70 protein-coding genes and 1 pseudogene are annotated in these 80,744 nt (G+C 60.6%); 34 read left to right on the top strand and 37 right to left on the bottom strand.

Going from position 1 to position 80,744, the window contains the following annotated elements; all coding sequences use genetic code 11:
• Positions 1-435, top strand: a pseudogene (locus J5N58_RS23675) (hypothetical protein); the annotation flags it as partial.
• Positions 436-687: 252 nt separating this feature from the next.
• On the opposite strand, the gene acs reads toward J5N58_RS23675, so the two are convergent.
• Positions 688-2,637 carry an acetate--CoA ligase gene (gene acs / locus J5N58_RS23680; protein ID WP_244713475.1) on the bottom strand — a complete coding sequence of 650 codons (1,950 nt, stop codon included), beginning with the start codon at positions 2,635-2,637 and terminating at the stop codon, positions 688-690.
• Positions 2,638-2,874: 237 nt separating this feature from the next.
• Between acs and J5N58_RS23685 the strand changes: the two genes are divergently transcribed.
• Positions 2,875-3,576 (top strand): DUF1013 domain-containing protein, encoded by a 702-nt coding sequence (locus J5N58_RS23685; protein WP_112830637.1) that lies wholly within the window; start codon positions 2,875-2,877, stop codon positions 3,574-3,576.
• A gap of 118 nt (positions 3,577-3,694) precedes the next feature.
• Here the strand turns inward: J5N58_RS23685 and J5N58_RS23690 are convergent, their stop codons facing one another.
• A complete protein-coding gene (locus tag J5N58_RS23690; protein ID WP_244713480.1) occupies positions 3,695-5,602 on the bottom strand; it encodes a propionyl-CoA synthetase in 1,908 nt (635 codons plus the stop codon).
• Positions 5,603-5,715: 113 nt separating this feature from the next.
• Positions 5,716-6,375 (bottom strand): YggS family pyridoxal phosphate-dependent enzyme, encoded by a 660-nt coding sequence (locus J5N58_RS23695; protein ID WP_112830733.1) that lies wholly within the window; start codon positions 6,373-6,375, stop codon positions 5,716-5,718.
• Between the two features lie 202 nt (positions 6,376-6,577).
• On the opposite strand from J5N58_RS23695, the gene leuS reads away from it, so the two are divergent.
• From leuS to holA, 3 genes are read left to right on the top strand one after another with little or no spacing between them, the layout of a single operon-like run.
• The gene (leuS, locus tag J5N58_RS23700) at positions 6,578-9,205 is read left to right on the top strand and encodes a leucine--tRNA ligase (RefSeq protein WP_244713485.1); all 2,628 of its coding nucleotides are present in this window, start codon (positions 6,578-6,580) and stop codon (positions 9,203-9,205) included.
• Positions 9,195-9,716, top strand: a complete 522-nt coding sequence (locus tag J5N58_RS23705; protein WP_244713489.1) for a hypothetical protein — start codon at positions 9,195-9,197, stop codon at positions 9,714-9,716. Before leuS ends, J5N58_RS23705 begins: the two co-directional genes overlap by 11 nt.
• Before the next feature lie 11 nt (positions 9,717-9,727).
• Positions 9,728-10,774 carry a DNA polymerase III subunit delta gene (gene holA, locus J5N58_RS23710; protein WP_113443179.1) on the top strand — a complete coding sequence of 349 codons (1,047 nt, stop codon included), beginning with the start codon at positions 9,728-9,730 and terminating at the stop codon, positions 10,772-10,774.
• 52 nt (positions 10,775-10,826) lie between these two features.
• Here the strand turns inward: holA and J5N58_RS23715 are convergent, their stop codons facing one another.
• From J5N58_RS23715 to hemE, 8 genes are all read right to left on the bottom strand, one after another.
• The gene (locus tag J5N58_RS23715) at positions 10,827-11,708 is read right to left on the bottom strand and encodes a ParB/RepB/Spo0J family partition protein (protein ID WP_112830641.1); all 882 of its coding nucleotides are present in this window, start codon (positions 11,706-11,708) and stop codon (positions 10,827-10,829) included.
• Between the two features lie 28 nt (positions 11,709-11,736).
• Positions 11,737-12,531 carry a ParA family protein gene (locus J5N58_RS23720; RefSeq protein ID WP_112830642.1) on the bottom strand — a complete coding sequence of 265 codons (795 nt, stop codon included), beginning with the start codon at positions 12,529-12,531 and terminating at the stop codon, positions 11,737-11,739.
• 16 nt (positions 12,532-12,547) lie between these two features.
• On the bottom strand, positions 12,548-13,186 hold the full coding sequence (gene rsmG / locus J5N58_RS23725; RefSeq protein ID WP_113437753.1) for a 16S rRNA (guanine(527)-N(7))-methyltransferase RsmG: 639 nt from the start codon (positions 13,184-13,186) through the stop codon (positions 12,548-12,550).
• Between the two features lie 2 nt (positions 13,187-13,188).
• Positions 13,189-15,060, bottom strand: a complete 1,872-nt coding sequence (gene mnmG, locus J5N58_RS23730; protein ID WP_244713508.1) for a tRNA uridine-5-carboxymethylaminomethyl(34) synthesis enzyme MnmG — start codon at positions 15,058-15,060, stop codon at positions 13,189-13,191.
• Positions 15,061-15,123: 63 nt separating this feature from the next.
• On the bottom strand, positions 15,124-16,530 hold the full coding sequence (gene mnmE / locus J5N58_RS23735; RefSeq protein WP_342346014.1) for a tRNA uridine-5-carboxymethylaminomethyl(34) synthesis GTPase MnmE: 1,407 nt from the start codon (positions 16,528-16,530) through the stop codon (positions 15,124-15,126).
• 32 nt (positions 16,531-16,562) lie between these two features.
• The gene (rho, locus tag J5N58_RS23740) at positions 16,563-17,828 is read right to left on the bottom strand and encodes a transcription termination factor Rho (protein WP_112830735.1); all 1,266 of its coding nucleotides are present in this window, start codon (positions 17,826-17,828) and stop codon (positions 16,563-16,565) included.
• Positions 17,829-18,025: 197 nt separating this feature from the next.
• Positions 18,026-18,571 carry a protoporphyrinogen oxidase HemJ gene (hemJ, locus tag J5N58_RS23745; protein ID WP_244713512.1) on the bottom strand — a complete coding sequence of 182 codons (546 nt, stop codon included), beginning with the start codon at positions 18,569-18,571 and terminating at the stop codon, positions 18,026-18,028.
• The gene (gene hemE, locus J5N58_RS23750; protein ID WP_113443182.1) at positions 18,568-19,599 is read right to left on the bottom strand and encodes a uroporphyrinogen decarboxylase; all 1,032 of its coding nucleotides are present in this window, start codon (positions 19,597-19,599) and stop codon (positions 18,568-18,570) included. The genes hemJ and hemE overlap by 4 nt, the downstream gene beginning before the upstream one ends.
• Positions 19,600-19,999: 400 nt before the next feature.
• On the opposite strand from hemE, the gene J5N58_RS23755 reads away from it, so the two are divergent.
• From J5N58_RS23755 to dnaQ, 5 genes are read left to right on the top strand one after another with little or no spacing between them, the layout of a single operon-like run.
• On the top strand, positions 20,000-20,821 hold the full coding sequence (locus J5N58_RS23755) for a pyruvate, water dikinase regulatory protein (protein WP_112830648.1): 822 nt from the start codon (positions 20,000-20,002) through the stop codon (positions 20,819-20,821).
• Between the two features lie 36 nt (positions 20,822-20,857).
• Positions 20,858-21,457: a Maf-like protein gene (locus J5N58_RS23760; protein WP_113425419.1), complete on the top strand. Its 600-nt coding sequence runs from the start codon at positions 20,858-20,860 to the stop codon at positions 21,455-21,457.
• A complete protein-coding gene (locus J5N58_RS23765) occupies positions 21,450-22,310 on the top strand; it encodes a shikimate dehydrogenase (RefSeq protein WP_244713515.1) in 861 nt (286 codons plus the stop codon). Before J5N58_RS23760 ends, J5N58_RS23765 begins: the two co-directional genes overlap by 8 nt.
• Positions 22,307-22,906 (top strand): dephospho-CoA kinase, encoded by a 600-nt coding sequence (coaE, locus tag J5N58_RS23770; protein WP_244713518.1) that lies wholly within the window; start codon positions 22,307-22,309, stop codon positions 22,904-22,906. Before J5N58_RS23765 ends, coaE begins: the two co-directional genes overlap by 4 nt.
• Complete coding sequence (gene dnaQ / locus J5N58_RS23775) at positions 22,907-23,608, top strand: DNA polymerase III subunit epsilon (RefSeq protein WP_113466040.1); 702 nt, start codon at positions 22,907-22,909, stop codon at positions 23,606-23,608.
• A gap of 57 nt (positions 23,609-23,665) precedes the next feature.
• On the opposite strand, the gene secB is transcribed toward dnaQ, so the two are convergent.
• Both secB and J5N58_RS23785 read right to left on the bottom strand, forming a co-directional pair.
• Positions 23,666-24,142, bottom strand: a complete 477-nt coding sequence (gene secB / locus J5N58_RS23780) for a protein-export chaperone SecB (RefSeq protein WP_244713521.1) — start codon at positions 24,140-24,142, stop codon at positions 23,666-23,668.
• Between the two features lie 96 nt (positions 24,143-24,238).
• Entirely contained in the window at positions 24,239-24,736 is a 498-nt protein-coding gene (locus J5N58_RS23785) for an FxsA family protein (protein ID WP_113338041.1), read from the bottom strand.
• Positions 24,737-24,888: 152 nt separating this feature from the next.
• Between J5N58_RS23785 and J5N58_RS23790 the strand changes: the two genes are divergently transcribed.
• The 5 genes from J5N58_RS23790 to gyrB all read left to right on the top strand — a co-directional run bounded on the left by J5N58_RS23790 (position 24,889) and on the right by gyrB (position 30,201).
• Positions 24,889-25,587 (top strand): Tim44/TimA family putative adaptor protein, encoded by a 699-nt coding sequence (locus J5N58_RS23790; RefSeq protein WP_113338040.1) that lies wholly within the window; start codon positions 24,889-24,891, stop codon positions 25,585-25,587.
• A complete protein-coding gene (mltA, locus tag J5N58_RS23795; RefSeq protein ID WP_113338039.1) occupies positions 25,584-26,705 on the top strand; it encodes a murein transglycosylase A in 1,122 nt (373 codons plus the stop codon). The genes J5N58_RS23790 and mltA overlap by 4 nt, the downstream gene beginning before the upstream one ends.
• Positions 26,702-27,265, top strand: a complete 564-nt coding sequence (locus J5N58_RS23800; protein WP_425314490.1) for a Smr/MutS family protein — start codon at positions 26,702-26,704, stop codon at positions 27,263-27,265. Before mltA ends, J5N58_RS23800 begins: the two co-directional genes overlap by 4 nt.
• Complete coding sequence (locus J5N58_RS23805; protein WP_112830657.1) at positions 27,262-27,627, top strand: helix-turn-helix domain-containing protein; 366 nt, start codon at positions 27,262-27,264, stop codon at positions 27,625-27,627. The genes J5N58_RS23800 and J5N58_RS23805 overlap by 4 nt, the downstream gene beginning before the upstream one ends.
• Positions 27,628-27,765: 138 nt before the next feature.
• Positions 27,766-30,201, top strand: coding sequence for a DNA topoisomerase (ATP-hydrolyzing) subunit B (gyrB, locus tag J5N58_RS23810; protein WP_113425415.1), 2,436 nt, complete (start codon positions 27,766-27,768; stop codon positions 30,199-30,201).
• 72 nt (positions 30,202-30,273) lie between these two features.
• Here gyrB and J5N58_RS23815 read toward each other — a convergent pair whose 3' ends face one another.
• Positions 30,274-30,870 carry a nitroreductase family protein gene (locus J5N58_RS23815; protein WP_113425414.1) on the bottom strand — a complete coding sequence of 199 codons (597 nt, stop codon included), beginning with the start codon at positions 30,868-30,870 and terminating at the stop codon, positions 30,274-30,276.
• Between the two features lie 316 nt (positions 30,871-31,186).
• Between J5N58_RS23815 and J5N58_RS23820 the strand changes: the two genes are divergently transcribed.
• The 8 genes from J5N58_RS23820 (at position 31,187) to J5N58_RS23855 (ending at position 39,032) form a co-directional block, all read left to right on the top strand.
• Positions 31,187-32,467, top strand: coding sequence for a polyhydroxyalkanoate depolymerase (locus J5N58_RS23820; RefSeq protein ID WP_244713525.1), 1,281 nt, complete (start codon positions 31,187-31,189; stop codon positions 32,465-32,467).
• A gap of 141 nt (positions 32,468-32,608) precedes the next feature.
• Positions 32,609-33,037 carry a DUF2852 domain-containing protein gene (locus tag J5N58_RS23825; protein WP_112830737.1) on the top strand — a complete coding sequence of 143 codons (429 nt, stop codon included), beginning with the start codon at positions 32,609-32,611 and terminating at the stop codon, positions 33,035-33,037.
• Between the two features lie 95 nt (positions 33,038-33,132).
• Entirely contained in the window at positions 33,133-33,891 is a 759-nt protein-coding gene (locus tag J5N58_RS23830; protein WP_244713528.1) for a M48 family metallopeptidase, read from the top strand.
• Between the two features lie 74 nt (positions 33,892-33,965).
• Positions 33,966-34,640, top strand: coding sequence for a phosphoribosylanthranilate isomerase (locus J5N58_RS23835; protein WP_244713531.1), 675 nt, complete (start codon positions 33,966-33,968; stop codon positions 34,638-34,640).
• Positions 34,637-35,857 carry a tryptophan synthase subunit beta gene (gene trpB, locus J5N58_RS23840; protein WP_112830662.1) on the top strand — a complete coding sequence of 407 codons (1,221 nt, stop codon included), beginning with the start codon at positions 34,637-34,639 and terminating at the stop codon, positions 35,855-35,857. The genes J5N58_RS23835 and trpB overlap by 4 nt, the downstream gene beginning before the upstream one ends.
• Before the next feature lies 1 nt (position 35,858).
• Complete coding sequence (trpA, locus tag J5N58_RS23845; protein WP_112830663.1) at positions 35,859-36,698, top strand: tryptophan synthase subunit alpha; 840 nt, start codon at positions 35,859-35,861, stop codon at positions 36,696-36,698.
• Positions 36,699-36,736: 38 nt separating this feature from the next.
• On the top strand, positions 36,737-37,645 hold the full coding sequence (gene accD, locus J5N58_RS23850; protein ID WP_244713565.1) for an acetyl-CoA carboxylase, carboxyltransferase subunit beta: 909 nt from the start codon (positions 36,737-36,739) through the stop codon (positions 37,643-37,645).
• A 43-nt stretch (positions 37,646-37,688) separates the two neighbouring features.
• Complete coding sequence (locus tag J5N58_RS23855) at positions 37,689-39,032, top strand: bifunctional folylpolyglutamate synthase/dihydrofolate synthase (protein ID WP_244713569.1); 1,344 nt, start codon at positions 37,689-37,691, stop codon at positions 39,030-39,032.
• A gap of 63 nt (positions 39,033-39,095) precedes the next feature.
• Here the strand turns inward: J5N58_RS23855 and trxA are convergent, their stop codons facing one another.
• The 12 genes from trxA to J5N58_RS23915 form a co-directional block, all read right to left on the bottom strand.
• Entirely contained in the window at positions 39,096-39,416 is a 321-nt protein-coding gene (trxA, locus tag J5N58_RS23860; protein WP_112830666.1) for a thioredoxin, read from the bottom strand.
• Positions 39,417-39,491: 75 nt separating this feature from the next.
• Positions 39,492-43,046, bottom strand: coding sequence for a double-strand break repair helicase AddA (gene addA / locus J5N58_RS23865; RefSeq protein ID WP_244713572.1), 3,555 nt, complete (start codon positions 43,044-43,046; stop codon positions 39,492-39,494).
• The gene (gene addB, locus J5N58_RS23870; RefSeq protein WP_244713593.1) at positions 43,036-46,218 is read right to left on the bottom strand and encodes a double-strand break repair protein AddB; all 3,183 of its coding nucleotides are present in this window, start codon (positions 46,216-46,218) and stop codon (positions 43,036-43,038) included. Before addB ends, addA begins: the two co-directional genes overlap by 11 nt.
• A 3-nt stretch (positions 46,219-46,221) precedes the next feature.
• Positions 46,222-46,953: a nucleotidyltransferase family protein gene (locus J5N58_RS23875; RefSeq protein WP_113338029.1), complete on the bottom strand. Its 732-nt coding sequence runs from the start codon at positions 46,951-46,953 to the stop codon at positions 46,222-46,224.
• A gap of 9 nt (positions 46,954-46,962) precedes the next feature.
• Positions 46,963-48,486, bottom strand: a complete 1,524-nt coding sequence (gene tsaE, locus J5N58_RS23880) for a tRNA (adenosine(37)-N6)-threonylcarbamoyltransferase complex ATPase subunit type 1 TsaE (RefSeq protein ID WP_244713612.1) — start codon at positions 48,484-48,486, stop codon at positions 46,963-46,965.
• Positions 48,483-51,038 (bottom strand): sensor histidine kinase, encoded by a 2,556-nt coding sequence (locus tag J5N58_RS23885; protein WP_112830671.1) that lies wholly within the window; start codon positions 51,036-51,038, stop codon positions 48,483-48,485. Before J5N58_RS23885 ends, tsaE begins: the two co-directional genes overlap by 4 nt.
• 238 nt (positions 51,039-51,276) lie before the next feature.
• Positions 51,277-52,677 (bottom strand): adenosylhomocysteinase, encoded by a 1,401-nt coding sequence (gene ahcY, locus J5N58_RS23890; RefSeq protein WP_113466047.1) that lies wholly within the window; start codon positions 52,675-52,677, stop codon positions 51,277-51,279.
• 167 nt (positions 52,678-52,844) lie between these two features.
• Positions 52,845-53,117, bottom strand: coding sequence for an HPr family phosphocarrier protein (locus tag J5N58_RS23895; protein WP_112830673.1), 273 nt, complete (start codon positions 53,115-53,117; stop codon positions 52,845-52,847).
• Positions 53,118-53,138: 21 nt separating this feature from the next.
• On the bottom strand, positions 53,139-53,540 hold the full coding sequence (locus J5N58_RS23900) for a PTS sugar transporter subunit IIA (protein WP_099055923.1): 402 nt from the start codon (positions 53,538-53,540) through the stop codon (positions 53,139-53,141).
• A 123-nt stretch (positions 53,541-53,663) separates the two neighbouring features.
• Positions 53,664-54,131, bottom strand: a complete 468-nt coding sequence (locus tag J5N58_RS23905; protein WP_113443199.1) for an HPr kinase/phosphorylase — start codon at positions 54,129-54,131, stop codon at positions 53,664-53,666.
• Positions 54,128-55,909, bottom strand: a complete 1,782-nt coding sequence (locus tag J5N58_RS23910) for a stimulus-sensing domain-containing protein (protein WP_113443200.1) — start codon at positions 55,907-55,909, stop codon at positions 54,128-54,130. Before J5N58_RS23910 ends, J5N58_RS23905 begins: the two co-directional genes overlap by 4 nt.
• Before the next feature lie 72 nt (positions 55,910-55,981).
• Entirely contained in the window at positions 55,982-56,704 is a 723-nt protein-coding gene (locus tag J5N58_RS23915) for a response regulator transcription factor (RefSeq protein WP_244713632.1), read from the bottom strand.
• A 342-nt stretch (positions 56,705-57,046) separates the two neighbouring features.
• On the opposite strand from J5N58_RS23915, the gene J5N58_RS23920 reads away from it, so the two are divergent.
• The 4 genes from J5N58_RS23920 (at position 57,047) to J5N58_RS23935 (ending at position 60,415) form a co-directional block, all read left to right on the top strand.
• A complete protein-coding gene (locus J5N58_RS23920; RefSeq protein WP_113338025.1) occupies positions 57,047-58,657 on the top strand; it encodes a phosphoenolpyruvate carboxykinase in 1,611 nt (536 codons plus the stop codon).
• Positions 58,658-58,752: 95 nt separating this feature from the next.
• Positions 58,753-59,187: an alternative ribosome rescue aminoacyl-tRNA hydrolase ArfB gene (gene arfB, locus J5N58_RS23925; protein ID WP_112830677.1), complete on the top strand. Its 435-nt coding sequence runs from the start codon at positions 58,753-58,755 to the stop codon at positions 59,185-59,187.
• 90 nt (positions 59,188-59,277) lie between these two features.
• Positions 59,278-59,751, top strand: coding sequence for a peptidoglycan-binding protein LysM (lysM, locus tag J5N58_RS23930; RefSeq protein ID WP_112830678.1), 474 nt, complete (start codon positions 59,278-59,280; stop codon positions 59,749-59,751).
• Between the two features lie 37 nt (positions 59,752-59,788).
• Positions 59,789-60,415 carry an alpha-ketoglutarate-dependent dioxygenase AlkB family protein gene (locus J5N58_RS23935; protein ID WP_425314491.1) on the top strand — a complete coding sequence of 209 codons (627 nt, stop codon included), beginning with the start codon at positions 59,789-59,791 and terminating at the stop codon, positions 60,413-60,415.
• 35 nt (positions 60,416-60,450) lie between these two features.
• Here the strand turns inward: J5N58_RS23935 and coaA are convergent, their stop codons facing one another.
• The 6 genes from coaA to hisB form a co-directional block, all read right to left on the bottom strand.
• Positions 60,451-61,446, bottom strand: a complete 996-nt coding sequence (gene coaA / locus J5N58_RS23940; protein WP_112830679.1) for a type I pantothenate kinase — start codon at positions 61,444-61,446, stop codon at positions 60,451-60,453.
• The gene (locus tag J5N58_RS23945; RefSeq protein WP_112830741.1) at positions 61,443-61,766 is read right to left on the bottom strand and encodes a phosphoribosyl-ATP diphosphatase; all 324 of its coding nucleotides are present in this window, start codon (positions 61,764-61,766) and stop codon (positions 61,443-61,445) included. The genes coaA and J5N58_RS23945 overlap by 4 nt, the downstream gene beginning before the upstream one ends.
• Positions 61,767-61,782: 16 nt before the next feature.
• A complete protein-coding gene (gene hisF / locus J5N58_RS23950; RefSeq protein ID WP_112830680.1) occupies positions 61,783-62,571 on the bottom strand; it encodes an imidazole glycerol phosphate synthase subunit HisF in 789 nt (262 codons plus the stop codon).
• Between the two features lie 14 nt (positions 62,572-62,585).
• Positions 62,586-63,320 (bottom strand): 1-(5-phosphoribosyl)-5-[(5-phosphoribosylamino)methylideneamino]imidazole-4-carboxamide isomerase, encoded by a 735-nt coding sequence (gene hisA / locus J5N58_RS23955; RefSeq protein WP_113437769.1) that lies wholly within the window; start codon positions 63,318-63,320, stop codon positions 62,586-62,588.
• A gap of 31 nt (positions 63,321-63,351) precedes the next feature.
• Positions 63,352-64,002 (bottom strand): imidazole glycerol phosphate synthase subunit HisH, encoded by a 651-nt coding sequence (gene hisH, locus J5N58_RS23960; RefSeq protein WP_113437770.1) that lies wholly within the window; start codon positions 64,000-64,002, stop codon positions 63,352-63,354.
• A gap of 100 nt (positions 64,003-64,102) precedes the next feature.
• Positions 64,103-64,711, bottom strand: coding sequence for an imidazoleglycerol-phosphate dehydratase HisB (hisB, locus tag J5N58_RS23965; protein WP_113338022.1), 609 nt, complete (start codon positions 64,709-64,711; stop codon positions 64,103-64,105).
• 208 nt (positions 64,712-64,919) lie between these two features.
• Here hisB and hslV point away from each other — a divergent pair, with 208 nt between their 5' ends.
• The 6 genes from hslV to J5N58_RS23995 all read left to right on the top strand — a co-directional run bounded on the left by hslV (position 64,920) and on the right by J5N58_RS23995 (position 73,739).
• Positions 64,920-65,447 carry an ATP-dependent protease subunit HslV gene (hslV, locus tag J5N58_RS23970; protein ID WP_113437772.1) on the top strand — a complete coding sequence of 176 codons (528 nt, stop codon included), beginning with the start codon at positions 64,920-64,922 and terminating at the stop codon, positions 65,445-65,447.
• Between the two features lie 38 nt (positions 65,448-65,485).
• A complete protein-coding gene (hslU, locus tag J5N58_RS23975; RefSeq protein WP_112830742.1) occupies positions 65,486-66,793 on the top strand; it encodes an ATP-dependent protease ATPase subunit HslU in 1,308 nt (435 codons plus the stop codon).
• Between the two features lie 159 nt (positions 66,794-66,952).
• The gene (locus J5N58_RS23980; RefSeq protein ID WP_244713616.1) at positions 66,953-67,903 is read left to right on the top strand and encodes a DUF1402 family protein; all 951 of its coding nucleotides are present in this window, start codon (positions 66,953-66,955) and stop codon (positions 67,901-67,903) included.
• Between the two features lie 34 nt (positions 67,904-67,937).
• Positions 67,938-69,356, top strand: a complete 1,419-nt coding sequence (locus tag J5N58_RS23985) for a cytochrome P450 (protein ID WP_244713619.1) — start codon at positions 67,938-67,940, stop codon at positions 69,354-69,356.
• Between the two features lie 91 nt (positions 69,357-69,447).
• A complete protein-coding gene (locus tag J5N58_RS23990; RefSeq protein ID WP_112830686.1) occupies positions 69,448-71,448 on the top strand; it encodes a hydantoinase/oxoprolinase N-terminal domain-containing protein in 2,001 nt (666 codons plus the stop codon).
• 116 nt (positions 71,449-71,564) lie between these two features.
• On the top strand, positions 71,565-73,739 hold the full coding sequence (locus tag J5N58_RS23995) for a malate synthase G (RefSeq protein WP_112830687.1): 2,175 nt from the start codon (positions 71,565-71,567) through the stop codon (positions 73,737-73,739).
• A 75-nt stretch (positions 73,740-73,814) separates the two neighbouring features.
• Here J5N58_RS23995 and J5N58_RS24000 read toward each other — a convergent pair whose 3' ends face one another.
• Complete coding sequence (locus tag J5N58_RS24000) at positions 73,815-74,486, bottom strand: L,D-transpeptidase (protein ID WP_112830688.1); 672 nt, start codon at positions 74,484-74,486, stop codon at positions 73,815-73,817.
• Between the two features lie 180 nt (positions 74,487-74,666).
• Here J5N58_RS24000 and J5N58_RS24005 point away from each other — a divergent pair, with 180 nt between their 5' ends.
• Positions 74,667-75,152, top strand: coding sequence for an MmcB family DNA repair protein (locus J5N58_RS24005; protein WP_112830689.1), 486 nt, complete (start codon positions 74,667-74,669; stop codon positions 75,150-75,152).
• Between the two features lie 2 nt (positions 75,153-75,154).
• Here J5N58_RS24005 and J5N58_RS24010 read toward each other — a convergent pair whose 3' ends face one another.
• The 4 genes from J5N58_RS24010 to lhpI all read right to left on the bottom strand — a co-directional run bounded on the left by J5N58_RS24010 (position 75,155) and on the right by lhpI (position 80,577).
• Complete coding sequence (locus J5N58_RS24010) at positions 75,155-75,745, bottom strand: ActR/PrrA/RegA family redox response regulator transcription factor (protein ID WP_112830744.1); 591 nt, start codon at positions 75,743-75,745, stop codon at positions 75,155-75,157.
• 78 nt (positions 75,746-75,823) lie between these two features.
• Positions 75,824-77,128: an ActS/PrrB/RegB family redox-sensitive histidine kinase gene (locus J5N58_RS24015; RefSeq protein ID WP_112830690.1), complete on the bottom strand. Its 1,305-nt coding sequence runs from the start codon at positions 77,126-77,128 to the stop codon at positions 75,824-75,826.
• Between the two features lie 27 nt (positions 77,129-77,155).
• On the bottom strand, positions 77,156-79,618 hold the full coding sequence (hrpB, locus tag J5N58_RS24020; protein ID WP_113443206.1) for an ATP-dependent helicase HrpB: 2,463 nt from the start codon (positions 79,616-79,618) through the stop codon (positions 77,156-77,158).
• Positions 79,618-80,577 (bottom strand): bifunctional Delta(1)-pyrroline-2-carboxylate/Delta(1)-piperideine-2-carboxylate reductase, encoded by a 960-nt coding sequence (gene lhpI / locus J5N58_RS24025; protein WP_113443207.1) that lies wholly within the window; start codon positions 80,575-80,577, stop codon positions 79,618-79,620. The genes hrpB and lhpI overlap by 1 nt, the downstream gene beginning before the upstream one ends.
• Positions 80,578-80,744: the final 167 nt, after the last annotated feature.

An 80,744-nucleotide genomic window follows, 5' to 3' on the forward strand; every position in this document is an offset into this window, starting at 1 on the left:
CTTCTGCTGATTTGGGAATCCACTTTGTCAACAGGTCCTAGAGCTCCTGAGGGAGATGGTCGAGTAAAAATAGTTTTTTCTAGGCGAGGTGGAATGTCCTATGACGATTTTCGTGGATATATGGAGCGCTTGCGATTAAACAGCCACGAAGATATTAGAATTCATTGGCCGGTTGTCGATATCGAGGGTATTGATGCCCAAGATCACAAGAAACGAGCGGGTCTTCAACTGGCGGATATTGTCGCCTCTTCAATCGCCAATGGCGTTGAGCATGATCGATACGGCAATTGTGAATTTAGATACGCAGAGATTTTACGGCCGATAATTTACAATCGAAATCACAACTTCTTTAGTTATGGATTAAAATTTTTCCCGCCGCATCACGAACTAGCCCTCACCCAAGAGCAACAACGTACGATTGATCTTTTCAAATAAAGACAGGCAGCCCCCCGGCCCATAATTGCGATTGCTCGCCTGCAGACTTGCGAATGCTCTGGGTTTATCCGGCGCTTGGCTGCCCAAAAATTATATACACCTGAAGACTTCGGTCTGCAATAGGCGCACAAAAAAATCACAATTGATTCAATCGGTTACATAAATATTCTAAATTATTGATTTGATTCCCTAATTTGACGCCTATTGCAAGAGTCCGTATACTGCGGACCCTTGCAATAGCAAAAACCATGTCTAGTGTCGGTTCTGGCGGTTGGCGATCAGATCATCGACGACGGTGGGATCGGCAAGGGTCGAGGTATCGCCGAGCGCGCCGAAATCGTCTTCCGCGATCTTGCGCAGGATGCGGCGCATGATCTTGCCGGAACGGGTCTTCGGCAGGCCGGGTGCGAACTGGATCTTGTCCGGCGTCGCGATCGGTCCGATCTCGGAACGGACATGCTTGATAAGCGCCTGACGCAGCGCCTCGTCGCCATCGTGATCCGCCATCAACGTGACATAGCAATAGATGCCTTGTCCCTTGATCGGATGCGGATAGCCGACGACGGCAGCCTCCGACACCAGATGGTGCGAAACGAGTGCCGATTCGACTTCCGCCGTGCCGAGACGGTGGCCGGACACGTTCAGCACGTCATCGACGCGACCGGTGATCCAGTAATAGCCGTCCTCGTCGCGCCGGCAGCCATCCCCGGTGAAATACTTGCCCTTGTAGGTGGAGAAATAGGTCTGGACGAAACGGTTGTGATCCCCGTAGACGCTGCGCGCCTGGCCGGGCCAGCTGTCGGTGATGCAGAGGTTGCCGTCCGTTGCACCTTCGATAACGTTGCCTTCATTGTCGACCAATTGTGGTTTGATGCCGAAGAAGGGCAGGGTGGCCGAGCCGGGTTTGAGATCGGTGGCGCCGGGCAGCGGCGAAATGAGGATGCCACCGGTTTCCGTCTGCCACCAGGTATCGACGATGGGAGACTTCTGCTCGCCGACAACGTTGTAATACCATTCCCATGCTTCTGGGTTGATGGGCTCGCCCACCGACCCGAGAAGGCGGAGCGAAGACCGGGACGAGCGCTTCACGAACTCGTCGCCAGCGCCCATCAGCGAACGGATCGCGGTCGGTGCTGTATAGAAGACATTGACCTTGTGCTTGTCGATCACCTCCCAGAAACGTCCCTGATCGGGGAAGTTCGGGACGCCCTCGAACATAACGGTCGTGGCGCAGTTCGCCAGCGGCCCGTAGACGATATAGGAATGACCCGTCACCCAGCCGACATCGGCCGTGCACCAGTAGATCTCGCCATCCTTGTAGTCGAACACATATTCGTGCGTCATCGATGCGTATACGAGATAACCGCCCGTCGTGTGCAGCACGCCCTTCGGCTTGCCGGTCGACCCGGAGGTGTAGAGGATGAAGAGCGGATCTTCCGCCTTCATCTTGACCGGCGGGCAGTCCGGCTTGGCCTTGGCGACTTCCTGATGATACCAGATGTCACGGCCCGGAGCCCATTCGATCTTGCCGCCGGTGCGGCGCACGACCAGAACCTTGTTGACGATGACATACTGCTTTGCGGCGATGTCGATGGCGATGTCGGTGTTTTCCTTGAGCGGCACCGGCTTGCCGCCGCGCACGCCTTCATCGCAGGTGATGACGAAGGTGGATTCGCAGTCGACGATGCGGCCGGCCAGCGCTTCGGGGCTGAAGCCGCCGAAGACGACGGAATGGATCGCGCCGATACGCGCGCAGGCGAGCATGGCATAGGCCGCCTCGGGGATCATCGGCATATAGATGGTGACACGGTCGCCCTTCTTGACGCCCTGCGCCTTCAGAACATTGGCAAGGCGGCAGACCGCATCATAGAGTTGATTGTAGGTGATCTTCTTGTCGATATAAGGGTTGTCGCCTTCCCAGATGATCGCCGTGCGTTCGCCATGGGTCTTCAGGTGACGGTCGATGCAGTTGTAGGAGACGTTAGTCAGTCCGTCCTCAAACCACTTGATGGAAACCTTGCCCTTGAAGCTGGTGTTCTTGACCTTGGTATAGGGCTTGAACCAGTCGATGCGCTTGCCGTGCTTGTCCCAGAACTTCTCGGGATCCTCGATGCTTTCCTCGTACCATTTCAGGTACTTGTCCTTATCGATCAACGCACGGGTCTTCGCCGATTTGAGCACCGGGTAAATCTTGGCTGACATGAACTCCTCCTCATGTTGACGCGCCAATGTCCTGACGGCCGCGGACCACTCCTCCCCGGCCTATGTGATTCATTCATAGCAGTTCACAAGCGGCCAGCAATTAGACAAAGGTCATTCGGACCTTCAAGAATTGCAATTCCGATACATTCCGGGTATAAGGCCGATGATTTCCCGGAAATTGTGGTTAAGACCCACGGCCCGCGACACCCGGCGCGGACGCGAAGAAGGATTATCTCCATGGCTCAGACCTTGCTCATGCCAAAGGCCACTGCCGTATGGCTGGTCGACAATACCGCGCTGTCATTCGACCAGATCGCGCAGTTCTGCAAGCTTCATCCGCTCGAGGTCAAGGCCATTGCCGACGGTGAAGCGGCGCAGGGCATCAAGGGCCTGGACCCGATCGCCACCGGCCAGCTTTCCCGCGACGAAATCGCCCGCGCGGAAGCGGATGTGAACTACAAGCTGAAGCTCTCGGAACCGAAGGTGCGTGTTCCCGACTCCAAGCGACGCGGTCCCCGCTACACCCCGGTTTCCAAGCGCCAGGATCGCCCGAATGCCATTCTCTGGCTGGTGCGCAACCATCCGGAACTGAAGGACGCGCAGATCTCGCGCCTCGTCGGCACCACGAAGAGCACGATCGAGCAGATCCGCGACCGCACCCACTGGAACTCTGCCAACCTGACGCCGATGGACCCGGTGACGCTTGGCCTCTGCAGCCAGATCGATCTCGATCTCGAAGTGGAGAAGGCGTCGAAGGGCCGTCCGCTGCCGACCGCCGCCGAGCTCGGTGCAACCTTGCAGGCCGCCAATGAGACGGAAAACCTCGGCTTTAGCTACGAGCGCGAGGAAGAAAAGGAAATCGACGCCAACGCCGTCTTCGCCAAGCTGAAGTCGCTGAAGTCCGATCACAACGATGACGAGGAAGACGACCGCTTCTGAGGCGGCCGGAATCCGGCTAAAGGAAGAGCCCCGGCGTCACGCGCCGGGGCTTTTTCGTAGCCGCTCTTCATGGTGTCCCCGGACCTGGGGGTCTCGGTGTCACCGGACGCACATGGCTTCAGCCATGGCCATGCGACTTCAGGACAGTCGCGATTTCGTCGAGGATCGCGGGGTCGTCTATAGTCGCCGGCATCTTCCATGGCAGGCCGTCGGCAATCTTCTGCATGGTTCCGCGCAGGATCTTGCCGGACCGGGTTTTGGGCAGGCGCTCGACCTTCATCACCGTCTTGAACGCAGCAACAGGTCCGATTTCGTCACGCACGAGCTGCACGATCTCGCGCTGGATCACCGAAAAATCGCGGTTCACATTATGCTTCAGCACAAGGAAGCCGCAGGGAATCTGCCCTTTCAGTTCGTCTGCAATGCCGATAACGGCGCATTCGGCCACATCGGGATGCATGGCGCAGACCTCTTCCATAGCCCCCGTGGAAAGGCGGTGCCCGGCGCAATTGATGATATCGTCCGTGCGGGCCATGACGAAGACATAGCCGTCATCATCGAGGATGCCGGCATCGGCCGTCTTGTAATATCCCGGGAATTCCTCGAGGCAGGATGAGCGGAACCGCTCGTCGGCATTCCAGAAGGTCACCAGGCAGCCGGGGGGCAGCGGCAGCTTCACCACGATGTTGCCAAGCGTGCCGCGCGACACCGGATGACCGGCATCATCGAGCACCTCGATCCCGTAACCGGGCATCGGCACGGCAGGAGAACCGTACTTGACCGGCAACAGGCCGAGGCCGGCGGGGTTCGCTGCGATCGCCCAGCCGGTTTCCGTCTGCCACCAGTGGTCGATCACCGGCACCTTGAGCATCTTCTCTGCCCATTTGATGGTTTCCGGATCGGCCCGCTCGCCGGCGAGGAACAGCGCCCGCAGCCCGGACGTGTCGTATTTGCGGATGAATTCGCCATCGGGATCGTCGCGCCGTATGGCGCGGAAGGCTGTCGGGGCGGTGAAAAGCGCCTTGACGTCATGCTCGGCCACCACCCGCCAGAAGGTTCCGGCATCTGGCGTGCCGACCGGCTTTCCCTCGAAGATCACGGTGGCATTGCCTGCCAGCAGCGGCCCGTAGACGATGTAGGAATGACCGACGACCCAGCCGATGTCCGAAGCAGCCCAGAAGACTTCGCCGGGCTTGACGCCGTAGATGTTCTCCATCGTCCAGGAAAGCGCCACCATGTGGCCGCCATTGTCCCGCACGACCCCCTTCGGCTGGCCGGTGGTGCCGGAAGTGTAGAGGATATAGAGCGGATCGGTGGCGGCGACAGGCTCGCAGGCGACAGGCGTACCATTGATACGCTCGACCTCGACCGCCTTCGCGAAATCGACATCGCCATGTTCATAGCGCAGCGGCGCATGCAGTTCGTCCCGCTGCAGCACGAAACAGTATTCGGGCTTCACCTTGGCCATGTCGAGCGCATGATCGAGCAGCGGCTTATAGGCGACGACGCGGCCCGGTTCGATGCCGCAGCTTGCGCTGATGACGACTTTGGCGCCGCAATCGTCGATACGGGTGGCAAGTTCGCTCGCGGCAAAACCGCCGAAGACAACGGAATGGATAGCGCCGATACGGGCGCAGGCCAGCATCGAGAAAACGGCCTCCGGGATCATCGGCATATAGATGATGACGCGATCGCCTTTTACGACGCCGTGGTTCTTGAGCACGGCGGCAATCGCCGTTACTTCGGCCAGCACGTCGTCGAAGCTGTAGCGCTTCTTCGCACCGGTCACCGGACTGTCATAGATGACCGCGATATCTTCCCCCCGGCCTGCAGCGACATGGCGGTCGAGACAATTGTGGCAGGTATTGGTTTCTGCGCCCGCAAACCAGCGGCCATAAAGCCCGGCCTCGGCGTCGAACACCTTGTCCGCCGGCTTGAACCAGTCGAGCCTGGCTGCCTGGGCTTTCCAGAATGCCTCCGGTTCACCCATCCACGACTGATAGGTCTCCAGATAATTGCTCTGCATGAATTCCTCCCAATGCAACGCCCGTCACGATTAGCGCGCGATACTAGGCAGCGGCCTGGAGGGAGGAAAGTCAGACGAAAGCCCTAGGTCATAAGGCGAAGGCTGCCTGACGGTCAGCGCGATCCGAAAATGGCCGACCCGACGCGCACGCTGGTCGCACCGAAAGCGACCGCGGTTTCGAAATCGCCGGACATACCCATGGAAAGTTTCGTAAGACCGTTTTCCGCCGCAAGCCTTGCCAGCAGCGCGAAATGCGGCCCGGGATTTTCATCGACCGGCGGAATGCACATCAGGCCCTCAACCGACAACTGAAGCCCGGACCGGCAGAGATCCACGAACGCAGCGACATCATCCGGCGCAATGCCCGCCTTTTGCGGTTCAAGCCCGGTATTGACCTGGATATAGACCGGCAGTTGCCGGCCCTGGCGCTTCATTTCCTCGGCAAGCGCACGGGCGATCTTTTCCCGGTCGACGGTTTCGATGACGTCGAAAAGCGCAACGGCGTCGGCCGCCTTGTTCGACTGCAAAGGACCGATCAAATGCAGTTCGATGCCATCGGTCTCGGCCTTGAGTTGCGGCCATTTGCCCTGCGCTTCCTGCACCCGGTTCTCCCCGAAGACCCGCTGCCCCGCAGCGATCACAGGGCGGATCGCATCGGCATCGAAAGTCTTCGATACGGCCACCAATACCGCAGAATCCGGCTCACGATCAGCCTGCTTCGTTGCCTTCGCAAGCCGTGTCCTGACCTCGTTCAAACCCTCGACTGCCGTCATGTTCCTGTCCGTTCGATTCATATGTTTCGTCCGCCATATTCGCCCGCCGCCATGGCAGGATGCAAGCCTCCCCCATTCACCAGCCACAGCCGTCTGCGTGGGCGTCTCCAAAGCCGCTTTGGGGCGCTCAAAAACTTGACGCTTGGCCGGTTTCGTGGTGAAGGTCACGCCTTCCTTTCTTGCTACTCCGGAAATGCGATAAATGGCCACCGAACGTTACAATCCGCGCGACGCCGAGCCTCGCTGGCAGGCGAAATGGTCCGAAGCGGGCGTCTTCGTCACCGATAACAACGACAAGCGCGAAAAGTACTACGTGCTCGAGATGTTCCCCTATCCCTCGGGGCGCATCCATATGGGCCATGTCCGCAACTATGCGATGGGCGACGTCGTTGCCCGCTACAAGCGCGCCCGGGGCTACAGCGTGCTGCATCCCATGGGCTGGGACGCTTTCGGCATGCCCGCTGAAAACGCCGCCATGCAGAACAAGGTTCATCCGAAGGAATGGACCTACCAGAACATCGCCACCATGCGCGGCCAGCTGAAGTCGATGGGCCTGTCGCTGGACTGGTCCCGCGAATTCGCCACCTGCGACGTCGAATATTACCACCGCCAGCAATACCTCTTCCTCGACATGATGGAAAAGGGCCTCGTCTACCGCAAGCAGTCCAAGGTGAACTGGGACCCGGTCGACCAGACCGTGCTTGCCAATGAACAGGTGATCGACGGTCGCGGCTGGCGTTCCGGCGCACTGGTCGAACAGCGCGACCTGGTGCAGTGGTTCTTCAAGATCACCGATTTCAGCCAGGATCTCCTGGACGCACTCGATACGCTCGACCAGTGGCCGGAAAAGGTCCGGCTGATGCAGAAGAACTGGATTGGCCGTTCTGAAGGCCTGTCGCTGCGTTGGGAGATTGCCTCCGGCGCACCGGCCGGTCATTCGGAGGTGACCGTTTACACGACCCGTCCCGACACGCTGTTCGGTGCCTCCTTCCTGGCAATCGCCGCGGACCATCCGCTGGCGAAGGCAATCTCGGAAAACAACGCCGACGTCGCGGCCTTCTGTGAGGAATGCCGCCGCGCCGGCACGTCGCTGGCAGCGCTGGAAACGGCGGAGAAGAAGGGCATGGACACGGGCGTCAGGGTCCGTCACCCCTTTGATGCCTCCTGGGAACTCCCTGTCTATATCGCGAACTTCGTTCTGATGGATTACGGCACGGGCGCGATCTTCGGTTGCCCCTCCGGCGACCAGCGCGACCTCGATTTCGCCCGCAAATACGATCTTCCGGTCGTTCCGGTGGTCATGCCCGCCGATGGCGATCCGGCGACTTTCACCGTTGGCGACACCGCCTATGACGGCGATGGCGTGATGATTAACTCGCGTTTCCTCGACGGCATGTCGACCGCGGAAGCCTTCGAAACGGTGGCAAGCCGCCTTTCGGCAACCTTGCTCGGCAATGCCCCGCAGGGAGAGCGGAAGGTCAATTTCCGCCTGCGCGACTGGGGCATTTCCCGCCAGCGTTATTGGGGCTGCCCGATCCCAGTCATCCACTGCGAAGCCTGCGGCGTGGTTCCCGTTCCGAAGAAGGACCTGCCGGTCAAGCTGCCCGACGACGTGACCTTCGACGTTCCCGGCAATCCGTTGGATCGTCATGCCACCTGGCGTCATGTCGCCTGCCCCGAATGCGGCAGGGATGCCCGGCGTGAAACCGATACGATGGACACCTTTGTCGACTCGAGCTGGTATTTCGCCCGCTTCACCGCACCGCGCGAAGACCTGCCGACATTGCCCGCCATTGCCGACCATTGGCTGCCGGTCGATCAGTATATCGGCGGTATCGAGCACGCGATCCTGCATCTGCTCTATTCCCGCTTCTTCACCCGCGCCATGCGCGAAACCGGTCATGTCAGCATCAAGGAGCCTTTCAAGGGCCTCTTCACCCAGGGCATGGTGGTGCATGAAACCTATCGCCTGGGAACCAGCGCGAACGGCCAATGGGTAGCGCCGGCCGATATCGCCATCGAGGAAATCGGCGGCAATCGCCGGGCGACGCTGATTACGACAGGCGAGGAAGTCACGATCGGTTCGATCGAAAAGATGTCCAAGTCGAAGAAGAATGTCGTCGACCCCGATGACATCATCGCTTCCTATGGCGCAGACACCGCCCGCTTCTTCGTTCTCTCCGACTCTCCGCCGGATCGCGACGTCATCTGGTCGGAGGCCGGGGTCGAAGGCGCCCATCGCTTCGTCCAGAGAGTTTGGCGACTGATTTCCGAGGCCGCCGACATACTTTCGGCAGCCCAGCCGACGCCGGCCAAGGAAGGCGAGGCTCTCCCGGTTTCGCAGATCACCCACAGGACGCTGCAGGCCGTTCAGGCCGATCTCGACAAGCTGTCGTTCAATAAGGCGATCGCTCGCATCTATGAACTCGTGAACGCGCTGGCAGGACCTTTGACGACGGTTGCCTCGGGCAAGGCGGATGCCGCCTATGTCGCGGCGGTCCGTGACGCGGCCGGCATTCTCATTCAGCTGATCGCCCCGATGACGCCGCATCTCGCCGAGGAGTGCTGGCAGGCGATTGGAGGCAAGGGGCTCGTCGCCAATGCGGCCTGGCCGACCTTCGATCCGGAACTCGTTGTAGAGAACGAGGTCGTATTGCCCGTCCAGATCAACGGCAAGAAGCGCGCTGAATTGACAATTGCCCGCGACGCGGATCAGAATGCCGTGCAAGCTGCGGTTCTCGCGCTGGATGTCGTCAAGGCAGCCCTCAATGGACAGCCGCCGAAGAAGGTCATTGTCGTCCCGTTAAGGATTGTGAACATTGTCGTTTGATTCCGTACGCCTGCCGAGACGCCGGGCGGGTATCCTGCTCGGCCTCGGTCTCGCCACCCTTCTCGCCGGTTGCCAGGTTCGCCCTCTTTATGACGAAACCTCGGGCACAAGCGAAAACCTCGCTGCGATCGCCTATTCCGACGCCACATCGCGGGTCGGCCAGGAGGTTCGCAACCGCTTGATATTCCTCACCGGCGGCGGTGCGGGCGAAGCCAAGACACCACAATATCGGGTGCAACTGAACATTACCTCCTCGGTGGTGGGCGTTCTCTTGCAGGAAAGCGCCGACAATCCGAATGTCGGCCGTGTCATCGTGACCGGCTCCTACACCCTGCAGCGGATTTCCGATGGCGCGACGCTGCGCGCCGCGCGCCGCCAGTCGGTTGCGCTTGTCGATTTTCCCGAGCAGGAATTTGCCAAGCTTCGTGCCATCCGCGACGGAGAGGATCGCGCCGCTCACCAGCTTGCCGAGCTGATAAAGGCCGATCTGGCAGCAGCGCTCGGACGCTGAGTCCAAAAGGGATGGCAGAGGTCAAATCCCACGAGTTCGACGGCTTCCTGCAGAAGTCGGCGCGACACTACCGTCTCTTTCTCGTCTATGGACCGGATCGCGGTCTCGTTGCGGAGCGCGCAACGCAACTCGCCGCAACGACTGGCGTCGATTTGTCCGACAGTTTCGCGCTGATCCGTCTCGACGTCTCGGATTTGCAGGCCGATCCCGGCCGCCTCATGGACGAGGTCAACGCTTTCGGCCTCTTCGGGGGCCAGAAACTGATATGGATTCGCGGAGCGCAGAACGAAAAGGCGCTCGTGGACGGGCTTCAGATCCTGTCCGAGGCCCCTCCGGAAACCAGTTATGTCATTATCGAGGGCGGCGATCTCAAGAAGGGGTCCGCCTTGCGTAAGGTGGCGGAGGGATCACGCGCCATCGCAACCATCCCCTGCTATCAGGACGATGCCCGGGCGCTCAACGCCCTTATCGACGCGGAACTTTCCGCGGCGGGGTTGCGCATCACGCCCGCTGCACGCGAACTCCTAGTGGAATCGTTGGGCGGCGATCGCATCGCATCCAGAAACGAAATCCGTAAGCTTCTGCTTTATTGCCTCCACGACAACGTCATAGACGAACAGCAGGTGACCGAGATCATCGGCGATGCAAGCGCAATTTCAACCGATGAGGTGGTCGATGCCGTGCTGAACGGCGACGCGGACGGCTTCCTGCATGCGATACAGAAGGTCGTAACCTCGAAGACGCCCGTCTTTCTGGTCCTGCAATCCTGTCTGAAACAATTCCAGCAACTTGAGCTGATGCGTTGCGAGGTGGAAGAGAAGCGCCAGCAGCCGGCTCAGGTGATGCAGACGCTTGGCAGAGGCATTCACTTCAAGCGCAAGCCTGTGGTCGAAAAGGCACTGCGGAACTGGACATCCGCGGATCTCGCGCGCGAGGCCGCACGCATCCAGTCTACCATACTACAGAGCCGTCAGAAGCCTCTCTTGGAGGACAACCTGGCCCTGCAAACACTTCTGTCGACGACCCTTCAGTCGGCCCGGCGCAACCGCCGCGCCTGACGGACACGCTTACGTTCCTTAAAGAGCCGAAAGGGATATAGGATGGGTGCTATCAGCGCCCCTCGAGCAGTCGGCAGATTTCCTCAAGCTGATCGAGGCTCTTGTAGCTGATACGAATCTGCCCGCCGCTTCCCTTGTGGCTGATGGCGACCGAAAGCCCAAGCCGATCGGAAAGACTGCGCTCCAGAGCCACCGTATCGGAATCCTTCTCAGGCCGCAGATCGGCCTGCGGCGGAGCATTCTGCGCCTTGATATGCGTCTGAGCCAACTTTTCCGCATCACGCACCGACATGCCCTTGGCGGTAATGGTGCGGGCAAGCGCGACGGGGTCTGGCGTGGAAACGAGAGCACGGGCGTGACCGGCCGAGAGACTGCCATCGGCAAGCATGTCGCGAACGGGTTCCGGCAGCTTCAACAGGCGGAGACTATTGGCGACATGGCTGCGGCTCTTGCCGATGATCTCGCCAAGATCGTTCTGCGTATAGCCATGTTCGGCGATGAGTTGCTCGTAACCAAGCGCTTCTTCAAGCGGATTGAGATCGGCGCGCTGGACGTTTTCCACGATGGCCAGTTCCAGAGCGGTACGATCGTCCACGTCACGCACAATCACCGGGATCTCGACGAGACCGGCCAGTTGCGCTGCTCGCCAGCGTCTTTCGCCGGCTATGATTTCATAGCGGTCCGTTCCACGCGTTCGAACGACGACCGGTTGAACAATACCATGCTGTCGTATCGAACCTGCGAGGTCCTGGAGCTCGGCTTCATCGAAGTAGCGACGCGGATTCTTCGGATTGCGCGTGACGAATTCAATCGGGACCGTTCGATCCGGATTGACGCTTGTCCGCGGCTCGCCGACCGGAATGGGCTGATCCATCTCGCCGATCAGCGCAGCCAGACCCCGGCCGAGACGCCGCTTCGATACATCGTCACTCATATTTTATACCTCATAACAAATGCGCCGATTATGCTGCCTTACGCTGCCGCTCCCGCTGGATCACCTCCGATGCGAGTTGCAGATAAGCCTGACTTCCGGCGCATTTGAGATCATAAAGGATCGCAGGCTTCCCATAGGAGGGAGCCTCGGACACGCGTACATTGCGCGGGATCAGCGTTGCATAGACTTTCTCGCCCAAATGCTCCCGTACGTCACTGACCACCTGCTGCGCCAGATTGTTGCGCGCATCGAACATAGTAAGCACGATTCCCTGGATATCCAGGGTTGGATTCACACTATGCCGGACCTGATTGATCGTTTCCAGCAACTGGCTGAGGCCTTCCAGTGCGAAGAACTCACACTGCAGCGGCACCAGCACCGAATGCGCGGCCGCCATGGCATTCATCGTCAGCAGATTGAAAGAAGGGGGGCAATCCAGCAGGATGTAGCTGTATTGCCGCGCTGAATCGCTCATCAGTGCCTTCTTGAGGCGGAAGACGCGGTCGGCCTGCTGGGAAATCTCCATTTCGAAACCGAGGAGATCCATCGTCGACGGCACGATAGCGAGATTGGGAACCGCCGTATCCACGGCAGCCTCTCCGACGGAGTGGGTCCCGATCAGAACATCATAGGAGGAAAGCTTGCGGTCGCGCCGATCGATGCCAAGACCCGTGCTGGCATTCCCTTGAGGATCCAGGTCAACGATGAGGACACGCTCACCGATGGCGGCCAATGCGGTCGCGAGATTGATGGCAGTGGTCGTCTTGCCCACGCCACCCTTCTGATTTGCGATCGTAATGATACGGTTGATTTCGACAGTCATGCCGCACCCGAGACTATTATTGAGCTGCGCGCCTCAATCGAGCGATCTCCAGAACGACGGAGTCCGTTTCCACGGCGCTCTGATGTATTACCAGATCAAAAGCCCAGCGACCACGCGCTTTCTCGATTTCGGACTGATAATCCCGCCCTTTATGCAGCGCGCAAAGAAGTTCGGGATTGCGCGTGGCCCACGGCTCTGCATAGGCTAAGAGACGGTCGAGCTCCGCAAGCGCCCTTGCCGATATGGCGTCCGGTAAAGCAATTTTGTTGGGCGCGTCCTCGATGCGGATCGGATGAACCGTACCGCGCGCACCCGTCTCGGATAGGGCCAGACGAAGAAAACTCGCCTTTTTGTGATTGCTTTCAACCAGATCGACCCATCCTTCGCCGAGCTCAGAGAGCAGGATGGCGGTGACGACACCCGGAAAGCCGCCACCGCTTCCGAGATCGACCCAATGTTTCGGACCCGGAGCAATCTTAAAGATCTGCGCACTGTCCACGACATGCCGCCGCCAGAGATCATCCCGCGTTGAGGAGGCAACGAGATTAATGGAGGCGGACCACTTTTTGAAAAGTGACGCAAAGTGCTCCAGTTTGTCGAAGGTTTCACGTGAAACGTCGAGATTCAGTACTTCTTTCAGGATATCTTTCGTCATGGTTATCCGGTTTTTTGCAACCGCTCATTTCTCTTGATGCAGCCCACCAGAAGAGCGATTGCAGCAGGCGTCATGCCGTCCACGCGCGCGGCCTGAGCTATACTCCAAGGCCGCGCAGTCGAAAGCTTCTGCTTCAATTCGTTCGACAGGCCCGAAAGAGCGTGGAAGTCGAAATCCCGGGGAATAACGCGTTCCTCCTCATTCCGCAGCCCGGCAATATCCTGAGCCTGGCGATCGATATAAACCGAATAAAGCGCATCGATCGAAACGGCTTCCGCCATTTTCGCGGAAACGGGGCTAAGCTCCGGCCAGATGCGGCATACATCGTCCCAATTGATATCGGGATAAGACAAAAGCTCACGTGCGGAGCGGCGTCTCCCATCCTGATTGACCGTCACACCCTGCTGCTGGGCTTCCTTTGGTGTGGCGAAGAGATCCTCCAGTCGCGCCAGCAGGCCTTCGCGTTCGCTTCGGTAGGCAACGAAGCGCTCGCGGCGCTCCCTGGAAACACAGCCCAGATCGATGCCTCGCTGGGTCAAGCGCATATCCGCATTATCGGCGCGTAGTGTGAGCCGATATTCTGCTCGGGATGTGAACATGCGGTAGGGTTCTTGAATGCCACGCGACGTCAAGTCATCAATCATCACGCCGATATAGGATTCCGTGCGGCTGAAGACCACGCCTTCTCCGCCACCCGCAAAAAGCGCGGCATTCAATCCCGCAACGCAACCCTGCGCCGCAGCCTCCTCATATCCCGTCGTTCCGTTTATCTGCCCCGCCAGGAAAAGACCGGGCACCTTGCGAACCTGCAGCGTCGGTTCCAGTTCTCGCGGATCGACGTGATCGTATTCGATCGCATATCCACATTGCAGGATACGAACATATTCAAGTCCCGGAATGGAACGGATGAAGGCGTCCTGTACGTCTTCCGGTAAGGAAGTCGAAATCCCATTCGGATAGACGGTGTCATCATCCAGTCCCTCCGGCTCCAGGAAGATCTGATGCCCGTCGCGATCACCGAAACGCATGATCTTGTCCTCAATCGAGGGACAATATCGCGGGCCTACACCTTCGATCTGCCCGGAATACATGGCGGAGCGGTGGATATTCTCCCGGATCAGCCTGTGCGTAGCATCCGTCGTCCGGGTAATGCCACAGGCGATCTGCGGATTCGCAATGCGGTCCGTCATAAACGAAAATGGGATCGGGTCCGAATCGGCTTCCTGCCGTTCCAGAGATGCCCAATCGATCGTCTTGCCATCCAGACGCGCCGGCGTCCCCGTTTTCAGACGGCCGAGCTTAAGGCCAAATGACGAAAGGTCTTCGCTCAGGCCTGTCGAGGGTGGCTCTCCGATTCGCCCGGCCGGTATCTTGCGATCCCCGATATGAATAAGTCCACGTAAGAAAGTGCCCGACGTCAGAACGACGGCGTTCGCTCGCAGTTCTTTGCCGTCAGAGAGAAGAACGCCATTTATTACGGTATCGTTCCGAATGAGGGATACAACATTGCCTTCGACCAGATCGAGATGGTCGATCTCTTCCAACGCAGCCTGAACGGCCTGACGGTAGAGCTTGCGATCAGCCTGGGTCCGAGGTCCCCATACCGCAGGACCCTTCTTGCGATTCAGCATTCGAAACTGAATGCCAGCCTTATCGGCGCAGCGACCCATAAGACCGTCGAGAGCATCAATCTCCCGAACCAAATGACCCTTTCCGAGCCCGCCGATCGCCGGATTGCACGACATAGCTCCGATGGTCTCGCGTTTCTGCGTGACAAGGGCGGTACGCGCGCCCATTCGTGCAGCGGCCGACGCGGCCTCCGCTCCAGCGTGGCCACCACCAATGACGATTACATCATAGCTCGAATTGCCCATAGCATTGTTCCATGCCCGCTCAAAGCAGGGGGAGGGTAGATAAACATCCGTGTTTCACGTGAATCACTTGCCGACGCAGAATTCCGAGAAGATCTTCCCCAAAAGCATCTCGACATCCACCTTGCCGGTGATACGCCCGAGAACATCGGCGGCTCGGCGAAGAAACTCCGCCCGGATTTCCAATCCGTCATTTTCAGCATTGATCGCCCGGCGAATGTAATCCGCAGCGTCACGCAGGTGTTGTGCATGCCTCAAACGGCTTGGAATGGCAAGAGAAACCGTGCTGGTCCTTTCTTTCAAGTGATCGAGGATAGCCAACCGCAGCCGATCCAGACCAAAACCGCTCATTGACGATATGCCGATCGCACCGGGACGGTGCGGTTCCGATTCGGTTGCGACGTCCAGCTTCGTCACGACCTCAATTACGGGAACACCCTGCGGAAGCGCTATCTCGTAAACGCTGGAGCTCGATGTCTCGCGAAGCAGAAGAACAAGATCAGCTTCCTCCATCTTGCGGTAAGCTCGTCGGATACCTTCTCTCTCCACCGGTTCGACGGTTTCGCGAACACCGGCTGTATCATAGAGATGAACGGCATAACCCCCGAGATCCAGTTCGCAGTGCAGAATGTCCCGCGTCGTGCCGGCATATTCCGTGACAATCGCAATCTCGCGATTGGCTAAAGCATTAAGCAGGCTCGATTTACCCGCGTTCGGCGCTCCCGCGATAACCACGCTGAAGCCATCCCGAATAATCTCGCCGGCCTTCAGATCGGCAAGCGCACGCTCGATGTCCGTCGCCAGGATCGACATATCTTTCCATATGCGGTCCGAAACGCTGCCCGGAATATCCCCCTCATCGGAGAAATCGAGCTCCGCCTCAATCAATGCACGCGCCGTCAACAGCTGCTCGCGCCAGTGCTGATAGATCGCCGAGAGATGCCCGCCGCTCTGTTCCAGCGCCAGCCGCCGCTGCATCTCGGTCTCGGCTGCCAACAGATCGGCAAGCCCCTCCGCCTCGACGAGATCGAGCTTGCCGTTTTCAAACGCCCGGCGCGAAAATTCACCGGCCTCGGCAAGACGGCAGTCCTCGAATGCGACAACGGCGTTCAGAACACCCTCGACGACGGCCTTGCCGCCATGAAGGTGAAACTCAACGCAATCTTCACCCGTGAAGGAATGAGGTCCCGGAAAAAAGAGAACCAGGGCCTGATCGAGTAAGGAACCGTTTCGATCTCGAATCGGTCGCAGCGCGGCCTGGCGAGGCCTCGGCAACAGTCCGGCAAGAGCCTCGCATATGATCGCCGCCTTCGGACCGCTGAGACGGACGATTGCCACACCTGAAGGCAATGCACCGGACGAAAGAGCAGCGATAGTCTCGCGCATCGAAGACACCATCACTCGCGATCTCCGTTCCCGAAAGACGACACGGAACGGAACCGAATCGTTTTCAGACGATGAATAGACCATCATTCCAGGTGCCTTACGCGCCTGGAATCACCCTGTCAGGTGTTCATCGATTCAAAGAAGTCGCTATTGTTCTTCGTCTGCTTCAGTTTATCGATCAGGAACTCGATGGCATCGGTCGTACCCATCGGAGCCAAAATACGGCGAAGAACAAAGATCTTCTGCAGATCCTGACGCGGAACCAGAAGGTCTTCCTTGCGCGTGCCCGACTTCAGAATGTCCATAGCCGGGAAGATACGCTTGTCTGCGACCTTGCGGTCAAGAACGATTTCGGAGTTGCCGGTACCCTTGAACTCTTCGAAGATCACTTCGTCCATGCGGCTGCCGGTATCGATCAGCGCCGTTGCGATGATCGTTAGCGAACCCCCTTCCTCGATGTTACGAGCTGCACCGAAGAAGCGCTTCGGACGCTGCAGCGCATTGGCATCCACGCCACCGGTAAGAACCTTGCCCGAAGACGGAACGACCGTGTTGTAGGCGCGGCCGAGGCGTGTGATCGAGTCGAGAAGAATGACGACATCGCGGCCGTGTTCCACGAGACGCTTCGCCTTTTCGATGACCATTTCGGCAACCTGGACGTGGCGAACCGCCGGCTCGTCGAAGGTCGAGGAAACGACTTCGCCGCGAACGGACCGCTGCATGTCCGTGACTTCTTCCGGACGCTCGTCGATCAGAAGGACGATCAGATAACATTCCGGATGGTTCGCGGTGATCGAATGCGCGATGTTTTGCAGAAGAACAGTCTTACCGGTACGCGGCGGTGCGACGATCAGACCGCGCTGGCCCTTGCCGAGAGGCGCCACCAGATCAATCACCCGAGCTGAAAGGTCCTTGGACGTCGGAACATCCAGCTCCATCTTGAAGCGCTCGTTCGGATAGAGCGGCGTCAGGTTGTCGAAGTGAACCTTGTGACGGATCTTTTCCGGATCCTCGAAATTGATCGTGTTGACCTTCAGGAGAGCAAAATAGCGTTCGCCTTCCTTGGGGCCGCGGATCGGGCCTTCGACGGTGTCACCCGTCTTTAGAGAGAAGCGCCGGATCTGCGAGGGAGAGATGTAAATATCATCGGGGCCAGGAAGGTAATTGGCATTCGCCGAACGCAGGAAGCCAAAGCCATCCTGCAATACCTCGACCACACCCTCGCCGATGATCTCGATATCCTGGCTGGCGAGCATTTTCAAAATCGCGAACATCAGCTCCTGCTTGCGCATGGTGCTGGCGTTCTCCACCTCAAGCGATTCCGCGAAGGTCAGGAGATCGGTCGGCGATTTGCTTTTAAGTTCTTGTAGCTTCATTTCAGCCATGAAGAGGGACCACGTCTTGATTTTTTTGTTGGGGAAGGCGAGCCGGTGGAATTCGGTACGATCGCGAGAAGGCCGCAAATGACAGAATGTTACGCAAGCCAGGAAGATGAGATTGCCGGAAAATAGCGATTCAGCCATTTGCCCGCAAGAGAAAAGCGGAAACGACCCAAAATAATGCGACAATGCCGCAGGGAAGGTCAAAAAGGCTTAACAATCACGAGAATGACGATGACGATCATCAACAAGGTGGGAACCTCGTTCATCAGCCGCCAGAAGCGCGCGTTGCCTATGTAGTCACCCCGGCCGAAGGACGCAACCGCGCGTGAGAAAAACACGTGAACGCCGGTCAATCCGAGGACAGCCGCAAGTTTTGCATGCAGCCAGCCGCCGTGAAACCCGTAAACGGACCAGGCGAGATAAAGTCCGAGAGACCATGAAACCATCATGGCGGGGTTCATGATTACTTTCAGCAGCCTTTGCTCCATGATGGCAAATGTCTGGGCCTGCTGCGATCCAGGCTCGCTGTCACCGTGATAGATGAAAAGCCGCGGCATGTAGAGAAGACCGGCCATCCAGGAAATCACGGCAACCACATGCAGCGCCTTGATCCAGAGATAGGCCTGATCGGCACCGAAAACCATGATGGAAAGCGCGATCGCGCCGAAAAACACCAGGGCTGTCGCGGCCCTGAGGACCGCTTTCCTACCTTCTCTTGTCCCCGTCTGCCGCTCGTCCTTGCTCATCGCCTGCCACGCACCCGATTAACCAGCGCCGTCACATTCTCCGGATCGGCCTGAGGTGTGATACCGTGGCCAAGATTGAAGATGAAGGGACCGTTGCCAAGCGCCTGCAGAATGGCATCAATGCCGTCCTCAAGCGCAGAACCGCCGGCAACAACGCGCATCGGATCGAGATTGCCTTGCACGGCACCTTCCTTCTGCAGTTCCGCCGCAAAGGAGAGCGGCACGGTCCAGTCGAGACCGATCGCATCGGCCGCCGTCTTGCGGCGATAATCCTTGAGGAGCAAGCCAGCCCCCTTGGCGAAGGCGATAATCTTCGCAGCCGGCCGCTGTGTCCGCACGGACCGGATCATCCGGGCGACGGGACGAATACAGAAACGTTCGAATTCCTCCTCGCCGAGAACCCCGGCCCAGGAATCGAAGATCTGCACCGCATCAGCCCCTGCATCGATCTGCGCCACCAGATAGGAAGCGGAGATATCGGCCAGCATGTCGAGCAGCTTCTCGAAAGCCTTGGGATGACGATAGGCAAAGAGGCGGGCAGGGGCCTGGTCGGGCGTGCCATGCCCGGCGATCATGTAGGTGGCAACCGTCCATGGAGCTCCGCAAAAGCCGAGCAGGGTTGTCTCCGCAGGTAACTCCTTTCGAAGACGAGCGACGGTTTCCATAACCGGCGCCAAATAACCGATGAAATCGCCCGCCTCCAATGCCTCGATGCCATCGACATCGATCGGATCCATCTGCGGACCATGCCCTTCCGTAAACCGTACATTCCGCTTTAAGGCATCGGGTATCACCAGAATATCGGAAAAGAGAATGGCGGCATCGAAACCATAACGTCGGATCGGTTGCAGCGTCACCTCGACCGCAAGTTCAGGCGTATAACAGAGATCGAGAAAGCTGCCGGCCTTAGCCCGGGTCTCCCGATATTCAGGAAGGTACCGGCCTGCCTGCCGCATCAGCCAGATCGGAGGCGGGGAGACGGTCCTGCCATTCAGAACCTCAAGGATCTTTCGGTTGCCGGCGCTCAAGAGTCAGCCTTTCAAAAAAGAAATGAGAATTGAATCTTCTTCTATTTCTAAGAGTCTCTGACTATCAAGGATTAATCCCCATACACAGGTTTACCCTGCTTTCACGAGCCTTCGGGATTTGGCGGGATAGAATCCAAATGAATGGGGATTTGACCGGAACAGTTTCCATAAACCCTTTATATTCAATGATATGCGGAGAAGAGAATGCACGGCTCTTCTGTGGACGAGCTGTGGATAGTTGAGGATAGCTGCGTCGTCTTACCACAATTCACAGAACCGGTTTTCATCCGTCCGTTATCCCCTCTCATGTGGATAAATCGGCATTTTTCCCCTTGCCTCTTTGCCCCGCTGGTCGCTACCTCTCTTACTCCCGAATTATCAACAGGCGGTCGAGAACAACGTGGAGAACCGAAAAAGCTTCTTCCATCTCCACCTGATTTCTGACTCAACCGGCGAGACTCTCATCTCGGCCGGCAGAGCGGCCTCGGCCCAGTTCAATTCCCATAACGCGATCGAACACGTCTATCCGCTGATCCGAAGCAAGCGCCAGCTTCTCCCGGTATTGGAGGCGATAGACCAGGAACCGGGGATCGTGCTCTACACGATCGTCGATCGCGAGCTTGCCAGCCTGTTGGAGGCGAGTTGCCGGGACATGGGCGTCCCGAGTGTCAATGTTCTCGAGCCGGTGATCGATAAGTTCCAGTCCTATCTCGGCGCTTCCTCACGGGGACGAGTCGGGGCTCAGCATGCCCTCAATGCGGAATATTTCGCGCGCATCGAAGCGCTCAACTATACGATGGATCATGATGACGGTCAGGCCCCGGATGGGTATGACGAAGCCGATGTCGTCATCATCGGGATCAGCCGTACCTCGAAGACGCCAACCAGCATCTATCTCGCCAACCGCGGTATCAAGACCGCGAATATTCCCATCGTCTGCGGAGTGCCTCTGCCGGACAGTCTCTATCGGGCGAAAAAGCCCTTGATCGTCGGCCTTATCGCCACGTCCGATCGCATATCGCAGGTGCGCGGCAATCGCGAACTCGGCGTCACCTCCGGGTTTAATCCCACCGACTATACCGATCGCGCCTCTATCGCCGAGGAACTGAAATATGCACGCGGTCTCTGTACCCGCAACAATTGGCCAATCATCGATGTGACGCGCCGGTCGATCGAGGAGACAGCGGCCGCTATCGTTGCCCTGCGTCCGAAGGTGCGCTAAGGCGAATCTCATGGACCCCGTTGGAGAAGGTGCCTCATGGCAGGGAAGCTGATGCTCGCTTCGGCAAGTCAGTCGCGTCGAACGCTAATGGAAAATGCCGGCCTTCAATTTGAAACCGAAGCGGCGCGGATCGATGAACGCGCGGCCGAGGCCGGCATCGCCGGAGAACCGCTGCCTCCGGATCGGCTCGCATTGGAACTCGCACGGCTGAAGGCGCGCGACGTAGCCTCAAGGAATCCGGGCGCCCTCGTCATCGGCTGTGACCAGACCATGTCGCTTGACGATATCGTCTTTCATAAGCCTGCCGATATCGATGAGGCCAGACGGAATCTGAAGACCCTGCGTGGCAAGACCCATCGCTTGAACAGCGCCGTCGTTCTGGTGAGGGACAACCGGGTTCTCTGGGAGAACGTCTCGATAGCCGAACTCAGCATGCGCGCGTTTTCCGATGAATTTCTGGAACGCTACCTGGAACGGACAGGTGACGCGGTCCTCAAAAGCGTCGGTTGTTATCAATTGGAGGCTGAAGGAATCCGGCTATTTAAAGGGATAAGCGGCGACTATTTCACCATACTGGGTTTGCCGCTACTGCCGCTTCTGGAGGAGTTGCGGACCCTGGGGGAGATCGATGGCTGATTCACGTGAAACAATTTTTAACCATGCCTTCGTTGTCGGCTACCCGATCAAGCATTCGCGCTCTCCCCTCATTCACGGGCACTGGCTGAAGCGCTTCGGGATTGAAGGAAGCTATGAGCGGGTGGCGGTCAGTCCGGAGAATTTTGAAGCGTTCATTGCCGAACTGAAGAGTGGCGCATCCGGTTTTCGCGGGGGCAATGTAACTATACCTCACAAGGAAGCTGCATGCCGGCTCGCCGATGTTCTAGATGGCTTGGCCGAGGAACTCGGCGCTGCAAACACGCTCTGGATGGAAGAGGGCAGGCTGAACGCCACCAATACCGATGGCATCGGTTTCACCGCCAGTCTGGATGCTAGTCATCCTGGTTGGGATGGCGTCGACCGCGCAGTGATCCTCGGTGCGGGCGGTGCGAGCCGTGCCATCGTACAGGCGGTTCGGGATCGTGGTATCGGGGAGATCAACGTCGTCAACCGATCCCTGGAACGGGCGATGGAACTGGCCGACCGGTTTGGTCCGGCCGTCCATGCACATCCGATGTCGGCGCTTTCGGAAGTATGCGAAGGGGCAGGTCTTTTCATCAATACCACCTCGCTCGGCATGGACGGCGAACCGGTTGCCGAAATGCCGTTCGATCGTCTTCTTTCCTCTGCCCTTGTGACCGATATCGTCTATGTTCCGTTGATGACACCGATCCTGCTGCAGGCCAAGGGCAGGGGTCTGGCGACAGTGGACGGTCTCGGCATGCTCTTGCATCAGGCAGTGCCCGGTTTCGAGAGATGGTTCGGCCGGCGACCGGTGGTGGATGAGGAACTTCGCAATCTGGTCATCGCGGACATGGAGGTTCATGCATGATCGTCGTCGGGCTTACCGGATCGATCGGCATGGGGAAGTCAACGACGGCTAAGATGTTCGCTGATGCAGGTATCGCGGTGAACGATGCCGACCGGGTCGTCCACGAACTCTACCGCGGCAAGGCAGTTGAACCGGTAGAAGCCGCATTTCCCGGCGCGGTCCGCAATGGCGAGGTGGATCGTTCGGAACTGTCGAAAAACCTTGCGAGGAATCCGGCTAATTTCAAGCTTCTGGAGTCCATCATTCATCCGCTTGTGCGCGAGCGGGAACTGGAATTCCTCGAGGCGCAGCGCGAAGCTGCAGCTGATATGGTCGTTCTGGATATTCCGCTGCTCTACGAGACAGGTGCCGAAAAACGGGTTGATGTCGTCGTTGTCGTAAGTTGCGATGCCGAGATACAGCGCAAGCGGGTTCTGGAGCGGCCGGGCATGACACCGGAGAAATTTGCGATGATCCTCGAGCGGCAGACGCCGGATGCGGAAAAACGCCGGCGGGCCGATTTCGTTGTTGACACCGGTCACGGACTGGAAGCGGCGAGAAAACAGGTTCTGGACATTATTGATAGCCTGCGTCGGCGGGCGAAAGCGGAGGCATGAATGCGCGAGATCGTCTTCGATACAGAAACTACCGGCCTCGAATTCAAGAATGACCGGGTCATTGAAGTCGGCGGGATCGAACTCCTGAACCACTTCCCGACAGGAAGAAGTTTTCACGTCTATATCAATCCTGGCGACCGGAAGGTGCATCCGGACGCCCTGGCGGTTCACGGTATCACTGATGAGTCGCTGAAAGACAAACCGTCCTTTGCTGAAATCGTCGATGATCTCGTCGAGTTTTTCGATGGCGCAAAGTGGGTGGCCCACAACGCAACCTTCGACATGAACTTCATCAATGCCGAATTCGAGCGGCTCGGTCTCCCGCCGGTGCCGGGCGAAATGGTGGTGGATACGCTGGCGATAGCGCGCCGCAAGCATCCCATGGGTCCGAACTCGCTCGATGCGCTCTGCCGTCGATACGGAATCGACAACTCCCACCGAACGAAGCACGGGGCGCTCCTCGACTCCGAGCTGCTTGCGGAAGTTTACATCGAAATGCTGGGCGGCCGTCAGGCTGCCTTCGGCCTCGTGCAGTCCGAAACACGGGGTGGTTCAAGCGGCGGTGTCGAAACCGAAGTCATCGATGTCTCCTATGAGCGGTCGAGACCGCTTCCGGCGCGCATCAGCGATGCTGAGGCGGAAAGGCATGCAGGATTGCTCGGCCGACTGGGCGGCAAGGCAATCTGGTCGAAATACCCTTGAACGAAAAAGGCCCGGTTTTACCGGGCCTTTGTATTGTCTGACGGGTGGTTCCGAAGATCAGTTCGGAACGGCCTGAACCTTGGCGCGAGCCTGTTCTTCGGCGACACGCTGGGTGAACATCTGGGCGAAGTCGATCGGATCGATCATCAGCGGCGGGAAACCGCCGTTGCGGGTTGCGTCCGCAATGATCTGGCGGGCGAACGGGAACAGCAGGCGCGGGCACTCGATGAAGAGAACTGGCAGCATATGCTCCTGCGGGAAACCGGTGATGCGGAAAACACCGCCGTAAACGAGCTCGGCGGCGAAGAGGATCTTGTCGCCTTCCTTGGCTTCAGCATTGAGCGACAGAACGACGTCGAAGTCGGACTCGGTCAGCGGGTTGGCATTGACGTTGACATTGATGTTGATGGCGGGAGCCTTGTCCCGGGCCTGCAGCGACCGCGGTGCGCCGGGGTTCTCGAAGGACAGGTCCTTGATGTACTGAGCAAGTATGTTGAGGGAAGGACTTGCGGTTCCCTGATTTTCGTTGGCCATGGGGCGTTCCTCGCGGATTGAATTGCTATGGCCGTCTATCATTTCGACCGGGTGCTTACAACCCTCAGGCCGGAAGGCGCCTTCGGCCTTTTCCGGTCATCCTCGGGGATCCTTTCCGATCGACCATGGAGACTTGCCGTTGGCATCGCGCCGGAAGTCTTCTTCATCGAGATCGATGACGGGTCCGTCTTGGCGAGAATTTCCGGCGCCGGCACTCTGATAACTAAAGCCGCTGCTGCGGGAGACGACAATGCGCGGACCGATGATCGACCAGATGAGATCCCGCACGAAAGGGACGAAGAGCAGGAGGCCGACGACATCGGTCAGGAAACCGGGGATGATAAGGAGGAAGGCGGCCACCACGATCATTGCGCCGTGGAGGATTTCCTTTCCGGGATTATCGCCCGAACGGCTTTCTTTCTGGAGGCGCTGAAGAACGCCGGCGCCCTGGATGCGCAGGAGGGCAAGTCCGGCGAACACTGCCAGAAGTGTCAAACCGAGCGTCGCAAGGACACCGATCGCCTTGCCCACCAGGACGAATGTGGCGATCTCGGCAAAAGGCATCAGCAGGAGAATGGCCAGCGGCACACGCATGAGGGGATCCCCGATCCTTCTTCAATGGTTCCGGCCTCGCCGGTCGGAGCGGTTTCGAACCGACGACAAAGCACTTCGCTATTTGAATCATCGGCATATGCGGACTATATGGGTCTCACAAGCAGGAATTTAAACAGGGCCGACGGATTGCCATGGGATCGAACGACTTTGTGACTATCTTTTTTCTGGTGGCGGCAGTCCTGATTTTCCTGCAGCTACGCAGTGTGCTCGGTCGCCGTACCGGGAATGAGAAGCCGCCTTTTGATCCTTATTCGCCTCGCGACCTTGCCAAGGGGCCTGGCAGCGATGACGGAAAGGTTGTCACTCTGCCCCGCCGCGATGAACAGGGAAGCGACGAGCGTTTTGCCGTCGTCGATGCCTTCGCCGCCCCTGGCACGGAACTGAACGAATCACTGCGTGAACTGGTCAAACAGGACCAGAATTTCAACCCGAAGGAGTTTCTCAACGGCGCCCGCATGGCTTACGAGATGATCGTGATGGCCTATGCCGATGGGGATCGCAAAACCCTGAAGAGTCTTCTCTCCCGGGAGGTGCTGGAAGGCTTCGAGGCTGCGATCTCGGAACGGGAAGCCCGCGGGGAAGTGGTGAAGTCCACCTTTGTCGGCATTGAAAAGGCCGATATACTTCAAGCCGCGATCAAGGACGGTGAAGAGCAGGTGACCGTTCGCATCGTCTGCCAGTTGATTACCGCGACGTATGACAAGACCGGCAAGCTGATCGATGGTGATGCGGAAGCCGTTTCCGAGGTCAACGATCTCTGGACCTTTGCGCGCGACGTCCGCTCGCGCGACCCTAACTGGAAGCTGATCGCGACCGAATCCGAGCTATGACTGGCGCCGCGGCATCGTTCAGGCTGAAACCGGTAACCTTCGACGATCTCGAGGGTTGGGATCGGGACGACCCGTCGCCGCTTTTTAACGCGCTTGCCGCCTGTCGGCGTCACATTCGAGAGGTAAAGCCTTACCGTACGGGTGCAACAGGGCTTTCGTCCGCCGATCTCCTGCCGCTGCTGGATCTTGCCGCGAGCGTCGCGCCGCAAAACGCTGCCCAGGCGAGGGCATTTTTCGAGACGGAATGTCGGCCCTTTCTGATCGAGCCGGAAAACGGCGGCCGGGGGTTCGTGACCGCCTTTTACGAGCCGGAAGTCGAAGTGCGGGAGGAGCCGGACGAGGAGTTCCGCTTTCCCTTCTACAGGCGCCCCGATGACCTTGTCGATCTCGACGACGACAACCGGCCCGCGGATATGGATGCAAGCTATGCCTTCGGTTGTTTGAAGGATGGCGCTGTTTCTCCTTACCCGGATCGCCGGGCCATTGACGAAGGCCATCTCGCAGGCAGGGGTTTGGAGATAGCCTGGGCGCGATCAAAGGTGGATGTCTTCTATGTTCACGTTCAGGGCGCGGCCCGACTCCGGTATGCCGACGGTCGCATAGGCCGCATCACTTATGCCGCTAAGGCCGGCCATCCATTCTCCGGTATCGGCAAGCTGTTAGTCGATACCGGCGAAATCCCCCTTGCCGGGATATCCATGCAGTCGATCCGCGCCTGGTTCGCGGCCCATCCTGAAAGGGTGAACGAAGTCCTCTGGCATAACCGGTCCTACATCTTCTTCCGTGAGGCCGAGGTGCCGGACCCGAACCTTGGTCCGATCGCTGCGGCAAAGGTGCCTCTGGTTGCAGGCCGCTCGCTGGCGGTCGACCGGTTGATTCACAGCTTCGGCTTTCCCTTCTTCATCCGATCGGAGAGCCTGACATGCATCGACGATGGACAGCCCTTTGCCCGGCTGATGCTGGCGCTCGATACGGGATCGGCGATTGTCGGTCCCGCGCGCGGCGATATTTTTACCGGCTCCGGCGACGAGGCGGGCGAACGTGCCGGCGCCGTGCGAAATGCGGCCGACTTCTATATACTCGTCCCGAAAGAGGCGGCTTCGAGGTTCGGCTGGTGAAGGGCAAGGGAAAACTCAGCGCGGAAGATCGTATCCTGTGGGGCAAGGTCGCCCGGTCGACGAGGCCGATGCCGGGTCGCCTCGAGGAACTCGCAGAATTCGAGGAAATCTTCGTCGAGCCCGCATCTGAGGACAAGGCGGCGCCTTCGGCTTCGGTGGCTCCCGTTGGCGACGTGGCTGGCACGCAGGCCGGGCAGAAGAAAACCCTGGGGGGAATACGTCATCCGCTGGAGAAACCGGTCAAGCGCAAGCTGTCGCGCGGTCATCTCGCGCTTGAGGCCCGCATCGATCTTCATGGCCTGATCCAGAGCGAGGCGCACGGCATCCTTCTCGACTTTCTCCTGCGCGCCCATGACAGGGGCTTGCGGCATGTGCTGGTGATCACCGGCAAGGGGCGTTCCATGGGAAGCGACGGCGCGCTGAAACGCTCGGTCCCGCTCTGGTTTTCCAAGCCCGAGTTCCGCTTTCTCATTTCGTCCTACGAGACGGCCGCTCGTCAGCATGGCGGGGAGGGCGCGCTCTATGTCCGACTGTCGCGAGGCAGGGGGGATCGCGGATGACGCCGTTCGGCGAAGCGCTGCGACGGTTGCGGGAAAAGAAGGGCGTTTCCCAAAAGGAAATGGCGGCCGCGATCGGCGTATCTCCGGCCTATCTTTCCGCTCTGGAACACGGCCGAAAGGGGAAACCGAATTTCGATTTCCTCCAGCGTGTCGCCGGCTATTTCAATATCATCTGGGATGAGGCGGAGGAACTTTTTGCCATCGCCGGCGTGTCCGATCCGAGGGTGGTTGTCGATACCGCGGGCCTGCCCGCCGAATATACCGCTTTCGCCAATGAACTGGCCCGCAGGATTCGCACGCTCCCCCCGGATGTGCTAAAGCAACTCACTGATCTGCTCGAAGCCGCAAAAAAGCCGGCTTGAAACGCTCTAAGGCCGCCATATCCACGGGTTTCGCGCGGCCCGCCTTTGGAACTTGCGTCAAACCTCCTATAGTCGATGCGCTCGATGGCGCTGATTCGATATCGACGCTTTGAACATCATGACTGGAAAGATTGCTGAATGACCGACATGCCGATCAAGGAAAATGATGGTCCGGCCGAATACGGCGCGGATTCGATCAAGGTGCTGAAGGGGCTTGATGCAGTCCGCAAGCGCCCCGGCATGTATATCGGTGACACCGACGACGGCTCGGGTCTGCATCACATGGTCTACGAAGTCGTCGATAACGCGATCGACGAAGCGTTGGCCGGTCATGCCGATATAGTGACGGTGACCCTGAATGCCGACGGCTCCGTAACCGTGACGGACAACGGTCGTGGCATCCCGACGGATATCCACCCGACCGAAGGTGTCTCCGCTGCCGAAGTCATCATGACGCAGCTCCATGCCGGCGGTAAGTTCGACCAGAATTCCTACAAGGTTTCGGGCGGTCTTCACGGCGTGGGGGTCTCGGTCGTCAACGCGCTCTCGGTCAAGCTGAGCCTCAAGATCCGCCGCAGCGGCAAGATCCACGAGATGAGCTTCACCCACGGCGTGGCGGACGCGCCGCTGAAGGTCACGGGTGATTATGAGGGCCGCTCTGGCACCGAAGTTACGTTCCTGCCAAGCGCCGAAACCTTCACCAGGACCGAATTCGACTATGCGACGCTGGAACACCGCCTGCGCGAACTCGCCTTCCTCAACTCGGGTGTCCGCATCCTGCTGACCGACAAGCGCAAGTCAGACATCCGCGAAGAAGAGATGGTCTATGACGGCGGCCTTGAGGCCTTCGTGCGTTTCCTCGACCGCGCCAAGAAGCCGCTGGTCGAAAAGCCGGTCGCGATCCGTGGCGAGAAGGACGGCATCACCGTCGAGGTCGCCATGTGGTGGAACGACAGCTACCACGAAAACGTGCTCTGCTTCACCAACAACATTCCGCAACGCGATGGCGGCACCCACATGGCCGGCTTCCGCGCCGCCCTGACCCGACAGATTACCTCCTATGCCGATACCTCCGGCATCATCAAGAAGGAAAAGGTGACGCTGACCGGGGATGACTGCCGCGAAGGCCTGACGGCCGTGCTGTCCGTCAAGGTTCCGGATCCGAAGTTCTCGTCTCAGACCAAGGACAAGCTGGTTTCGTCTGAAGTCCGTCCCGTCGTTGAAAGCCTGGTCAACGAGGCTCTTTCCACCTGGCTAGAGGAACATCCCTCGGATGCCAAGATCCTTGTCGGCAAGGTGGTCGAGGCCGCGGTCGCCCGCGAAGCGGCGCGAAAGGCCCGGGAACTGACACGGCGCAAGGGCGCGCTCGATATCGCATCGCTGCCGGGCAAGCTCGCCGACTGCTCGGAGCGCGATCCCGCCAAATCGGAACTCTTCCTGGTCGAGGGCGACTCGGCGGGCGGTTCGGCAAAGCAGGGCCGCTCGCGCGAGACGCAGGCCATCCTGCCGCTGCGCGGCAAGATCCTGAACGTGGAACGGGCGCGTTTCGACAAGATGCTGTCGAGCCAGGAAATCGGTACGCTCATCACCGCGCTCGGCACCTCCATCGGCAAGGACGAGTTCAACGCGGACAAGCTGCGGTATCACAAGATCATCATCATGACAGATGCTGACGTCGACGGCGCCCACATCCGCACACTGCTGCTGACCTTCTTCTTCCGCCAAATGCCGGAACTGATCGAGCGCGGTCATCTCTACATTGCCCAGCCGCCGCTCTATAAGGTTGCTCGCGGGAAGTCCGTCCAGTATCTGAAGGACGAGAAGGCGCTTGAAGACTACCTCATTACCATGGGCATCGAAGAAGCCACGCTGACGCTGGGCAATGGTGAGGTCAGGGCCGGGCAGGATCTGCGCGATGTCATCCAGGATGCGCTGAGATTGCGCTCCCTTGTCGATGGATTGCATTCGCGTTACAACCGCAACGTCATTGAACAGGCGGCAATTGCCGGAGCACTCAATCCGGAACTCACCGATAATCATGCCCGCGCCGAGGAAACTGCCGCCGAAGTGGCTAGGCGCCTCGATCTCATCGCCGAGGAAACCGAACGCGGCTGGACCGGTCATGTCACCGAGGAGGGCGGTTTGCGCTTCGAGCGCATGGTCCGCGGCGTCAAGGAAGTGGCGTCCATTGACGTCGCCTTGATCGGTTCCGCCGATGCGCGCCATATCGACCAGCTTACGCCGCGTCTCCACGATATTTATGCCGCTCCGCCGAAGCTCGCTCGCAAGGACGATCGCACGGAAATTTCCGGCCCGCGGGCACTGCTGGATTCCATCTTCGCCGCCGGTCGCAAGGGTCTCACCATGCAGCGTTATAAAGGACTTGGCGAAATGAACGCCGAGCAACTCTGGGAAACGACGCTCGATCCGAATGTCCGTTCGCTGCTGCAGGTGAGGGTGAGCGACGCAACCGATGCTGACGGTTTGTTCTCGCGCCTGATGGGCGACGAGGTCGAGCCTCGACGCGAGTTCATTCAGGACAACGCGCTGAGCGTTGCCAATCTCGATATCTGATATCGGAAAAGTTTCACGTGAATCCGGCTAAGGAGTGATTCACGTGAAACATTTGGTTAATGAAACTGGTGTTCAGTTCTTGAAGCTGCCGCTGAAGGCAACTGCAGAAAGCGGCTTGCGCTGGTTCGGTACTTCCCGTTCCTGAAGCGTCGGCGGCAGCAGCGACCTCTCGCCACGACGGCCGATTGCAACGGCGGCCTCGGCGCGATATCCCGCCGGGGCACGAAGAACTTCAACGGCCCGGTCGAAATCAACGCCGCCCATAGCGTGCGCAGCGTAGCCGGAATGCATTGCCTGCAGCGCCATCATGGCCCATGCCGCGCCGGTGTCGAAGCTGTGGCTACGGAAGGGGCGGGGCTCGGAACCGTCATCGCGCCGGCTCAAGGTGTCAGAGAACAGAAAGACCAGGGCCGAAGCCGACTTGGCCCAGACCTGATTCGACTCGACCAGAAGCCCCAGGAAACTCTCCCACTCGGGCGTCGTGTTCAGTGCATAGACGAAACGCCAAGGCTGGTAGTTGCTTCCCGACGGTGCCCAATGCGCCGCTTCGAGGATGGTCAAGAGATCCGCTTCGGGCATCGCCTCGCCGGTGAAGGAGCGGGGCGACCAGCGATCAAGAAACATGGGGTGGATGGCATATTCGGAGTGGCGGTCGTTGCTGGTTGTCATCGGTAAACCTGTAGGGGGGAGGAGGATTGCGCCGTGTGGCGCGGTCAGAAGATATTGCGACGGCCGGAGCTTGCAAGTCCGGCCGGGCGGATTTCGAGGCACTCTTTCCCATCGGCATAGGCCAGGAGGGGATCGATAACCATCCTTCCCCGCGAAACATTAATTCCCCCCTGGCATTATGATGCGGCCGGGATGGCAATATCCCGCCACCAAAGGACGAATTCACAAGGGAGTTTCCATTAGGGCAAACTCTGGTAGTTTTTAACGAATGAAGCGCAGAATCGCGGAATGACGGCAGCGGAAAGGCGATCGCCCCATGTTCTACCAGCTCTATGAATTGAATCACGCGGCGATGGCCCCGTTCAGGGCAAGTGCCGATGTCATGCGCCTCGCCTATCGCAGCCCGCTCAATCCCCTTTCCCACACTGTGCTCGGCCGCACGCTGGCGGCGGGGTTCGAGGTCTTCGAACGTGTCACGCGGCGCTACGGAAAACCGGAATTCGGCCTGCCGACCACGACGGTCGACGGTCACATGGTGGCCGTCACCGAGGAGATCGTCTGGAAAAAGCCGTTCTGCAATCTCATCCATTTCAAGCGCGATCTGCCGCCGTCCGTGGAACAGGGACCACGCATCCTGATCGTCGCGCCGATGTCAGGCCATTATGCCACGCTGCTGCGTGGAACGGTCGAGGCCCTGATCCAGAGCGCCGACGTTTACATTACCGACTGGATCGATGCCCGCACCGTGCCGCTTACGGACGGCAATTTCGATCTCGACGACTACATCGACTATGTGATCGAGATCCTTCACCATCTGGGCAAGGGCACCAATGTAGTGGCGGTCTGCCAGCCCTCGGTTCCGGTTCTTGCGGCCGTGTCCGTCATGGAAGCCAATGACGATCCGCTGTCGCCGGCGTCCATGACGCTGATGGGCGGCCCGATCGATACCCGCATCAATCCGACTGCGGTCAACGAACTGGCGCAGAACAAGCCACTCGACTGGTTCCGCGACAATGTCATCATGAACGTGCCCTGGCCCCAGCCCGGCTTCATGCGCGCCGTCTATCCCGGTTTCCTTCAGCTTTCGGGATTTATGTCGATGAATCTCGACCGGCACATGATCGCCCACAAGGATTTCTACATGCACCTCGTCAAGAATGACGGGGACTCGGCCGAGAAGCATCGCGATTTCTACGACGAGTATCTGGCTGTCATGGACCTGACCGCGGAGTTCTATCTCCAGACTGTCGATACGGTCTTCATCCGGCATGCCCTGCCAAAGGGTGACATGACCCATCGAGGCAATCCCGTCAATCCGACCGCTATCCGCAACGTGGCGCTTCTGACCGTGGAAGGGGAGAACGACGACATCTCTGGCGTCGGGCAGACGAAGGCTGCCCAGACGCTTTGCGTCAACATTCCGGAAAACATGCGCATGCATTACATGCAGCCGGATGTCGGCCACTACGGCGTGTTCAACGGTTCGCGCTTCCGCCGGGAAATTGCGCCCCGGATCATCGCCTTCGCGAAGCAGCATACGCCGGTGGCCAAGGCAGGCCCGGTCAAGCGGGTCATCAAGGGCGGCAAGTCGGCCTGACGGAACGGTCGATTTTCTTTGGGCAATTCAGGCTCTTGCCTGAATTGCCGGGACTTTGCCTTGAAGGCGGGGAGAGCGTTTACCACATCGATTTCATCGGGCGGCATCTCGCCCCCGTGCAAAAGCGAAGGGTAGATGATGATGAACCAGTCAGCATTGCTTCGTCCGGACTGGACGCCGGCAACTGTCGCCTTGATGGTGCTCGGCTTCGTGGTCTTCTGGCCGCTGGGTCTGGCCATGCTTGCCTATATCCTGTTCGGCGATCGCTTCCGCGATTTCAAGCGGGAGGCTAACCGCTCCGCCGATGGTATCTTTTCGAAATGCCGCAGTGGTCGCTACGGCCGCAGCCACTTCTCGACCGGCAACGTCGCCTTCGACGATTGGCGCAAGGCCGAGCTTGACCGGATCGAGGAAGAACGCCGAAAGCTCGACGAGATGCGGGCGGAATTCGACAGCTACCTGCGCGAGCTTCGCCGTGCCAAGGACCAGGAAGAGTTCGATCGTTTCATGCGCGAGCGGGCCAATGCCCGCAAGGATGACGGTGCGGCCTCCGGCTATTCCGGCGTCTGAGCAGACGCCGCCATGGATGCAGATGATAGCCGGCACCTCCGGGTGCCGGTCTTTTTTGTGGAGCGAATAAAGTTCGAATCGGCTAGAAAGAAGCCATGTTTCCCGTCCTGAAAAAACCGGCAGGCAAGACGAAGCCGATAGCGACCTCGACCCGTCAGCTCGCGCTCGACGGACGGGAAATGCCGCTCACCATTCGCCGCAATGCCCGTGCGACCCGTATCACCTTGCGGATCGAACCCGGTGGTCGCGCTCTGAAGATGACGATACCGCCGGGCCTCAAGGAACGTGAGATCGCGGATTTTCTCGATCGTCACCAGGGATGGCTGAAGGCGAAACTCGCGCGCTATGCGGATTCCCCGCCCATTGCCGATGGCGGCGAAATATCGCTGCGCGGCGTTCCCCACAGGATCATTCATACCGGCCACCTGCGCGGGTTGACCGAGGCGTTCGATTCCGAGATCGGCCCGGTGCTCAGCGTCAGCGGGATGGAGGAACATCTCGGCCGGCGCATTGCGACCTTCCTGAAGAAGGAAGCGCGGCGGGATCTGGAGATACTGGTGGCCGCCCATGCGAAGCGAGTAGGACGACCGGTAAAGTCCCTGACGATGAAGGACACCCGCAGCCGCTGGGGATCCTGTTCATGGGATGGCAATCTGAGTTTCTCCTGGCGTATCGTTATGGCACCGCCACCGGTGATCGATTATCTCGCCGCCCATGAGGTCGCGCATCTGCGCGAGATGAACCATGGCCCGACCTTCTGGGCACTCTGCCGCGAGCTTTGTCCGCACATGGACGAGGCCAAGGCCTGGCTGAAACGGCATGGTGCCCGGCTTCATGCCATCGATTTCGATTGAGGTCGGAAAGACCGGCACCGGCTTTGTCGCAATTTGGCTCGACTCTTTTGCATTTTCGTGTCACTTCCGCTGCCATGAAACCGGATATCAAGATCTGTGGGCTGACGACGGCGGAAGCCGTGGATCGCGCTGTTGAGCGCGGTGCGGGCTATATCGGCTTCATTTTCTTCCCCAAGAGCCCCCGCAACATCGAGCCCGACATCGCCGGCAAGCTGGCGGACCGGGTGAGGGGTAGAGCGAAGATCGTTGCCGTTACCGTCGATGCCGACAATGACGACCTTGACGAGATCATGGCGCTCTTGAAGCCCGATATCTTGCAGTTTCATGGAAAGGAAAGTCCGGAACGCCTGTTGACGGTCAAGGCCGTGACCGGCCTGCCGATCATGAAAGCGCTTTCTATCCGTGAACCCGATGACCTGAAACGGATCGCGCCCTATATCGGTATTGCGGATCGGTTTCTTTTTGATGCCAAGCCGCCGGCGGGATCGGATCTGCCGGGCGGCAACGGTGTGACCTTTGACTGGCGTCTTCTGCGCACGCTTGACGCGGGCGTGGATTACATGCTTTCCGGAGGCCTCAACAAGGACAACATCGCCGACGCCTTAAGGGAAACCGGCGCGCGTGGCATTGATGTGTCGTCCGGCGTCGAGAGCGCTCCGGGCGTCAAGGATCTGAACAAGATGGACGAGTTTTTTGCCGCGGTCGAAGACGCTTCGATCCGCGAGCCTGCATCAGGGAGCGCAGCGTGAACGAGTCACCCAAGCCCAATTCCTTCCGGGAAGGTCCGGACGAGGACGGTCGTTTCGGCATTTTCGGCGGACGCTTTGTCGCCGAGACCTTGATGCCGCTGATCCTGGACCTGCAGGCGGAATGGGAAAAGGCAAAGACTGATCCGGAATTTCAGGCGGAGTTGAAGTCCCTCGGCGCGCATTACATTGGCCGGCCAAGCCCGCTTTATTTCGCCGAGCGCCTGACCGAGCACCTGGGTGGAGCCAAGATCTACTTCAAGCGGGAAGAGCTCAATCACACGGGTTCCCACAAGATCAACAATTGCATCGGCCAGATCCTGCTTGCCAAGCGAATGGGCAAGACGCGCATCATCGCAGAGACCGGTGCCGGCCAGCACGGCGTCGCCTCGGCGACGGTGGCCGCCCGCTTCGGCTTTCCCTGCGTCGTCTACATGGGCGCAACCGACGTCAAGCGCCAGGCTCCGAACGTCTTCCGCATGAAGCTGCTCGGCGCCGAGGTGAAGCCGGTAACCGCCGGCCACGGCACGCTGAAGGACGCCATGAACGAGGCATTGCGTGACTGGGTCACCAATGTCGAGGACACCTATTACCTGATCGGCACGGCTGCCGGTCCGCATCCCTATCCGGAAATGGTGCGCGACTTCCAGGCGGTGATAGGCCGGGAAGCCCGCGAACAGATGCTCGAAGCCGAGGGCAGGCTGCCCGATCTCGTCATCGCGGCCGTCGGCGGCGGTTCCAATGCCATCGGCATCTTCCACCCGTTCCTCGACGACCAGGACGTCAAGATCGTCGGTGTAGAAGCGGGTGGCAAGGGCCTTTCCGGCGATGAGCACTGTGCCTCCATCACCGCCGGCTCGCCGGGTGTCCTGCATGGCAACCGCACCTACCTGCTTCAGGATGGAGACGGCCAGATCAAGGAAGGCCATTCGATCTCGGCAGGCCTCGATTATCCGGGCATCGGTCCCGAACACGCCTGGCTCAACGACATCGGCCGCGTGGAATACGTGCCGATCATGGACGATGAGGCGCTCGAAGCCTTCCAGCTCCTGACGAAGCTCGAAGGCATCATCCCGGCACTCGAGCCATCCCATGCGGTGGCCGAAGTCATCAAGCGCGCCCCGAAGATGGGCAAGGACGAGATCATCCTGCTGAACCTGTCGGGTCGCGGCGACAAGGATATCTTCACCGTCGGCAACATCCTCGGCATGGAGCTTTGAAATGACCGCACGCATGGACAAACGTTTCGCCGATCTGAAGGCGGAAGGACGCCCGGCGCTGATTACCTATTTCATGGGCGGCGACCCCGACTACGAGACGTCGCTGGCGATCATGAAGGGCCTGCCGGAGGCCGGAGCCGACGTGATCGAACTCGGCATGCCCTTTTCCGATCCGATGGCCGATGGTCCCGCAATTCAGATGGCCGGCCAGCGCGCGCTGAAATCCGGACAGACGTTGGAGAAGACGCTTCAGCTCGCCCGCGAATTTCGCAAAGGCGACCAGGCGACCCCCATCGTTATGATGGGATACTACAATCCCATATACGTCTTCGGCGTCGAGCGCTTTCTCGATGAAGCGCTGGAAGCCGGTATCGACGGACTGATCGTGGTCGATCTTCCGCCGGAAATGGACGACGAACTCTGCCTTCCCGCCCGCAAGCGGGACATCAACTTCATCCGCCTTGCCACGCCGACAACGGATGAGAAGCGCCTGCCGACGGTTCTGCAGAATACCTCCGGTTTCGTCTATTATGTATCGATGACCGGTATCACCGGCTCGGCGCTTCCTGATCCCTCGAAGGTCTCCGGCGCCGTCCAGCGCATCAAAGCCCATACCGACCTGCCCGTCTGCGTCGGCTTCGGCGTCAAGACTGCGGAACATGCGCGCCTCATCGGTGCAAACGCCGACGGCGTTGTCGTCGGTACCGCTATCGTCAATCAGGTCGCCAACAATCTGACCCCGGCCGGCGAGGCAACCGCCGATACCGTCCAGGCAGTAGCAACCCTGGTCAGCGGTCTTGCCGGCGGCGTGCGTTCCGCCCGCCTTGCTGCTGCCGAATAATCTTCCGATATTGGCTCTTTCAGTCAGGAGTTAGTCAATTGAACTGGATCACCAACTATGTGCGGCCGCGGATCAATTCCATGCTGGGCCGCAGGGAAGTTCCGGAAAACCTCTGGATCAAGTGCCCCGAAACCGGCGAGATGGTCTTTCACAAGGACCTTGAGGAAAACAAGTGGGTCATTCCCGCTTCAGGCTATCACATGAAGATGCCGGCCAAGGCGCGCCTCATCGATCTCTTCGACGGTGGCAAATACGAGGCTCTTCCGCAGCCGAAGGTCGTGCAGGACCCGCTGAAATTCCGCGACTCGAAGAAATATACCGATCGCCTGAAGGACAGCCGCACCAAGACCGAGCAGGAGGATACCATCCTTGCCGGCGTCGGCACGGTGGAAGGCCTCAAGCTGGTCGCCGTCGTGCATGAGTTCAACTTCATGGGCGGCTCGCTCGGCATCGCTGCCGGCGAGGCGATCGTGAAGGCATTCGAACGCGCGCTGGCGGAAAAGTGCCCGCTGGTGATGTTCCCGGCCTCAGGCGGCGCCCGCATGCAGGAAGGTATCCTGTCGCTCATGCAGATGCCGCGCACAACCGTCATGGTCGACATGCTGAAGGAAGCCGGACTGCCTTACATCGTCGTCCTGACCAACCCCACGACGGGCGGGGTCACTGCGTCCTACGCCATGCTGGGCGATCTTCATATCGCCGAACCCGGCGCGGAAATCTGCTTCGCCGGCAAGCGCGTGATCGAGCAGACCATCCGCGAAAAACTGCCGGAAGGTTTCCAGACCTCGGAATACCTGCTCGACCACGGCATGGTCGACATGGTCGTCAAGCGCCATAACATCCCGGCGCTCCTGGCGCGGGTCCTGAAGATCATGATGAAGCGCCCGGCCAACACGGACGCCGCCCCGGCAAAGACGCCGGCTCTTTCGGACAAGCCGGCGGCCTGAACGACAGCACTCTACCGAGCCGAAGCTGCGGAATCGAAATATCATGACTGAGCCCGCCTTCAGTGAGGCAGAACAGGTAATCGAGGAGCTCATGGGGTTGCATCCCAAGGGCTTCGATCTTTCATTGGACCGTATTCGCCGGTTGCTCGAAGGTCTCGGCAATCCGCATCTGCGACTGCCGCCCGTCATTCACGTTGCCGGAACCAACGGCAAGGGATCGGTTACAGCCTTTTGCCGCGCGCTGCTCGAGGCACAGGGCCTGAGCGTGCATGTCCATACCTCACCGCATCTGGTGCGCTGGCACGAGCGTTATCGCATCGGCGTCAGGGGCGGGCAGGGCCAATTGGTCGAGGATGCCGATTTTGCCGGTGCTCTGCGCCGCGTGGCCGAAGCCAATGGCGGCCAGCAGATTACCGTCTTCGAAATCCTGACAGCGGTCACTTTCCTGCTGTTTTCGGAGAAGCCGGCTGACGTCGCGATCATCGAAGTGGGCCTTGGCGGCCGTTTCGACGCGACCAATGTCATCGAAAAGCCGGCCGTCTCGGTCATTATGCCCATCTCGCTCGATCATCAGCCCTATCTGGGCGATCGTGTCGAACTGATCGCCGCCGAAAAGGCCGGCATCATGAAACGCGGGCTTCCTGTGGTCATCGGCCACCAGGAATACGAATCTGCCCGCGATGTCCTGGTGACGACGGCCGAACGGCTGGGCTGCCCGCATGTCGTCTATGCCCAGGATTTCTCCGCACATGAGGAATTCGGGCGTCTCGTCTATCAGGACGAATTCGGCCTGCTGGATCTTTCCCTGCCGCGGTTGCCGGGGCGTCACCAGTTCGCCAATGCCGCCGCCGCGATCCGTGCGGTGAAGGCTGCGGGCTTTCCGGTGACCGAGGCGATCGCGGAAAAAGCGATGACAAGCGTCGAGTGGCCGGGCCGCCTGCAGCGTATGACGGAAGGCCTGCTCATGGCCCATGCTCCGGAGGGTGCGGAGATCTGGGTGGACGGCGGGCACAACCCCGGGGCCGGCGAGGTCATTGCGGAAGCCATGGCGGGCTTCGAGGAGCGTCAGTCCAGGCCGCTCTACCTCGTCACGGGCATGATAAATACCAAGGATCCGGTCGGCTACTTCAAGGCCTTCGCCGATATCGCCCAGCACGTCTTCACTGTGCCGATTCGCGGCACGGATGCAGCCATCGACCCGGTCGTGCTCGCGCACGCGGCCTTCGATGCCGGGCTCGTCGCTTCCCCTGTCTCGTCGGTTGCCGAAGCGCTTGACGAAATTCGCGAGCGGATCGATCCCAACCAGCCGGCGCCGCGAATTCTGATCGGCGGATCGCTGTATCTGGTCGGCAACGTCTTGGCGGACAACGGCACACCGCCCAAATGAAGAGTTTGAACCAATGAAAAAGCCCGGCATTGCCGGGCTTTTCTCTTTGCTTTTGGAAGCGGATCAGGCTGCGTTCGAAATCCAGCTTGCCAGCGCCGTCTTGGGAGCGGCGCCGACCTTGATGTCAGCCACTTCGCCACCCTTGAACATGGCGAGCGTCGGAATGGAGCGGACACCGAACTTGGCGGCCAGTTCCGGGTTTTCATCGATGTTGAGCTTCGCGACCTTCACCTTGCCAGCCATTTCGGTGGCGATTTCTTCGAGGCTCGGAGCGATCATCTTGCAGGGACCGCACCATTCGGCCCAGAAATCAACGACGACCGGTTCGGCCGATTCGAGAACTTCGGCCTGGAAATTGGAATTATCGACTTTTACGGTAGCCATCTGGCTGCTCCTTTACGGGTGCTTTGCTTGCAACATATCTGATGCCGACGCCGGACATTTTCAATATCTTGTATCTCACGATGTCTTGAGCTCGGCAAGCGATTGCGACAGCAGTGTGTCGGGAAGTGCGACGACAGAGCCGTTTTCCGTGTAGACGAGCAGGCATTCGAAATCCTTGCCGGGATAAAGCGGGCGCAGGATTTCCCGGTAAATCGCGAGCTGGGCGCGGTGCGACAGCGGAACCTGCGATATTGTGGCCGGCGGTGTCCGGTTGGTCTTGTAGTCCATGAGAACGACCCGGTTCCCGATGACCGCCATGCGGTCGATACGGCCGGAGACCGCGCGCTCCTCGCCGTTCAGAATAAAGGTGCCCATGACCGCGACTTCCGCTTCGCCGCGAGACGAATAGACCGGTCGCAGATCGGGATGGTCGAGAACCGAAAGGATCGTTTCGAGCAGGCGTTCGCGTTCCTTTTGCGGCCAGAAGCGGGCGGCCCTTTCTACATAGCGTCTGGCTGCCGCCAGCCGCTCCGTCTCGGCGATCGCCGGAAGCGCCTGCAGCATGCGGTGAACCAGGCGACCCTTCTGAAGCGCGATGCCGACGGATGCCTTTTCGCCAAACAACGGCGATGTCACCAGCGCATCGTCCGTTTCGTCGACGACGATCGATCCTGCCCCGGAGGGACTTAGAGGACGCGGCAGGCTCGTCTGAGGCGGGAGCGGACGGAGCAACGCTTCCGGTAGATCTTCTGCCGCCGCCTCCGCTTTCTCCTCGGTCTCCTGCGGGAACGATGCTTCGCTGCCGGGCAGGCGCCAGGAGAGGCCTTGCCATTCACCGTCCGGACCGCTGAATGTCACCTCGCGGCAATGGGTTTCGTCGCTGCGCAGCGCATTCTCGATCATCCGGTGCCAGATATCGCCCTGGTCCTGCACGCCGCGATAGCCACAAACGATCAGCCGGTCGGCCGCGCGCGTCATCGCCACATAGAGGAGACGCCGGTATTCCTCTTCCGCCAATTGCTTGCGGCGCTCGGTATCCGTTGCGACAAGCGAATTGCCGAGAGCCTTGACCGGCACCCAGACGGGCAGAGCCGGCAGGATCTCGTCGGTCTCGATCAGCCGGAACCTGGCCAAGTGACTGTGATTGAAAGCTTTCGATCCGCCGTCGACAAGGAACACCACCGGAGCTTCGAGGCCCTTGGAGGCATGCACCGTCATGATGCGGACTTCGTTGCGATCCTTGTCCTGCTCGCGTTTGACCTCGGGGGCTTCCATTTCGAGAGTCGAGACAAAGGCCTGAAGTCCCGGCAGGCCGGCGGTTTCGAAGGACAGCGCGAAAGTCAAGAACTCGTCGAGAATGTCGCTGACCTCGCTGCCAAGGCGGCCGAGATAGGCACGGCGTCCACCGTGGGGACCGAGCACGCGGGCATAGAAATCATGCACCGGCAGGCTGCGCGACAGCCGGAGGAATTCGCCGAGGCGTTTCACAGTCGCTTCCCATCGCGAACCCGGTTCCGCGCATTCCGCCAGCATATGCTCCCAGAGGCCCCGTCCTTCCGGACGATACGCGGCAAGTTGGAACAGCTCGTCCTCGCTGTGGTTGAACAGGGGGCACTTGAGCAGCGCCGCCAGCGAAAGATCGTCAGCCGGCAGCAGCAGGAAACGTCCGAGCGCCAGGAGATCCTGAACGGCGATATGGGAGGTGAGCTTCAGCCGGTCGGCACCGGCGACGGGGATGTTGTCGAGCCGCTTCAGCGCGCGGGTCAGCGCATTGACGAAGCTGTCACGCTTGCGCACCAGGACGAGGATATCGCCGGCGCGGATCGGCCGTTCCCTGCCTTTTTCAATGATGGTCTGTCGGCCGATCATCTGGCCGATGGCAAAGGCGATTCGGCGGGCCAGTATGGCGGATGGCGCGCTCTCCGGCGTTGCGTCGAAAGGCGCGGTCCAGTCCTCGCTTTTTTCATTGGCCTCGGCGACGATCATCGACCAGAGATCGACGGCGCCGGGATGGCCGCTGCGGCTCGACATATGCACGACAGGATTGCCGGCGGCGCTGAGCCCCCTGATATTGTCCTCGACCGAGAAGACCTGATCGACCGCGGAGAGCACTGTTGAGGTGGAGCGGAAGGATAGCGGCAGCCTGACGGAACTGAACAATTGTCCGCCCCGGTCGACTTCCCGTGCGACCTGTTTCGCTTCCTGGGAGAAACGCTCCGGTCTGGCGCCCTGGAAGGAGTAGATCGACTGTTTCTCGTCACCCACCGCAAAGAAGGTCCGCAAGACGTCCCGAGCGCCGCTGCCGGTAAAGAAGTCCCCGCACAGCGAACGGATGACCGACCATTGCAGCGGACTGGTGTCCTGCGCCTCGTCCACGAGGATATGGTCGATACCCTGGTCGAGCTTGTAATGCACCCAGGGGCCTGCGTCGCTTCGGATGAGGAGTTCGGCCGTCCGTGCGATCAGATCCTCGAAGTCGAGTTGACTGCGCTTCTTCTTGAGATCCTCGTAGTCGGCATCGAACCGCAATGCCAGCGTCAAAGCCGCTTTCGTCGCCATATACATGCGGAAGATGCGCAGCCGGTCGCGGCAGGCGAGCACGTGCTCGCGCGCGGCGATCACCGCATCCTTCAGCTCCGGTGCCACCTTGCTCATAGCGGTCGCGATCAGCGAACTGTCGGCTTTCTTTGTTTCGGATGCGGTCAGGAAAGTCGAATCGAGGATGCTGGCGCGTTCAAGCGGATCGTCGGTCTGGCGGGCTACTGAAAGCGCATCGGCAACGGCCTTGACCTTTTCGCCGCCCTTTTCTTCGGCAAGACGGATGTAGAGCGCCAACATCCCGCCGTGCAGCCCGGCCAGCGGCCAGTATTCGCCTGCAAGCGAGATTTCGGAGGCATCGTCGGAGAGGCCGAAACCACGCCTTAGTGTTGCGTCAACGCCGCCGAAACGCTCCGAGGCGCGTGAGAACTGGCGGATGGCATGGCGGTTGGCGACGACTTCGCCGAGTAATGTTTCCAGTCCGCTTTCGTCCGAAATGGAAAGGACATCGGCAAAGGCTGCGGCAAGATCGGCATCCTCCTCCGAAGATGTCGCGGTGAGAAGCAGGCGCTTCGCCTCGGCGAGAACCGCGACGGATGCCCGGTCGTCTAGAACGTTGAAATGACCGGCGACATTGGCTTCCAGCGGAAACTGGTGCAGCAGAGCTTCGCAAAAGGCGTGGATCGTCTGGATCTTCAGTCCGCCCGGCGTCTCCAGCGCCTTGGCGAACAGCCGGCGTGCATCCGCAAGCTTCTGGCGGTCCGGCCGTCGCCGTTCGATCTCATAGATGCGCTCGGAGAGCGCCTCATCCGAAAGCGTCGCCCAGTCGGAGAGCCGCGCGAAGACGCGGTTCGACATTTCCGATGCCGCCGCCTTGGTATAGGTCAGGCAGAGGATGGAAGAGGGACGTGCGCCACCGAGCAGCAGTCGGATGACGCGCTGGGTCAGCACATGGGTCTTGCCGGAACCGGCATTGGCCGACACCCAGGCGGAGCGTCGCGGATCGGAGGCAAGCGACTGCTGCAGCGTCGTCCAGTCGAGCCATGTATCGGGATCGGCACTCGTTGGCAGTGCAGGCGTATCACTCGTCATTGCCAGCCTCCTCACGGTCGGCGGTCGACCATTCGGCGACGCGGGCCAGATGATCGTATTCGCCGCCGAAATCGTTCTGCTGCGCCGGGATGAGCCGCGAAACGAAGCCGCGCTCACCCGCCTGCAGGGCTGCAACGAAACGGCCGAGTTCGGCGACCGACTGTGCGGCAAGATCGAGCGCGGATTTCCTGTTGTCGCCGCGGCCGGTGAGTTCGTTATTCACCTGATCGGTCTGGAAACGATCGCCCGGCCGCAGCCGGACATAGATGAGGTTTTCCGGGAAAAGCCGGCCGGCATCGCGGAATGCCCCCTCCGTCAGGGCCGCGGCCTCCAACGCGAGCTGGGGATCGAGCAGACTGCGCGCCTGCGCCACGCTCGGGCCAAGCCCCGTCTTGTAGTCGATGATATCGGCATGACCGCCGCCCTTGATGTCGATCCGGTCGGCCACACCGGTCAGGCGAATGCCGACGGGTGCCAGATCGACACCGCCGCGAGCCTCGGTCAGCGTCTGGCGGATCTCCGGCCGGCGCCTTCCCTCCCAGCGGAGGAAAGCATCGCCGACGGCTCGAAACCGCTGCCGCCAGACGATGTCGATATGGGTGGGAAGCCCTTGCTCGTCGAACAGCCGGTCAGTGATTGCGCGCATCGCGGCGGCACCGGCGGGGGTCAGGGGATCATGGCCTTCGCTGACGAAGCGCTCGATGATCTTGTGATAAAGCGTGCCGCGCTCGGCAGCACCCGGATCCTGATTGAACGGATCGACGGGATCGAGCCGGAGAATGCGGCGGGCATAAATGGAATAGGGGTCGCGACGGAAGCGCCCGACCTCGCTGAACGAATAGCTGCGTGGCTGAAGCTCTGCCGGCGGTTTCGGCGCCGGCCGTTGGGCCAGCGATTGGCTTTCGCCCTTATCGAGCAGTTCGACATAGTGGCGATAGATATCGCCGCGTGCCTTTAGCCGGCTTTCGAAATCGCCGCCGCCAAGCGCGAGCAGCCGTTGCAACCAGCGGGAGGCAACCGTCGGAGCCGAACCCTGGCGAAGGGCGCGGGAGAAGATCAGTTGGCGTGTGCCGCAGGCCATCTCGAAATCGTGGGCGAGCTGGCCGATGCGCTTTTCCGGCGGTTCCAGCCCGATCTCCGTCTTCATCATTCGGGAGAGGAAGGGGTTGTTGGTGGTCTGTCCGGGCCACGAACCTTCGTTCAGGCCACCGATGACGACGGTATCGACATTCTGCAGTCGGGCTTCCAGCGTGCCGAAGATGAAGACGCGCGGGTGACGCATTGCCTTCGGTTTGACTGCGACGCCGGTCATCAGCGCTGCCATGATATCAATCCACTGGGGGCCGTCGGCCTCGATCTGGCCGTCAGCGCTCATGATTTCCGCAAGCAGGTCCGCGAGCCTTTCGCCGGCCTCGTCTGACCAGAGAAGCGAGAGATCGCCCTTGTCGTCGGCGCAGACCGCTTCCAGCGTCCGTCCGGTTCGCTCGGCCCATTGGCCGACGGGCAGCCTGTCGGACAGGCGCCGTTCACCAGCTTTTGCCACGAGGGCCGAGACGAGCGGCTCGGCGGCCGCGGAAATGCGCGATGCGAGCTGGCCTGCGGCCTCGATTGTTTCACGGGAAACCCCGAGCCGCCATTGGGGCGGATGACGGTCGGTCGTCTGTTCTTCGCGACGTCGTTCGAAGAGAGCCGACAGCGTCGCGAGATCGACGGGCTGCACGCCGCCACGCAGCGCGATCACCTCCAGCGCATCGGCTGCCGAGCGGTAGGTATCAGCATCGAAGCCGAATCGAACGAGCGGATGTTTGAGCAGCGAGACGATCGCCACGGGATCGCCCGGCCGCAGCGCCGCTTCGAGCAGGAGTTGGACCAGCATGCCCTGCGGTGTCGCGGTGAAGGGCGTGCCGGCCGAATCGTCGGCGATGATGCCGAAGCGTGCCAACTCAGCCGTCACGCGGCGCGCCAGCGTCCGATCCGGTGTAATCAACGCCACCCGGCTTTCGCCGCCCTCGCGCTGCTTTTCGAGACCGAGTCTGAGCGCAATGGCGATGGCTGTCGCTTCCTCGCGTTCGTTCGCCGCCTCGATCAGGCCGACATCGGCAAAGGCGGCTTCCATCCGCGCGGTGCCGAAATCGTCGCGCCAGATCTTCCATCCGTCCGTCGCCCCCGCGGGCGCCATGGCGCGTGACAGGATCTCGGCACGATCCGCGAGATCCGAGGACGCCTCTGCAAGCGTTTCGACATCCCGCCGTTCGACGCGCATGCGCCGCAAGAGATGAAAGAGACCGTATTGCGGATGGCCGCGCGAGGCGGGATCGGAAATACGCTCGGCTTCGAGCCCGATCCGCGTCCAGTCCTCGTCCGGCATGCTCATATCGAGCCCGGGCAGCACCACCGTTCCTTCCGGTCGTGCCGCGATGGCAGCGATAAGGTCGGCAGCGGCGGGGATGGAGCCGGTGGAACCCGCAACGATGACGGGATCGCTGGAGGTTGAACGGGCGAGCCTCTCGGCCTCGCCACGCAGGACGGCATCACGGTGGCGCGCCGGCGAGGAGCGGGTCAACTCCTCCAGGCGCGCAGGCCAGAAGTTGGTGGCAATAGCGAGGAATTCGGCGGTAAGTTGCCACCACGTCGCGAAATTCGACGTGTCGAGTGTCTTGAGTGATGCCCAGTCGCAACCTTCCGTTTCCGCGGCATCGATGAGCTCCGTCAGCGCCCGGGCGAGCCATATGGCGTCTGCCGGGCTTGCCGGCGCGACCAGGGGCGTGTCGGAATGAATGCTGCGGACCACGTTCGGCAACTGGTTACGCCAGGCAAGGATAAGGCGCGCCAGTTCGAGCAGCATGACCGTACTGCTGACCGGTGGGGCAAGGTCGAGCAGGAAAGGCGTTTCTTCCTCAAAGAAACCGCTGTCGTCATCGGTTTCGCCAAGCGGCCTTATCATCGGCAGAATGGCCGAGCGACCGCCAAGCAGATCCACGAATTCCGAGCGCAGCACACGGGCGGCCCGCCGGGTCGGAACGAGAATGGTCACCTTCGCCAGCGAAAGCGGGTCCTGCGGATCGTATCGATATCCGGATGCAAGCCGGCCGTCGAGCAGCGTGGCTGCAAGCACCTTCAGAAAGGGCAACCCCGCCGGTATCGTCAGGACACGCGGTTGATGGGTCGGCATCCCTTATGCCTCGCCCGAGAAGCGCCGAATGACCGCCTCGGCTTCTTCGAGCGCCTCGGGTGTACCGACGGTCATCCAGTGCCCCGCCATTTCGAGACCGGCCAGACGCCCAGTTGCGATGGCCCGGTCGAAGTAGATGTTGAGGTTGAAGGCGTCATCAGGCGCATCGTCGAGAAGCGAGGGCTTCATCGCGATCGCGCCCGCATAGACCACCGGGCGGGGAAGCCCTTCCTCATAGCGGACAAGGCGGCCGTCATTGCCGAGCGAGAAATCCTTCTTGCCGTTGTGTCCCGTTGTGTTCTCCAGGGGGACGCAGAGAAGCGCCATGTCCATGCTTTCAGGGTCGAAGAAGCGCGCGAGGCGGCGGAGGTTGGAAGCGTCGCCCGCCTGGTCAGCGAGCCAGAAAAGATCGGCATTCATCACATAGACAGGGGAGCGATCGAGAAGCTTCAGCCCCTTGGCAAGCCCGCCGCCCGAATTCATCAGCCGGTCGCGCTCGTCGGAAATCACGATCTCGAGCTTCTTGTAACGCGACAGGTGCTCGACCATCCGGTCGGCGAGATAATGCACGTTGACCACCGCTCGTTCCACGCCGGCATCGGCAAGCGTATCGAGGACATAATCGATCATCGGCCTGCCGCCGACGGGCACCAGCGGCTTCGGGATCGTGTTCGTGATCGGCCGCAGCCGGGCTCCGAGCCCCGCTGCAAGCACCATCGCCTGGGTGATTTTCATGGCAAGTCGCTACGCTGATTCGGCCGAACCGATTCCAACCCGGGCACACCAGTCGCGCAAGGGGGCAAGTGCATCATGTTCGAAAGCGACGGACAGATGCCACAGGGTTCTCGGCATATGCTTCATGTAGCCTGGCTTGCCGTCGCGCTGAAGCAGGCGGATCCAGAGGCCGTTCAGCTTGCAGGCTCGCTGCGCCGACATGATTGCCCAGCTCTTGAGGAAATTCGCTTCATCGAAGGCGGGGTTCTTTCTGCGCAGGGAAAGATAGTCTTCCATCAGTTGGTCGACCAGCGGCCGTTTGACGGTGACGCGCGCATCCTGTACGATAGAAACGAGATCGTAGGCCGTTGGACCGATCATGGCGTCCTGAAAGTCGAGAAGGCCAATCCGGTCGCTTCCCTCTCTGTCACCGCGCCAGATGATGTTTGGCGAATGGAAGTCCCTGAGAACAAGCGATCTTTCGGCGTCCGACAGCGCATCGATCAGCCCGTCCCAAATGGCTAGATATTCCGCCCGTTCTTCCGTGGTGGCGGGCTTGCCCCCGCGCTTCCAGGGAAGGTGCCAGTCGATAAGAAGCTCCGCTTCCATCTTCATGGCAGTGCGGTCGTAGTCGGGAATACGGTGTATCAGCCCGCCATTGAACGTGATCTCGCGCGGGAAGGACGTCTCATGCAGGGCGGCGAGGCATTCGACGCTCGCCCGGTAACGGTCCGCAATCGGAACGCCGTTGTCGTCGAGAACGGTTTCGGGACCGAAATCCTCGATCAGCAGGATGCCGTTTTCGCAATCGCTCTCATAGATCTCGGGCGCGGCGAAACCCTTGTCCCGCAAGGCACCGGCGATAGCGACGAAGGGGTAAACGTCTTCCGCCAGATGCACGATCTGCGAATAGGGCTTGCCGTCACGGATCGGCGGGCCGTCCGGTTGGCGTGGCGAATCCATCAGGATCTTTCGCAGCCCTTCGGAAGGGTAGATGTATTCATAGGCGCGGGTGGAGGCATCGCCGGTCAGATGGCGCCGCCGGGCGCCAGCCAGGCCATGAGTGTCGAGAAAGCCCCTGATCTGGAGGACACGTGAGATTCTTGAGAGTTTGCCAGTTTCGGCCTCGATGACGACCTGTCGTCCACCACTGGCTTCAAAAGCAAAGCGGATGTCGATCCGGCGGGCGGGCAGGGCGGCGCCCGCCTTCTCCGGCCATTCCACCAGGCAGACGCCATCCTTCAGCGCGTCCTCGAAGCCGAGTTCGTCCAGTTCGCCCGGATCGCCGAGCCGGTAGAGATCGAAATGCGCGACCGGAAGACGCAGATCGTAATTCTGCACCAGCGTGAATGTCGGGCTCGGAACTTCGAGTTCGCTGTCATCCGCCATGGCCCTGAGCAGGGCGCGGCAAAGCGTCGACTTGCCGGCGCCAAGGTCGCCCCACAACGCGACACAATCGCCAGGCTTGAGGGCAAGCGCGAGATCCTCGCCAAGTTGCTGGGTGGCTGCTTCGGAACGGAGGAAGAGGGAAATGCTGGTCTGGCTATGGGTCATTCTGCGGCAACGGATTGGGGCATGACGGCTGTCGGGATGCGGCACGATACAGTCGTACCGCCCCCCGGGGCGCTGTCAATGGAGACCTTGCCGTTGTGGAGGTTGACGAAGCTCTCCACGATGGAGAGACCGAGGCCCGCGCCGCTGCGTCTGCCGCCCTTGCCGTTCGTCGAGAAGCGGTCGAAGACGGTCGCGAGCATGTCCGGTGTCATGCCGCAACCATTGTCATGAACGGTGAAGACGAAATCGCCATCTTCCCGCCAGCACTTCATTTCCACGGCCGATCCCTCCGGTGCGAAATTGACGGCGTTGGTCAGGATCTTGATGAGGATCTGTTTCAGCCGCTGCTGGTCCGCCACGATATGGCCGAGCTGGGCCGATGCCGCGATCTCCAGTGTGACATTGCCTTCCTGCAGGCGGTCGGTCATCTGCATCGACACGTCGTCGAGCAGATCGTTGAGATCGATGTCGGAATAGTCGAGACGCATGATGCCTGCATCCACCGTCGCCAGGTCGAGAATGTCGTTGACGATGGTGAGCAGAACGGAGGAAGACGTCGATATGTGGTCGATATACTCGGCCTGCCGTTCGTTGAGAGGCCCGATGGCCGGCGTTTTCAGCAGGTCCGTGAAGCCGATGATGTTGGTCAGCGGCGACCGCAGTTCATAGGAAACGTGCTGCACAAAGTCGTTTTTCAACTCGTCCGCCTTGCGCAGCGCCTCGTTCTTTTCCTTCAGAGCCCGTTCGGCTCGGACGCTGTCGGTCATGTTGACGAAGGTCAGCATGGTCTGGGCGTTCGGAAGCGGCGTCACCGCGTAATCGAGCACAAGGCCGGAATAGAGTTCCAGTGTGCCCTGGCTGGAGGGGCGTTCGTCCTCGAAGCTGGTGATGATCTTGCTGAAGGCTTTCCAGCCGTCGGGCTTGTCATAGGACGGTGCACAGGCCGTCTCGATGGCGCGGATGTGGGTGCCATGACGCGCTTCGGCTTCGGTGATGCCCCAGAGCGCGCGGAATGCCGGATTGGAAAGCTGGATGCGCCCGTCGGGGCCGAACACCGCAACGCCTTCGGAAAGATGATCGATGGTCTCGCCCTGCACGCGCAGCAGCGTATTGTAGCGCGTTTCGAGATCGACCTGTTCGGTGAGGTTTTCGAAGACCCAGGTGGCGCCGCCCTGCGGATGCGCAGAAGCGATCACGCGAAGCGTCTGGCCATTCGGCAGGTGCCAGAGTTCCGTCTGCGTGTCGAGCGAACGGTAGACGGCAAGCGTGTTTTCCTTCCACGCCTTCCAACTCAGCTGTTCCGGCAGCTTGTGGGCCGAACGCAGCCTGTCGAGCAGTTCCGCATGGTCGGGTCGGGCCTCGAGGAATGCGTGATCGAGCTCCCAGAGCTGCACAAAGGCCTGGTTGAAGAATTGCAGCCGCCGTTCGCCGTCGAAAATGGCAACGGGTGTCGCCAGATGATCCAGCGTTTCGGCATGGCTCTTCAGCGTACGCTGCAGTTCCTCGCGAAGCGCCTCCTTCTGGGAGACATCGATCGCCATGCCGCAGGAACCCGCGGGACCGCGCACGTCGACCACGTCGTAGAAGGTCCGGTTGCCTCGGACGGCGGTCGAAACGGTATCGTGGAAAGGGGATTCCGGCGTAACGCTCGCCTTGATCTTCTCGCGGGTCAGGCTGCTCAGGACCTCACGGTTTTCACGGATGGCCTGATCGGGAGAGGCTGCCTCGACCGCTTCGCTATAGGCATGATTGACCCAAAGCAGCCGACCATCGGCATCCCTTTGCCAGACGGGCTGCTCGATGGCGTCAAGCAGCGCCTCGAAGGTGGCGATGGATGTCTTCAGGCGGTTGCGTTCGATCTTGAGTTCGGCAAGCTCGGCCCGCAGGTTGTTGAGCGCCACGAAATGGGCGAAGGCGCGCCCGCCGGAAAGCCGGCCCTGCACCTCCAGTACTTCTCCGCGCTGGGTCTCCACGATGAGGTCGAAGCTGTGCGCGTCGAAACGAAGCTTCTCGATCGCCTTTTCAAGTTCGCCGGCCGATGCTGGCTTGAGCCAGCGGCCGAATGCGAGAAAATCGCCATCGGTCTGCGGCGCGCCGGTTTCGACCGGTAGCTGGCCGAGGAATTCCGGTCGGTTCTGTCCGTCCCAGATGACGATCCGGCGATTCTTGTCGGCGATCAGCGCCTGATACCGGGAAATCTGCTGATTGGCATCCGATAAGGCGGAACGCATCTCGGCGCCTTCGTTTTCGAGACGCGCGCGTTGGCGGATCAGCCAGACGGCCGAAACAAGCGCAGCGGAAAGGATGCCGATGACGAGGGAATAGCCGAAGGTCTCCACGGAGGTGAAGAGACGCTCCACGGGTGCCGCTACCGCCTGCGCCCGCGCAAAGCCCGGGACCACCAGTCCTGTCAGCGCCGTCGCTCCCATGCAGACCGACCAGATCTGCAGGAGCTGGTATCGCCTGCGCCCGTGCGATGCCTTGCGGATGCCTGCTCCTGCATGAGCCTGCTCCACCGCCTGTCCGAAGCCGTTCCGGCCAAGGCGCGTCATCGTTTCCCGCATATACGGGTCGCTATCATTTACCGACATATTCGGTCTGTCTCCGTCCTATGTGCCGCATTGTCGACAAGACATCCCATCTCGCGTCGCGCCGTCCGGCCGCGTCACGAATCAAGTTCTAAAACAATACTGCCTAAGGGAATCGTCGGGAAGGCCGGAGGGCAAAAAAGAGGCCGCGCCTTTTGTCAAGGACGCGGCCACTATATCTTGTGGAAAGATTGTCGGCTAATTAATAGCGATAGTGTTCGGCCTTGAACGGACCGGTCTTTTCGACGCCGATATAGCTTGCCTGTTCTTCCGATAGCTCGGTCAGTTTCACGCCGAGTTTTTCGAGATGCAGGCGGGCAACCTTCTCGTCGAGATGCTTCGGCAGGATATAGACGTCGTTTTTGTATTCACCCGGCTTGGTGAACAGTTCGATCTGGGCAAGCACCTGGTTGGTGAACGAAGCCGACATCACGAAGGACGGATGGCCCGTGGCATTGCCGAGATTGAGCAGGCGGCCTTCCGACAGGAGGATCATGCGGTTGCCCTTCGGGAACTCGATCATGTCGACCTGCGGCTTCACATTGGTCCACTTCAGATTGCGCAGTGCGGCAACCTGGATCTCGTTGTCGAAATGGCCGATGTTGCCGACGATTGCCATGTCCTTCATCTCGCGCATGTGCTCGATACGGATGACATCGCGGTTGCCGGTCGTGGTGATGAAGATGTCAGCCGAGGAGACGACGTCTTCCAGCGTCACGACTTCGAAGCCGTCCATGGCAGCCTGCAGCGCGCAGATCGGATCGATCTCGGTGACCTTCACGCGGGCGCCGGCGCCGCGCAGCGACGCGGCCGAACCCTTGCCGACATCGCCATAGCCGCAGACCACAGCGACCTTGCCGGCCATCATGACATCGGTGCCGCGACGGATGCCATCGACCAGCGATTCCTTGCAGCCATACTTGTTGTCGAACTTCGACTTGGTGACGGAATCGTTGACGTTGATCGCCGGGAAGGGAAGGAGGCCCTTCTTGCCCAGTTCATAGAGACGATGGACACCGGTGGTGGTTTCCTCCGTCACGCCGCGGATCGCTTCACGCTGCTTGGTGAACCAGCCCGGAGAAGCCTCAAGGCGCTTCTTGATCTGGGCGAACAGGATTTCTTCCTCTTCCGAGCCCGGATTGGACAGCACGTTCTCGCCGGCCTCGGCGCGAGCGCCGAGCAGGATATACATGGTGGCATCGCCGCCATCGTCGAGGATCATATTGCTGAAACCGCCGTCGCTCCACTGGAAGATCTGGTCGGTGTAGCGCCAGTAGTCTTCAAGCGACTCACCCTTGATGGCGAAGACCGGAATGCCCGCGGCGGCGATTGCCGCTGCGGCGTGATCCTGAGTCGAGAAGATATTGCAGGAAGCCCAGCGGACGTCGGCGCCGAGCGCGACCAGGGTTTCGATCAGGACCGCAGTCTGGATCGTCATGTGCAGCGAACCGCTGATGCGGGCGCCTTTGAGAGGCTTGGTTTGGCCGAACTCGGAACGGCACGCCATCAGGCCGGGCATTTCGGTCTCGGCGATATTGATTTCCTTGCGCCCGAAATCGGCGAGGCCGATGTCGGCGACGACGTAGTCCTTATGTGTGCTCATGAATCTCTCCGGCTGAAGCGAGGTCTGTTCAGTCTTTCGACGGACGCACAGGTCCGCATATGCCCGATCTTCCGGATCGGGCCTCCAGCAGAGCATCTAGCAGGGATTGGCGCCTGAGGCAACTGGACATAAAGAAGTCTTTATGTCTTTATATGCCAACGGCAGTCCTAGGCTTCCTCGCCGAACTTATCGCCGACAAGCTGCGAAAGAGCATCGAGCACGATCTCGGCCTGGGCGCCCGTGGCGGTGACGAGAATGCTGCAGCCAGGGCTTGCCGCGAGCATCATCAGCCCCATGATCGAGGTTCCGCCGACGGTCGTCCCGTCCTTGGTGACGTGAACGGTCGCGTCGTAGCCGCTGACCGTCTGCACGAACTTGGCGGAGGCACGGGCATGCAGGCCGCGCTTGTTGGTAATCAGCATTTCACGGGAGAGGGACATGGCGCGTTGCTCTCCGGCCGGTTACTTGCCGCTCAGGACGCGGCTGGCGACATTGATGTACTTGCGGCCCGCTTCCGAGGCATCGACCAGCGCTTTTTCCATGTCGTTGTCGCCTCGGACGCCTGCAAGCTTGATGAGCATGGGCAGGTTGACCCCCGCAATCACCTCGATGCGTCCGCTGTTCATTACGGAAATGGCGAGGTTGGAGGGTGTGCCGCCGAACATGTCGGTCAGGATGATGACGCCGTGCCCGTCATCGGCGCGCATGACTGCGTCGAGAATATCCTGCCGACGCTGGTCCATGTCGTCCTCGGGACCGATCGAAACCGTTTCGATGAATTTCTGGGGGCCAACCACATGTTCCACTGCGTGATGAAACTCTTCAGCCAGCTTGCCATGAGTGACAAGCACTAGTCCGATCATACTTTTACTGCCCCCTTGCCTGCGCAAACAGCCGGCCAGATACCCTAACGTTCAAGCCGCGTCCATCGGTGGGACGCCATCTTGGCGATGAAAAACGGAAGTTCAAGCGCAAACTGCGATGCCTCATGTTGGGCGGGTGGCGACCTCAGTCGCGATCAGGGCCTTTATAAAGGCAAATGGCATGCGAGCGCCAGTGGGCACGCGCAGGGCCGGAAGCGTTATTTCCGGCGCAAGTGTTGCGATTTCGAACTCCGGCGGCAGTCTTGCGCCGTTTTCGGCGGGCAGGATGGCATAATGCAGCACCGCGTGCGGCAGGCTTTCGACCCGTGCGATGCCGGCATGCCGAAGCTCGATGAGGCCCCTGATCGGCTCCGGCCGGCGGGCAAGCACGTGAGGACCATGGCGGGAGACAAAGACCTGGTCATCGGAAATCAGCGCTGCGAAATCGCCTGCGAGGCGGGCTTCCGCCATGCAGTCGAAGGCGAGGGCCGATTTGCCTGCACCGGATGGTCCAAGAAAGATAAGGCCGGTCGTCCCCACGACGATGGCTGTGCCGTGAACATTGCTCTCGGCGGGCCCTGCGGTATTCATGGGGTGTTTTCCGCGGGCAGGGACAGGATGAAGCGGGCGCCCAGCATGCCGTCGCTCTCCGGATCGGCGATGTTTTCGGCTCGAAGCGTGCCGCCATGCGCTTCGGCGATCTGCCGGCTGATCGACAGACCGAGGCCCGAATTTTGTCCAAAGCCCTCGCGTTCCGGTCGGTCGGTATAAAAGCGCTCGAAGATGCGATCGATGTTTTCCGCCTGGATGCCGGGACCGTTGTCTTCCACCTGGATCAGGCAGCGTCCCCGTGTGCGCGACAGCCGCACCGTGATTTTTCCGCCGACGTCCGGAACGAAGGATCGGGCGTTCTCGATCAGGTTGGTGATGATCTGGCCGAGCCGCAGGTCGTGGCCGTTGACCATGAAACGCTGCCGGGCGCCGGGCTTCTGGTCGATGACGTAATCGATCTCGACCGGTTTCTTGGTACTGCGGATTTGACGCGAAACGTCGACGAGACTTGCGAGCAGCACCTCGAGGTCGACGGGCTTTGCATCGCTGCGCGCGAGTTCGGCGTCGAGCCGCGACGCATCCGAAATATCGCTGATCAGCCGGTCGAGACGGCGCACATCGTGCTGGATGACGTCCATCAGCCGCTGTCGGGAATTGTCGTTCTTGGCAAGCGGTAGTGTTTCGACGGCGCTTCTAAGCGAGGTGAGCGGGTTTTTCAGTTCATGGCTGACGTCTGCGGCGAAGCTCTCGATCGCATCGATCCGGTCGTAGAGCGCAGTGGTCATCTCGCGCAGGGCGACGGAAAGGTTGCCGATTTCGTCCTGGCGGGCGGAGAAATCCGGGATTTCCTCCCGTTCCTTGGCTCCGCGGCGCACGCGAATGGCCGCTGCCGAAAGCCGCCGGAGCGGATTGGCGATGGTGGAGGACAAAAGTAGCGACAATACGATATTGACGAGCGTCGCGACGCCGAAAACCCGAAGAATTGCGAGGCGTTCGGCATGCACGATCTTGTCGATGTCCCCGGCCTGGGTGGAGAGCAGCAGGACACCGAGCACGGCTCGCGACCGCTGCACCGGAACGGCGACGGAAACGATCAGTTCGCCGCCCTCGGTGACGCGCACGACGGCGCCGCGCACGCCGGTCAGTGCATTCATCACCTCCGGATAGATGGAGCCATCGCCGCCCGGCGCTTCCTTGTAGACCGGCAGATTGCTCGGCTGTAGCATCGAGTTGAAGACGCGAGCGGCCCAGTCGGTCAGGCCGGAGCTTTCCCCGTCCACGGGCGGCAGGTCGAACCGCAGCACCTGTCCGCGGGAATAAAGGTGCCTCGAATCGAGCAGCAGATTGGCGTCTGCATCGAAGAGCCGCGCCCGCGTCCGGGTCGGTGAGATCAGGCGTCGCAGCACCGGCGCGACACGCTCCGGATTGATTGGAAAATCGAGATCTTCGTCGCTCGGCACCGGCGTGATGCTTTGCCCCGCCTGCAGTTCCAGGAGCTTCTGCGGATCGATGGTGATCGAGTTGGTGTCGACGGAGGCCGAGGCGGAAATCGCTCCGGCGATGATTTCGCCCTGTGTAAGCAGGCTTTCGACACGGGCATCGATCAGTCCCTCGCGGAACTGATTGAGGTACATGATACCGCCCACCAGCACGATGATCGCCGCGAGATTGAAGAAGACGATCCGCCGCGTCAGGCTGGAAAACAGTGCGTGACCGAAGATGCGCCGGATGATCGTGAACGGATGGACCAGGAAGCGACGTGGTTCGGTCAGGCTTTCCAGTTCATCGAGATTTCCGTCGGCAACTTGCTTGGCCAAGTCTCACCCTTTCGCGCCGGGAGGTCCATTCCCCGCATCGTCTTTCATGCGGGGACAAGGGACCGGCGCATATCACGCTGCTTCGCGGAAGCGGTATCCTACGCCGTAGAGCGTTTCAATCATGTCGAAGTCGACATCGACCATCTTGAACTTCTTGCGAAGCCGCTTGATGTGGCTGTCGATGGTGCGATCGTCGACATAGACCTGTTCGTCATAGGCGGCATCCATCAGAGCATCGCGGCTCTTGACCACGCCGGGGCGCTGCGCGAGCGACTGCAGGATCAGGAATTCGGTGACGGTGAGGGTGACGGGATCGCCCTTCCAGGTGCAGGTATGGCGTTCCTGGTCCATCACGAGCTGGCCGCGTTCCAGCGTCCGGGCCTGCACTTCCGCGCCGGCCTTGGCCGGGCCGCCGGCGGCAAGGCTTTCGCGGCTTGCGGCGCGGCGAAGGATCGCCTTGACGCGTTCGACCAATAGGCGCTGCGAGAAAGGCTTGGTGATGAAATCGTCGGCGCCCATCTTCAAGCCGAACAATTCGTCGATTTCCTCGTCCTTGGAGGTCAGGAAGATCACCGGCAGATCGGACTTCTGGCGGAGACGCCGTAGAAGTTCCATGCCGTCCATGCGGGGCATCTTGATGTCGAAGATGGCGAGATGCGGAGGCCGCGCCAGAAGTCCGTCGAGCGCCGAGGCACCATCGGTATAGGTCTCGACTTTATATCCTTCCGCCTCGAGCGCGATGGACACCGAAGTGAGGATGTTGCGGTCGTCGTCTACGAGGGCGATCGTCTGCATGTTGTTTGTCTCCGTCATCATGAAGCGCGGCTCCTGGTATCAATCCCAGCCCAGGCGGTGGCGGTAATCAGGATGCGCTTAATGGGGATAAAGGTGGAACAAATTGTGGCAAAGATAAAGGGCGTCCGTGTCGCAGATACCCGCCCCTTGCGTCAGAGAACGCCGGATTGTCGTTTCCAACCCCCAAAACAAACCGATTTAAAAATGAAGATTTCCATTTAAATCGATTAATTATTTGAAATTATTGATATATTTCCAACTTCCATCTTGCGTTTTCGCATTTCGAACACTAGGTTCCCCGCCATTCGAACCCAGTAGCCCCATAGTAAAGGAAGCGTGCTCATGGAGGAAATCGGTGTAAACAATCCCCTCATCGGGGTGGCGGCGATCGGATTGGGTGATGCTTCGCGCGTCTATTACAATCTGCTTGAGCGCACCCTTTATGAGGAGGCGATTCGCCGCAATGAAGCCGAACTCACCGCAGACGGTGCGCTTTGCGCCGTGACCGGCCAACACACCGGCCGTTCGGCAAAGGACAAGTTCATCGTCCGCGACGACAACACCGATGGCGTGATCTGGTGGGACAACAACAAGCCGATGTCTCCCGAACATTTCGGTATCCTGCACAAGGACATGCTGGCCCATGCAGCCGGCAAGGAGCTGTTCGTGCAGGATCTGATCGGCGGCGCCGATGTTGAAAATGCACTGCCGACACGCGTCGTCACCGAGCTTGCCTGGCACTCGCTGTTCATCCGCAACCTGCTGATCCGCCCCGAGCGGTCCGCTCTGGCAAGCTTCCAGCCGAAGCTGACGATCATCAATCTGCCGAGCTTCCGGGCCGATCCGGCTCGTCATGGCTGCCGCACTGAAACCGTCATCGCCTGCGACTTCACCAACGGAGTCGTGCTGATCGGCGGCACCTCCTATGCCGGCGAAATGAAGAAGTCGGTCTTCACCGCCCTCAATTATCTGCTGCCGCCGAAGGGCGTCATGCCGATGCACTGCTCGGCAAACGTCGGCCCCGCCGGCGATGCCGCTGTCTTCTTCGGCCTGTCCGGCACCGGCAAGACCACGCTGTCGGCCGATCCGAGCCGCACGCTGATCGGTGACGATGAGCACGGCTGGGGCGAAGACGGCATCTTCAACTTCGAAGGCGGCTGCTACGCCAAGACCATTCGCCTGTCGGCCGAAGCCGAGCCGGAAATCTACGCGACCACCAAGCGCTTCGGCACGGTTCTCGAAAACGTCGTCCTCGATGAAAACGGCATTCCGGACTTCAACGATGCCTCGCGCACGGAAAACACCCGTTGCGCCTATCCGCTGCATTTCATTCCGAACGCATCGGAAACCGGCATCGCAGGTCATCCGAAGACGATCATCATGCTGACGGCTGACGCATTCGGCGTTCTTCCGCCGATCGCCCGTCTGACGCCGGAACAGGCCATGTACCACTTCCTCTCCGGCTACACCGCCAAGGTCGCCGGCACGGAAAAGGGCGTGACCGAGCCGGAAGCGACCTTCTCCACCTGCTTCGGTGCTCCGTTCATGCCGCGTCATCCGGCTGAATACGGCAACTTGCTCCGTGACCTCATCGCCAAGCACAATGTCGATTGCTGGCTGGTCAATACCGGCTGGACCGGCGGCGCCTATGGTATCGGTCATCGCATGCCGATCAAGGCCACTCGCGCCCTGCTCACCAGCGCGCTGAACGGCGAGTTGAAGAAGATCGAGACGCGTGTCGATCCCAACTTCGGTTTCGCAGTGCCGGTTGCAGTCGAAGGCGTCGACACCAAGATCCTCGACCCGCGCTCGACCTGGGCCGATGCCGACGAATATGACGCACAGGCGAAGAAACTGGTGGCGATGTTCATCACCAACTTCGCAAAGTTCGAAGACCATGTGGACCACAAGGTTCGTGCGGCCGCTCCGAGCGCCAATATCGCTGCCGAATAATCAGGAGCGAACGACATTCGAAACCCGGCGGTTCTACCGCCGGGTTTTTGTTTTTGGCGGCATCGATTATGACAAGGGTCGAACGGAGACCGACCATGGCCAGCGACGCGCTCTATATCAACAACCGCATAACCATCGCCGGATGGGAATTGACGGAGCAGTTCGTGCTCGCCGGTGGACCGGGTGGGCAGAACGTCAATAAGGTCTCGACCGCGGTGCAGTTGTTCTTCAACATCTCCGGATCGCCGTCGCTCACCGACCGGGTCAAGGAGAATGCGTTGAAGCTTGCCGGGCGTCGTGCCTCCAAGGAAGGGGTGCTGATGATCGAGGCAAACCGTTTCCGCAGCCAGGAACGAAACCGGGAAGATGCGCGCGAGCGGTTGAAGGAACTGATCCTCGAAGCGGCTGCGCCCCCGCCACCGGCCCGCAAGAAGACCAGACCGACGAAGGGATCGGTTGAGCGGCGCCTGAAGGAAAAATCCGGCCGGTCCGAGGTCAAGAAGATGCGGGGACGCCCTGACGGTGAATGACAGGCCTGACATGTTTTAGATAATTGCTTGTGTTTTGATGCCCCGTGGTTTCATCTTGCAATTGCACAGGGATATGAGGAGGAGGAACCCATGGGTCTTTTCAGCTTTATCAAGAATGCGGGCAAGAAGCTCGGTCTCGGCGGCGACGACGAAACGCCGGATGCCGAAGCGGTGAAGAAGGAGCTTGCCTCGCACGATCTCGGAACCGAAAAGGTCGAGGTTGAGGTAGTGGACGACAAGGTGGTCCTGAAGGGCGTGGTCAAGGATCAGTCGGTGTTCGAAAAGGCCGTGGTCGCCGTCGGCAACACGCTCGGAATCTCCAAGGTCGAAGCCGGCGATCTGAAGATCGCGGAAACACCTGCGGCCGCGCCCGCTCCGGCAAAGGAGCCGGTCTTCTACACGGTGAAGAAGGGTGACAATCTCTGGAAGATTGCCGAGGCACATTACGGCAAGGGCAAGGGTGCCAAGAACACCGTGATCTTCGAAGCCAACAAGCCGATGTTAACGCACCCGGACAAGATTTATCCCGGCCAAGTTCTGCGCATTCCGGAACTCGTCGATTGATGTCGAGGGCGGCGGCGGAAGACCGCTGGTAGACGAAATGGCGGAAAGAAAGAAGCGCAGCCTGCCGGAAGGGCTGCGCCACCACCCTGACTTCATCGAGCGGGCCGAGCAGGAAAGGCTGGTCGAAACCATTCGCAACATCGTTGCGGAAGCACCGCTTTTCGTCCCGGCCATGCCCGGCACCGGCAAGCCGATGTCGGTCAGGATGACCAATTGCGGGCCGCTCGGTTGGGTGACGGACAAGGAGCGCGGTTACCGGTATCAGCCGGTTCATCCTGTGACCGGCCGACCATGGCCACCGATACCGGAGATGCTCCTCGATATCTGGAGGCGGGTGTCGGGCTATGGGGGGGAACCCGAGGCCTGCCTGGTCAATTATTACGACGATACGGCCCGCATGGGCCTGCATCAGGATCGCGATGAGAGGGAATTTGCGGCACCGGTCGTCTCGATTTCTCTCGGCAACAGCTGCCTGTTTCGGGTGGGCGGTATCAATCGCACCGATCCCACCATGTCGCTGAAACTCTCAAGCGGCGATGTCTTCGTGATCGGAGGCGAGGGACGCCTTTGTTTCCACGGGGTTGACCGTATCTACCCGTCGACGTCGAAGCTGCTGAAAAACGGTGGCCGTATCAACCTGACTCTCAGGCGAGTCAATCCATGACGTTCGGCGCCGGTCGATAGCCGGTGATACATCGCCTACAATTTACGAAGCGCGACCTTTTCGACGAGGTGATTGTCACCCTTTCGCAGGATGAGATCGGCGCGTGGGCGGGTCGGCAGAATGTTTTCCCTGAGGTTCTTCAGGTTGATATTCTGCCACAGGCCTTCGGCGACTTTCAGCGCCTCTTCCTCGCTGATGGCGGCATAGCGGTTGAAATAGGAGTTCGGGTCGCGGAATGCCGTTTGCCGGAGTTTCATGAAGCGGTCGACATACCAGCGATGGATCAGGTTCTCGTCGGCGTCGATGTAGATCGAAAAGTCGAAGAAATCGGAAACGATCGGCACGATCTTGCCGTCTGCGGGAAGATCGCGGGATTGCAGAACGTTGATGCCTTCGAAGATCAGAATGTCCGGCCGGTCGATGATCTTGAATTCATTCGGCAGCACGTCATAGGTCAGGTGCGAATAACTGGGCGCCTTGACATTTGGCAGGCCGGCCTTGATCGCGGAAAGGAAGCGCAGCAGCGCCCCGATATCGTAGCTCTCCGGGAAGCCCTTGCGGTTCAGCATGTTGTGACGGACCAGGTGGGCATTCGGATAGAGGAAACCGTCCGTCGTGACGAGGTCCACCTTCGGGCTGGAGGGCCACCGGGCCAGAAGCTCCTTCAGAACACGGGCAGTGGTTGATTTGCCGACGGCGACAGAACCGGCAATGCCGATCACGAAAGGCGTTTTCGCGACATCGGACATGCTGAGAAAGCGGTTGCGCTGTTCGAAAAGCAGCTGCGAGGATTCCACATGCGCGGACAGGAGACGCGAGAGCGACAGATAGATGCGTCGAACCTCGTCGAGATCGATCGGGTCGTCGATCGAGCGCAGCCGCTGGACCTCGTCAGCCGTCAGCGTCAGCGGGGTATCGGCACGAAACCGGGCCCATTCCTCCGAATCGAAGAAGAGATAGGGCGAATAACCATTCGCCTCAAAATGATCGAGCGTTTCTGGCGTTTCGGATTCCCGGGGCGCTGTTGTCATGGATCCTGCCGGCTGGCCTTCTCGCTGAGGCCTGTCTGGGCGGTACGCCGTTGAAGCTCCTGCATGACTGCTTCTAGCGGGATATCGGCAATTTTCAATACGACCATAAGATGATAAAGCAGGTCCGCGCTTTCGTAGACGAGGTTTTCCCGGTCGTCCTTGATGGCGGCAATCACCGTTTCGACGGCCTCTTCACCGAGCTTCTTGGCCGCCTTCTGCTGTCCGCCGGCAACCAGTTTCGCCGTCCAGGATTCATCGGGGCGAGCCGTCGCACGCCTCGCGACGATGCTCTCGAGATCGGTCAGGGTAAACTCGGTCATGGTCTTGCGCATCCTGTCAGTCGAGCCGCATGGGAATGCCATGCTGCGCCATGTATTGCTTGGCCTCGGCGATCGAATAGGTGCCGAAGTGGAAGATGGAGGCGGCGAGCACCGCCGTGGCATGCCCCTCCCGGATGCCCGCCACGAGGTCGTCGAGCGTGCCGACGCCGCCTGATGCGATGACCGGGACGCGTACGGCATCCGCAATGGTTCGCGTCAGTTCGAGATCGTAGCCCGATTTTGTGCCGTCTCGGTCCATCGAGGTGACGAGCAGTTCACCGGCGCCGCGTTCGACCACCTGTTTCGCGAATTCGACGGCGTCGATGCCGGTCGGATTTCGGCCGCCATGGGTGTAGATTTCCCAGGCGCTCATATTGTCGCCGCCGGCGGCCTGTGTACGCCGCCGCTTGGCGTCGATCGAGATGACGATGCACTGGTCGCCGAACTTGTCGGCGGCTTCGGCAACGAAATCCGGGTTTTTCACCGCGGCGGAATTGATCGCCACCTTGTCGGCGCCGCAGAGCAGCAGCTTGCGGATATCGGCGATGCTGCGCACGCCTCCGCCGACGGTGAGCGGCATGAAGCAATGCTCGGCCGTGCGTGTGACGACATCGAAGATCGTGTCGCGTTCGTCAGAAGACGCGGTAATGTCGAGGAAACAGAGTTCGTCGGCGCCGGCGGCGTCATAGGCCTTGGCCGCTTCGACGGGATCGCCGGCATCGATCAGGTCGACGAAGTTCACGCCCTTGACGACGCGACCGTCCTTGACGTCCAGGCAGGGAATAACGCGGGCTTTCAGCGTCATCGGTGGTTCCTCGTTCAGGATCTTGCAGCGCGGATCAGCGCCAGCGCTTCCGCCGGATCGATCCGGCCATCATAAAGTGCGCGGCCGGAAATCACACCTTCGAGTTTTCGGGCATCCGGTTCCAGCATGCGGCGGATATCGTCGAGCGATGCAAGCCCGCCAGAGGCGATCACCGGGATCGAGACGGCATCGGCAAGGGCCAGCGTCGAGGTCCAGTTGATGCCGGCGAGAATGCCGTCGCGGTCGATATCCGTGTAGATGATCGCCGCAACGCCAGCGCCTTCAAACTTTTTCGCAAGCTCGATCACGCCGAGTTCGGACGCTTCCGCCCAACCTTCGACGGCGACCTTGCCACCCTTGGCGTCGATACCGACGGCGATTTTGCCGGGAAAGAGCTTGCAGGCCTCAATGACAAGTGCGGGATCGCGCACCGCCACCGTGCCGAGGATAACGCGGGAAAGTCCGCGCGAAAGCCAGTTCTCGATATGCTCAAGCGTGCGGATGCCGCCTCCGAGCTGGACCGGGTTCTTCGTCGCCTTGAGGATCGCGTCGACGGCGCCGCCATTGATGCTTTCGCCGGCGAAGGCGCCGTTCAGGTCGACCACATGCAGCCATTCGAAGCCCTGGTCCTCGAAGGCTTTCGCCTGTGCGGCGGGGTCGGCGTTGTAGACGGTAGCCTGCTCCATGTCGCCGAGCTTGAGGCGCACGCACTGGCCGTCTTTCAGATCGATTGCGGGAAAGAGGATCATGCGGATTGTCCGATAGAAGATGGAATGAAAATCACGGAGCCCAGGCGAGGAAGTTCGCAATAAGCTTCAGGCCGAGCTTCTGGCTCTTTTCCGGATGGAACTGGGCGCCCGCCATGTTGTCGCGGCCGACGAAAGCCGTCATCGGGCCGCCGTAATCCGTGGTGGCGATGACGTCGTCGGGGTTTTCCGTAGCGAGATGATAGGAATGCACGAAATAGGCGTGCAGGCCATCGGGGCCCGTCTCGATGCCGTCGAACAACGGATGCGGACGCTTGAGCGTCAGCGTGTTCCATCCGATCTGCGGGATCTTCAGTGTCGGATCGTTCGGCGTCATCTCGACGACATCGCCCTTGATCCAGCCAAAGCCCTGCGTGACGGTCTTTTCCAGTCCGCGCGACGACATCAGCTGCATGCCGACACAGATGCCGAGGAAAGGCCGCGCTTTCTTCTCGACCGCGTCGACAAGCGCCTCGTGCATGCCGGGGACGGCGTCGAGACCGTTGCGACAATCGGCATAAGCGCCAACACCTGGAAGTACGATGCGGTCGGCAGAGGCCACCCGCTCCGCCTTGTCCGTCAGGTCGATTTCAGCGTCGATGCCGCTTTCCCGGGCTGCGCGCTCGAACGCCTTCGTCGCGGAGCGCAGATTTCCCGAACCATAATCGATGATCGCAACGCGCATCGTCGAATGTCCTTTCTATTGGAGCCTCAAGGCTTGCGATCACCGTGATTGTCGCTTCCGCGCATCCGGTTGACCGGTCACCCGCTCCAGTCGTTTGCTGTCAGACCAGCGTGCCCTTGGTGGAGGGAACGCGGCTCGCCTGCCGGGGATCGATTTCGACTGCGGTTCGCATCGCCCGCGCCACGGCCTTGAAGCAGGTCTCCGCTATATGGTGATTGTTGGCGCCATAATGGTTGAGCACATGCAGTGTGATGCCGGCATTCTGCGCCAGCGCCTGGAAAAATTCGCGAACGAGTTCGGTGTCGAAGGTGCCGATCTTCGGCGCGCTGAACGATACGTTCCAGACGAGGAAGGGCCGGCCCGAAACGTCGATGGCGGCCTTGGTCATCGTCTCGTCCATGGCAAGGTCGATCGATGCATAGCGGGTGATACCACGCCGCTCGCCCAGCGCTTTTGAAATCGCCTGTCCGATCGCGATGCCGGTATCTTCGACTGTATGGTGGTCGTCGATATGCAGGTCGCCCTTCACCTCGATGTCCATGTCGATGAGCGAATGTCGGGAAAGCTGGTCGAGCATATGATCGAAGAAGCCGACGCCCGTGGAAATCCTTGCCTTTCCGGTGCCGTCCAGATTAACGGAAACGGAAACGGAGGTTTCGTTGGTCTTGCGGGAAATGCTTCCCGAGCGAGGGGTCGCTGCTTCGCCCATAAAGGTCTGCTCCATGCTGAGGACCGGGAACCCGGTCCGTGATGAGCGCTCCTTATCAGGCGCGGCGGGAAATATCCAGCAAAAGCAGGCATTGGTGGCATCGGCCGGAAGCGAGATTGTATTCGACGGCACTTCACCTACATAGGGCTCAACGGGGCCGTATCGAGCCCCCAGCGAAACGTCCTCAATGGGACCAGACAGGTGCCGAATGACAACGATTATTACAGTAAGAAAGGGCGGCAAGGTCATCATAGCCGGTGATGGGCAGGTGAGCCTTGGTCAGACCGTGATGAAAGGCAATGCCCGCAAGGTGCGGCGCATCGGGAAAGGCGAGGTGATTGCCGGCTTCGCCGGTGCGACAGCCGACGCTTTCACCCTGCTCGATCGGCTTGAAAAGAAGCTTGAACAATATCCGGGCCAACTGATGCGCGCGGCCGTCGAACTCGCCAAGGACTGGCGCACCGACAAATATCTCCGCAACCTTGAGGCCATGATGCTGGTCGCCGACAAGTCCATCACGCTTGCGATCACCGGCAATGGCGACGTTCTGGAGCCCGAGCATGGGACGATCGCGATCGGCTCCGGCGGCAATTATGCCTTCGCCGCAGCCCGCGCCATGATGGATTCCGACAAGTCGGCGGAGGAAATTGCCCGCCGCGCCATGGCGATTGCCGCTGACATCTGCGTCTACACCAACGACAATGTCGTGGTGGAAACGCTCGACAGCGACGATTGATCCGTCATCAACTCATTCCGACCTTTTGGAACATCGATATGACAACCTTTTCTCCCCGTGAGATTGTCTCGGAACTGGACCGCTTCATCATCGGCCAGCACGAGGCCAAACGCGCAGTCGCCATCGCGCTGCGCAATCGCTGGCGCCGCCAGCAGCTCGACGAGACGCTGCGCGACGAAGTGATGCCGAAGAACATCCTGATGATCGGCCCGACCGGCGTCGGCAAGACGGAGATTTCCCGCCGCCTCGCCAAGCTTGCCGGCGCTCCCTTCATCAAGGTGGAAGCCACCAAGTTCACCGAGGTTGGCTATGTCGGCCGCGACGTCGAACAGATCATCCGCGATCTGGTCGAGATCGGTATCGGCCTCGTGCGCGAAAAGAAGCGTGCCGAAGTCCAGGCCAAGGCCCATGCCGGCGCTGAGGAACGGGTGCTCGATGCACTCGTCGGCTCCACCGCCTCCCCGGCGACCCGCGACAGTTTCCGCAAGAAGCTGCGCAACGGCGAGCTCGACGACAAGGAAATCGACATCGAGGTGGCCGACAGCGGCGGCGGCATGCCGGGCTTCGAAATCCCGGGCATGCCCGGCGCCAATGTCGGCATTCTCAACATCTCCGAAATGTTCGGCAAGGCCATGGGCGGCCGCACCAAGAAGGTGCGCACCACCGTCAAGGCATCCTACGCCGACCTTATCCGGGACGAGTCCGACAAACTGATCGACAACGAGGTTATCCAGCGCGAGGCCGTTCGCTCCGTCGAGAACGACGGGATCGTCTTCCTCGACGAAATCGACAAGATTGCGGCGCGTGACGGCGGCATTGGAGCAGGCGTTTCCCGTGAGGGCGTCCAGCGTGACCTGCTGCCGCTGGTCGAGGGCACGACGGTTTCCACCAAATACGGCCCGGTGAAGACGGATCATATTCTCTTCATCGCGTCCGGCGCCTTCCATGTAGCCAAGCCTTCGGACCTTCTGCCCGAACTGCAGGGTCGTCTGCCGATCCGTGTCGAATTGAAGCCTCTCAGCAAGGAGGATTTCCGCCGTATCCTGACCGAGACAGAGGCGAGCCTGATCCGCCAGTACAAGGCGTTGATGGCGACCGAAGATCTCGATCTCGAATTCACCGAGGATGCGATCGACGCGCTGGCGGATGTCGCCGTCAAGCTCAACACTTCCGTTGAGAACATCGGCGCTCGCCGCCTGCAGACGGTCATGGAACGGGTGCTCGACGACGTTTCGTTCAATGCGCCCGATCGCGCCGGTTCCTCGATCATGATCGATTCCGATTATGTTCGCGAACATGTCGGCGGTATCGCGCAGGATCTGGATCTGTCGCGCTACATTCTGTGACGCGGAAGCATCTATTTTCGTGCTTTTGCCCTAAAATCGCACGAAAGTGACATATCTCCAGGTCGACAACGGCGGCTTTGCTTATGTAAGTGAAGTCGCCGTTCGAGGTTTGCCTCACGGCAGCGGATCGGAAAGTGAAGTCTCGAGGGCAAACGGATCGTGGCACGTATTCTTTCGGCAATTCTTCTGGCACTGCTTGTCGTGATGCCTGCGGGCCTGCAGGCCGCGCCGCTCACCGTGCCCCCGGGGAACCGCAACGCCGAACAGCCGCCCGTTCCTGGTGCTTCCGTTCGTCGTACCAAGGCGGGCAAGACCACTTTCGACGTCAAATATGAAAAGGTGCGCGATCTCCTGGCATCGGACAAACGGCTGATGTCAAAGATCCGCAGCACGGCGTCTGCCTATGGCATCGATCCCATCCACATGATCGGCGCGATCGTCGGCGAGCACACTTATAATGTCGACGCCTACGACAATCTGCAGAGCTACTATGTGAAGGCGGCCTCCTACGCCGGCAACAGCTTCCGCTTTTCCTACAAGGGCGAAAACATCGAGGATTTCGTCGACCGTCCGGAGTTTGCCGAATGCGCGGCGAAGAATGACTCGTATGCGCTCTGGACCTGTCGGGAAGACGTCTGGAACAGCGTGTTCAGGGGACATTCGGTTGGCGGCAAATCCTATCCGGACAATCGCTTCAGCGCGGTTTTCTTCCAGCCTTTTTACGCGGGCCAGACCTTCGGCCTTGGCCAGATCAATCCGCTGACCGCGCTGATGATGTCGGATCTCGTGGCTGAGAAGTCGGGTTATGACAGGCTGGACGAGACCGATGCGGCCGGCGTCTACAAGGCGATCATGGATCCCGATATTTCGCTTGCCTTCATGGCGGCGGTCATCCGCAAGTCGATCGATGATTACAGGTCGATTGCCGGCATGGATATCTCGAAAAATCCAGGCATCACCGCGACGCTTTTCAATATCGGCAGCTCCAGGCAGCGCGCCCAGGCGCTGGCGCGTAGGAATGCCGGCGGCGGGTCTCCGGTCTGGCCGGAGGAAAACTATTATGGCTGGTTGGTCAATGATCGGCTTGAAGAGCTGGAAAAGCTCCTCTGAAACGGGCCGGAACGGCCTCATCCGAGGGTAGAAGATGACGGAGACGGCCGAGGACAGTATGAACGACGGCTATGAACCTCCGGCTCCTTTGCCGCGCAAGGTTCCGCCCTCACGTCTCGAAATCATCCGGACCGTGCTGCGCAACCCGCTGGAACTCTGGGGTGAGCCATCCTATACGCTGCCCTGGATCGAAACCCGCTTCTTCGGTCGCACCACCATCATCGTCAACGATCCGGATCTTATCCGCCACGTACTGGTCGACAATGCCGGCAACTATCCCATGGACGTGGTGCGCCAACTCGTGCTGCGTCCCATCCTGCGCGACGGCCTGCTGACCGCCGAGGGCAATATCTGGAAGCGCTCGCGCAAGGCGATGGCGCCCGTCTTCACGCCTCGTCATGCCAAGGGCTTTGCGCGGCAGATGCTGGAGAAAAGCGAGGAATTTGCCGCTCGCTATGTCAGCGCGGATGCCCGTGGCAGCATTCATGACATCTCCACCGACATGACGGAACTGACCTATCAGATCCTTTCCGAGACGCTATTTTCCGGTGAGTTGGCATCGGAGAGCGGCGATGTCGCCGCCGACGTGGATGCACTGCTGCATCGGATGGGACGCATCGATCCGCTCGACATGCTGGCAGCCCCCACTTGGCTTCCAAGGCTGACGCGCATTGGCGGACAGCGCGTACTCGACAAGTTCCGCAGGCTGGTCCGCGATACGATGGAGCGCCGTCGGGCTGCCATCGCCCGCGATCCGGCGGCGGTGCCTCGGGATTTTCTGACCCTGCTGCTTGAAATCGAAGGCCCTGATGGGCTGACCACCGAGGAAATCGAGGACAACATCCTCACCTTTATCGGGGCCGGCCACGAAACCACTGCCCGCGCACTGGGTTGGACGCTCTATTGCATTGCCCACCTGCCGGAATTCCGAGAGAAGATGGAGGCGGAGATCGACGAGGTCATCGAAAGCGGCGCCGATCCCGTAACATGGGCCGATCGCATGCCCCATGTCCGGGCCGCCTTCGAGGAGGCGTTGCGACTTTATCCGCCGGCGCCGTCGATCAACCGGCGGGCTCTTGAAGACGACAGGTTCGTCGCGGCGGACGGCAGGGTTCTGGACATCCGCGAGGGCGCCACGATCCTCATCATGCCATGGACGCTGCATCGCCATGAGTTATACTGGGATCGCCCTCGCGTCTATGATCCTGCACGTTTCCTGCCAGAAAACCGCGAGCGTATCGGCCGGTTCCAGTATCTGCCCTTCGGTGTCGGCCCGCGCGTCTGCATCGGTGCGACTTTTGCATTGCAGGAGGCCGTCATCGCACTTGCCGTCCTGATGCATCGCTTTCGTTTTACGCCGAAGGTCGGCACACGGCCGTGGCCGGTACAGAAACTCACCGTCCAGCCGGCGGGCGGATTGCCCATGCTCGTTGCTCCACGCGACCGGCCATAAATTGCCGTTTGTCAGCTAGCGCGCCGATATCCACCCGTGCATAAAGCGTAAAACCGCGTTTTGCGGCTTTCGGCAATGTGGGACATGGCGCGTGACACTTCATTACATGTTGGGCATCGATACCGGCGGCACCTATACCGATGCCGCGCTTTTCAGCGAGACCGACGGCCTGATCGCCAAGGCCAAGGCACTGACGACAAGGCATGATCTGTCGGTGGGCATTTCCGGGGCGCTGGAAAATGTGCTCTCCGCTTCCGGCCTGCCGGCCAATGCCATAGGTCTCGTGTCGCTTTCGACCACCCTTGCCACCAATGCGCTCGTCGAAGGGCAGGGCGGACGCGCCGCCTTGGTGATGATCGGTTTTGGCCCGGAGGATCTGCGGCGAGACGGACTTGCCGACGCGCTGGGCAGCGATCCGGTGATTTTCCTGCCGGGGGGACACGATGTCCACGGCAACGAGACGCCGCTCGACATGACGCCGCTTGAAGAGATCCTGCCGGAACTGGCGGCGAATGTGTCCTCCTTCGCCGTTGCCGGCTATTTCGCGGTCCGCAATCCCTCCCACGAGATACGGGTGAGGGATTTCATCCGGGAGAAATCCCATCTTCCGGTCACCTGCAGCCATGAGCTTTCCTCGAAGCTCGGCGGTCCCAAGCGCGCATTGACGACGCTGCTCAACGCCCGGCTGGTATCGATGATCGACCGCCTTGTCGGCGCCTGCGAGGATCATCTTGAACATCGCGGTATCCGCGCACCGCTGATGGTGGTGCGTGGCGACGGCGCGTTGATTTCGGCGGCAGAGGCGCGGCTCCGTCCGATCGAGACGATTCTCTCCGGACCGGCGGCAAGCCTTGTCGGCGCGAAATACCTGACAGGGCTCGATGATGCCGTGGTTTCCGACATCGGCGGCACGACAACGGATGTCGCGGTGATGGAGAGTGGCCGCCCGCGCCTCGATGCCGATGGCGCGGTGGTCGGCGGTTATCGCACCATGGTTGAAGCGGTTGCCATGCGCACCTATGGCCTTGGCGGTGACTCTGAAGTCCGTTTCGACGATCATGGGCTTGCGGCGCGGATCGATCTCGGCCCCCGCCGTTTCGTGCCGCTCAGCCTTGCCGCGACGCTGTACGGGGACGCCGTCATCGGCGTACTGGAACGGCAATTGCGCTCGGCTCATGTCGGTCGCCACGACGGACGATTCGCGGTCCGCACCGGCGTGCCGAACCATCTCTCCGCCGGACTGCAGCCACAGGAAGCGACCCTTTTTGCCCGTATCACCGATATTCCCGTGGCGCTCGACCAGCTCCTCACAGTGACGCAGCAGAAGGCGACGCTCGACCGTCTTGTTGCGCGGGGCCTCGTGCATATCTGCGGGCTCACCCCTTCCGACGCCATGCATGTGCTGGGCAGGCAGGGTCAGTGGAACCGGCAGGCGGCGGATCTCGGCATGAAGGTCGCCATGCGGCAGAAGGATGGCACGGGAAAGCCTATCGCCGGCTCGTCGGAGGAACTTGCCCTGCGCATCGTTGATAGGCTGACGCGGCAGTCCGCTGAAGCCATTTTGTCAGCCTGCCTGGCCGAAGACGGTCTTGGCGACATCGATCCGGCCCGTTCTGTGCTGATCGACCGAGCCCTGAACCGCCAGACCGGTATTGCGCGTTTTACCCTGTCCCTCGACCGTCCGCTGATCGGCCTCGGCGCGTCCGCTCCCGTCTATTACCCGGCGATTGCCGAGATGTTGTCGGCGGCCTGTGCCGTGCCGGAAGCCGCCGATGTCGCCAATGCGGTCGGTGCCGTCGTCGGACAGGTCCGCTCCACCGTGACGGTTTTCATCACCTCACCGGAAGAGGGGGTCTTCATCGTGGCTGGCGGGGGAGACAACCGGCGGTTTGCGGAAGAAGAAGCGGCGATGGCAGAGGCGGAGGAGCGAGCGTCACGCACCGCCCTTGAGCATGCGCGGGCCAGCGGCGCTGCGGATGTCGTCGTGGTGCTCGCACATGAAATCGATGCCCCCGAGATCGAAGGGCGGCGCAAGCTCATGGAGGCCCGGATCATCGCGACGGCGAGCGGACGCCCTCGCGTCTCCGAGTGATGCGGACTTTTTCCTTTTTGGAATAAATATTTGTTATTCGTGCTCGATTGACACTCAATAAGATCAGGGCATGCTCGTAGCACGAATTTGATATCGGATTGCGAGGAGAACTGGCGATGAGCCGCATTGAGAGCCACGGACTGTCCATCGACACGGGCCTGTATGATTTCCTGATCGAAAAGGCGCTGCCCGGGACAGGCGTGGACCCCGAGCGCTATCTCGCCGGCCTCTCGGCGATCGTTCACGATCTCGCGCCGAAGAACCGCGCGCTTCTTGCCAAGCGCGATGAACTGCAGGCGGCGATCGATGCCTGGTACAAGGCAAATGGCGCACCCGTCGACATGGGCGCCTATGAGGCTTTCCTGCGCGAGATCGGCTATCTCCTTCCCGAGGGGGAAGACTTCACCGTGACGACAGCGAATGTCGATGCGGAAATCGCCGAGATTGCCGGACCGCAGCTCGTCGTACCGGTCATGAACGCTCGTTATGCGCTGAATGCCGCGAACGCCCGCTGGGGCTCGCTTTACGATGCGCTCTACGGCACCGATGCCATCCCGGAAACCGACGGCGCCGAGAAGGGCAAGGGTTACAACCCCGTCCGCGGCGCGAAGGTCATCGGATGGGGCCGCCAGCTGCTCGATGATTCGGCGCCGCTCGCCGCCGGAAAATGGGCCGACGTCGCGGGGCTTTCCGTCGATGGAGGTGCGCTCTTCGTCACGCTTTCCGTTGGTGGCGTCACCGGACTTGCCGACCCGGCGCAATTCGTCGGATATCGCGGTGCGCCCGCCGCGCCGGAGGCGATCCTCCTGCGCCGAAACCGGCTGCATCTCGAGATCCTCATCGATGCGGAAGGCATGATCGGAAAGACCGACCCTGCCCATATCGACGATATTCATCTCGAATCGGCCATAACCACCATCATGGACTGCGAGGATTCGGTTGCCGCCGTCGATGCCGAGGACAAGGTGGTCGTCTACGGCAACTGGCTTGGCCTGATGAAGGGCGACTTGATGGAAGCAGTCACCAAGGGCGGCAAGACCTTCGTCCGTGCCCTCAACCCCGACAAGACGTTCACCGCTCCGGATGGCTCGGAACTCGTCCTGCATGGTCGCTCGCTGATGCTGGTTCGCAATGTCGGTCACCTCATGACCAATCCGGCGATCCTCGACCGCGACGGCAACGAAGTGCCGGAAGGCATCATGGATGCGGCGATAACCTCCCTGATTGCCTTGCACGACATCGGAGAGAACGGTCGCCGGGCGAATTCGCGCAAGGGTTCGCTCTATATCGTCAAGCCGAAGATGCATGGACCGGAGGAAGTCGCCTTCGCCTGCGAAATTTTCTCGCGCGTCGAGGAACTGGTCGGCATGGCGCCGAACACCATCAAGATGGGTATCATGGATGAGGAGCGCCGCACGACGGTCAATCTCATGGAGTGCATCCGCGCAGCCCGGGAGCGTGTCGTCTTCATCAACACGGGCTTCCTTGACCGGACCGGCGACGAGATCCATACCTCGATGGAAGCCGGCCCGATGATCCGCAAGGGCGACATGAAGCAGGCGGCCTGGATCTCGGCCTACGAGAACTGGAACGTCGACATCGGCCTGGAATGCGGGCTCTCCGGCCATGCGCAGATCGGCAAGGGCATGTGGGCCATGCCGGACCTGATGGCTGCGATGCTGGAGCAGAAGATCGCCCATCCCAGGGCCGGTGCCAATACCGCTTGGGTTCCGTCACCGACGGCGGCGACCCTTCACGCAACCCATTATCATCGCGTCAACGTCGCCGACGTTCAGGCCACGCTGAAATCCCGTCCGCGCGCCAAGCTTGGCGACATCCTTTCGGTGCCGGTCGCACCCCGTCCCAACTGGGCGGCGGAGGAAATCCAGCGCGAGATCGACAACAATGCACAGGGCATCCTGGGCTATGTCGTCCGCTGGATCGACCATGGCATCGGCTGCTCCAAGGTTCCGGATATCAACAATGTCGGCCTGATGGAGGACCGCGCCACCCTGCGCATTTCCGCACAGCATATGGCGAACTGGCTGCATCATGGGATCATTACGGAAGCGCAGGTCATCGAGACGATGAAGCGCATGGCGGCCGTCGTCGATGGCCAGAATGCCGGTGATCCCGCTTATCGGCCCATGGCCGGTCGTTTCGACGATTCCGTCGCGTTCCAGGCGGCGCTGGAACTGGTTCTGAAGGGCCGAGCACAGCCAAATGGCTATACCGAGCCGGTCCTGCATCGCCGCCGTCAGGAACTGAAGGCGAAGCTTGCCGGACAATAATCGTGTGAGATCCGAAAAAAGCCGCCGGAATGACCGGCGGCTTTTTTGATTGTCTGGTGATAAGCTCGATGACGCTTACTGCTGAACCACGACGCGGGCGTTCTTGCCGGGGCGGACGCGATTGTAGAGGTCGATAACGTCCTGATTCATCAGACGGATGCAGCCCGAGGAAGCAGCAGTGCCGATCGACGCCCATTCCGGCGTGCCATGCAGGCGGAACAGGGTGTCGCGCCCCTTGTCGTCGAAGAGATACATGGCGCGCGCGCCAAGCGGGTTGCTGAGGCCCGGACCCATTCCGTCCTCGACATATTTGGCGACTTCCGGCTTGCGTTCTGCCATTTCCTTCGGCGGATGCCAGGTCGGCCATTCCTGCTTCCAGGCGATATAGGCTTCGCCCTGCCATGCGAAACCCTGCTTGCCGACGCCGATGCCGTAGCGAACAGCCTTTCCGTTCGGCAGTACGTAGTAAAGGAAACGCTCGCGGGTGTTCACGACGATGGTGCCGGGCTTTTCCTTGGTGGAATAATCGACGATCTGGCGGTGGAACTTCTTGTCGACCCTGCTGATCGGGATCGCGGGAAGAGCGAAGCCGGCATCGGTGACGGTGCCATAGGAATCGCTGAAGATCTTGGTCGTGGTTGCTTCGGCGGCTTCCTTCGGCTCGGAGGATGTGGAGGTGGTCGTGCAGCCGGCTAGGCCGAGTGTCGCGACAAGGCCGAACACGGTCAATGCATTGCGGAGGCGCATGGGGATGTCTCGTAGGGTTCAAGCTGGGAGATGGTGGGCTCAACCATCTTTGATTATGGTTTATTTTTGATTAAGTTCGCCTTGGCAAGTAGCGCGGACGAACCACGGGACTTCGGCAATGCAAAATGACTCCGCATTGCTTTTTTGCAACATGCCGCAAAGGTGCGCCGGGCATTATTCATGACGATTGTTTCTGTTGCCGTTAACAACCCGTTAATCGACGGACGCCAGTCCGAGCGCGCTCTTCTTGTGCGCCGGGGGGTGCAGGTGCTGCTGAACGAGATGCGTCTGGCGCTTTTGCCGGAGTTGTCGCTGGCGAACGGCCGACGGGCCGATCTGGTCGGCCTGACGGAAAAGGGCGAGATCTGGATCATCGAGATCAAATCCTCCATCGAGGATTTTCGCGTCGATCGGAAATGGCCGGAATATCGAGGATATTGTGATCGCCTGTTCTTCGCGACCCATGGCGAGGTGCCTCTGGACATCTTTCCGGAGGATTGCGGGCTTCTGGTGTCGGATGGTTACGGGGCGCACCTGTTGCGCGAGGCGCCGGAGCACAGATTACCTCCCGCGACCCGCAAGGCCGTCACCCTGAACTTTTCGCGCGCCGCCGCCCAGCGTCTGATGATGGCTGAATGGGCCGCCAGAACGTCACCGACGGAATAATCCTATTTCGGCGCGCGCTTGGCGAGAATCCGTTGAAGGGTGCGCCGGTGCATGTTGAGACGGCGGGCCGTTTCCGAAACATTCCGGTCACAGCTTTCGTAGACGCGCTGGATATGCTCCCAGCGCACACGGTCGGCCGACATCGGGTTTTCCGGCACTTCGGCCTTCTCGCCCGGACGCTGGGTCAGCGCCAGGAAGATGTCGTCGGCATCCGCCGGCTTGGAGAGATAGTCGAGAGCGCCGAGCTTGACCGCCGTCACCGCGGTCGCGATGTTGCCGTAGCCGGTCAGCACGACGATCCGCGTATCGCTGCGCCGCTCCCGAATGGCCTCGATCACGTCGAGACCGTTGCCGTCGCCAAGTCTCAGGTCGACCACCGCATATTTCGGCGGCGCCGCCTTCGATTTGGCGATGCCCTCCGCGACCGAAGCAGCCATGTCGACGGCAAACCCGCGGGCTTCCATGGCGCGAGCCAGGCGCCGGAGAAAGGGCGCATCGTCATCAACGATGAGCAAGCTCGGATCGGGACCGAGGCTCTCGTCCAAATTGGTTGCGCTGTCGCTCTTCGAGCCGGGTGAAGCGAATTCTGTCATGACCTGCCATTCCTGCGGGGCACTCTGTTCATATTCTTGTCCGGTTATGGCCACTTATGACCGGCGGGTAAAGCCCTTTCAACGCCCTGCGTCCATCAGGCCGCGCGGCCAGGTGATCCTGACGCGCGCGCCTGGCCGGTCGGGACCGCCATTTTCAAACTTGAGCGTCGCGCCGGATCGTTCAAGCAGGGTCTTGGCAATGAACAGGCCGAGCCCGAGGCCCCCCGCCTTGTCGTCCCGCTGTCGGCTGGTCACATAGGGTTCGCCGATCCGCTGTAGCACGTCGGCGGAATAGCCTTCGCCATCATCCTCGATCGTGACGGCCACCCTGGAGGCGTCGTGCTCCACCGTGACGGTGACCTTCTCGCGGGCGAAATCGATCGCGTTTTCCACCAGATTGCCGAGACCATAGAGAATGCCTGCGTTGCGAACGCCGATCGGCTCTTTCGATCGATCCGATTTCTCAACCAGTTCCAGCTTGACGTCGAATTCCCGATGCGGAGCCAGCACCTCCTCGATCATGGAGGAAAGCGGCAGGCGGCGCATATGTTCCTCGTTTTCGGAAGGCAGGGTCGTCAGCCGCCGGAGGATGTCGCGACAGCGCTCGCTCTGGCTGCGCAGAAGCTGTACGTCCTCTCCGAAGCGCTCATCCTTCCCGAGTTCACGCTCCATTTCCTTGGCGACAACGCTGATCGTCGCAAGCGGCGTACCGAGTTCATGGGCGGCCGCAGCGGCAAGGCCATCGAGTTGCGAGAGATGCTTTTCGCGCTGCAGGATGAGTTCGGTCGCCGACAGCGCATCGGCGAGCAGGGTTGCTTCCTGCGAAACGCGATAGGCATAAAAGGCGGCAAACGCCATCATCGAGGTGATCGAACACCAAACGCCGAGCTGCATCACGAGGTGGGTCGGCAGGGTTTCGCCATTGTACCAGGGCAGGGGATAAGGCGTAAAGGCGAGCGCCGTGATGAAGAAGACCGCGAGCGCCAACAGGGCGACGGAAAGTCCACGGGGCTGCGAGGCGAACGAAATGATGACCGGAACGCAGATCAGCGGCGCGAAGGGATTGGCAAGGCCGCCGGTGATGAAGAGCAGCGCGGCGAGCTGTAGCAGATCGAGACCGAGCACGGCGAATGCGGCGAGCGGCTCCAGCCGATAGGTCGGCGGAAACGCGACGGACAAGAGGAAGTTTGCAGCGGCAAGTGCTCCGATCAGAGCCGCGCAAATGGTCAGGGGCAGCGGATAGTCCAGCAGGAAAGCAACGACGAAGACCGTGATGCTCTGCCCCGCCACGGCCAGCCAGCGCAGACGCACCAGCGTCTGCAATCTCAATCTGCGGCTGGACGGTCCAAAATGCCTCGCCACATCCTGAGTCGTCTTTATCATGTAGGAACTCCTTTGCCCTGTCGGCTCTCACGTACCACGCGGTTTGGCGCGTGTCGTGGGGGCAGCATCCGCCGGGTTCTCCGGCCAGGGATGCTTGGGATAGCGCCCGCGCATGTCGCTGCGGACATCTTTCCATGAACCGGCCCAGAAGCCCGGCAGATCCCGGGTGGTCTGGATTGGCCGATGCGCCGGCGATGTGAGCTCGAGCAGCAGAGGCAGCCTGCCGCCCCCGACCGACGGATGGGTTTTCAGACCGAACAGTTCCTGCACGCGGATCGCAAGCGTCGGTTCGTCTCCATCATAGCGGATGGGATGGCTCTGGCCGGTCGGGGCGGTGAAATGGGTCGGCGCGAACCTGTCGAGGTCGCGTTGCAGCGCGGGCGGGACCAGCGACAGAAGTCCGTCGAACAGCGAACCGGGCGTTATATCGGCAAGGCTTCGGACATTCGTCTGGAAAGGGATGAACCAATCCTCGAGCCGGGCCAGAAGAGCGTCGTCGCCCATATCCGGCCAGGGCTCTCCCATGCTGCGGTATAGAAAGCCGATGCGCTGCCGCAATTGCTCTCCCGCCTTCGAAAAGGGCAGCGCCGACAGGCCCAGTTGCCGGACGCCATCGGCAAGGGCACGTGCCGCTTCCGCGCCGCCGGGTTTGGGAAGCGGGGTCTCGTCGAGCACGATGGCGCCGAGACGCGTCGTTCGCCGGGCGCGCACCTGTTGGCTTGCTGGATCGAAGAGGCATTCTTCTGCGGTGCGTATGGCCCCGGGCATCCGTTCCTCGACATCGTCACGGCGGATTTCCGCTGCGGCGAGCACCCGGCCCCGCGCCGCCTGGCCTGTCAGGTCGGCGATCACCAGCATCTGAGAACCGGCAAGCCGCTCGGTTTCCTCTATCTCGGCGCCGCGGCCATTGGCCATGACGAAACGCCCCCGTGCCCCGCGGGAAAGTGCAATCCGGTCGGGATAGGCATAGATCAGCAGGCGCCCGGCGCTCGTATACATGCCCTGGGGTCGCGCGCTGCGCAAACCGCCCGCGATTCTCTCGGCGAGTCTACGGGCTCCCGAAGCGCGCTCGCTTTTTTCCTGCTCGAAACGGCGAAGACGCTCGTCTATGTCAAGGCTGGTGCCGCCGAGACCCTGTTCCGTCAGAAGCACGGCAAGCCGTGCAGCCTCCGCAGCCTGCCCGTCCTCCGCCGCTGCCAGCACCATGGCGGAGAGACGCGCGGGCAAGGCAAGATCGCGCATCGAACGCCCCTTGCCGGTAAGCGCTCCCGTCTGGTCGAGTGCGCCCAGTGTTTGCAAAAGGGTCCTTGCCTCGTTCCACGCGGCGACCGGCGGTGGATCGATGAAGCGCAAGCCATGAGGCTCCAGGACGCCCCAATGCGCCATGTCGAGAACGAGATTGGAAAGATCGCTCGCCAGGATTTCCGGCGGCGTGAAGGCCGGCAGGGCCGCTGTTTGTCCCTGATGCCATAGCCGGATCGTGATGCCAGGTTCCGTTCGTCCTGCGCGTCCTGCGCGCTGGTCGGCGGAGGCCCGCGAAACCCGGACCGTTTCGAGCCGCGTTATGCCGGTGGAAGGCTCGAAGACCGGCAGGCGCTGCAGCCCGCTGTCGATGACGATCCTGACGCCGTCAATGGTGATCGAGGTTTCCGCAATCGAGGTCGCCAGCACCACCTTGCGCGTGCCGGCCGGTGCCGGCCGGATCGCTTCGTCTTGCTCCTTTTGCGAGAGGTTTCCGTAGAGAGGCACGATATGGGTCGATGCGTTCACCCGGTCTTGCAGCCGTTCGGCGACACGGCGGATTTCCGCCTGCCCGGGAACGAAGGCGAGGATCGAGCCGGTCTCCCGGTCAAGTGCACCCCTAATGGCGGAGGTGACGGCATCTTCGATGGGTGTGCCGCCCGGCCTGTCCTGATGGCGGATCTCGATCGGGAAGCTTCGTCCCTCGCTGACGATAACGGGAGGATTGTCGAGAAGCGTGGCAACGCGCTCGATGTCGAGGGTCGCCGACATCACGAGAATCCTGAGATCGGGTCTGAGTGCTGCCTGGGCATCGAGCGCCAGGGCCAGGCCGAAGTCGGCGTCGAGCGAGCGCTCGTGGAACTCGTCGAACAGAACCGCCGCGACGCCTTGGAGTTCGGGATCGTCGAGGATCATGCGGGCGAAAACCCCCTCGGTCACCACTTCGATCCGTGTGCGCGCTGACACGCGATTGTCGAGCCGCATGCGATAGCCGACGGTGTCCCCTACGCCCTCACCGATGAGGTTCGCCATCCGGCCCGCCGCGGCTCGGGCCGCAAGCCGCCGCGGTTCGAGCAGGACGATGCGGCCGTCCCCGCGCCAGGGCTGGTCGATAAGGTGAAGCGGCACGAGCGTAGTCTTGCCCGCTCCGGGCGGAGCGGAAAGGATCGCACGGTTTTCCCGACCGAGCGCCTCTGCCAGGTCGGCAAGCTTCTCCGAAACAGGAAGGTGTGGCAGGTCGAACGGCATCAGCTTTCCGGCTTGAAGCGTGCGGTGACTGTCTCGTAAGCGAGAATGGCTCCGGCAAGATCTTCCAGCGCCGCTCCCACCGATTTGAACAGGGTGATCTCATGATTGGTGGAACGCCCCTTATGGCGGCCGGCCGCAAGATCGAACAGATCGGCCCTGATGTCGGTTTCGCGAATGATACCGGCTTTGAGTGGTTGCAGGATGTCGCCGGCTTCGCTCATCGCACCCTCCCGCGTGTCGACGAAGATCGATGCGCGATGCACCGCCTCGTCGTCGCTTTCCCGCATGTTCGGCTTGAAGGCGCCGATGAGATCGAGATGAGCCCCCGGCTTGAGCCACGCGCCGTGAACCAGCGGTTCGCTGGAAAGGGTCGCGCAGGAAATGATGTCGGCGTCCCGTGCCGCCGCTTCCAGATCGGCGCAGGCGGCCGCATTGAAGCCCATTTCTCGTGCCTCGGCGGCGGTCGTTTCCGCATTGGCCGGATTGCGGCCCCATATGCCGATGCTCTTTATCGGACGCATCTTCGAATGAGCCTGGATGAGATTGAGGGAAAGACGTCCCGTGCCGACGACAAGCAGCTTGCTTGCATCCTCGCGCGCCAGATATCCGGCCGCGAGAGCCGATGTCGCCGCCGTGCGCCGGGCGGTGAGTTCGCCTCCATCGACCACGGCAAGCATTTTGCCGGTTTTGCCCGAGGAGAGCAGATAGCTGCCGTAGATGGCGGGCAGGCCGCGTAGATGGTTGTCGGGAAAGACCGAAAGCAGCTTGATGCCTATATAGTCTCCCGGCACCCAGGCGGGCATCAGCAAAAGCGTCGCGGTGGCTTCGCCTGGAACCTCGACGTCATGATGATGCCGCACCGGCGTCACGCAAGGACTGCGAAACATTCGCTCGATCGCGGTGGTGAGTTCGTCCCACTTCAACGCCTCTGCGGTATCGGCTTCGTGCAGCACCAGCATGATATTCTCCTCTTGAATGGCGCGCCGACACTAGCAAGTGAGGCCGGCCATTCAAGCGCGAAATCCTGCAGAGAGATAAGCGGAAGCCCCTTGCGGGCACGTCTGCAGGCAAAGGGCATTGCTTTGCTCCTCTTTTGTATGGTTCTGAGTGTGTTTGTGGGGATGAT

This window comes from Paenirhizobium cremeum (genome assembly GCF_022884085.1).
Taxonomy (GTDB): Bacteria; Pseudomonadota; Alphaproteobacteria; order Rhizobiales; family Rhizobiaceae; genus Allorhizobium; species Allorhizobium cremeum.

Excerpts from the sequence above, each read along its gene's own strand:
- hrpB (WP_113443206.1), bottom strand. The coding sequence starts at position 79,618 with ATGCCGTTCGACCTGCCACACCTTCCTGTTTCGGAGAAGCTTGCCGAC.
- gyrB (WP_113425415.1), top strand. The coding sequence starts at position 27,766 with ATGACCGACATGCCGATCAAGGAAAATGATGGTCCGGCCGAATACGGC.
- J5N58_RS24005 (WP_112830689.1), top strand. The coding sequence starts at position 74,667 with ATGACGATTGTTTCTGTTGCCGTTAACAACCCGTTAATCGACGGACGC.
- hslV (WP_113437772.1), top strand. The coding sequence starts at position 64,920 with ATGACAACGATTATTACAGTAAGAAAGGGCGGCAAGGTCATCATAGCC.
- J5N58_RS23855 (WP_244713569.1), top strand. The coding sequence starts at position 37,689 with ATGACTGAGCCCGCCTTCAGTGAGGCAGAACAGGTAATCGAGGAGCTC.
- J5N58_RS23915 (WP_244713632.1), bottom strand. The coding sequence starts at position 56,704 with ATGCAGACGATCGCCCTCGTAGACGACGACCGCAACATCCTCACTTCG.
- trxA (WP_112830666.1), bottom strand. The coding sequence starts at position 39,416 with ATGGCTACCGTAAAAGTCGATAATTCCAATTTCCAGGCCGAAGTTCTC.
- hisA (WP_113437769.1), bottom strand. The coding sequence starts at position 63,320 with ATGATCCTCTTTCCCGCAATCGATCTGAAAGACGGCCAGTGCGTGCGC.
- J5N58_RS23815 (WP_113425414.1), bottom strand. The coding sequence starts at position 30,870 with ATGACAACCAGCAACGACCGCCACTCCGAATATGCCATCCACCCCATG.
- J5N58_RS23790 (WP_113338040.1), top strand. The coding sequence starts at position 24,889 with ATGGGATCGAACGACTTTGTGACTATCTTTTTTCTGGTGGCGGCAGTC.
- J5N58_RS23820 (WP_244713525.1), top strand. The coding sequence starts at position 31,187 with ATGTTCTACCAGCTCTATGAATTGAATCACGCGGCGATGGCCCCGTTC.
- J5N58_RS23685 (WP_112830637.1), top strand. The coding sequence starts at position 2,875 with ATGGCTCAGACCTTGCTCATGCCAAAGGCCACTGCCGTATGGCTGGTC.
- J5N58_RS23830 (WP_244713528.1), top strand. The coding sequence starts at position 33,133 with ATGTTTCCCGTCCTGAAAAAACCGGCAGGCAAGACGAAGCCGATAGCG.
- J5N58_RS23805 (WP_112830657.1), top strand. The coding sequence starts at position 27,262 with ATGACGCCGTTCGGCGAAGCGCTGCGACGGTTGCGGGAAAAGAAGGGC.
- J5N58_RS23690 (WP_244713480.1), bottom strand. The coding sequence starts at position 5,602 with ATGCAGAGCAATTATCTGGAGACCTATCAGTCGTGGATGGGTGAACCG.
- hisB (WP_113338022.1), bottom strand. The coding sequence starts at position 64,711 with ATGGGCGAAGCAGCGACCCCTCGCTCGGGAAGCATTTCCCGCAAGACC.
- hisH (WP_113437770.1), bottom strand. The coding sequence starts at position 64,002 with ATGCGCGTTGCGATCATCGATTATGGTTCGGGAAATCTGCGCTCCGCG.
- J5N58_RS23765 (WP_244713515.1), top strand. The coding sequence starts at position 21,450 with ATGGCTGATTCACGTGAAACAATTTTTAACCATGCCTTCGTTGTCGGC.
- J5N58_RS23895 (WP_112830673.1), bottom strand. The coding sequence starts at position 53,117 with ATGTCCCTCTCCCGTGAAATGCTGATTACCAACAAGCGCGGCCTGCAT.
- hisF (WP_112830680.1), bottom strand. The coding sequence starts at position 62,571 with ATGACGCTGAAAGCCCGCGTTATTCCCTGCCTGGACGTCAAGGACGGT.
- mltA (WP_113338039.1), top strand. The coding sequence starts at position 25,584 with ATGACTGGCGCCGCGGCATCGTTCAGGCTGAAACCGGTAACCTTCGAC.
- secB (WP_244713521.1), bottom strand. The coding sequence starts at position 24,142 with ATGGCCAACGAAAATCAGGGAACCGCAAGTCCTTCCCTCAACATACTT.
- J5N58_RS23695 (WP_112830733.1), bottom strand. The coding sequence starts at position 6,375 with ATGACGGCAGTCGAGGGTTTGAACGAGGTCAGGACACGGCTTGCGAAG.
- dnaQ (WP_113466040.1), top strand. The coding sequence starts at position 22,907 with ATGCGCGAGATCGTCTTCGATACAGAAACTACCGGCCTCGAATTCAAG.
- holA (WP_113443179.1), top strand. The coding sequence starts at position 9,728 with ATGGCAGAGGTCAAATCCCACGAGTTCGACGGCTTCCTGCAGAAGTCG.
- J5N58_RS23875 (WP_113338029.1), bottom strand. The coding sequence starts at position 46,953 with ATGAAAATCACCCAGGCGATGGTGCTTGCAGCGGGGCTCGGAGCCCGG.
- rsmG (WP_113437753.1), bottom strand. The coding sequence starts at position 13,186 with ATGACGAAAGATATCCTGAAAGAAGTACTGAATCTCGACGTTTCACGT.
- J5N58_RS23995 (WP_112830687.1), top strand. The coding sequence starts at position 71,565 with ATGAGCCGCATTGAGAGCCACGGACTGTCCATCGACACGGGCCTGTAT.
- addA (WP_244713572.1), bottom strand. The coding sequence starts at position 43,046 with ATGACGAGTGATACGCCTGCACTGCCAACGAGTGCCGATCCCGATACA.
- J5N58_RS23825 (WP_112830737.1), top strand. The coding sequence starts at position 32,609 with ATGAACCAGTCAGCATTGCTTCGTCCGGACTGGACGCCGGCAACTGTC.
- trpA (WP_112830663.1), top strand. The coding sequence starts at position 35,859 with ATGACCGCACGCATGGACAAACGTTTCGCCGATCTGAAGGCGGAAGGA.
- mnmG (WP_244713508.1), bottom strand. The coding sequence starts at position 15,060 with ATGGGCAATTCGAGCTATGATGTAATCGTCATTGGTGGTGGCCACGCT.
- J5N58_RS23905 (WP_113443199.1), bottom strand. The coding sequence starts at position 54,131 with ATGAATACCGCAGGGCCCGCCGAGAGCAATGTTCACGGCACAGCCATC.
- J5N58_RS23900 (WP_099055923.1), bottom strand. The coding sequence starts at position 53,540 with ATGATCGGACTAGTGCTTGTCACTCATGGCAAGCTGGCTGAAGAGTTT.
- J5N58_RS23920 (WP_113338025.1), top strand. The coding sequence starts at position 57,047 with ATGGAGGAAATCGGTGTAAACAATCCCCTCATCGGGGTGGCGGCGATC.
- J5N58_RS23885 (WP_112830671.1), bottom strand. The coding sequence starts at position 51,038 with ATGACGCGCCTTGGCCGGAACGGCTTCGGACAGGCGGTGGAGCAGGCT.
- J5N58_RS23760 (WP_113425419.1), top strand. The coding sequence starts at position 20,858 with ATGGCAGGGAAGCTGATGCTCGCTTCGGCAAGTCAGTCGCGTCGAACG.
- J5N58_RS23785 (WP_113338041.1), bottom strand. The coding sequence starts at position 24,736 with ATGCGTGTGCCGCTGGCCATTCTCCTGCTGATGCCTTTTGCCGAGATC.
- ahcY (WP_113466047.1), bottom strand. The coding sequence starts at position 52,677 with ATGAGCACACATAAGGACTACGTCGTCGCCGACATCGGCCTCGCCGAT.
- J5N58_RS24000 (WP_112830688.1), bottom strand. The coding sequence starts at position 74,486 with ATGCGCCTCCGCAATGCATTGACCGTGTTCGGCCTTGTCGCGACACTC.
- hemJ (WP_244713512.1), bottom strand. The coding sequence starts at position 18,571 with ATGAGCAAGGACGAGCGGCAGACGGGGACAAGAGAAGGTAGGAAAGCG.
- leuS (WP_244713485.1), top strand. The coding sequence starts at position 6,578 with ATGGCCACCGAACGTTACAATCCGCGCGACGCCGAGCCTCGCTGGCAG.
- J5N58_RS23720 (WP_112830642.1), bottom strand. The coding sequence starts at position 12,531 with ATGACTGTCGAAATCAACCGTATCATTACGATCGCAAATCAGAAGGGT.
- J5N58_RS24010 (WP_112830744.1), bottom strand. The coding sequence starts at position 75,745 with ATGACAGAATTCGCTTCACCCGGCTCGAAGAGCGACAGCGCAACCAAT.
- mnmE (WP_342346014.1), bottom strand. The coding sequence starts at position 16,530 with ATGATGGTCTATTCATCGTCTGAAAACGATTCGGTTCCGTTCCGTGTC.
- lysM (WP_112830678.1), top strand. The coding sequence starts at position 59,278 with ATGGGTCTTTTCAGCTTTATCAAGAATGCGGGCAAGAAGCTCGGTCTC.
- coaA (WP_112830679.1), bottom strand. The coding sequence starts at position 61,446 with ATGACAACAGCGCCCCGGGAATCCGAAACGCCAGAAACGCTCGATCAT.
- J5N58_RS23985 (WP_244713619.1), top strand. The coding sequence starts at position 67,938 with ATGACGGAGACGGCCGAGGACAGTATGAACGACGGCTATGAACCTCCG.
- tsaE (WP_244713612.1), bottom strand. The coding sequence starts at position 48,486 with ATGACCCATAGCCAGACCAGCATTTCCCTCTTCCTCCGTTCCGAAGCA.
- J5N58_RS24015 (WP_112830690.1), bottom strand. The coding sequence starts at position 77,128 with ATGATAAAGACGACTCAGGATGTGGCGAGGCATTTTGGACCGTCCAGC.
- J5N58_RS23935 (WP_425314491.1), top strand. The coding sequence starts at position 59,789 with ATGGCGGAAAGAAAGAAGCGCAGCCTGCCGGAAGGGCTGCGCCACCAC.
- rho (WP_112830735.1), bottom strand. The coding sequence starts at position 17,828 with ATGGCTGAAATGAAGCTACAAGAACTTAAAAGCAAATCGCCGACCGAT.
- J5N58_RS23835 (WP_244713531.1), top strand. The coding sequence starts at position 33,966 with ATGAAACCGGATATCAAGATCTGTGGGCTGACGACGGCGGAAGCCGTG.
- J5N58_RS23945 (WP_112830741.1), bottom strand. The coding sequence starts at position 61,766 with ATGACCGAGTTTACCCTGACCGATCTCGAGAGCATCGTCGCGAGGCGT.
- addB (WP_244713593.1), bottom strand. The coding sequence starts at position 46,218 with ATGCCGACCCATCAACCGCGTGTCCTGACGATACCGGCGGGGTTGCCC.
- arfB (WP_112830677.1), top strand. The coding sequence starts at position 58,753 with ATGGCCAGCGACGCGCTCTATATCAACAACCGCATAACCATCGCCGGA.
- coaE (WP_244713518.1), top strand. The coding sequence starts at position 22,307 with ATGATCGTCGTCGGGCTTACCGGATCGATCGGCATGGGGAAGTCAACG.
- J5N58_RS23715 (WP_112830641.1), bottom strand. The coding sequence starts at position 11,708 with ATGAGTGACGATGTATCGAAGCGGCGTCTCGGCCGGGGTCTGGCTGCG.
- lhpI (WP_113443207.1), bottom strand. The coding sequence starts at position 80,577 with ATGCTGGTGCTGCACGAAGCCGATACCGCAGAGGCGTTGAAGTGGGAC.
- hslU (WP_112830742.1), top strand. The coding sequence starts at position 65,486 with ATGACAACCTTTTCTCCCCGTGAGATTGTCTCGGAACTGGACCGCTTC.
- acs (WP_244713475.1), bottom strand. The coding sequence starts at position 2,637 with ATGTCAGCCAAGATTTACCCGGTGCTCAAATCGGCGAAGACCCGTGCG.